The organism is Nocardiopsis sp. M1B1 (assembly GCF_052466615.1).
Window position 1 is genome coordinate 1,950,663 of sequence record NZ_CP196194.1, and the last position, 115,343, is coordinate 2,066,005.

Annotated in this window: 97 protein-coding genes and 2 riboswitches (2 of these 99 cut by a window edge); of the genes, 69 read left to right on the top strand and 28 right to left on the bottom strand. The window is 73.6% G+C overall.

Features of this window, described 5'->3' with window-relative positions:
• Both ACSTA4_RS08430 and ACSTA4_RS08435 read right to left on the bottom strand, forming a co-directional pair.
• Positions 1-792 carry the 5' portion of a CaiB/BaiF CoA transferase family protein gene (locus tag ACSTA4_RS08430; RefSeq protein ID WP_444963057.1) on the bottom strand. 546 nt of this gene lie to the left of the window's left edge, so 792 of the gene's 1,338 nt are visible here — the first part of the coding sequence; its start codon is at positions 790-792; its stop codon lies off the left edge, out of view.
• Positions 789-1,184 (bottom strand): DUF3870 domain-containing protein, encoded by a 396-nt coding sequence (locus ACSTA4_RS08435; protein WP_444963058.1) that lies wholly within the window; start codon positions 1,182-1,184, stop codon positions 789-791. Before ACSTA4_RS08435 ends, ACSTA4_RS08430 begins: the two co-directional genes overlap by 4 nt.
• 214 nt (positions 1,185-1,398) lie before the next feature.
• Positions 1,399-1,513, top strand: a riboswitch (SAM riboswitch).
• A 61-nt stretch (positions 1,514-1,574) separates the two neighbouring features.
• Between ACSTA4_RS08435 and ACSTA4_RS08440 the strand changes: the two genes are divergently transcribed.
• The 6 genes from ACSTA4_RS08440 (at position 1,575) to ACSTA4_RS08465 (ending at position 8,627) form a co-directional block, all read left to right on the top strand.
• Positions 1,575-2,924, top strand: a complete 1,350-nt coding sequence (locus ACSTA4_RS08440; RefSeq protein WP_444963059.1) for an aminotransferase class V-fold PLP-dependent enzyme — start codon at positions 1,575-1,577, stop codon at positions 2,922-2,924.
• 188 nt (positions 2,925-3,112) lie between these two features.
• Positions 3,113-3,382: a hypothetical protein gene (locus ACSTA4_RS08445; RefSeq protein ID WP_444963060.1), complete on the top strand. Its 270-nt coding sequence runs from the start codon at positions 3,113-3,115 to the stop codon at positions 3,380-3,382.
• A complete protein-coding gene (locus ACSTA4_RS08450) occupies positions 3,379-4,194 on the top strand; it encodes an ABC transporter ATP-binding protein (RefSeq protein ID WP_444963061.1) in 816 nt (271 codons plus the stop codon). Before ACSTA4_RS08445 ends, ACSTA4_RS08450 begins: the two co-directional genes overlap by 4 nt.
• On the top strand, positions 4,191-6,794 hold the full coding sequence (locus ACSTA4_RS08455) for an FtsX-like permease family protein (RefSeq protein ID WP_444963062.1): 2,604 nt from the start codon (positions 4,191-4,193) through the stop codon (positions 6,792-6,794). Before ACSTA4_RS08450 ends, ACSTA4_RS08455 begins: the two co-directional genes overlap by 4 nt.
• Positions 6,795-7,389: 595 nt before the next feature.
• Positions 7,390-8,097 carry an SAM-dependent methyltransferase gene (locus tag ACSTA4_RS08460; protein WP_444963063.1) on the top strand — a complete coding sequence of 236 codons (708 nt, stop codon included), beginning with the start codon at positions 7,390-7,392 and terminating at the stop codon, positions 8,095-8,097.
• Positions 8,088-8,627 (top strand): DinB family protein, encoded by a 540-nt coding sequence (locus ACSTA4_RS08465; RefSeq protein WP_444963064.1) that lies wholly within the window; start codon positions 8,088-8,090, stop codon positions 8,625-8,627. The genes ACSTA4_RS08460 and ACSTA4_RS08465 overlap by 10 nt, the downstream gene beginning before the upstream one ends.
• A 206-nt stretch (positions 8,628-8,833) precedes the next feature.
• On the opposite strand, the gene ACSTA4_RS08470 is transcribed toward ACSTA4_RS08465, so the two are convergent.
• Positions 8,834-11,386, bottom strand: a complete 2,553-nt coding sequence (locus ACSTA4_RS08470) for a primosomal protein N' (RefSeq protein WP_444963065.1) — start codon at positions 11,384-11,386, stop codon at positions 8,834-8,836.
• A 111-nt stretch (positions 11,387-11,497) separates the two neighbouring features.
• On the opposite strand from ACSTA4_RS08470, the gene fmt reads away from it, so the two are divergent.
• Positions 11,498-12,433, top strand: a complete 936-nt coding sequence (gene fmt / locus ACSTA4_RS08475) for a methionyl-tRNA formyltransferase (RefSeq protein WP_444963066.1) — start codon at positions 11,498-11,500, stop codon at positions 12,431-12,433.
• Positions 12,434-12,501: 68 nt separating this feature from the next.
• Complete coding sequence (locus ACSTA4_RS08480) at positions 12,502-13,971, top strand: RsmB/NOP family class I SAM-dependent RNA methyltransferase (RefSeq protein ID WP_416024605.1); 1,470 nt, start codon at positions 12,502-12,504, stop codon at positions 13,969-13,971.
• Positions 13,972-14,428: 457 nt separating this feature from the next.
• On the opposite strand, the gene ACSTA4_RS08485 is transcribed toward ACSTA4_RS08480, so the two are convergent.
• Together ACSTA4_RS08485 and ACSTA4_RS08490 are read right to left on the bottom strand one after the other, a co-directional pair.
• A complete protein-coding gene (locus ACSTA4_RS08485; protein WP_444963067.1) occupies positions 14,429-15,640 on the bottom strand; it encodes a hypothetical protein in 1,212 nt (403 codons plus the stop codon).
• Positions 15,641-15,643: 3 nt separating this feature from the next.
• Positions 15,644-16,036 carry a hypothetical protein gene (locus ACSTA4_RS08490; protein WP_444963068.1) on the bottom strand — a complete coding sequence of 131 codons (393 nt, stop codon included), beginning with the start codon at positions 16,034-16,036 and terminating at the stop codon, positions 15,644-15,646.
• A gap of 286 nt (positions 16,037-16,322) precedes the next feature.
• Here ACSTA4_RS08490 and rpe point away from each other — a divergent pair, with 286 nt between their 5' ends.
• The 8 genes from rpe (at position 16,323) to ACSTA4_RS08530 (ending at position 24,000) form a co-directional block, all read left to right on the top strand.
• Complete coding sequence (rpe, locus tag ACSTA4_RS08495) at positions 16,323-16,994, top strand: ribulose-phosphate 3-epimerase (protein WP_248774162.1); 672 nt, start codon at positions 16,323-16,325, stop codon at positions 16,992-16,994.
• A gap of 220 nt (positions 16,995-17,214) precedes the next feature.
• Positions 17,215-18,237: a phosphatase PAP2 family protein gene (locus ACSTA4_RS08500; RefSeq protein ID WP_444964123.1), complete on the top strand. Its 1,023-nt coding sequence runs from the start codon at positions 17,215-17,217 to the stop codon at positions 18,235-18,237.
• A gap of 152 nt (positions 18,238-18,389) precedes the next feature.
• A riboswitch (FMN riboswitch) is annotated at positions 18,390-18,520 on the top strand.
• 119 nt (positions 18,521-18,639) lie between these two features.
• Positions 18,640-19,272: a riboflavin synthase gene (locus ACSTA4_RS08505; RefSeq protein ID WP_444963069.1), complete on the top strand. Its 633-nt coding sequence runs from the start codon at positions 18,640-18,642 to the stop codon at positions 19,270-19,272.
• A gap of 91 nt (positions 19,273-19,363) precedes the next feature.
• Positions 19,364-20,653 carry a bifunctional 3,4-dihydroxy-2-butanone-4-phosphate synthase/GTP cyclohydrolase II gene (locus ACSTA4_RS08510; protein ID WP_444963070.1) on the top strand — a complete coding sequence of 430 codons (1,290 nt, stop codon included), beginning with the start codon at positions 19,364-19,366 and terminating at the stop codon, positions 20,651-20,653.
• 124 nt (positions 20,654-20,777) lie between these two features.
• Entirely contained in the window at positions 20,778-21,251 is a 474-nt protein-coding gene (ribH, locus tag ACSTA4_RS08515) for a 6,7-dimethyl-8-ribityllumazine synthase (RefSeq protein ID WP_444963071.1), read from the top strand.
• Positions 21,252-21,499: 248 nt separating this feature from the next.
• Positions 21,500-21,964 carry a PH domain-containing protein gene (locus ACSTA4_RS08520; RefSeq protein ID WP_444964124.1) on the top strand — a complete coding sequence of 155 codons (465 nt, stop codon included), beginning with the start codon at positions 21,500-21,502 and terminating at the stop codon, positions 21,962-21,964.
• 111 nt (positions 21,965-22,075) lie between these two features.
• Complete coding sequence (locus tag ACSTA4_RS08525) at positions 22,076-23,236, top strand: XdhC family protein (protein WP_274976895.1); 1,161 nt, start codon at positions 22,076-22,078, stop codon at positions 23,234-23,236.
• A 176-nt stretch (positions 23,237-23,412) separates the two neighbouring features.
• Positions 23,413-24,000: a nucleotidyltransferase family protein gene (locus ACSTA4_RS08530; protein ID WP_212644540.1), complete on the top strand. Its 588-nt coding sequence runs from the start codon at positions 23,413-23,415 to the stop codon at positions 23,998-24,000.
• 37 nt (positions 24,001-24,037) lie between these two features.
• Here ACSTA4_RS08530 and ACSTA4_RS08535 read toward each other — a convergent pair whose 3' ends face one another.
• Both ACSTA4_RS08535 and ACSTA4_RS08540 read right to left on the bottom strand, forming a co-directional pair.
• Complete coding sequence (locus tag ACSTA4_RS08535; protein ID WP_444963072.1) at positions 24,038-24,958, bottom strand: aldose 1-epimerase family protein; 921 nt, start codon at positions 24,956-24,958, stop codon at positions 24,038-24,040.
• Between the two features lie 116 nt (positions 24,959-25,074).
• Entirely contained in the window at positions 25,075-25,743 is a 669-nt protein-coding gene (locus tag ACSTA4_RS08540; RefSeq protein ID WP_444963073.1) for a DUF998 domain-containing protein, read from the bottom strand.
• Positions 25,744-25,882: 139 nt separating this feature from the next.
• Here ACSTA4_RS08540 and ACSTA4_RS08545 point away from each other — a divergent pair, with 139 nt between their 5' ends.
• On the top strand, positions 25,883-26,209 hold the full coding sequence (locus ACSTA4_RS08545) for a YciI family protein (protein ID WP_444963074.1): 327 nt from the start codon (positions 25,883-25,885) through the stop codon (positions 26,207-26,209).
• 57 nt (positions 26,210-26,266) lie between these two features.
• Positions 26,267-28,222: a sigma-70 family RNA polymerase sigma factor gene (locus ACSTA4_RS08550; protein WP_444963075.1), complete on the top strand. Its 1,956-nt coding sequence runs from the start codon at positions 26,267-26,269 to the stop codon at positions 28,220-28,222.
• Between the two features lie 126 nt (positions 28,223-28,348).
• Here the strand turns inward: ACSTA4_RS08550 and ACSTA4_RS08555 are convergent, their stop codons facing one another.
• From ACSTA4_RS08555 to ACSTA4_RS08565, 3 genes are all read right to left on the bottom strand, one after another.
• Positions 28,349-31,060 (bottom strand): protein kinase domain-containing protein, encoded by a 2,712-nt coding sequence (locus ACSTA4_RS08555; protein WP_444964125.1) that lies wholly within the window; start codon positions 31,058-31,060, stop codon positions 28,349-28,351.
• 364 nt (positions 31,061-31,424) lie between these two features.
• A complete protein-coding gene (locus ACSTA4_RS08560) occupies positions 31,425-31,736 on the bottom strand; it encodes a DUF2470 domain-containing protein (protein ID WP_274976900.1) in 312 nt (103 codons plus the stop codon).
• A 197-nt stretch (positions 31,737-31,933) separates the two neighbouring features.
• Positions 31,934-32,476, bottom strand: a complete 543-nt coding sequence (locus ACSTA4_RS08565; RefSeq protein ID WP_212640841.1) for a YceI family protein — start codon at positions 32,474-32,476, stop codon at positions 31,934-31,936.
• 203 nt (positions 32,477-32,679) lie between these two features.
• Here ACSTA4_RS08565 and ACSTA4_RS08570 point away from each other — a divergent pair, with 203 nt between their 5' ends.
• The 11 genes from ACSTA4_RS08570 (at position 32,680) to ACSTA4_RS08620 (ending at position 42,494) form a co-directional block, all read left to right on the top strand.
• Entirely contained in the window at positions 32,680-33,153 is a 474-nt protein-coding gene (locus ACSTA4_RS08570; protein WP_444963076.1) for a MarR family winged helix-turn-helix transcriptional regulator, read from the top strand.
• A 155-nt stretch (positions 33,154-33,308) separates the two neighbouring features.
• The gene (locus ACSTA4_RS08575; RefSeq protein WP_444963077.1) at positions 33,309-34,049 is read left to right on the top strand and encodes an SseB family protein; all 741 of its coding nucleotides are present in this window, start codon (positions 33,309-33,311) and stop codon (positions 34,047-34,049) included.
• 177 nt (positions 34,050-34,226) lie between these two features.
• Entirely contained in the window at positions 34,227-35,201 is a 975-nt protein-coding gene (locus ACSTA4_RS08580; RefSeq protein WP_444963078.1) for a prepilin peptidase, read from the top strand.
• Between the two features lie 44 nt (positions 35,202-35,245).
• Positions 35,246-36,427, top strand: coding sequence for a chorismate synthase (gene aroC, locus ACSTA4_RS08585; protein WP_013151927.1), 1,182 nt, complete (start codon positions 35,246-35,248; stop codon positions 36,425-36,427).
• A 503-nt stretch (positions 36,428-36,930) separates the two neighbouring features.
• Positions 36,931-37,443 carry a shikimate kinase gene (locus tag ACSTA4_RS08590; protein ID WP_212644538.1) on the top strand — a complete coding sequence of 171 codons (513 nt, stop codon included), beginning with the start codon at positions 36,931-36,933 and terminating at the stop codon, positions 37,441-37,443.
• Positions 37,440-38,540 carry a 3-dehydroquinate synthase gene (gene aroB / locus ACSTA4_RS08595; protein ID WP_444963079.1) on the top strand — a complete coding sequence of 367 codons (1,101 nt, stop codon included), beginning with the start codon at positions 37,440-37,442 and terminating at the stop codon, positions 38,538-38,540. Before ACSTA4_RS08590 ends, aroB begins: the two co-directional genes overlap by 4 nt.
• 137 nt (positions 38,541-38,677) lie before the next feature.
• On the top strand, positions 38,678-39,241 hold the full coding sequence (gene efp, locus ACSTA4_RS08600; protein WP_248774174.1) for an elongation factor P: 564 nt from the start codon (positions 38,678-38,680) through the stop codon (positions 39,239-39,241).
• Positions 39,241-39,654, top strand: coding sequence for a transcription antitermination factor NusB (gene nusB / locus ACSTA4_RS08605; RefSeq protein WP_047868770.1), 414 nt, complete (start codon positions 39,241-39,243; stop codon positions 39,652-39,654). The genes efp and nusB overlap by 1 nt, the downstream gene beginning before the upstream one ends.
• 60 nt (positions 39,655-39,714) lie before the next feature.
• Positions 39,715-40,503: a methyltransferase domain-containing protein gene (locus tag ACSTA4_RS08610; protein ID WP_248774175.1), complete on the top strand. Its 789-nt coding sequence runs from the start codon at positions 39,715-39,717 to the stop codon at positions 40,501-40,503.
• Positions 40,504-40,585: 82 nt separating this feature from the next.
• On the top strand, positions 40,586-41,839 hold the full coding sequence (dinB, locus tag ACSTA4_RS08615; RefSeq protein WP_444964126.1) for a DNA polymerase IV: 1,254 nt from the start codon (positions 40,586-40,588) through the stop codon (positions 41,837-41,839).
• Between the two features lie 244 nt (positions 41,840-42,083).
• On the top strand, positions 42,084-42,494 hold the full coding sequence (locus ACSTA4_RS08620) for a DUF3040 domain-containing protein (RefSeq protein ID WP_212640832.1): 411 nt from the start codon (positions 42,084-42,086) through the stop codon (positions 42,492-42,494).
• A gap of 461 nt (positions 42,495-42,955) precedes the next feature.
• Here the strand turns inward: ACSTA4_RS08620 and ACSTA4_RS08625 are convergent, their stop codons facing one another.
• The 3 genes from ACSTA4_RS08625 to ACSTA4_RS08635 are packed head-to-tail and all read right to left on the bottom strand — an operon-like array spanning position 42,956 to position 47,660.
• The gene (locus tag ACSTA4_RS08625) at positions 42,956-45,358 is read right to left on the bottom strand and encodes a transglutaminase family protein (RefSeq protein ID WP_444964127.1); all 2,403 of its coding nucleotides are present in this window, start codon (positions 45,356-45,358) and stop codon (positions 42,956-42,958) included.
• Positions 45,359-45,366: 8 nt separating this feature from the next.
• Complete coding sequence (locus tag ACSTA4_RS08630; RefSeq protein ID WP_444963080.1) at positions 45,367-46,608, bottom strand: DUF58 domain-containing protein; 1,242 nt, start codon at positions 46,606-46,608, stop codon at positions 45,367-45,369.
• A 59-nt stretch (positions 46,609-46,667) separates the two neighbouring features.
• Positions 46,668-47,660: an AAA family ATPase gene (locus tag ACSTA4_RS08635; protein WP_444963081.1), complete on the bottom strand. Its 993-nt coding sequence runs from the start codon at positions 47,658-47,660 to the stop codon at positions 46,668-46,670.
• 537 nt (positions 47,661-48,197) lie between these two features.
• Here ACSTA4_RS08635 and mraZ point away from each other — a divergent pair.
• The 4 genes from mraZ (at position 48,198) to ACSTA4_RS08655 (ending at position 52,423) form a co-directional block, all read left to right on the top strand.
• Positions 48,198-48,629, top strand: coding sequence for a division/cell wall cluster transcriptional repressor MraZ (gene mraZ, locus ACSTA4_RS08640; protein ID WP_444963082.1), 432 nt, complete (start codon positions 48,198-48,200; stop codon positions 48,627-48,629).
• 278 nt (positions 48,630-48,907) lie between these two features.
• On the top strand, positions 48,908-49,981 hold the full coding sequence (gene rsmH, locus ACSTA4_RS08645; RefSeq protein WP_444963083.1) for a 16S rRNA (cytosine(1402)-N(4))-methyltransferase RsmH: 1,074 nt from the start codon (positions 48,908-48,910) through the stop codon (positions 49,979-49,981).
• Between the two features lie 10 nt (positions 49,982-49,991).
• Entirely contained in the window at positions 49,992-50,474 is a 483-nt protein-coding gene (locus ACSTA4_RS08650) for a hypothetical protein (protein ID WP_444963084.1), read from the top strand.
• The gene (locus ACSTA4_RS08655) at positions 50,471-52,423 is read left to right on the top strand and encodes a peptidoglycan D,D-transpeptidase FtsI family protein (RefSeq protein WP_444963085.1); all 1,953 of its coding nucleotides are present in this window, start codon (positions 50,471-50,473) and stop codon (positions 52,421-52,423) included. Before ACSTA4_RS08650 ends, ACSTA4_RS08655 begins: the two co-directional genes overlap by 4 nt.
• A gap of 24 nt (positions 52,424-52,447) precedes the next feature.
• Here ACSTA4_RS08655 and mmuM read toward each other — a convergent pair whose 3' ends face one another.
• Positions 52,448-53,359 carry a homocysteine S-methyltransferase gene (gene mmuM / locus ACSTA4_RS08660; protein WP_444963086.1) on the bottom strand — a complete coding sequence of 304 codons (912 nt, stop codon included), beginning with the start codon at positions 53,357-53,359 and terminating at the stop codon, positions 52,448-52,450.
• A 306-nt stretch (positions 53,360-53,665) separates the two neighbouring features.
• Here mmuM and ACSTA4_RS08665 point away from each other — a divergent pair, with 306 nt between their 5' ends.
• The 15 genes from ACSTA4_RS08665 (at position 53,666) to ACSTA4_RS08735 (ending at position 72,605) form a co-directional block, all read left to right on the top strand.
• Complete coding sequence (locus ACSTA4_RS08665; protein ID WP_444963087.1) at positions 53,666-55,333, top strand: UDP-N-acetylmuramoyl-L-alanyl-D-glutamate--2,6-diaminopimelate ligase; 1,668 nt, start codon at positions 53,666-53,668, stop codon at positions 55,331-55,333.
• Between the two features lie 379 nt (positions 55,334-55,712).
• Positions 55,713-57,161 (top strand): UDP-N-acetylmuramoyl-tripeptide--D-alanyl-D-alanine ligase, encoded by a 1,449-nt coding sequence (locus ACSTA4_RS08670; protein WP_444963088.1) that lies wholly within the window; start codon positions 55,713-55,715, stop codon positions 57,159-57,161.
• Positions 57,158-58,231 (top strand): phospho-N-acetylmuramoyl-pentapeptide-transferase, encoded by a 1,074-nt coding sequence (gene mraY, locus ACSTA4_RS08675; RefSeq protein ID WP_444963089.1) that lies wholly within the window; start codon positions 57,158-57,160, stop codon positions 58,229-58,231. Before ACSTA4_RS08670 ends, mraY begins: the two co-directional genes overlap by 4 nt.
• 2 nt (positions 58,232-58,233) lie before the next feature.
• Positions 58,234-59,685 (top strand): UDP-N-acetylmuramoyl-L-alanine--D-glutamate ligase, encoded by a 1,452-nt coding sequence (murD, locus tag ACSTA4_RS08680; protein ID WP_444963090.1) that lies wholly within the window; start codon positions 58,234-58,236, stop codon positions 59,683-59,685.
• A gap of 166 nt (positions 59,686-59,851) precedes the next feature.
• Positions 59,852-61,288 (top strand): putative lipid II flippase FtsW, encoded by a 1,437-nt coding sequence (gene ftsW / locus ACSTA4_RS08685; RefSeq protein ID WP_444963091.1) that lies wholly within the window; start codon positions 59,852-59,854, stop codon positions 61,286-61,288.
• Positions 61,285-62,445, top strand: coding sequence for an undecaprenyldiphospho-muramoylpentapeptide beta-N-acetylglucosaminyltransferase (gene murG, locus ACSTA4_RS08690; protein WP_444963092.1), 1,161 nt, complete (start codon positions 61,285-61,287; stop codon positions 62,443-62,445). The genes ftsW and murG overlap by 4 nt, the downstream gene beginning before the upstream one ends.
• Complete coding sequence (gene murC, locus ACSTA4_RS08695) at positions 62,442-63,902, top strand: UDP-N-acetylmuramate--L-alanine ligase (RefSeq protein WP_444963093.1); 1,461 nt, start codon at positions 62,442-62,444, stop codon at positions 63,900-63,902. Before murG ends, murC begins: the two co-directional genes overlap by 4 nt.
• 56 nt (positions 63,903-63,958) lie before the next feature.
• Positions 63,959-64,687, top strand: coding sequence for a cell division protein FtsQ/DivIB (locus tag ACSTA4_RS08700; protein WP_444963094.1), 729 nt, complete (start codon positions 63,959-63,961; stop codon positions 64,685-64,687).
• Positions 64,688-65,183: 496 nt separating this feature from the next.
• On the top strand, positions 65,184-66,680 hold the full coding sequence (gene ftsZ / locus ACSTA4_RS08705; protein ID WP_444963095.1) for a cell division protein FtsZ: 1,497 nt from the start codon (positions 65,184-65,186) through the stop codon (positions 66,678-66,680).
• A gap of 251 nt (positions 66,681-66,931) precedes the next feature.
• Positions 66,932-67,651, top strand: coding sequence for a peptidoglycan editing factor PgeF (gene pgeF / locus ACSTA4_RS08710; RefSeq protein WP_444963096.1), 720 nt, complete (start codon positions 66,932-66,934; stop codon positions 67,649-67,651).
• A gap of 228 nt (positions 67,652-67,879) precedes the next feature.
• Positions 67,880-68,608, top strand: coding sequence for a YggS family pyridoxal phosphate-dependent enzyme (locus ACSTA4_RS08715; protein ID WP_444963097.1), 729 nt, complete (start codon positions 67,880-67,882; stop codon positions 68,606-68,608).
• Between the two features lie 127 nt (positions 68,609-68,735).
• The gene (locus ACSTA4_RS08720) at positions 68,736-69,254 is read left to right on the top strand and encodes a cell division protein SepF (protein WP_013151954.1); all 519 of its coding nucleotides are present in this window, start codon (positions 68,736-68,738) and stop codon (positions 69,252-69,254) included.
• Positions 69,255-69,293: 39 nt separating this feature from the next.
• Positions 69,294-69,581: a YggT family protein gene (locus tag ACSTA4_RS08725; RefSeq protein ID WP_013151955.1), complete on the top strand. Its 288-nt coding sequence runs from the start codon at positions 69,294-69,296 to the stop codon at positions 69,579-69,581.
• A 134-nt stretch (positions 69,582-69,715) separates the two neighbouring features.
• On the top strand, positions 69,716-70,597 hold the full coding sequence (locus ACSTA4_RS08730; RefSeq protein WP_047869230.1) for a DivIVA domain-containing protein: 882 nt from the start codon (positions 69,716-69,718) through the stop codon (positions 70,595-70,597).
• A gap of 91 nt (positions 70,598-70,688) precedes the next feature.
• On the top strand, positions 70,689-72,605 hold the full coding sequence (locus tag ACSTA4_RS08735) for an AAA family ATPase (protein ID WP_444963098.1): 1,917 nt from the start codon (positions 70,689-70,691) through the stop codon (positions 72,603-72,605).
• Between the two features lie 368 nt (positions 72,606-72,973).
• Here the strand turns inward: ACSTA4_RS08735 and ileS are convergent, their stop codons facing one another.
• A complete protein-coding gene (ileS, locus tag ACSTA4_RS08740; RefSeq protein WP_444963099.1) occupies positions 72,974-76,174 on the bottom strand; it encodes an isoleucine--tRNA ligase in 3,201 nt (1,066 codons plus the stop codon).
• A 353-nt stretch (positions 76,175-76,527) separates the two neighbouring features.
• Here ileS and ACSTA4_RS08745 point away from each other — a divergent pair, with 353 nt between their 5' ends.
• The 5 genes from ACSTA4_RS08745 (at position 76,528) to ACSTA4_RS08765 (ending at position 79,683) form a co-directional block, all read left to right on the top strand.
• On the top strand, positions 76,528-76,788 hold the full coding sequence (locus tag ACSTA4_RS08745; protein WP_013151959.1) for a hypothetical protein: 261 nt from the start codon (positions 76,528-76,530) through the stop codon (positions 76,786-76,788).
• Between the two features lie 147 nt (positions 76,789-76,935).
• A complete protein-coding gene (locus ACSTA4_RS08750; protein ID WP_444963100.1) occupies positions 76,936-77,454 on the top strand; it encodes a GNAT family N-acetyltransferase in 519 nt (172 codons plus the stop codon).
• Between the two features lie 245 nt (positions 77,455-77,699).
• Entirely contained in the window at positions 77,700-78,110 is a 411-nt protein-coding gene (locus tag ACSTA4_RS08755) for a TraR/DksA family transcriptional regulator (protein ID WP_444963101.1), read from the top strand.
• Positions 78,111-78,139: 29 nt separating this feature from the next.
• The gene (gene lspA / locus ACSTA4_RS08760) at positions 78,140-78,760 is read left to right on the top strand and encodes a signal peptidase II (protein ID WP_444963102.1); all 621 of its coding nucleotides are present in this window, start codon (positions 78,140-78,142) and stop codon (positions 78,758-78,760) included.
• Positions 78,757-79,683, top strand: a complete 927-nt coding sequence (locus ACSTA4_RS08765) for an RluA family pseudouridine synthase (RefSeq protein WP_444963103.1) — start codon at positions 78,757-78,759, stop codon at positions 79,681-79,683. The genes lspA and ACSTA4_RS08765 overlap by 4 nt, the downstream gene beginning before the upstream one ends.
• Before the next feature lie 244 nt (positions 79,684-79,927).
• Here the strand turns inward: ACSTA4_RS08765 and ACSTA4_RS08770 are convergent, their stop codons facing one another.
• On the bottom strand, positions 79,928-80,908 hold the full coding sequence (locus tag ACSTA4_RS08770) for a DMT family transporter (RefSeq protein ID WP_444963104.1): 981 nt from the start codon (positions 80,906-80,908) through the stop codon (positions 79,928-79,930).
• Between the two features lie 73 nt (positions 80,909-80,981).
• Between ACSTA4_RS08770 and ACSTA4_RS08775 the strand changes: the two genes are divergently transcribed.
• Positions 80,982-81,887: a LysR family transcriptional regulator gene (locus ACSTA4_RS08775; protein ID WP_444963105.1), complete on the top strand. Its 906-nt coding sequence runs from the start codon at positions 80,982-80,984 to the stop codon at positions 81,885-81,887.
• A gap of 355 nt (positions 81,888-82,242) precedes the next feature.
• On the opposite strand, the gene ACSTA4_RS08780 is transcribed toward ACSTA4_RS08775, so the two are convergent.
• Positions 82,243-83,925 carry a thiamine pyrophosphate-dependent enzyme gene (locus ACSTA4_RS08780; protein WP_444963106.1) on the bottom strand — a complete coding sequence of 561 codons (1,683 nt, stop codon included), beginning with the start codon at positions 83,923-83,925 and terminating at the stop codon, positions 82,243-82,245.
• 645 nt (positions 83,926-84,570) lie between these two features.
• Here ACSTA4_RS08780 and ACSTA4_RS08785 point away from each other — a divergent pair.
• Entirely contained in the window at positions 84,571-86,193 is a 1,623-nt protein-coding gene (locus ACSTA4_RS08785) for an IS200/IS605 family accessory protein TnpB-related protein (protein ID WP_444963107.1), read from the top strand.
• Positions 86,194-86,252: 59 nt separating this feature from the next.
• Here the strand turns inward: ACSTA4_RS08785 and ACSTA4_RS08790 are convergent, their stop codons facing one another.
• From ACSTA4_RS08790 to ACSTA4_RS08800, 3 genes are all read right to left on the bottom strand, one after another.
• A complete protein-coding gene (locus tag ACSTA4_RS08790; protein ID WP_013151967.1) occupies positions 86,253-86,570 on the bottom strand; it encodes an AzlD domain-containing protein in 318 nt (105 codons plus the stop codon).
• On the bottom strand, positions 86,567-87,319 hold the full coding sequence (locus ACSTA4_RS08795) for an AzlC family ABC transporter permease (protein WP_444963108.1): 753 nt from the start codon (positions 87,317-87,319) through the stop codon (positions 86,567-86,569). Before ACSTA4_RS08795 ends, ACSTA4_RS08790 begins: the two co-directional genes overlap by 4 nt.
• Positions 87,320-87,568: 249 nt before the next feature.
• Positions 87,569-88,420 (bottom strand): helix-turn-helix domain-containing protein, encoded by an 852-nt coding sequence (locus tag ACSTA4_RS08800; RefSeq protein WP_444964128.1) that lies wholly within the window; start codon positions 88,418-88,420, stop codon positions 87,569-87,571.
• Positions 88,421-88,765: 345 nt separating this feature from the next.
• Between ACSTA4_RS08800 and ACSTA4_RS08805 the strand changes: the two genes are divergently transcribed.
• The 3 genes from ACSTA4_RS08805 to ACSTA4_RS08815 all read left to right on the top strand — a co-directional run bounded on the left by ACSTA4_RS08805 (position 88,766) and on the right by ACSTA4_RS08815 (position 90,817).
• The gene (locus tag ACSTA4_RS08805) at positions 88,766-89,203 is read left to right on the top strand and encodes a GNAT family N-acetyltransferase (protein WP_444963109.1); all 438 of its coding nucleotides are present in this window, start codon (positions 88,766-88,768) and stop codon (positions 89,201-89,203) included.
• A gap of 146 nt (positions 89,204-89,349) precedes the next feature.
• Positions 89,350-90,027, top strand: coding sequence for a PaaI family thioesterase (locus tag ACSTA4_RS08810; protein ID WP_444963110.1), 678 nt, complete (start codon positions 89,350-89,352; stop codon positions 90,025-90,027).
• 481 nt (positions 90,028-90,508) lie between these two features.
• A complete protein-coding gene (locus ACSTA4_RS08815; RefSeq protein WP_444963111.1) occupies positions 90,509-90,817 on the top strand; it encodes a chorismate mutase in 309 nt (102 codons plus the stop codon).
• Positions 90,818-90,844: 27 nt separating this feature from the next.
• Here the strand turns inward: ACSTA4_RS08815 and ACSTA4_RS08820 are convergent, their stop codons facing one another.
• Positions 90,845-92,119 carry an endonuclease/exonuclease/phosphatase family protein gene (locus ACSTA4_RS08820; protein ID WP_444963112.1) on the bottom strand — a complete coding sequence of 425 codons (1,275 nt, stop codon included), beginning with the start codon at positions 92,117-92,119 and terminating at the stop codon, positions 90,845-90,847.
• 220 nt (positions 92,120-92,339) lie between these two features.
• On the opposite strand from ACSTA4_RS08820, the gene ACSTA4_RS08825 reads away from it, so the two are divergent.
• On the top strand, positions 92,340-93,191 hold the full coding sequence (locus ACSTA4_RS08825; protein ID WP_444963113.1) for a hypothetical protein: 852 nt from the start codon (positions 92,340-92,342) through the stop codon (positions 93,189-93,191).
• Between the two features lie 426 nt (positions 93,192-93,617).
• A complete protein-coding gene (locus ACSTA4_RS08830) occupies positions 93,618-95,858 on the top strand; it encodes a rhamnogalacturonan lyase family protein (RefSeq protein WP_444963114.1) in 2,241 nt (746 codons plus the stop codon).
• A gap of 262 nt (positions 95,859-96,120) precedes the next feature.
• Here the strand turns inward: ACSTA4_RS08830 and ACSTA4_RS08835 are convergent, their stop codons facing one another.
• Together ACSTA4_RS08835 and ACSTA4_RS08840 are read right to left on the bottom strand one after the other, a co-directional pair.
• On the bottom strand, positions 96,121-96,375 hold the full coding sequence (locus tag ACSTA4_RS08835) for a hypothetical protein (RefSeq protein WP_274976938.1): 255 nt from the start codon (positions 96,373-96,375) through the stop codon (positions 96,121-96,123).
• Positions 96,372-96,530: a hypothetical protein gene (locus ACSTA4_RS08840; protein WP_444963115.1), complete on the bottom strand. Its 159-nt coding sequence runs from the start codon at positions 96,528-96,530 to the stop codon at positions 96,372-96,374. The genes ACSTA4_RS08835 and ACSTA4_RS08840 overlap by 4 nt, the downstream gene beginning before the upstream one ends.
• 307 nt (positions 96,531-96,837) lie before the next feature.
• Between ACSTA4_RS08840 and ACSTA4_RS08845 the strand changes: the two genes are divergently transcribed.
• Genes ACSTA4_RS08845 through ACSTA4_RS08855 form a run of 3 tightly spaced genes read left to right on the top strand, consistent with a single transcriptional unit; the run spans position 96,838 to position 98,077 of the window.
• Positions 96,838-97,674: a helix-turn-helix domain-containing protein gene (locus tag ACSTA4_RS08845; protein WP_444963116.1), complete on the top strand. Its 837-nt coding sequence runs from the start codon at positions 96,838-96,840 to the stop codon at positions 97,672-97,674.
• Positions 97,649-97,837 (top strand): DUF397 domain-containing protein, encoded by a 189-nt coding sequence (locus ACSTA4_RS08850; protein ID WP_444963117.1) that lies wholly within the window; start codon positions 97,649-97,651, stop codon positions 97,835-97,837. The genes ACSTA4_RS08845 and ACSTA4_RS08850 overlap by 26 nt, the downstream gene beginning before the upstream one ends.
• 42 nt (positions 97,838-97,879) lie before the next feature.
• Positions 97,880-98,077, top strand: coding sequence for a DUF397 domain-containing protein (locus ACSTA4_RS08855; protein WP_444963118.1), 198 nt, complete (start codon positions 97,880-97,882; stop codon positions 98,075-98,077).
• 137 nt (positions 98,078-98,214) lie between these two features.
• On the opposite strand, the gene ACSTA4_RS08860 is transcribed toward ACSTA4_RS08855, so the two are convergent.
• Positions 98,215-99,576, bottom strand: a complete 1,362-nt coding sequence (locus ACSTA4_RS08860) for a glutamine synthetase family protein (RefSeq protein ID WP_013151975.1) — start codon at positions 99,574-99,576, stop codon at positions 98,215-98,217.
• Between the two features lie 353 nt (positions 99,577-99,929).
• On the opposite strand from ACSTA4_RS08860, the gene ACSTA4_RS08865 reads away from it, so the two are divergent.
• Positions 99,930-101,702, top strand: a complete 1,773-nt coding sequence (locus tag ACSTA4_RS08865) for an NAD+ synthase (RefSeq protein ID WP_444963119.1) — start codon at positions 99,930-99,932, stop codon at positions 101,700-101,702.
• A 45-nt stretch (positions 101,703-101,747) separates the two neighbouring features.
• Here ACSTA4_RS08865 and ACSTA4_RS08870 read toward each other — a convergent pair whose 3' ends face one another.
• Entirely contained in the window at positions 101,748-104,750 is a 3,003-nt protein-coding gene (locus ACSTA4_RS08870; RefSeq protein ID WP_444963120.1) for a helix-turn-helix transcriptional regulator, read from the bottom strand.
• A gap of 341 nt (positions 104,751-105,091) precedes the next feature.
• The gene (locus ACSTA4_RS08875; protein WP_248774214.1) at positions 105,092-105,265 is read right to left on the bottom strand and encodes a hypothetical protein; all 174 of its coding nucleotides are present in this window, start codon (positions 105,263-105,265) and stop codon (positions 105,092-105,094) included.
• Between the two features lie 220 nt (positions 105,266-105,485).
• On the opposite strand from ACSTA4_RS08875, the gene ACSTA4_RS08880 reads away from it, so the two are divergent.
• The 3 genes from ACSTA4_RS08880 to ACSTA4_RS08890 all read left to right on the top strand — a co-directional run bounded on the left by ACSTA4_RS08880 (position 105,486) and on the right by ACSTA4_RS08890 (position 108,722).
• On the top strand, positions 105,486-106,076 hold the full coding sequence (locus tag ACSTA4_RS08880) for a hypothetical protein (protein WP_444963121.1): 591 nt from the start codon (positions 105,486-105,488) through the stop codon (positions 106,074-106,076).
• 91 nt (positions 106,077-106,167) lie between these two features.
• Positions 106,168-106,506 (top strand): hypothetical protein, encoded by a 339-nt coding sequence (locus ACSTA4_RS08885; protein WP_444963122.1) that lies wholly within the window; start codon positions 106,168-106,170, stop codon positions 106,504-106,506.
• Between the two features lie 392 nt (positions 106,507-106,898).
• Positions 106,899-108,722: a carbohydrate-binding module family 20 domain-containing protein gene (locus tag ACSTA4_RS08890; RefSeq protein WP_444963123.1), complete on the top strand. Its 1,824-nt coding sequence runs from the start codon at positions 106,899-106,901 to the stop codon at positions 108,720-108,722.
• Between the two features lie 56 nt (positions 108,723-108,778).
• Here the strand turns inward: ACSTA4_RS08890 and ACSTA4_RS08895 are convergent, their stop codons facing one another.
• Positions 108,779-111,892 (bottom strand): bifunctional [glutamine synthetase] adenylyltransferase/[glutamine synthetase]-adenylyl-L-tyrosine phosphorylase, encoded by a 3,114-nt coding sequence (locus tag ACSTA4_RS08895; protein WP_444963124.1) that lies wholly within the window; start codon positions 111,890-111,892, stop codon positions 108,779-108,781.
• Positions 111,893-112,096: 204 nt separating this feature from the next.
• A complete protein-coding gene (glnA, locus tag ACSTA4_RS08900) occupies positions 112,097-113,521 on the bottom strand; it encodes a type I glutamate--ammonia ligase (protein WP_444963125.1) in 1,425 nt (474 codons plus the stop codon).
• A 351-nt stretch (positions 113,522-113,872) separates the two neighbouring features.
• Here glnA and ACSTA4_RS08905 point away from each other — a divergent pair, with 351 nt between their 5' ends.
• Together ACSTA4_RS08905 and ACSTA4_RS08910 are read left to right on the top strand one after the other, a co-directional pair.
• Positions 113,873-114,349: an RDD family protein gene (locus ACSTA4_RS08905; RefSeq protein WP_444963126.1), complete on the top strand. Its 477-nt coding sequence runs from the start codon at positions 113,873-113,875 to the stop codon at positions 114,347-114,349.
• Between the two features lie 284 nt (positions 114,350-114,633).
• Positions 114,634-115,343, top strand: the 5' portion of a protein-coding gene (locus ACSTA4_RS08910; protein WP_248774219.1) for an LCP family protein. The gene runs 733 nt beyond the window's last position; 710 of the gene's 1,443 nt are visible here — the first part of the coding sequence; it begins with the start codon at positions 114,634-114,636; the stop codon falls past the right edge of the window.

Below are 115,343 nucleotides of genomic sequence, written 5' to 3' on the forward strand. Positions count from 1 at the left end.
CCCCGTCACCAGCGCCTGCTGGGTGAGGTTGACCAGGCCGGAGAGGGTGGAGTTGATCAGCGACACGCTGATGTTCTCGCCGCGCCCGGTGACGCGGGCCCGCATGAGCGCGCCCAGGATTCCCACGGCGGCGTTGAGCCCGGTGAGCACGTCGGTCAGGGCCACGCCCACCTTGCTCGCCGGTCCCTCCGCGGGCCCCGTGGTGGCCATGAGCCCGCTCTCGGCCTGCACCACGATGTCGAAGCCGGGGCGCGTCGCGGGCTCGTGCCCGGGCCCGAACCCGCTCACCGAGCAGTACACGACGGCCGGGTTGCGGGCGCTGACGGCCTCGTAGCCGAGCCCGAGCCGGTCGATGACCCCGGGCCGGAAGTTCTGGACGACCACGTCGGAGGCCGCGCACAGCTCCCGGACCGCGGCCAGTCCCTCAGGGTCTTTCAGGTCCACGGCGAGGCTGCGCTTGTTGCGGTTCACCGACAGGAAGTAGGCGGCCTCGCCGTGCCCCTCCGGTCCGGCCTCCCCGGCCCAGGGTGGGCCCCAGGAACGGGTGTCGTCGCCGCGCCCGGGCTGTTCCACCTTGACCACCTCGGCGCCCATGTCGGCGAGCAGCATGGTGGCGTAGGGGCCGGCCAGCACGCGTGACAGGTCGGCGACGCGCACGCCCGCCAGCGGCAGCGGCGCGGCCCCGGTCGCGCTCTCGGTTCCGATCTGGGGTTCGGCCCCGCTTCCGGCCTCGGCGCCGGTTCCGGCCCGGGCTCCGGCGGGGGTCCCGTCCGCGCGCAGGTCGTCGGTCACGGCCGCGCCTCCTCCCCGGACTCGGGGTCCGCGGGCAACTGGTCGCCCTCCCGGAGCTGGACGTAGGTCTCCAGGCAGCGGCGCAGGGCGGTGGTCAGCGCGGCGCCGGACTGGCCCGCGTACCGGGTCTGCACCCGTCGCACCAGTTCGGCGACGTCCCCGGTCACCGACTCCCCCTCGACCAGGGCGCGGAAGAAGTCCCTGGCCAGCTCGGTGAGCAGGGTGGTGTCCGCGGCGACGACGCGCCCGTCGGCGGTGTCCACGGCCAGCACGACGCCGAGCCGCTGGTACTGGGAGTGGCTCGCCACCGAGTCGGGCAGGCGGGCGTAGCCGGACACCAGGACGACCCTGGGATTGCGCAGAACCTGCTGGATACGGTCGTCGCCGTACAAGGTGCACACCTCTCGCTCACGGGCACGCGAAAACTCCGACGCTCTGGAGTCTCGCGCCTGGAGGGCGGCCGGGAGAAACCGGACACCCGCGGCGTGAGGGCAGGCAGGCACAAGTATGTCCCCACCGCGCGCGCCGCTGTCAAGCGGCTCGGTGGTCCGGGCCACATCCCCTCCCCCTGCCGCGGGTCGGAAGGCTGTGTTAGTGTGCCTCGCAGGTCACGAGTACCAGCGTCAAGCCCCGGCTAGCTGGTCGGCAACCCTCCTACCGCGGTGGGGTGCCCCGGGTGAGGACCAGGTCCCGACACGACCGTGTCGGACAAGCGCGGACCCCTGAGGCGTTACCGGAGTGACATCTCCGCGGGTCCCACGACCCACAGGAGAGGTGCTTCCATGACCACTGCCGTTCCCGTCCACGCCGCCCGTTCCGCTGAGCCCCCGGCCGACGCCGCCGCGTGCACCGTCGTCACCTCCGACGAGGGCGTCCCCCTGGTCACCGGCGGACGCGTCGAGTACGCCAACTTCGACTACGCGGCCAGCGCCCCGTGCCTGACCCCGGTGGCCGAGGCCCTGTCCGCCGCGCTGCCCTACTACGCCAGCGTGCACCGCGGCGCGGGCCACCACTCCCAGGTCAGCACCGACGCCTACGAGCGCGCCCGCCGCAGCGTCGCCCGCTTCGTGGGCGCGCGCTCCCGGCCCGCCGACGCCGTGGTGTTCGTGCGCGGCACCACAGACGCCCTCAACCTGCTGGCCCGCTCGGTGCCCGAGGGCTGCACGGTGGTCGTGTTCGAGTCCGAGCACCACGCCAGCCTGCTGCCCTGGGAGCACCCCGCCGCCCGCGCCGGGCGGGTGGTGCGCCTGCCGCTGCCCGCCTCCCCCGAGGAGGCGGTGGAGGCCGCGGCCGCCGCGCTGCGCGGGGCCCCCGAGGGCCCGCGCCTGCTGTGCGTGACCGCCGCCTCCAACGTCACCGGCGAGATCTGGCCGGTGGAGGAACTGGTGGAGGCGGCCCACGCCGAGGGCGCCCGCGTGGTCGTGGACGCCGCCCAGTACGTGCCGCACCTGCCCTTCAGCCTGGAGGGGACCGGCGCCGACTACGTCGCCCTGTCCGCCCACAAGCTCTACGCCCCCTTCGGCTCCGGGGTGCTGGCCGGCCGCGCCGACTGGCTGCGCGAGGCCGCGCCCTACCTGTCCGGCGGCGGGGCCACGCGGCTGGTCGGTGAGCACGACGTGGTGTGGAACGACCTGCCCGCGCGGCACGAGGCGGGCAGCCCCAACGTGCTGGGCGCCGTGGCGTTGGCCGCCGCCTGCGACGCCCTCGCCCCCGCCACCCAGGAACTCCTGCACGTGCGCGAGTCGGCGCTGCTGGAGCGGCTGCGCGCGGGGCTGACGGCGGTCGACGGCGTCACCGAGCTGACCCTGTGGGGCGGGGACCACCCGCGGGTGGGCATCGTGTCGTTCACCGTGGACGGCCTGCCCGCCGACCTGCTGGCCGCGGCCCTGTCCGCCGAGTACGGGATCGGGGTGCGCGACGGCCTGTTCTGCGCCCACCCGCTCACCCGGCGCCTGCTGCCCCGGGGGCACGCTCAGGCGGCGCGGGCGAGCCTGGGGGTGGGCACCACGCGGGAGCACGTGGACCGCCTCGTCGGCGCGGTCGCCGAGCTCGTGGCCCGCGGACCGCGCTGGGAGTACGCCGACTGCGACGGCCGCCTCGCCCCGGTGCCCGACCCCGCGCGGGTGCTCTGACGGCGGCCCCGGGAACGGGTGCGATGGCTGCCCGGAAGGGTTCGGTCGGGCGCCACTACAGCTGGCTGTAGCAGCGGTCGGCGGGTGAGCGGGATGTTTCGGCGGGCCGCGCCTCCGTAGCGTCGGAGACGACACGGCGGGCGGTACACCGGCCGTGTCCAGTCACCCACCGAACCCCGGGAGCAGCCGTGTCCGACGACCCCTACCGCATCGACGCTCCGATCGCCGGAGCCCCGTCGCCCTCCGTTCCGCAGTCGTCCCCCGCGCCCTCCCGACCTCGGCGCACACCCGCCCGCCGGGCCCTGCTGGCCCTGCTCGGGGTCGTCCTCGCCGGGACCGCCACGGCCAACGGCGCGCTGTCCCTGCTCGGCCACGAGCTGATCGGGTCGGCCTTCGGACTCGCGGCGCTGGTCTCGCTCGTCGCGCTGGTCGTCCTGGTCCGCAGGGGCGACCGGTGAGGGGCGCGGAGGAGACAGCCACCGCACCGGCCCCCACCGCACCGGGTTCCGCCGGTCCGGACGCCGACGGCGAGGCCGTCCGGCTCACCGACGTCCACCGCGTGTACTCCGACGGCGAGGGCGTCGTCTCCGCCCTGGCCGGGGTGTCGCTGGGGGTGCCCCGCGGCTCCTTCCTCGCCGTCATGGGGCCGTCCGGATCGGGCAAGAGCACGCTGCTCAACTGCGCGTCCGGCATGGACCGCCCCACCTCGGGCTCGGTGGTGGTGGGCGGCACCGACGTCGGCTCCCTGCGCGAGCCCCGGCGCACCGAGTTCCGCCGCGAGCGGATCGGCTTCGTGTTCCAGTCCTACAACCTGGTGCCCACGCTCACCGCGGAGGAGAACATCACCCTGCCGCTGCGCCTGGCCGGACGGACCCCCGACCAGGGCTGGCTGCGTACGCTCGTCGACCGGACGGGTGTGGGGCGGCGGCTGCGCCACCGGCCCACGGAGCTCTCCGGCGGCCAGCAGCAGCGGATCGCGATCGTGCGCGCCCTGGCCTCCCGGCCCGACATCGTCTTCGCGGACGAGCCCACCGGAGCGCTCGACGGTGCGACCGCCGACAGCGTCCTGAGCCTGCTGCGGGAGGTCGTGGACGAACTCGGCCAGACCGTCGTCATGGTGACCCACGACCCCAAGGCCGCCGCCAGGGCGCACGCCACCGCGGTCATGGCCGACGGCCGCCTCGCCGACGTCCTGCGCGCCCCCTCCGCGGCGGACCTGGCCGGACGCCTGGCCTCCCTGGAGACGGCCGGGGCGGAGGCCGACCGATGACGGCGACCCCCGGACCGGGCCTGGCTTCCGGCTCGGCCTCTGGCTCCGGTCCCGCCTGCGACCAGGGCCTCGTGGGCGGACGCGGCCCCCTCGCGCTGAAGCTGGCGCGCGGCCGTGCCGGAGTGCTGGCCGCCGTCGCCGTCGCGGTCCTGGGCGGATCGGCGTTCGTCACCGTCGGCGGCGTGCTGGCCGACACCGGGCTGCGCTCGTCGGTCCCCGCCGAACGCCTCCGGGGCGCGGACGCCGTGGTCACCGCACCCCAGACGGTCGAGCAGGCCGAGGACCTGGACCTACCCCTGCCCGAGCGGGCCGGACTGCCCGAGGACCTCACCGCCCGGCTGGCCGCCCTGCCCGAGGTCGGCGCCGCCGTCGGAGACGTCGGGTTCCCGGCCGCCGTGCACACCGGGGAAGGGGTCGCCACGGGAGCCGATCCCCGCAGCACCGGCCACGGGTGGTCCTCCGCCGCGCTGCTGGAGGACGCCCCCTCGGAGGGGGAGGCGCCGCGGGGGCCCGGGGAGGTGGTCCTGGACGCCGCCACGGCCTCGGCCGCCGGCGCCGGGGTCGGCGACCGGGTGCGGGTCACCGCGGCGGGGCGCACCGGCGACCACCGGCTCTCCGGGGTGCTGGACACCGGCGCCACCGTGGTCCTGTTCGACGACGAAACCGCCGCCGACCTGGCCGGACGCACCGAGGGCCCGCGCGAGGGCACCGTGGACCTGGTGGGCCTGCGCGCCGCGCCCGGTGTGTCGCCGGAGCGGTTCACCGGGGCGGTGGAGGAGGCCCTGACGGGCGAGGACGCGCTCGTGCTGACCGGGGACCGGATCGGCGACGCCGAGTCCCCGGCCGCCGGAGCCGCACGCGGTGTCCTGGTCGCGGTGGCCGGTTCACTCAGCGGAGTCCTGGTGATGACCATCGGCCTGACCGTCGCCGGAGCGCTGTCGGTCTCCGTGGCCGCCCAGCGCCGCGACCTGGCGCTCCTGCGGGCCGTGGGCGCCACGCCCCGGCAGGTCCGCCGCCTGGTCGCCGCCCCCAACCTCCTCGTCACCCTGGCGGCCCTGCCCTTCGGTGTGGCCGGCGGCTACCCGCTGGCCGGGGTCGCGCTGGACTGGTTCGCCTCCCTGGGCCTCGTGCCGCCGGGTCTGCCGCCGGTGTTCGGACCGCTGCCCGCCCTGGCCACGGCGGTGCTGATGGTGCTCGCCGTGTGGCTGGCCTCGCTGGCCGCGGTCGGCCGGACCGCGTCCGCGCCGCCCACCGACGCGCTCGCCGAGTCCGTGGCCGAGCCCCGCGTTCCCGGCCGGGCGCGGACCTGGACGGGGGCGGCGCTGCTCCTGGCCTCGGTGGGGGCGTCGGTCCCGGCGCTGGTGCTGGGCGACGAGACGGCGGCGGTCGCCCCGGCCTCGGCCGGCCTGCTCGCGGTGGTCGGGCTGGCCCTGGTCGGCCCCGCCCTGCTGCGGGCGGTGAGCGGGGCGCTCGGCCGCCGTCTGCCCGCGCGCTCCTCCGCCCTGACCTGGCTGGCGGTGCGCAACCTGCACGGCCACTCCCACCGGGTGGCGGGTGCGGTCAGCGCGCTGGCGATGCTGGTGGCCTTCGCCCTCAGCCAGGGCTACGTCAACACCACCCTGCTGGCCGCGCAGACGGAGCAGCGCGAGGACGGGGAGCTGGCCGCGAGCACGCTGACGGCGCCCGCGCTCGGCGGGCTTCCGCTGGGGCTGGCCGAGGCCGTCCGGGAGGACCCGTCCGTCGCAGCGGCCGTCACCGCCACGCCGACCGCCCTCGTGTGGACCACCGGGCTGCCGTTCGAGGAGGGGGTGGCGCACCAGGAGACGCCCGCGCTGGTCCTGGGGCCGGGCGCTCCGGAGGTCGTCGACGCGGGCGTCACCGAGGGCGACCTGGGCGCGCTGACCGGCGACACCGTCGCGCTGGGCGCGCGGACCGCGCGCTCCCTCGGAGCGGAGCCGGGGCAGAGGGTGACGTTCCGCATGGGGGACGGGGCCGAGGTCAGCGCCGAGGTGGTCGCGCTGTACGAGCGCGAACTCGGTTTCGGTCCGGTCCTGGTCTCGCGGGACCTGGCCCGGGGACACCTGACCGGGGACCTGCCCGCCGAGTTGCGGGTGCTCGCCGAACCCGGGCGGGAGTCCGAGGTGCGCGAGGTCCTCGACGGCCTGGCCTCGGCCCATCCGGGGGTGGTGGTCGCCGACACCGCCCCGGACGCGGCCGGGAGCGGGCTCGCGGCGAACACGGTGCTCAACCTCGTGGTGCTGCTCTGTCTGGCGGGGTACGTGCTGCTCTCGGTGGCCAACCGCCTGTCCGCCCAGACCCTGCGCCGCCGCGCGGAGACGGACGCGCTGCACGCCGTGGGCATGACCCCCGCGCAGGTCCGGTCGCTCCTGCGCAGGGAGGCCGCCCTGGTCGCGGTCGGCGCGGTCGTCGCCGGTGTCCTGGCCTCGGCGGTCCCGCTCGCCTTCGCGGGGATGGGGCTCCTGGGCCGCCCGTGGCCCGGCGGCCCGCTCTGGCTGCTGCCCGCGACCGTGCTGGTGGTCGCGGTGGTGTCCTGGCTGTGCGCGGAGTTGCCCGCGCGGAGGCTGACCGCTGACCGGTGACGCGCCGGGGCCGGGGCCTGACGGGCTTCCCCCGTGAGCGGTCCTCCGCGCTGAGTGGCGTTCCCGCGGGACCCGCCTCCGTCTGGGAGCCGTCTCCGTCCGGGAGCGGCCTCCCGGTGGGGGCGGCCTTCTGATTGGGGCGGCCTCCGCCCGGGAGAGGTCCTCGTGACGGAAGGGCGGTCGCCTCCGTCGGGTGTGACGCCTTGGGACCGGCGGCCGGGGGCGCGGGGGATCCCCTCACCGACCGGGACCGTTTCCCGGGAAGCGCGGCAGAGAAGCGCTTTCCGGGATGACCCGGCCGTGTCGTAGGGCTTTCCCGGGAACACGGGGCGGTGACCTGCCGGAATCGTGGGGGAGCGTGGCGTGACGCACGCTCCCCGTCCGCGGGGCCGAGTTCGTTTACCAGAAACACTTGCGCCCCAGGAGTTCTCAAAGGGCGAAATAGGGCGCATAACACCCATGTGTGTGCTGAGGATCACTTTCACAGGGGGTACCATCGGGCCCTGACGGCATGGCGCGACGCTGTCCGGGCCCGACCGGCCCGCCCCGCCGAGCGTCTGCCTCCCGCGAGCGAACCGGCTGGGGGAGCGTGAACGTGACCAACGTCCGAGGGCCCGAGACGGGTCGGCTCACGGCCGTGTTCCGAGGACGCGGGTCCGTGCCCGTCCCCGGCCAGCGGCCCGGTGTGGTCGACCTCGGCTCCCGCGCGGGCGTGCGCCCCGACCCCCGGCACGCCGAGCACACCCGCCTGCACCAGGCCTTCCTGGGGCGCGTGGTCGACTACCTGTCCGTCGACGCGGGCGTGCGCCAGTTCGTCGACTGGGGGTGTCCGGTGCCCGGAACCGCCGAGCGCGTGCACGCCGCCGCCCCCGACGCCTCCGTCGTCCACGTCGCCCCGCACGGCGCGGCGGGCATGCTCTCCACCGCCGGGGCCTCCGTACTCTCCGGCGACGGCTCCGGCACGGACACGCTCCTGCGCCGCCTCGGCACCTCCGGGCTCGTCGACTTCGACGAGCCCGTCGCCGTTCTGATGACCCGCCCCTTCACCGCGGACGACCCGCCCGCCCGGATCGACGCCCTGCACGCCCTCATGCGCGGGGGCGGCTACCTCGCCCTCACCTCTCCGGCGCCCCGCGCCGCGGTGGAGCGCGCCTTCGACCCCTTCCAGCCCATCGAGCCGGGCGTGGCCGACCTGCGGTGGTGGCCCTACCCGGACGAGGACGTGTCCGACCCGGGCACCGGCGTCCTGGCGGGGCTGGGCCGCGCGCCCGGGCTCCGGGGAGGCGCGCGCGGGTGGCGGTGAACTGGACCGGAGAGGTCCTGGCCCAGCTGCGGTTCTACTGGGACTTCTCCCTGTGGCCCCGCCTGGAGGGGCTCACCGACGAGGAATTCCACTGGGCTCCGGTGCCCGGGGCCTGGACCGTGCGCGAGGGACCGGACGGGCGCCACCGGCCCGACACGGCCGTCCCCGAACCCGAACCGCCGCCGGTGACCACCATCGCCTGGCGGCTCGGGCACATCGTCGTCGAGGTCCTGGAGACCCGCGTCAACTGGCACTTCGGCGACCGCACCGCCACGCGGGAGAACGCCGACTGGCCCGCGACCGCCGCCGAGGCCCGGCAGCGGCTGCGCCACGCCTACACCGCCTGGACCGGGCACGTCCAGGAACTGGACGAGAGCGGCCTGGCCGCGCCGGTGGGCGGCGCCGAGGCGCCCCAGTGGGAGGACTTCCCGATGGTCGCCCTCGTGCTCCACGTCAACCGGGAGGTCATCCACCACGCGGCGGAGGTGGCCGCGCTGCGCGACCTGTACCGCGCGCAGTACGGCCGCTGAGCCCAACGGCCGTTCCCGTCGGACCCCGGGCTGGGCTGCCCCGGCCGAGGCCCTCGACAGGTTCCCCGCCGCGACGACCGCCCGACCCCGAGGTGCTCGAACCCGCCACGAGTACAGGGTCACCGCGGACCAGACCCCGTGTGTCACACCGGTGACACTTTCGGACGGGCGGGCCCCGATGCTCCCCCGGACGGCCCCGACACCGCCTAGACCACGTGCAGCGGGTCCATCCGCACCTGCGCCAGGTGCTCGTCGCGGCGCGCGCTGCGCGCCGAGGCCGCCACCTTGAGCGACCGGGACAGCGCGCCCACCCCGACCCGGGGCACCCGCAGCAGCGCCCGCTCGGTGGGGTGGGCGCCGTCGGGGCCGACCGCCCGGTCCGCGCCCACCGGCACCGGCCCCAGGAGTTCGGCGCCCTCGGGCAGTTCGATCTGGTCGAGCAGTTCGCGCACGTGCTCGGGAGCGCCGGTGACCGAGGCCATCGCCACCGCGGGGGGGAACCCCAGCTCACGGCGCTCGGCCAGCTCGCGCTCGGCGAAGCCCGTCGGGTCCCACCGCACGAACGACTGCACCACCGGCAGTGAGGCGTCGGCCGACACCACCACCGTGCCGCCCGGCCGCACCAGGGCGCCCGCGTTCAGCCAGCGACGCAGGGCCTCCTCCGAGGCGCGCAGGTCCATCCGGTTCAGCAGCGCCCAGCCGTCCAGCAGGACCGCCGCCGCGTACCCGTTGTCGGCCACCGGTTCGGCCCCCGGGGTGGCCACCACCAGCGACGGCGCGTCCGCCACCCGCGACAGCACCTCCTCGCGGCCCGAGGTGCGCACGGTCAGCGAGGGGAACGCCCGGCCCAGCTCCTCGGCGGTGCGGCGGGCGCCCACCACCACGGCGCGCATGCGGGTGACACCGCACTCCGGGCACGCCCACTGCCCGGCGACCCGGCCGCACCAGCCGCACGAGGGCATGGCGTGCGAACCGCGCACGGCAAGCGGGCCCCGGCAGGAGTCGCAGCGCGCGGGCTCGCGGCACCCGGCGCAGGCCAGCGTGTTCAGGTAGCCCCGGCGCGGAACCTGGAAGAGCACCGGACCGGTCCGCGCGGCCTCGCGGGCCGCGCGCAGGGCCACGCTCGGCATGCGCGCCGACCGCGCCGCCTCGTCGCGGGCCAGCTCCCGGTCGTCCCCGGCCGCCCGGACCACGGGCGCGCGGCGGCGCAGGGTCGCCCGGTCGGCGGTCAGCGGGTGCGCCCACCCCGACTCCACCAGCAGCTGGGCGTCGGTGGTGCGCGTGTGCCCGCCGATCAGGGCACCTGCCCCGGCGCGGTGCGCGCGCATCGACAGCACCGTGCGCGCGTGCGGGTAGGGGGCGTGCGGGTCGGCGTGCACGTCGTCGCCGTCGTCCCACAGCACCACCAGCCCCAGGTCGCGCACCGGCGCGAACACCGCCGCGCGCGTGCCGACCACGACCCGGACCCCGCCGCGCAGCACCGACAGCCAGCGCCGGTAGCGCTCGGCCGGTCCGAGGTCGGCGGTGAGCGCCGCGTACCTGCCCCCGCCCAGGCGCTGTTCCAGGGCGTGGTCGACGGCCTGCACGTCGCGGCCGTCGGGCACCACGATCACGGTGCCGCGCCCGGCGGCCAGGGTCTGCGCGGCGGCGACCGCCACCGCGTCCGCCCACCCGGTACCGGGCAGGGCGTTCCACACCGCGCGGGCGGGCTGGCCCGCGCGCAGCGCGCGCAGGAACGAGGGACCCTCGGGGTAGTCCGCCCAGGGGCCGGGGTCGGGGTCGGGGTCCGCCCCGGCGGCATCCTGTGCCGCTTCCGCACCGGAGGGCGTGTCCGTCACGGTTGCGGACACCCGTGGGGCGTCGGCGGCGTTCGGCGCGGTGTCGGGGACCGCCCCGGGCTGAGTGTTGTGCGGGACCGCTCCGGACGGGGTGTCGCCCGGGTTCTCACCGGTCGCCGTCGTCCCGGGGGCCGCGCTGGGCCCTGCTGTCTCCGGATTCACACTGGTTCCCGACGCCTGCGGAGGCGTGCCGGGCCCGCTCGCCCCCGAGGCGGTGTCGTTCGGGCCCGCTCCGGTCGCTCCGGTCTCCGGGGGCGGGGCCTGCCCGGGTGCCTTCGGGACCGCCCCGGAGGGGGTGCCGCCCGGGTTCTCCCCGGTCACCGCCGTTCCGGGGGCCGCACCTGACCCCGCTGTCTCCGGGGGTGCGCTGGACCCTGACGTCGCCGGGTCCGCACCGACCCCGGTCGCCTCCGCAGACGCGTCGGCCCCCGCTGCCTCTGCTGCCTCCGCGGCCTTGGCCGCCTCCTTCTCCACACGGGCGTGGCGGGGCGGCACCGCCAGGCGCAGCACGTCGCTCAGCGTGCCCGCGTAGCGGTCGGCGACCGCGCGGGCCAGCCCCAGGATCTCGGGGGTGAGCACGGGTTCGGGGGAGACCACCGCCTCCAGGTACGCCAGCCGCCCCGAGAACTCCGAGGTCTCCACCCGCTCGGCCAGGAAGCCGCCCAGCTGGCGGTTGTTGAACCGCACCTTCACCCGGCAGCCGGGCACCGCCGCCTCGTCCATGTCGGCGGGCACCCGGTAGTCGAAGTACCGGTCCAGGTGGGGCAGCGGGGTGTCCACGACCACGCGCGCGACGGGCAGCCGCTCGGCGGGCCCGCGTGGGGCCGGGCGGCGGGACCTGCTTGCCGCCCGAGCCGTGGCCTTCTCCTGTTCCGGAAGGTCGAAGAGGACCCCGTCGGGCTGACCGGGCTGCGCTGTCATCCTCCTCTGTCTACCAGAACCGTGCGACACCGCCCCGCGCACCGGGCGGCGCGGCCCGGCGCCACTGGTAGAACTGGGGAACCGACAGACCTCGGTGGAGGGGAACCCACGTTGAAGCTTGTCTTTGCCGGAACACCGCAGGTGGCGGTACCGTCCCTGCGCGCACTGATCGACTCCGGCCACGAGGTCGCCGCCGTGGTCACCCGTCCCGACGCCCGCTCCGGGCGCGGCCGGAAGGTCTCCGCCAGCCCGGTCGGCGAACTCGCCGAGAGCGAGGGCATCGAGGTCCTCAAGCCCGCCAAGGCGGGCGACCCCGAGTTCCTGGAGCGTCTGGCGCGGATCGCCCCCGACTGCTGCCCCGTGGTCGCCTACGGCGCCCTGCTGCCCCAGTCCGCGCTCGACATCCCCCGCCACGGCTGGGTCAACCTGCACTTCTCCCTGCTCCCCGCATGGCGCGGCGCCGCCCCCGTCCAGCACGCGGTCCTGCACGGCGACGACATCACCGGTGCGTCCACCTTCCGGATCGTCAAGGAACTCGACGCCGGTCCCGTCTACGGCACCCTCACCGAGACCGTGCGCCCCACCGACACCAGCGGTGAACTCCTCGACCGGCTCTCCGTCTCCGGTGCCGAACTCCTCGTCCGCACGATCGACGGCATCGCCGCCGACCGGCTCAGCCCGATCGAACAGCCCGCCGACGGAATCTCCTACGCGTCCAAGCTCACCCCCGAGGACGCCGAACTCGACTTCACCGCCCCCGCCCTGCGCGTGGACCGCACGGCCCGCGCCTGCACCCCCGCCCCGGGCGCCTGGACCACCTTCCGCGGCGGCCGCCTCAAGGTGGGGCCGGTCACCCCCCTCACCGACGCCGACACACCCGCGCTCGACCCCGGCCAGCTGCACGCCGACAAGAAGCGGGTCCTGGTCGGGACCGCCACCCACCCGGTCGTCCTGGGCGAGGTGCAGCCGCAGGGCAAGCGTGCCATGGCCGCGGTCGACTGGGCGCGCGGCGTGCGCCCCGACGACGAGGACCGCCTGGGGCGCTGAGCTGCCGTAGTCTCGACCTGGCGGGTGAACCCGCCGGTCCCGTCCCCGGTTTGTTGAGGCAGCACACGTTGAGCGAGCAGTCCCGATCCCCGTACCGCCGTCCCCGCCGCGGCGGGAAGCCCGCGCAGGGCGGCGGCCGGAGCGGGGACGGACAGTCCCGGCCCCGCGACCCCGCACGCCGCGTCGCCTACGACGTGCTGCGCGCGGTGGGCCAGCGCGACGCCTACGCCAACCTGCTGCTGCCCGCCCTGCTCAGCGAACGCGGTATCAGCGGCCGCGACGCGGCTCTGGCCACCGAGCTGACCTACGGGACCCTGCGCCTCCAGGGCACCTACGACGCGATCCTGGAGGCCTGCGTGGACCGCACGCTCGCCTCCGTGGACACCGAGGCGCTGCCGCTGCTGCGCCTGGGCGCCCACCAGCTGCTGTCCACCAAGATCCCGCCGCACGCCGCGGTCAGCGCCACCGTGGACCTGGCCCGCAGGGTCGTGGGCCACCACCGCGGCCGGTTCGTCAACGCCGTCCTGCGCAGGGTCTCCGCCCGCGACCTGGACGCGTGGACGGCCGTGGTCGCCCCCGACCGCGCCACCGACCCCAGCGGGTACCTGTCGGTCGTGCACAGCCACCCGCGCTGGATGGTCAAGGAGCTGGCCCGGGCGCTGGGGGAGCGGTCCGCCAACGGGCTGGTCGAGACCGAGCGCCTGCTCGCCGCGCACAACGAGCGCCCCCGCGTGACCCTCGTGGCCAAGCCGGGCCGCGCCACCGTCGCCGACCTGGTGGCCGCCGGTGCCGAGGAGGCCCGCTACTCGCCGTTCGCCGCCTACCTGCCCGAGGGCGACCCGGCGGCGATCCGTGAGGTGCACCAGAACCGGGCCGCGGTTCAGGACGAGGCCAGCCAGCTGGTCGCCCTCGCCCTGACCAGGGTGGACGCCCACGGGAACGACGCGCGCTGGCTCGACATGTGCGCGGGACCGGGCGGCAAGGCCGGTCTGCTGGCCTCCCTGGCCGGGCAGCGCGACGCCCGCCTGCTGGCCGCCGAGGTGCAGCCCGCGCGGGCCGGACTGGTCGCGGGCGCGGTGCGCCGCTCCCCGCGCGACGCGGGCCGGGTCGTGGTCGCCGACGGGACCAGGCCCGCCTGGCGGCCGGGGGCCTTCGACCGGGTGCTGGTGGACGCGCCGTGCACGGGCCTGGGTGCGCTGCGCCGACGCCCGGAGTCGCGCTGGCGGCGCACCGAGGGCTCGGCCGCCGAGCTGGCGCCGCTCCAGCACGACCTGCTGACGAGCGCGGTCGAGGCGGTGCGCCCCGGCGGAGTGGTCGCCTACGTCACCTGCTCGCCGCACCTGGACGAGACCGACGGGATCGTCCGCCGGGTGCTCGCCGAGCGCGACGACCTCACGCTGCTGCGCGCCGCCGACTACCTGGACGGGGTGCCCGACCTCGCGGCCGGTCCGGAGGGAAGGTACGTCCAGTTCTGGCCGCACGTGCACGGGACCGACGCGATGTTCCTGGCGCTGCTGCGCAGGTCCGAGCAGTCCTAGGTCCGAGCAGTCCTAGGTCCGAGCGGTCCTGGGTCCGAGCGGTCCTGAAGCCGTGGGGGCCGCTCGCGCTGTGGTCCCCTCACCGGCCCGGGCCGGTGAGCGCCCGGGCTCGTCCACAGGTGGAGATCCGGGGTGGGTGGGAGCGGGGCTGCCGGTCACACTGGAACACGGGGGCATGTCACCGCGCCGACGGACGCCCGCGGCGCCCCCGATACCAGAGCAGGGCTCTGCGCGCCCTTCCGCGGGGCCCTGTGGACAACCCGTCCGAGGGGGCGGGGCGCCCTTCGTTCCCCGGCCCCGGGTTCGGCGGTGTCCGCTGTCGACCAAGGCGTTCGCCACCGATGGTGCCGCTCGTGCCGCTCGTCCTCCGACCCGGGTTCGGCGGTGTCCGCTGTCGAGGGCGGCGTTCGCCACCGCTGGGGTCCCTCGTCCTCGGGCTCGTGGGCGGCGCTGTCCGCTATCTCCGGGGTCCTTCACCCTCCCGACCGGGGGCAGCGGCGTCCGCTGCCGACGGCGGTGCGGGCTCGGGTACCGGAGACCGGGACTCGGCTGTCGGAGGCCGGGTCTCGGCTGCCGGGGGCACCGGCGCCGGAGCTGGCGACGCGGCCACCGGAGGTACGGCCACCGGCGGCACGGGCGCGGACACCGAAGGCGCGAGCACGGGCGCCGGTGGCATACTCGCGCGCAGGCGCAGGGTCAGCCGCTCGCCCAGCTCCCCGCTGAACACCCCCTCGTGCGCGACCCCCACCCGGTCGGCCAGCTCCACCGCGTGCAGGCGCACGACGGCCTCCACCAGCGTGGCGTAGTTCCCGACCGCGGACCGGGCACGCACCCACGCGATCCCTGCCACGGCCGCCGCGACGAGCGCGGCGGGCCACCACCACACGGTCAGCGGCAGGTACAGCAGCGCCCACGCCGTCAGCCCGGTGGCGAGGGCCAGGTCCTCGCGGGCCGCGGTGACCTCCACGCGCTCCTCCTCCGGCAGGACCAGCCACAGGTGCGGCCACAGCACGGCCAGGTCCGCGCGGTGGTCGCGGGCCAGCCGCGTGCGCACGGCCGCGATCCGGTCACCGCACCAGGTGGGGCGTTCCGGCCGCTCGGGGGAGATCCTCGCCATGCGGTCGTAGGCCTTCGCGAACGCCTCCTCCCCGCCGCTGCCCCGCGCTTGCCGGGCTTCCCCGCTCCCTCGCCGCGCCCGCTCCGCCTCCCCTCCCCGGTTCCGCGCCCGTCCGGCCTCCTCGCTCCGCTCCGCCTCCCCGCCCCCACCGCGCGCTCGCTCGACCTCCCCGCGCAGCCGGTCCCAGCGCGCGCGGCGCGAGCGCACCCACCGCCCGGTCCAGCCGCGCAGCGGCGGCGGCCACCGCTCCCAGTCCGCGGCGGTCCACAGGCGCTCGACCAGCCAGCCCAGCCCCCGGGCGGCCAGGCCCACGGCGGTGCTCCCGGCCACCACGGCGGCCAGCACCAGGGCCTGACCGCCGAAGGTGTCCACACGCGGGTCCGCGGCCCATCCGGTGACCCGCTCGGCCAGGTGCCCCACGTCCCACGCCCCGGACCAGCCCAGGGCGTAGGCGGCGGTGGCGACCGCCAGGTAGAGGGCGCCGGGCAGCGCGAGGGTGCTGACCCACCTCTCGGTGAGCCTTCGGCCCAGTTCCGCCCACAGGTCGCCCACCGCCTACCGCCCCCGCGGCGGACGCAGGGAGGCGCCGCTGACCAGGCAGACCGGCACGTCCTCGGCCGGTGTGGGCTCCCACGTGCGCGCGCACCCGCCCCGGGGGCACCCGTACAGGGCGGAGGCGGGGCGGGGCAGGCCTGTCCCGGCCACCGCCGCGCCTCCCGAACCCACCAGGCGCACTCCGTCGGCGTGGGCGGCCAGTCCGCGCCCGTCGAGGGTGACCAGGGCCTCCTGGAGCGCGGCCAGCTCCGCCGACACGTCCCCGCCGCCTCGCGCGGCCCCGAGCACCGCGTCGACCAGAGCGGGGCCGCCGGGCACCGGTTCCAGCCGGTCCCGGATGTCGCGGGCGTGCTCGCAGACCACGCCCAGCCCCGCCGCGGTGTCCTCGTTCATGGACCTTCCGTCCTCCCGGCCGCTCCTGCGCGCGGGCGCCCGCCACGGCACCCGGCACGGGCCCCACCTCCCCGGGGGCCGTGCCCGGTGCGCGCGGACGCCCTCCCCCCACTCCTCTCGGCCACTCCTCATGTCCGAAAAGGGCGATTTGTGATCTACGCCGTAAAGATCCGCCGTGAAAAGACCCCCGACAGTGGGGGAAGAAGGAAAATCTCCGCACGTCCCCCCAGTTCCGGGCCCCGCACCCGGACCACCCGCCCCCGACCGCCATGGCTACACTGCACGCGTGGCCATCCAGATCTCACCCAGCATCCTGAGCGCCGACTTCGCGCACCTCGCCGACGAAGCGGCCGCCGTGTCCCCGTCCGCCGACTGGCTCCACGTCGACGTGATGGACAACCACTTCGTCCCGAACCTGACGCTCGGCCTGCCCATCGTGGAGTCCCTGCTCAAGGCGACCGACACCCCCCTGGACTGCCACCTGATGATCGAGGAGCCCGACCGCTGGGCCCCCGCCTACGCCGAAGCGGGCGCGGGCAGCGTCACCATCCACGCCAAGGCCGCCGGGGCCCCCGTGCGCACGCTGCGCGAGATCCGCCGCCTCGGCGCCCGCGCGGGCCTGGCCCTCAACCCCGCCGAGCCCGTCGAGCCCTACGCCGACCTCGTCGGCGAGATGGACATGCTCCTGCTCATGACCGTCGAACCCGGCTTCGGCGGACAGAAGTTCCTCGACGTGGTCCTGCCCAAGATCCGCCGGGCCCGCGAGATCCTCGACAGCCGCGAGGCCTCCGTCTGGCTCCAGGTCGACGGCGGCGTCAGCGACGAGACCATCGAGCGGGCCGCCGAGGCCGGAGCCGACGTCTTCGTCGCCGGTTCGGCCGTCTACGGGGCCCAGGACCCGGCCAAGGCCGTGGAGTCCCTGCGCGCCCTCGCCACCGGGGCGGCCGCCAGGGCCTGACCCCGGAGCCCCGACCCTCGCAACCGAACGTCCGTCTGAGCAACGATCGCGACACGGTTCCGCCCTTCGCTGGCCCCGCCCGGCGCCTCCCCCTAAGCTGTGCGACTCGTAGTCGTGAATCTCGCTTGGTCGCGGCTCCGTCTTCCCCTCCGCCTTCGCGCGCGTGGGGGAGCGGCGCGGCGTGAGCGCGTTGCCAGGCGCGGACCCCTGGGAGTACGCGTTGAACGCTTGGACCGCCGAGCATCTGGCCATGGACGCGCTGTGGGAGGCGGAGACCGTCCCCATCCTCTGGCTCCAGGGCCTGGGGGACTGGCTCGCCCACCCGCTGGGCCTGGTCACCCACCTGGGCTCCCACACGCTCGTCATCCTCGCCCTCACCCTGGTCTTCTGGTGCGTCAACCCCGGCCTGGGGGCGCGCCTGTTCGTCGTGGTGGCCTGCTCCGGCGTGGTCAACCAGCTGTTCAAGTCCCTGCTCTACGGGGCCCGGCCCCCCTGGTTCGACGCCCGCGTCACGGCCCACACGAGTTCGAACAGCTTCGGGATCCCCTCCGGGCACACCCAGGGCGCCACCGTCACCTGGGGCTACCTCGGCATCAGGTCCGGCCGCCGCGCCGTGCTGTGGGCGGCGGTCGCGGTCATCGCGCTCGTCTCGCTCTCGCGGATCTACCTGGGCGCGCACTTCGTCAGCGACGTCGTGGCCGGGCTGGTGCTGGGCGCCGCCCTGCTGTGGGCGGTCCTGCGCTGGGAGGAGCGCGTCACCTCCTGGTGGCTGGGGCTGAGCACCGCCCGCTGGGTGGGCTGCGCCCTGGCCGTCGCCCTGCTGCCCTGCCTGGCGGCCACCGTGTGGCAGCTGCTGGTGCGCGGTGACTGGACGGTCCCCCAGGAGTGGATCGGCGCCGTCCCCGCCGACCCGGCCGGTGAGACCCTCACCGGTCTGTACACCGTGGCCGGAACCCTGTTGGGCGGGCTCGTGGGCTTCACCCTGCTCGCCCGGCGCGGCTGGTACAGCGCCGCGGGCACCCTGGCCTCCCGGGCCGCCCGCTTCGTGCTGGGCGTCTCGGTGATCGTGCTGGTGCAGGTGTTCGTGAGCGTGCTCTTCGGCCACCTGAGCGGGCTCGCCGACGCCGCCGTGTCCTTCGCCGCCTACGGCGCGATCACCTTCTGGGCCTCCTTCCTGGCCCCGGAGGCCTTCGTCCGCAGCGGTCTGGCCGCCCGGCCCGGGGCCGCGGCCGAGACCCCCTGAACCGGCGGGGCGCGGTCGCGGCGACACGCCCGCCGGGGTTCCCGCCCGCGCGTGCGCCGTCCGCACCGGCGGCGGTGGGGAGCCGATGATTCGCGTCACACGGGCTAGGCGCTCCTGTTGACGAGGGGTTAGGATCCCTACCAGCAAGTTCAACACGTGCTCCGGGGTCGGTGTAATTCCGAACCGGCGGTGACAGTCCGCGACCCGGCCGAGTCCATCGGCCGGTTGAACCGGTGGAATTCCGGTACCGACGGTGAAAGTCCGGATGGGAGGCAGTACGTGTCGGGACGGCCCCTCGCCGCCCGCGTCCGCTGACGCGCGGCCCCGGTGCCGTCCTGTTCGTGGACCCTTCTCCACGCGTCCCCTCACCCCGGAGCCACCAGGCGAAGGGAAGGCAAGGGCGTGTTCACCGGAATCGTCGAGGAACTCGGCGAGGTCGTCTCCATCCAGGCCGCGGGCACCACGGGTGAGGCCGTACTGCTCACCGTCCGAGGCCCCCTGGTCAGCTCGGACGCCGCACACGGTGACTCCATCGCGGTCAACGGCGTGTGCCTGACCGTCGTCGACCGGGGTGAGGGCACCTTCACCGCCGACGTCATGAAGGAGTCGCTGGACCGCTCCAGCCTCGGCGGCCTGGCCCCGGGCTCCCGGGTCAACCTCGAACGCGCCGCCCGCGCCGACGGCCGCCTGGGCGGCCACATCGTCCAGGGCCACGTCGACGGCACCGCCGCCCTGGTCTCCCGGAATCCCGGCGACAACTGGGACGTTCTGCGTTTCGGGCTGCCCGCCCACCTGTCGCCGTACGTGGTCGAGAAGGGCTCGATCACCGTCGACGGCACCAGCCTCACCGTCTCCGCGGTCAGCGAGCCCGGGGCCGATGATGAGTTCTTCGAGGTCAGCCTCATTCCGGAGACGCTTCGGGCGACCACTCTGGGCGCTCTGGCCACCGGTGCCACCGTGAACATCGAGGTGGACGTCATCGCCAAGTACGTCGAGCGCATCACCGCCGTGGCGGCGGTCCGCCCGAGGGCGTGAGCGCCCGAGCACGGCACGAGGGGGCGGACCCGCGCGGGCGGGCCGCCGCCCGTCACACCACCCACATCCACGACCCATCCAGGGAGCGGCCATGACCGTCACCGAGCCCACCCCGGCCACGACACCGACCGACCAGGCCGTCGTCCTCGACACGATCGAGGAGGCCGTCGCCGAGTTCGCCGCGGGGCGGGCCATCGTGGTGGTGGACGACGAGGACCGCGAGAACGAGGGCGACATCATCTTCGCCGCCGAGCTCGCCACGCCCGAACTCCTGGCGTTCACGATCCGCCACACCTCCGGCGTGGTGTGCGTCCCCCTGGAGGGCCAGGACCTGGACCGCCTCGACCTGCCGCTGATGACCGCGCGCAACGAGGAGAGCCTGCGCACCGCCTACACGGTGACCGTGGACGCGCGCGAGGGCGTCACCACGGGCATCTCCGCCGCCGACCGGGCCCGCACCATCCGTCTGCTGGCCGCGCGGGACAGCGGCCCCGCCGACTTCGTGCGCCCCGGCCACGTCCTGCCGCTGCGCGCCCGCCCGGGCGGCGTGCTGGCCCGGCGCGGCCACACCGAGGCCTCCGTCGACTTCGCCCGCCTGGCCGGTCTGCGTCCCGCGGGCGTGCTCGCCGAGGTCGTCAACGACGACGGCACCATGGCCCGTCTGCCCCAGCTGCGGGCGTTCGCCGACGAGCACGGCCTCAAGCTGGTCTCGGTCGAGCAGCTCGCCGCCCACCGTGAGGCGCTGGGGGAGGCGCTCACCGAGGCCGAGGCCCACCCGCCGCTGGTCACCCGCGCGGTCCAGACGCGCCTGCCCAACAGGTACGGCCAGTGGCGTGCGTTCGGGTACCGGGGCACCGCCGACGGGGCCGAGCACGTCGCGCTGGTGTACGGGGACCTGACCGACGGCACCGACGTCCTGGCGCGCCTGCACTCGGAGTGCCTCACCGGCGACGCGTTCGGCTCCCACCGCTGCGACTGCGGCGCCCAGCTGGACTCCGCCATGGCCGACATCGCCGAGGAGGGGCGCGGGGTGCTCGTCTACCTGGGCGGTCACGAGGGCCGGGGGATCGGTCTGCTGCACAAGCTGAGCGCCTACAGCCTCCAGGACCAGGGGGCGGACACCGTGGACGCCAACCTGCGCCTGGGTCTGCCCGCCGACGCGCGCGAGTTCGGCGCCGGGGCGCAGATCCTGGCGGACCTGGGGGTGTCGTCGGTGCGCCTGTTGAGCAACAACCCCGCCAAGGCGGAGGGGCTGGAGCAGCACGGGGTGCGGGTCAAGGAGCGGGTGGCGATGCCCTCCTTCGTCACCGAGGAGAACATCGACTACCTGCGCACCAAGCGCGACCGCATGGGCCACGACCTGACCGGCGTCTCCCGCTGACACCGGTCTCGCGGCGCGGCCGACCGGCCGCTTCGCGTTCGGCGCCCCCCGCGGGCCGGGGCGGTGGCCGCCCCGGCGGCGGCCCGGGGCCCGCACAGTTCGTTCGGAGAGGAAGCAGGAGCCCATGAGTGGTGAAGGACGCCCCGACAGCAGCGGTGTCGACGCCTCGGGGATGTCGGTGGGCATCGTCGTGACCCGTTGGAACGCGGGCGTGGTCCAGCCGATGCTCACCAGAGCCCTGGATGTGGTGAGGTCCTCGGGTGCGGCCGAGCCCGTCGTGGTGGAGGTGGCCGGGGCGGTCGAGATTCCGGTGGTCGCCCAGGAGCTGGCCCGCAAGCACGACGCCGTGATCGCCCTGGGCGCGGTCGTGCGCGGGGGCACACCGCACTTCGACTACGTGTGCCAGTCGGTCACCCACGGCCTGACCGAGGTGGCGCTGCGCCATTCCACCCCCGTGGGCAACGGCGTGCTCACCTGTGACACCCTGGAACAGGCGCTCGACCGCGCCGGACTGCCGGGGAGCGCCGAGGACAAGGGCGCCGAGGCCGCGCTGGCCGCCCTGGACACGGCGGCGGTCCTGCGCGGGCTGCGCCGCTGATCCGGTCCGGTGGCGCGCACGGTGACGGTGGTGGGCCGTCCGCGCACGCGGGCGGTCGAAGAGGTGTCGCGCGCGGGTTCCGATCCGGCGGGTGGCCGCCGGGCGGTTCGTGGCGGGCGGTGCGCGCCGCGGGTCCTGGCGGGTCCGCCCGACGGTACGGCGTCGCGGGACGCGGCCCGGCGGCGTGCCGGGGCCGCGGCGGACACGGTCCAGAAGTGGAGCAGTTGGTGCGGACGAGGGAACAGCCCGTGGACGGCGAGGAGACGGGGCAGACGGTGCTGCCCAGGACGTGGCGGCCCCGGTCGGTGCGGTGGGTCGCCTACGGCCTGGCGCTGCTGATCGTGGCGACCCTGGCGGTCCTGGCGGCGATCCTGCCGGGCAGCTGGGGGGTCATGGACCGGGTTCTGATGGTGGGCCTGGGCCTGGCCATCGCGGCCGCCCTGCACCTGCTGGCCCGGCCGCGGCTGGTGGCGGCCGAGGAGGGTGTGACGGTGGTCAACAGCATCCGCACCCACGTGCTGTCCTGGGCGGAGGTCGTGGACGTGCGGATGCCCGAGGGCGAGCCCTGGCCCTCGGCGGACCTGTCCGACGGCACGACCCTGGCGGTGATGGCCATCCAGAGCTCCGACGGCGAGTCCGCCCGGCGCGCCATGGAGGAGTTCCGCGCGCTGCTGCACGAGCGCGGCGAGGGCCGCGAGCCCGACCGCTCGTAGGAACCTCCCGAGGGAGCCGCCGAATTCCTGAGGATCGGTGGCTCCCGAGTGTTGTGCGGGGCACATAGTTTGGTACCGAGAGCCACCGACGGAACGTGGAAGAGGTACCGCGTGCGCGACATTCGAGCGGCCGTGTCCGACCTGTACGCGTCGGGCGAGACGTTCGCGCTGGCCACCGTGATCGACACCTACAAGAGCGCTCCCCGCGACGCCGGGGCGGCGATGCTGGTCAGCGCCTCCGGGGAGGCGGTCGGCAGCGTGTCCGGCGGCTGCGTGGAGGGCGCGGTCTACGAGGAGGCCCTGGAGGTCATCCGCACGGGGGTCCCCGTGCGCCGCACCTACGGGGTCAGCGACGACGACGCCTTCAGCGTGGGCCTGACCTGCGGCGGGACGCTGCACATGTTCGTGGAGCCGATCAGCCGGTCCTCCTACCCCCAGCTGGGCTCGGTGATCGGCGCGGTCGACGAGCACCAGCCGGTCGCCGTGGCCACCATCGTCTCCGACCCCTCCGGTCAGGGGCGGGTGGGGCGGCGCCGGGTGGTCTGGCCCGGCCACGCCGAGGGGGACCTGGGCAGCGACAGGCTGGCCGACGCCCTGGACGACGACGTGCGCGGCATGCTGGCCCAGGGCAGCACGGGCCTGCTGCGCTACGGCGCGGACGGGCAGCGGCGCGGGGACGAGCTGGAGGTGTTCGTGCAGTCCTTCGCGCCCGCGCCGCGCATGCTGGTGTTCGGCGCGATCGACTTCGCGGCGGCCGTCGCGGACCTGGGCACCTATCTGGGCTACCGGGTGACGGTGTGCGACGCCCGGCCGGTGTTCGCGACCGCCAAGCGCTTCCCCACCGCCGAGGAGGTGGTGGTCAAGTGGCCGCACGTGTTCCTGGACGAGATCGCCGACCAGATCGACGAGCGCACGGCCATCTGCGTGCTCACCCACGACCCCAAGTTCGACGTGCCGGTGCTCAGCGCTGCGCTGCGCACCCGTGCCGGGTACATCGGCGCGATGGGGTCCCGGCGCACGCACGAGGACCGGTTGGAGCGGCTGCGCGAGGCCGGGGTGGGCGAGGCGGAGCTGGCGCGCCTGCACTCGCCGATCGGTCTGGACCTGGGGGCGCGTACCCCGGAGGAGACGGCGGTCTCGATCGCCGCGGAGCTGGTGCAGGTGCGGTGGGGCGGCAGCGGGCGGGCCCTGCGCGAGACCAGTGGCCGGATCCACCACGACGCGTCGGGTAAACCCCTGGTTCCGGCCGGATTCGGCCACCGTGTGAAGTGAACCGAAACCCGTCGGGCCGCGGAGTGCCTGGTCACGGCGGGTTGGTGGGGGCGGTCGCGGAACAGGGTGGGACGGGCTGTGCCAGGTCGCCCATCTCGCGCGCCCGTGCGTGGCATCATCACGTCATGGGTACTGGGGGGCAGGAGCAGGGCGGGGAGCGCACGTGTACGGGCCCGGTGGCGGGCCTGCTGTTGGCCGCGGGTTCGGGGAGCAGACTCGGGCGGCCCAAGGCGCTGGTCGAGGTGGGCGGCGAACGCCTGGTGGACCGCGGCGTGCGCACGTTGACCGCGGGCGGCTGCGCCCCGGTCATGGTGGTGCTGGGCGCCGCCGACACCCCGGTGCGCGGTGCCCACACGGTGCACAACCCCGACTGGCGGACCGGTATGGGGTCCTCGGTGCGTGCCGGGATCGACGCCCTGCCCGACACGGTCGACGCGGTGCTGATCGCGCTGGCCGACCAGCCCCTGGTCACCCCCGAGGCGGTGCGCCGCCTGGTGGAGGCGCACGAGCAGGGCGCCCGCGCCGCGGTGGCCACCTACCGAGGCAACCAGCGCAACCCCGTGCTGCTGGGCCGCGAGCACTGGTCGACGGCCTACGCCATGGCCGTGCACGACGTGGGGGCGCGCCCGTTCCTGCGCGCGTACTCCCATCTGGTCACCGCCGTGCCCTGCGACGACATCGCCAGCCCGGAGGACATCGACACGGTGGAGGACCTGGAGCGGCTCAGCGACGTGCTGGGCCGGGAGCCCTCCGGTTCGGGCTGACCCCCGCCCGGAGCCGTGGGCGTCGGTGGGCCGGGGCTCAGGCCAGGGGCTCGGCGAGGATGCCGAACACGTGCTGGGTCGACTCCCCGGGGGCCAGCACGATCAGGTCGGTGCCGGTGGCCAGCGCGTTGGCCGGGCAGGTCATGGGCTCGGCGGCCAGGTGGGCCCGGTGGTCGTCCCCGCCGAGGGTATCGGCGCTGAACAGCTGCAACCAGCCGAAGCTGGCGTCGCACCACAGCGACACCCGGTGCTCGGGGCCGCTCGCCCGCACCCACGCGCGCCCGTCGGCGTCCCTCTCCAGCTCCGTGAAGGCGGTGTCCAGTACGGTGTCGCCCAGTTGGCGGCCGGGCGTGCGGAAGTCGAAGTCGCCGCCGTCCACGGGGACGGGGTCGCCCACGGGCAGCATCTGCCCGTCCACCGGCTGGCGGGTGCCCGCGGTGACCTCCAGCGCGAACTCCCCGCGCGCGGCCAGGGCGGACAGCGGCTCGCCGAAGGTGAGGTAGGGGTGGAAGCCCAGGCCGAACGGCAGGGGGGAGCCGCCCGGGTTGCGGGCGGTGGTGGCGACCGTCAGTCCGTCGTCGGAGAGCCGGTAGGCGACGGTCATCTCCAGGGGGAAGGGGAAACCGGGTCCGCCCCCGAAGTCCAGCCGCAGTTCGACCGCGTCCTCGGAGACCGACGTCGGCGTCCACGCCCGGTCGTGGACCAGTCCGTGGATGGCGGTGCCGGTGGCCGGGTCGTTGGGTTCGGGACGGTGCTCGACCCCGTCGAAGCGGTAGCCGTGCTCGGTCACGCGGTTGGGCCACGGCGCGAGCACCTGGCCCTGGAAGGCCTTGGGGCCGTCCCCGTCGTAGGGCCAGACCACGTCGCGGCCGCGCCAGGTGAGCGCCCGCAGTCCCGCTCCCGTGCGGTCGACGCGCGCTCGGTACTCTCCCGAGCGCAGCTCGATCACCTCACCCACCTGACACCTGCTTCCCCGTCGTCGCCGTGCGTCCGTGTGCCGAACCGGGCGATCATAGCCCACGCTCCCCGCCGGGGGGACACGACGGGACACGTGACGCGTGCGACGGAAGTTGTTCAGGAGGTTCTGAGGCGGAGCGCGGCGACCGTTGACACCCACAGCATGGCGGTGACGGCTCCGACGGCCAGGGTCAGCGGGCCGTACTGGCCTCCGGTCATCGCCCAGCCGTTTCCGACCAGCAGAGCGGTACCCGCGACACGGGAGGCGGCGGCCGCGCCCCGGTGGCCGGTGCGGCCGTAGTGGTGCCCCAGTACGTAGCAGGCGGCGATCAGCGCGGTGAAGGAGACCGATCCGGCGGCCATGTGGCCGTAGCCGTGCCAGGTGAGCTGCTCGGGCATCCCCGCGGGGGAGCCGACGGGGAAGCCGTCGGCCGGGTCCATGACGAGCAGCCCCGCCGCGATCATGCCGAGGCCGTTGACCAGGACCAGTCGTGGCGCCCACGTGCCGCCGGGAGTATCGCGCATGGATCGGCGCAGCCCGAGGGCTCCGGCGGCGGTCAGGGCGCCCGCGACCAGGAAGTTCGTGATCTGGAGCCAGCCGAGTTCGCCGGTGCTGAGCGCGCTCAGAGGATGCCGGGTCAGGTCGAATCCCTCCCGTGCGGCGGCCTGCGCCAGGGAGACGGCGGCCCACAGGGGTGCCGCGAGGGCCGCGCCGGCGAGCAGCGCGCGGGTGGTGCCCGCGGTGGCGCGGCGGACACGGGGTGCGGTGGCGGTGGTGGCGATCATGGCCGGGGCCTCTCTCGTGTTCTGTGCTTCTCCCTCTCACGTCGCTACGCCAATGTGACAGGGAACGCGGACGTTCCCTGTCACATCACCTCGTTCGACGTGTATCCGAAGGCAACGAAACGAGACGAAGGAGCACGCCGTGCGCTTCCTGATGACCACCCGCCCCACCGAGGACGCCCGCGACGACGAGGGCCTGTACGTCGAGATGGCCGCGTTCGTGGAGGAGCTCACCGCCTCCGGAGTCCTTCTAGCCACCGGGGGGCTGGAGCCCGGCGGCGTCCGGATGGTCTCCGCCGGTGAGGAGATCACCGTGACCGACGGCCCGTTCACCGAGGCCAGGGAGGCCGTGGCCGGGTTCGCCCTGGTCGAGGTCCGCTCCCGTGAGGAGGCCCTCGAGGTCGCCCGCCGCTTCCGCCGCATCGTCGGCGACGGTGAGAGCGTCATCCAGCAGGTCTTCGGTCCCTGACCGGCCGCGGCGCCGGCCGGGTTGCGCACGAGCCCGGCCGGTGCTGTGATCTTCGGTGTGACCGATGTCCACCGCACCGTCGACGCGGTCTGGAAGATGGAGTCGGCGCGGATCGTCGCCTCGCTCACCCGTATCGCGCACGACGTCGGCGCCGCTGAGGAGTGCGCCCAGGACGCCCTCGTCGCCGCCCTTGAGCAGTGGCCGAGTGAGGGGATCCCCGACAACCCCGGCGCCTGGCTCATGACCGCCGCCAAGCGCCGCGTCCTGGACCGCCTGCGCCGGGAGCACCGCCTGGAGAGCAAGCACCAGGAGATCGCCTACGAGCTGGAGCGCGGCCCCGGGGTTCCGCCCGCCCCGGACGACGGCGTCCTGCGCCTACTGTTCGTGACCTGCCATCCGGTCCTGTCCTCTCCGGAGAGGGTCGCGCTGACCCTGCGCCTAGTGGCCGGGCTGACCAACGAGGAGATCGCCCGCGCCTTCCTCACCGGGGAGGGGCGCATCGCCCAGCGCGTGGCGCGGGCCAAACGGCTGCTCGCCGAGGAGGGGGTGGCCTTCGGTCTGCCCGACGGACGGGAGCTGGCCGAACGCCTCTCCTCCGTCCTCGGCGTCATCTACCTCGTCTTCAACGAGGGCTACGCGGCGACCTCGGGCGAGGACCTGATGCGTCCCGGCCTGTGCCTGGAGGCGCTGCGGCTGGGCCGCGCCCTGGCCGAACTGGTGCCGCACGAGGCCGAGGTGCACGGCCTGGTGGCGCTGATGGAGCTCCAGCAGTCCCGGGCCGGGGCCCGGACCGGTCCCTCCGGCGAGATCATCCGACTGCACGAGCAGAACCGGGGCCGCTGGGACCCCCTGCTGGTGCGCCGGGGCTTCGCCGCCATGCTGCGCGCCCGTGACGCGGGCGGCCCGCCCGGTCCCTACGTGCTCCAGGCGGCCATCGCCGTGTGCCACGCCCGGGCCACTCGCGAGCAGGACACCGACTGGGCCCGTATCGCCGCCCTCTACGACCAGTTGGTCGTCCGGCTGCCCACCCCGGTCGTGCGCCTGAACCGGGCGGTGGCGGTCGGTAGGGCCCACGGGCCGGGGGAGGGGCTCGCCCTGGTCGACGAGCTGGCCGAGGACCCGGTCCTGCGCGACTACCACCTGTTGCCCGGCGTGCGAGGCGACATGCTCCTGCGGCTGGGCCGGGCCGCCGAGGCGAGGCGGGAGTTCGAGCGCGCCGCCTTGCTGGTCGAGAACACCGCCGAACGCGCCTTCCTGTCGCGCCGGGCCGAGGAGACCGCGGTCCCCGAGCCGACCGGGCCCGACCTGGGCGCAACGGCCCGGGAGTTCCTGGGCCGCGAGGACCTGGACCCCGAGACGCTGCGCTCCTACGGCCAGACCCTGGACCGGCTGTGCCGTTCGCTGGGGGAGGGGCTGCCCCTGGCCGACCTGACCCCCGAACGGGTGGCGGGCGTGTTCGCCACCGCCTGGGGCGGTGCGGCCCCGCGCACGTGGAACCGGCACCGGTCGACCGTGCGCTCCTTCGGCGCCTGGGCGGGGCTGGAGGATCTCGCGGCGGACCTGGAACGGCGCGGCGAGACCCGCTCCCCGCGCGTGCCGCTCGACCCCGAGACCGTGGCGCGCCTGTGCGACGGGGAGGGTTTCGCGCTTCGCGAGCGCGTGCTGTGGCGGCTGCTGTACGAGTCCGGTGCCCGGGTGAACTCCGTGCTGGCGCTCAACGTGGAGGACCTGGACCTGGAGGACCGCCGTGCGCGGGCGGGCGACGGCTGGGTGGACTGGCGGTCGGGGACCGCCCGGCTGCTGCCCGGGCTCGTGGCCGGCCGCGAGCGGGGGCCGCTCCTTCTGGCCGACCGGCGTCCGGGACCGGCGCGGCGCCCCGCCGCGGCCGACCTGTGCCCGCTGACGGGGCGGGGGCGCCTGTCCTACCCGCGTGCGGAGTACCTGTTCAAGCGGGCCACGCGCTCCCTGGACCCGGCCGGGCGGGGCTACACCCTGAGCAGGCTCCGGCCCTGAGCGCACCCGCGCGCGGCGGGACGGAGGGGGCCGCCCCGTGGTCCCGGTCGGCCCGCTGGGGAGCGTTCCGTGCGGGCTCTCGGATCGGCGAGCGGCCGTCCGGGCCAGTGCCCGCACGGCAGGCTCCTAGGCGAGCAGGCCGTCCAGGGGGATCAGGACCCCCGAGCCCAGCGCCAGCAGGCCCGTGGACAACAGCACCACCACCATGAACAGGGTTCCCACCACGGCCAGACGGAAGGCACCCAGGCGCCGACGGGCCCGCGAGGTGGGCTTCCTGCTGGCCGCCGAGCGGCCCAGCGCCACCAGCAGCACCGACAGCAGCACCGGCAGCCACCACGCCGCGCCCGCGTCGCCGGGCAGCAGGCCGGTGACGGCGCCGGTCAGCTCCGAAAGCCAGCCCAGGACGGCGCCGTTGCTGGCGTCCAGCAGCCCGGTGTAGGCCGAGGTCACGAACTCGCTCTCGGGGTAGAAGCCCTCCTGCGGGCGCACCACGCGGCCCAGCCCGTCCAGGAGCCCGAGCAGCGCCGCGGGGTAGGCGAACCGGCGGCACGCGCCCGCCTTCATCGCCCGCTGGATCTGGCCCATGGTCTTGTCGGCCCGGCGCCTGCGGCGTTCCTGTTCGCGGGGGTCGAGCGAGGGGTCCTGCGGTCCGGCGGGGTTGTAGGGGTGCGGGCCGGTCGGACCCTCCGGGCGGCCGGTCGCGGAGGCCCCGGCGGCGCGCCCGCGGACTCCGGCCGCCTTCTCGCGGACCTGGGACCAGCGTTCACCGGCCGAACCGGCCAGCGACGCCCACCGGTCCTGTCGGCGCGCCCTGCCGTCGGCGCGCTCGCGCTCGGCGACCGCGCCGCCGACCCGTGCCGCCTCGGGCAGCAGGAGCACCGCCGTGATCAGGGCTGCCCGGGTGGCCAGGGCGTCGCGGCCGTTGGCGTCGCGCAGGGCCAGGCGCCGCTGTTCCACCCACCACGGGGCGTGCGGGGCCGCGGTGCGCTGGCGCGGGTGCCAGGACTGGCGGCGCAGCAGCGACCGGCTCCGGGAGGCGGTGTCGGGGAGCAGGACGAGTTCGACCGCCCTGGCCCAGGCGGTGTCGGTCTCGTGGGCGTCTGGGCGCCGGGGCGCGTCGGGGCCCGAGCCGACCAGCTGGTCGACGTTCTCGGACACCTTGCGCATGATCAGGGGCACCTCGTGCTGGACGCGCTCCAGCAGGGCGCACCGCCCCGAACCGCCCGAGCGGCAGGCCGGGTGCGGGCACCAGTGCTGGGCGCCCAGTCCGACCGCGCCCGAGGTCACGGCCTCGCGCACCACCGCGTGGCGGCTGGCGTCGCCGGTGGCCAGGTCCAGCAGTCCGTCGGCGCTGATTTCGTGGCCGCGAAAGCGCGGCGGCATCCCGGGCACGTAGCGGGCGGCCAGAGCGCTGATCGCCACGTGCGCCTGTTCGGGGTGGGCGTCCAGGCCGGTCAGGTAGGCGCGGTCGAAGGTGTAGTCGTTGACCTCGCGGTCCAGCCAGCTGCGCAGCTGCGACCAGTGGGTGCGCAGCCACATGGCGCCGGTCTCGGAGCGGTCGAGCAGGTCGAAGGCCAGGCTCGGCGGGTCCTCGTGGCTGGCTCCGGCGAACTCGATGGGGCGCAGGCGCGTGGCCGCGCGGATCTGCGGGCGCTCGCCCGCCAGCCACTGCACGACCTCGTCGTGGCCCCAGCGGGCCGAGGGCGCGAGCGTGAGCAGGCCGCGGGCCAGCAGGCGCCAGCGCTCGTCGGTGATGGCGGAGATGTCCACCTCGGTGTTGCGGGCGGTCAGCCAGTTGCCGCCGCGCTCGGGGCGGCGTCCGGCCACCAGCTCGTGCACGATCACGCCCAGGGACCACCAGGCCGCGGGCGCCTCGCGGCGGCCCTCGACGACCTCCGGCGCGGCGTAGTCCTCGGTGACCGCCAGTCCGCCGTAGACGCGGCTCATGGTGGCGCGCACGGCGCCGCCGAAGTCGGTGAGCGCCACGACCGGCGGGTCCAGGGAGCGCACGAGCAGGTTCTCGGGCTTGACGTCGGTGTGGTTGTGCTGGAGTTCGTCCTGCCAGTGGTGCAGGCAGTCGGCGACGGCGGAGACCACGGCGCGGGCGCGCTCGTCCGACAGCGGGGCCTGGTCGATGAGCGAGCGCAGCGAGCCGTGGGAGAAGTACTCCTGTGCCTCCCAGGCCAGGTCCTCGCCCCAGGAGCTGGCGGCGGTGCCGTACCCCTGGATGGCGGGGGTGTGCGGCGAGGCGGTGCCGCGGGCGCGCAGGCGGTCGAGGAGTTCGCGGTTGATGTCGTGGCCGGGCCGGTACACCTTGAGCGCGAGTCGGCGTCCGGGGGAGTCGGTGGGTTCGGCCAGGTAGACGACGGCCTCGCCGCCCGCGCCGATGTGGTCGAGCACGCGGTAGCGGCGGCGCAGTTCGGCGGGGACGGCGTAGTCGAGGTCGCTGGCGGGGCCGACCACCACGCGCGAGACCAGGCGGGCCATCCAGTCCAGGAGCGGGCCGAACAGGGTTCGCCACCAGGGCGCGCGGCCGTCGGTGCGGCCGTCGCCCGGGATGGTGCGGGCGGGGCGCGTGCCGGGGGCCGCGGCGGCCGTGCGGGTGGCGTCCGCCTGACCGGCGCCGGGCAGGACGCTGGTGCGGTCCGCGGTCGGGGAGGACACGCGGGTGGGCTCGGTGTCGCCTCCTGGGGCCGTTCCCGGGCGGAACACACGGGTGGCCCAGCGCGTGCGGGCCGCGGGCGTGCGGTCCGCGTCGGGGCCGATGCGTGTGGTGGGCGCGGTGGGTTCGATCCGCTGGGTCGGCGCGTTCTCGTCACCGGGGTCGGGCGTGACCATCGGGGTCGGAGCCATCCTTCGGATAGGCGTTGGTGTCGTGGACCTGCGGGGGAACGAGGTCCCTCCAGGGTAGGTCCGCGCGGCGCGGTTCGCGTGGCGTTCGCGGCACCGGACCCGTGTCCCCCGTCGTTCCCTCCATCCCGTTTGACTCCTCACGGCTCCGTGAAGTTCCACCGAAACCGGGAGTGGGACGGAGGGAGGCGGTCGAGCTTCGTCCGGCACGTTCCCCGGAGGTCGTCCACAGGCGCGGGCCGGGGCTGGCGGGAACGGGTGCCCGTGGGCTTTCCTGGATACAGGGGGCCATCCCTCCCGGCCACCGCGTGCTGCCCTCACACGTGTCCGCGTCCTGTACGCCCCGTGCGCCTCAGTGCTGCCCGCGCGGGGTCACGCCGAGCCTGTCGCAGGCCTCCTGGTACATGCGCACGACCTCGGCGCGGATCTGGGCGCGCTCGGTGAGGGGCCGCGCCCACGGCACGCGCACGGCGTGCTCGGTTCCGTCCACGGTGACCGCGTAGTCGCCGCCGTCGCCGTCCAGGCCCGTCATGCGCGCGGCGGTGGCCTCGGGCCGGCCGCCCAGCGCGCGGCAGATGAGCAGGGTGTCCTCGGGGTGGTCGCCGTTCATGTGGGCGGTGACGGCGGAGACGACCTCGGGGGAGAAGGGGTTGGACGGGGACACGGGACCTCCTGGTCGGCGGGTGGCGCGCACGCGTGACACGAGCGGGGGGAGGGCTGTGCGCCCTCCCCCCGCTGACGATATCCGAGCGGCCCCGAAGGTGATGACGGTGTGTCGTCAAAACTTCCGGGAGACCGTCCCGCCCCGCGTGTTCCCCTGTCCCATGCGGCCCGGAGCCCGCCCGGCCGTCACGGACGTGCTCAGGCCTGGCGGGTGAACTCGGCGTCGATGTCGATGGTGATCTTGTCGCCGACGACCACGCCGCCGCCGTCCATCGGCATCTCGATGTCCACGCCGAACTCCTTGCGGCTGATCTGCGTGGAGGCGGTGAAGCCGGCGCGGTTGAGACCGTAGGGGTCGATGGTGGAGCCGTTGAACTCCAGCGCGATCTCGACGGGGCGGGTGTTGCCCTTGATGGTCAGCTCGCCCTGCAGGACGAAGTCCTCGCCCTTGGCGACTGCGCCGGTGGAGCGGAAGGTGAACTCCGGGTGCTCCTCGACGTTGAAGAAGTCGGCGGAGCGGATGTGGTTGTCGCGGTCGCCGTTGTCGGTGTTGATCGAGCTGGCGTCGATGGTGGCCTCGACGGACGCCTGGGTGGGGTCCTCGGGCACCGTCAGCGTGGCGTCGAACTTCTCGAAGCGCCCGCGGACCTTGCTGACCATCATGTGTCGTACGGAGAAGCCGACGACGCTGTGGGCGGTGTCGATCTTCCAGGTTCCGGACTGGAGTTCCTGCGCTGCCATGGTGTCTCCCTGACGGGTCGGCGGACCCGGGGGCCGGGCCCATTCGCTGAGGTGTAACAAGGCTTCTTAGAAGAATCTTCCTCGGAAGAGGAGTTTAGGCAATGCGAGGCCCTCGTGCAAGGCGTTCCCCCACCACAGTCCACCACGGGCCGACGCGGGGTCCGACGGTGTGGCGGGGCGGGGGTTTCGGACACGCCGCTACGATGGGCCGCATGAACAACGCCGGGTGGCTTGACGTCGGAGAACAGCACGTCTGGCGTGGTTTCCTCAGGATGAACGCCTGGGTCTACGACGAGCTGGAGAAGGACCTGCGCGCCCGTACCGGGCTCTCCCTCATCGAGTACGGCATCCTCGTGCACCTGTCCGAGGCCGAGGGCCGGCGCATGCGCATGCGGGTGCTGGCCGACAGCGTCATCGTGTCCAAGAGCAGGCTCTCCCACCAGGTCGCACGGCTCGAACGCGGCGGCTACGTGCACCGGGAGCACTGCGACGACGACCGCCGCGGGCTGTGGGCCGTGCTCAGCGAGAAGGGCTCCCTCCTCCTGGAACAGGCCGCGCCCGGCCACGCCGAGCGCGTGCGCTCGCTGATCTTCGACCGCCTCAGCGAGGAGCAGGTCGCCCAGCTCGGCTCGATCATCGGCGCGCTGGAGGAGGGCGGGGCCGCCCGGCGGGGGTGAGGGCCGCGCCCGCCCCGCCCGCGGACCCGACCGTTTCGTGTGTCCGAATCCGCCGAAGACGGACCGGGCCCGGATCCGGGCGCGCGTCGCCCGGCCCGCGCCGCTTCGGGCGTGCCCGCCACGGGCCCCGCGCCCCACGGGTAGAGTCGGTGCACGTGAGCAGACCATCCATCATCGGCGCCCAGAACTTCCGCGACGACGACGGCAGCGTCGATCCCGAGGTCGAGGCACGCCTGCGCGAACACGCGACGGGCGCCACGGGCGACCGTCAGGTGCTGGCCGCGCTCAGCGGAACCCGCGTGCTCATCCCCGTGGTCGCCGTGGCCACCGAGACCGAGGAGGGCGTCGGCGGGCTCACCAAGGACAAGAACAGCGAGGTCGCCGTCCCGATCATGACCGGCAGGGACGGGCGGCGCGGCATGCTCGCCTTCACCTCCGTGGACGCGGTCCGCCGCTGGCGCCCGGACGCGCGCCCCGTGCCCTTCACCGTCAGGGACGCCTGCCAGGCGGCCCTGGAGGAGGAGGCGGACGCGCTGGTGCTCGACGTGGCCGGCCCCGTGCCTTACACCGTGCAGGGCCCCTTCCTCGGCATGATCGCCGAGACCGGCGCCGTCCCCGAGCCCAAGGACGACCCGCAGGTCCTCGGACTCATCTACCAGGTCACCAAGGGCGAGTTCGGCATCGAGCGCGTCCGCATCCACCCCTCCGAGCGCGGCGAGATCGGCATCCGCCTCGAACTCGACGAGCGCGACGACGAGGTCCTGCGGCGCGTGGCCGAGCGGCTCACCGCCGAACTGCGCCACGTGCTGCCCGGGGGCATCGAACTGAGCGCCGTCGTGCGCGCCCAGCGCGGCGACGCGCCCCCGAGCGGGCCCGGGACCGCCGACAGGGACTGACCCCGTCCCGGTCGCCTCCGGCCGGGCCGCGAGCCCCGCGGCTTCGGACCGCTCCGCGCCTTGGCCCCGTGCCTACGCCGTGCGGGCGTGCGGTGCCGCGGCGTTCGCGGACGGGGAGTTATCCACAGGCCGGACCGGGCGGTGTCGCCGCGGGCCCCGGAAGGGTAGCTTCCCATCATGCCCACCCCCTCGACACTCCTCCTCCACCCGCACCTGTGGACGGCGTCCGTCGCCGTCCTCCTCGCCCTGCTCGGAGTGGTGGTGGGCCAGGTCAACGGCCGCCTCGTCCACCTCTTCGGCCCCGCCGGCCCGCCGCCCGCACCCGCCTCCCGCGGTTCGCTCACGCCCTCCGCCGACCGGCACGTCCAGCCCGCGCGCGACGACGCCACCGCGGTCCCCGACACCGGGGAGGACGTGCACGGCGAGCACCGGCTCCCGCCGGAGGAGGACGACGAGGGCCCGCCGCCGCCCCGCTGCCCCCACTGCCGCGCCGAACTGCGCTTCCTGCGCTGGTTCCCGGCGGTGGAGGCCCGGACGTTCCGAAGACGGGGGGCCTGCCCCCACTGCGAGCAGGTCGTCCGGTCCCACCCCGCGGTCGTCGTCGTGACCGCCGCCCTCTTCGGCTGCGTCGGCCTGTGGGCCACCCTCCAACCCGACTGGTGCCCGTTCGGCGTGCTGGCCGTGCTCTGGCTGACCGCCGTCGGCGTGCCGCTGGCCGTCATCGACCTGCGGGTCATGCGCCTGCCCGACGCCGTCGTCTTCCCCGCCTACCCCGTCGCCGCGGTCCTGATCGGGCTGGCCGTCCTGCTGCCCCCCGAGGGACCCGACGCCGACCGGGCCGTCGGGGCGCTCGTCAGCATGGTCCTGGTCACGGTGCTGTACTGGCTGCTGTGGCGGGTGCACAGCGCGGGGCTGGGCTTCGGCGACGTCAAGCTCTCCGGGCTCACCGCGCTGTACGCGGGGTGGGCTGCGGGGACCCTCGGCGCGCTGGTCGCCGTGTTCTGGGCCTTCGCGGCCTTCTCCCTGGTGGGGATCGTGCTCATGGCGCTGCGGCGGCTCACCCGCAGGGACCCCTTCCCGCTCGGCCCCTTCATGCTCGCCGCCGCGCTGGCCACCGTCCTGGCGGGAGGAGCGCTCTTTCCACAACCCTGAACCCGCGGTGCCACCGCACGGCGATCCGTGAAAGGATCGTGCACATGTTGCGTTGGCTGACCGCGGGGGAGTCCCACGGACCCGCACTCGTCGCGATTCTTGAGGGCCTCCCGGCCGGTGTGTCCGTCACCTCGGACGACATCGCCGCCGCGCTGCTCCGCCGTCGCGCCGGGTACGGACGGGGCGCCCGGATGAAGTTCGAGAAGGACCAGGTCTCCGTCATCGGGGGCATCCGTCACGGCCGCACCCAGGGGGGTCCGGTCGCGATCGAGGTCGGGAACACCGAGTGGCCCAAGTGGGAGAAGGTGATGTCCCCCGACCCGGTGCCCGCCGAGGAGCTGGAGAGCGTGGCGCGCAACGCGCCGCTCACCCGGCCCCGCCCCGGCCACGCCGACCTGGTCGGCATGCAGAAGTACGGCCACGGGGAGTCCCGGCCGATCCTGGAGCGCGCCAGCGCCCGCGAGACCGCCGCCCGCGTCGCGATCGGCGAGGTGGCGCGCCAGTTCTGCCGCCAGGCCCTGGGCGTGGAGATCCTGAGCCACGTGGTGTCCATGGGACCCGTGGCGGTGCCCGAGGACGCCCCGGAGCCGCGCCCGGAGGACCTGGCCGCGATCGACGCCGACCCGCTGCGCTGCTTCGACGCCCAGACCAGCGCCCGCATGGTCGAGGAGGTCGACGACACCAAGAAGTCCGGTGACACCCTCGGCGGAGTGGTCGAGGTGCTGGCCTACGGCCTGCCGCCCGGCCTGGGCAGCCACGTGCACTGGGACCGGCGCCTGGACGCGCGCCTGGCCGGTGCGCTCATGGGCATCCAGGCGATCAAGGGCGTGGAGGTCGGCGACGGCTTCCGCACCGCCGCCCGCCGCGGTTCGGCCGCCCACGACGAGATCGAACCCGGTCCGGACGGCGTGCGCCGCCGCACCAACCGCGCCGGAGGCGTCGAGGGCGGTATGACCACCGGCGACCCGCTGCGCGTGCGCGCGGCCATGAAGCCCATCGCGACGGTGCCCCGGGCGCTGGACACCATCGACATCGAGACCGGCGAGCCCGCGCAGGCCAACCACCAGCGCAGCGACGTCACCGCCGTCCCGGCCGCCGGTGTGGTCGCCGAGGCGATGGTCGCCCTGGTGCTCGCCGAGGCCGCCGTCGAGAAGTTCGGCGGCGACTCGGTCGCCGAGACCGCGCGCAACCTCAGGGGTTACCTGGACGCGCTGACCATCCGCTGACCTTCGATCCCGGCCTCGGCGCGCTTCCGTCCCGTTCACGAACGGGACGGAAGCGGACTGGGAACCGCCCCGGCGCCCCCTGCCGCAACGGTTGTCCACAGGCGCGTCCTCGGGGCTGGCGGGGCGCGAAGGGAAGGGCCACACTGGATTCGGGGGCGCTCGTCGCACTCATGGGCGGCGAAGTCGCCCCCGAATCCGAGCATAGGGGCGGATCGAACGTCCCCACCAGTGCCGCGGCCCGGCCTGTGGACGGCCTCTCCCACCGCTCTCGGGGACCGATTTCCCCTGGAGCATGAGGGCGTCGGTCCGCTGGAGTGGTACGGCGTCGTGGCCGTGCTCTCCCCGCACGCGCGGGGGCGGTTCGCGTCCCCCCCCGGCGAGGGTTCGCGTCCCCCCGGCGAAGCTAAGGTGGGGGGACGGCAAGACCAAGGCCGGGGCAGCACTTCTCAGTGCGCGGTGCCCCGGATTCTCCAGATGGGAAGAGCGTGGCAAAAGCGATCGCGGTGCTCATCGGTTCGCCCGGGTCGGGCAAGTCCACCGTCGGCGAGGCCCTGGCCGGGCGCCTGGGCGCCGACCTGTTGTGCACCGACACCGAGGTCGAGAAGCGCGCGGGCAAGCCCATCGGCGACATCTTCGTCGAGGACGGCGAGGAGCGCTTCCGCGCCCTGGAGCGCGAGGTCGTCGCCGAAGGGCTGCGCGCCTGGGAGGGCGTGATCGCCGTCGGCGGCGGCGCGGTCCTGGACGAGGACACCCAGCGCGACCTGGCCGAGCACCACGTGGTCTACCTCCAGGTGGAGTTCGGCGAGGCCGCCAAGCGCGTGGGCATGGACGTGGCCCGTCCCCTGCTCGCGGGCAACCCCCGCACCCGGCTGCGCCAACTGCTCAACGAGCGCCTGCCCGTCTACGAGCGCCTGGCCAGCGTCACCGTCGAGACGACCGGCTACCACCCCGAAGAGATCGTCGACGCCATCCTGCCCTCGCTGGCCGGACAGGACTCCGGAAAGGCTCAGCAGTGACCGTGACCCGGATCGGTGTGGGCGACTCCGCCGGCCGCTACGACGTGGTGGTCGGCAGCGGGGTCCTCTCCGAACTCCCCTCCCTGGTCGGCGACGCCGCCCAGGTGGCCGTCATCCACCCCCGGAGCCTGGACGGGATCGCCCGTCCCGTGGTCGGCGCGCTGGAGGCCGCCGGTTACCGGGCGCACTCCATGCCCGTCCCGGACGGCGAGGCCGCCAAGACCGCCGCCGTCGCCGCCGACCTGTGGTCCCGGCTCGGGCAGCGGGGCTTCACCCGCAGCGACGCCGTCGTCGGCGTGGGCGGGGGAGCCGCCACCGACCTGGCCGGGTTCGTCGCCGCCACCTGGCTGCGCGGCGTGCGCTCGGTCCTGGTGCCCACCACCCTGCTCGGCATGGTCGACGCCGCCGTCGGTGGCAAGACCGGCATCAACACCCCCGAGGGCAAGAACCTCGTCGGCTCCTTCCACCCCCCGGCCGGGGTCCTGTGCGACCTCGCCACCCTGCCGAGCCTGCCCCGGGCCGACTACATCGGCGGCCTCGCCGAGATCGTCAAGGCCGGGTTCATCGACGACCCCGTCATCTGCGACCTGGTCGAGGACGACCCCGAGGGCGCGGCCGAACCCGAGGGCAGGCACACCCGAGAGCTCATCGAGCGCGCCATCCGGGTCAAGGCCGACGTCGTCTCCGGCGACCTGCGCGAGAGCGGCCGCCGCGAGATCCTCAACTACGGCCACACCCTGGGCCACGCCATCGAGCGCGCCGAGAACTACACCTTCCGGCACGGCTACGCGGTCTCCATCGGCATGGTCTACGCCGCCGAACTCGCCCGCCTGGACGGCCGCGTGGGCGACGACCTGGTCCAGCGCCACCGCTCGCTGCTCTCCTCGGTCGGCCTGCCCGTCTCCTACGCCCCCGAGGCCTGGCCCGAACTGCGCGCCGCCATGAGCGTGGACAAGAAGGCCCGCGGAGCCACCCTGCGCTTCGTCGTCCTGGACGGTCTGGCGCGGCCCACCATCCTCAGCGGCCCCGCGCCCGAACTGCTGGACGAGGCGTACCGCGCGGTCACGGGCGGCACCCAGGTTCCGCGAAGCCACTAGACTGCACACAGGCGACGTGCGCACCGGCGTGCCCGGGAAGCTTCCCGAGGTGCCCGTGCCCGGCCCCACCGAACACAGACCGGGCCCCCGAGGGGGCCGGTCCCCGACGTGTCAAACCCCTTGGAGAGACGACCGAAGTGGCCACGACGAACGACATCAAGAACGGCACGACCCTGCGGCTCGACGGCGGCGTCCTCTGGAACGTCCTGGAGTTCCAGCACGTCAAGCCGGGCAAGGGCGGCGCGTTCGTCCGTACCAAGCTGAAGAACGTCCTCACGGGCAAGATCGTCGACAAGACCTTCAACGCCGGGTCCAAGGTCGAGTTCGCCAACGTCGACCGCCGCGAGATGGAGTACCTCTACCACGACGGCGAGGCCTTCATCTTCATGGACACCAGCACCTACGACCAGATCCCGGTCCCGGAGGCCGTCGTCGGCGACGGCAAGGACTTCCTGCTGGAGAACACCAAGGCCACCGTGGCCACCAACGAGGGCAACCCCCTCTACATCGAGCTGCCCCCCGCCGTCGAGCTGGAGATCACCCAGACCGACCCGGGCGTGCAGGGCGACCGCTCCACCGGCGGCACCAAGCCCGCCACCGTCCAGACCGGCGCCACCATCCAGGTGCCCCTGTTCATCAGCCAAGGCGAGCGCGTCAAGGTCGACACCCGCACGGGTGACTACCTCGGGCGAGTCAACTGATGAGCGGAGCACGGCGCAAGGCACGGCGGCGCGCGGTCGAGGTCCTCTACGAGGCCGAGGTGCGCGCCACCTCGGTGGAGGACGTCATCCGGCGCCGGCGGGCCCAGCCCGAACCGCCGATCAACGACTTCACCGAGAGCCTGGCCCGCTCGGTCGACGAGCGGCGTGAGCGCATCGACGAGCTCCTGGACACCTACGCCATCGGCTGGACCCTGGAGCGCATGCCGGTCGTGGACCGCAACATCCTGCGGATGGGCGCCTACGAACTGCTGTGGGCCGACGACATCCCGGACGGTGTGGCGATCGCCGAGGCGGTCGGCGTGGCCAAGGAGCTGTCCACCGACGAGTCCCCCAACTTCGTCAGCGGACTCCTGTCCAGGCTGATGGAGAACAAGCCGACGCTCTCGCTCTAGGGCGCGACCGGCACCGGCGCGCGGGGGACCGTCGCGGCAACGTGGATTGAGGGAACGCAGGTGACTGACAGGACCAGCGTGGCCGCGGGCGGCGGCCTCGGCGCGAGCGGGGCGACCGGCCCGGGGCGGGCCGCCAACGCGGCCCGGACCGCGGTCGTGTGGGACGCCCTCGTCGGACTGCTGGACCGGCTCGGGGACGGGCCCCTGGAGATCGTCGACGCGGGCGGGGGCACCGGCGGCGCCGCCGTCCCCCTGGCCGAACTCGGCCACCGGGTGACCGTGGTCGAGCCCAGCCCCGACTCGCTCGCGGCCCTGGAGCGCCGCGCCGCGGAGCGGGGGGTGTCCGTGCGCGGGGTCCAGGGGGAGACCCGCGACCTGGCCGCCCTGTTCGCGCCGGCCAGCGCCGACCTCGTCCTGGTGCACAACGTGCTGGAGTACGTGGACGACCCGGCCGCGGCGCTGCACGACGTGGTCGGCATCACCCGCGAGGGCGGCGCGGTGAGCCTGCTGGTCACCAACGCGGTCGCCGGAGCCCTGCACCGCGCGCTGGCCGGACACATCACCGAGGCCCACCACCTGCTCGGCGACCCCGACGGACGCTGGGGCGAGGGCGACCCGATGCCGCGCCGCTTCACCCGCCAGCAGGTCCTGGAGCTGATCGGTCGGGCCGGACTGTCCGGGGAGAGCGTCCGCGGCGTCCGCGCGTTCGCCGACCTCGTGCCCGGGCACGCCTGGGAGGGCGACGCCCACGCCGGGCAGCACCTGGTGGAGCTGGAGAGGGCCGCAGCCGAGCACCCCGAGCTGATCGGCATCGCCACCCAGCTGCACGTCGTCGCGCACCGCGCCTGAACCCCGGTGCCGGGGCCGGGGCGTCCCCGGCACGGCATAACCTGGCTGTATGAGCCGACGCCAACTGGAACGCGGCGCCGCGATGCGGGGCATGGTCTCCCCGGAGGGCATCGCGGCGCTGGACGCGGACTTCCCCGCGGACGGCTCCGGACCGGACGACGACTGCCATATCCTGCACCTGGACATGGACGCCTTCTTCGCGAGCGTCGAACAGCTGCGCCACCCCGAGGCGCGCGGACGCCCGGTCATCGTGGGCGGCACCGGCCCGCGCAGTGTGGTCTCCTCCGCCGACTACCTCGCCCGCGCGCACGGCGTCCACTCGGCCATGCCCATGGCGCGGGCCCTGCGCCTGTGCCCGGACGCCCTGGTCTTCCCGCCCGACGGCCCCGCCTACCGCCAGGCGTCGGAGGCCGTCATGGACATCCTGCGCTCGGTGACGCCGCTGGTGCAGCCGCTCTCCCTGGATGAGGCCTTCCTGGACGTGTCCGGCGCGCGCCGCCGCCTGGGCGGACCGGTGCGCATCGCCGCGATGATCCGCGAGCGGGTGCGCCGGGAACAGCGCCTGACCTGCTCCGTGGGCGTGGCCGCCACCCGCTTCACCGCCAAGCTCGGCTCCACGCACTGCAAGCCCGACGGCCTGCTCCTGGTGCCCACCGCCCACGTGCGCGGCTTCCTGGACCCGCTGCCGGTCGGGGCGCTGCCCGGGGTGGGGGACCGGACCGAGCAGACCCTGGCCCGGCTGGGCGTGCGCACGGTCGGCCAGCTGGCCCGCTACGAGCCGGACCTGCTGCGCATGGAGCTGGGCGACAAGGCCGGGACCCGCCTGGCCGAGCTGTCGCGGGGGGTGGACACCAGCCCGGTCGTGCCCGAGTCCCCGGACAAGAGCATCGGCTCGGAGGAGACCTTCGACGAGGACGTGGCCGACCCCGGGGTGGTGGACCGCGAGCTGCTGAGGCTGGCCGAGAAGGTCGGGCGCCGCCTGAGGGCGTCGGGGCAGGCGGGGCGCACGGTGAGCGTGAAGCTGCGCCGCGGCGACTTCTCCACCATCACCCGGTCGCGGACCCTGGCCGAGGGCACCGACGTGGCCCGCGAGATCAGCGCCGTCGCCCGCGAGCTGTACACCGCCTCCGGATTGAGGGGGGTGCCGCTGCGCCTGGTGGGGGTGAGGGTGGAGGGGGTCGTGCCGGTGGAACAGGTGCACCGCCAGTTGGCACTGGGAGAGGAGGAATCGGGTTGGAGGGATGTTGAACGGGTTATGGATCGCGTAACGGCACGTTTCGGGCCGGGCGCGATACAGTCGGCCGTGTTGGCCAAGCGTGACGAAAACGACGTATGATGCGGCAACTTCCGGGGCCCTCGGAGCGTTCCCCAGGGTAGGACCGGAATGAGGGTAAGAAGAGAGGCATGGAAGCCGGTGTTTCCGATACAGGGCGAGGGTATCGTGGCCCCTGGTGGTCAGGTACGCACGCAGCTTTTCTTTCCACCGGGCGCTAGCTCATCGTATTCTGGGCATACCACTGACCAAGAGACTGTTCTTCAGTACCCGTCACCCCAACCGGGGACTGCCGTAGGGAGGCGCCGTGCCGCTCTCTGAACACGAGCAGCGCATGCTCGACCAGATCGAGCGGGCGCTGTATGCCGAGGACCCGAAGTTCGCGAACACCGTTCGGCAAACGAACCCCGCGGTCCATTACAAGCGCTGGATCATCAAGGCCGGACTCGGTTTCGTCGTCGGTATCGTGCTGCTGATGACGGGGTTGATGCTCCAGTCCACAGTCGCCCAGGTCGCCATCAGCGTCCTCGGTTTCCTCGTCATGCTGCTGTGCTTCCTGTGGGGCGCCAACGCCTGGCGCAAGGCCTCCGGGAGCGGCGGCGCCGACCAGGGCGCCGTGGCGGCCGAGCCCAAGCAGAAGCGCCGGGGCGGCAGCCGTCCCGGCATGATGAACCGTTTCGAGGAGCGCTGGCGCCGTCGCCAGGAGGGTGAGGAGTAGGACCCCGGTCCCACACCCTCGGCGGTCGTGCTCGGCCGTGCTCCGCCGGTCGGGGATCCCGGAAGGGATCCGCGCCGGACACGCAGTTCCCCGTGGTGGGCCCCGCACAGTGGTGCGGGGCCCACCACGTTTTCCGGGCGGGCTCCCGTGCGCGGGGGGCGGGCGAACATCCCGCACGCGGGGCCCGCGCACGCCACGGGGCGAGCCGGGAACCGGGCTCGCGTGCGCGGGCCCCGGCCGCCACCGCTAGGTCGTGTTCCTTGGATCATTTCGGTCCCGCCCGTCGCCCTCCACCACCCTCAACGGAGAGCCTTCGGCTCCGGTACTTCCGCGAGCACCGGGCTGCCTCTCGCTGCGCCGGTTTCGCTTGAGAAGCCAACCAGGCTGACCTGCGCGAACCGTCTTGCGAGAGATTGCCCGGACGGCCGCTCGCTGATCCGAAAGCCTCCGCGGAACACTCCCTAGGACGTCACGGGCTCGGGGTCTACCGCGCGGCGCGGACGGTGCCACGGGGCCAGCGACCGGGGCAGCAGCACCGCGCGGACGCGCGCCGCCGCGCCGACCACCCCGGTCAGCCCCGCCAGGGCCGTCCGCAGGTCCTCGCGCAACCCTTCCGGGGCCCCGGGCGAGGGCGCGTAGCGCGCCTCCTCCTCGGCCAGGGCCAGCCGCCGCAGCGCCGCCGCGGCCTCCGGCGACACCGGACCCGGGGCCGCCCCCGACATCAGCCCCACCGGGGCCGCGTCGGGTCGGGGCACGGGACCGGAACCGGCCAGGCGTTCGGCCGTGGCGCGCGGGCTCTCCGCCAGCGACCACGTGCCGCCCAGGTCAAGGCAGGTGTCCCGCAGCTCCCGCCACGCGGTGTGCGCGCCCGCCGTTCCCGCGCCGCCGGTCAGCGAAGCCGTCCGGGACCAGCGCGTCAGGGCGCGCACCAGCGCGGGCAGGGCCAGCAGCAGCAGCGCACCCGCGACGGCGCCCGCCACGGGCAGCCACGACAGGTCCGGGCCGTCCCGCGCGTCGTCGCCCGGGGCGGCCACCGACGAGGAGGGCTCGTCCCCGGGCTCCTCCTCGGGGGCCTCGCTGGGCTCCTCGGCCTCCTCGGTGGCCTCGTCCCGCGGGGCGTCCGGCTCCTCGGGCGAGGGCTCCAGCGGCTCCGCCGCGACCCCGTCCGGGTTGTCGACGCCCGCCTGCCCGCCCCGGGAGTAGTCGGGCACCGACGCCGAGCCCTGCCCCCCGGCGGAGGAGGGGGTCGGCTCGAACCGCACCCAGCCCGCGCCCTCGAAGTACAGCTCCGGCCAGGCGTGGGCGTCGCCCACGGACACCGCCCAGCGGCCGTCGCCCTGCTGCTCGCCCGCGGTGTATCCCACCGCCACCCGCGCCGGGATGTCCACCTGCCGGGCCATGACCGCCATCGCCCCGGCGAACTGCTCGCAGTAGCCCACCCGGTCCTCGAACAGGAAGTAGGCGAGCGGGTCGGCTCCGTCGGGCACCGCGGGCGGGGACAGGTCGTAGGTGAACGCGCCGCCCGCGAAGTGGTCCTGGAGCGCCACCGCGCGCTCGTAGGGGCTCTGCGCGTCCTCGGTCAGGTCCTCGGCCAGCTCCCGCACCCGCGGGTCCAGGCCGCCGGGCAGGTCGCGGAAGTCGCCCGGCAGCGACCGCGGGCCGCCGCTGTCGGCCAGCTCCTCGGCGGAGGGCTCCCGGCTCAGGGTCTCCACGGTGAAGTTCAGTCCCGTGGGCGCGCTCTCGGTCGTGAACACCACGTGGCTCGCCGGGTCGGCGTACCACTCGCCGGGCACGTCCACGGTCCGCACCCAGTACGGCAGCGGCAGGAAGTCGATCCCGGGCGCGTCCGAGTCCATCGAGATCCGCGTGGTCACCGCGTCGCCGGAGGGCTCCGAGCCCCACCCGGTGGGCAGCGGCAGCTCCCCGTCGACGACGGTGTCGCCCGAGACGCTGACCGGCGTCATCGTCCAGTTCGCGCCGTCGAACTCGTCCAGCACGTACGTGCGCAGGTAGTCGGGCCGTTCGGCGTCGGTCCGGTAGGTCAGCACCGTGCGGTCTGAGGAGGAGGCCAGCTCGCGCCGCAGCGAGACCAGCGGGTGCGTGGTGGTGATGCGGTCTCCGCCGGTGCCGATGTAGGTGCCGTCGGCCATCGTGTGGAGCACGTCGGTGCGCAGCGACGGCACCGCGAGCGGCACCGTCAGCGCCAGCAGCACCGCGGCGGCCGAGGCCAGCGCCACCGTCGTCGCCCTGCCCACCGCGCTCAGCACGCGGGCCGAGGAGTCGTGGCCGTCGGGGACGCGCACGCCCCACTCGCGGCCGCGCACCCACACGTCCACCGCGAGCAGCAGCAGGAAGCCGACGGCGCCGCTGGTCGCGGGCAGCCAGCCCAGCCCGGCGCCGTCCACGATCAGCGGGACCGCCATCAGCACGGCCACCAGGGCGCCGACCATCCCGGGGCAGCGCGCGGTCACCGCGAGGAGGTCCGCGACGATCGCGAACAGCACGAACACCAGCGCGATGATCAGCATGACCCCGGCGGTGGAGGAGACCGGGGGCGTGCTGGTGTCGATCGTCTCCAGGCCCTCGTCGAACACCCGCAGCAGGTGCGCCGCCACGTCACCGGAGGGCAGCAGCCCCAGGGGCGCGACGTGTCCGGCGAACAGCGGCGTCATCAGCAGCGCCGCCGCCAGCACCTGGAGGAACGGCACCGGGAAGGAGCTCCAGCCGCTGAGGCGGTACAGCGCGGACACGCCGCCCACCGCCGCCGTCATCACGAGGGCCGGAACCCACCAGGCCTCACCCCGTACGAGGCCGCCCAGCAGCGGCAGCGCCGTCAGCAGGCAGACCAGGGTGGCCAGGGGCATCAGTGCTCTCAACGCGCAACCTTCCGAGGGGTGTGCGGCCCGGCGGCGGGAGCGGACGCGCAGGCGCGGCGCCACAGGTCGGGCAGTTCGGCGGTGGAGCCCAGGACGAGGACGCGCCATCCGGCCCCGGCCAGCACGTCGTGGACCCCGCGCAGGGTGTCGGGGCCGGGCCAGGCGGCGTGCGCGCACAGCACGGCGACGCGCGTGCCGCGGCCGCCCGTGCGGGCCAGGGCGGCGGCCTCCTCGGGGTCCACCGCGCCCAGCACCGCCACGACCAGGCCGGTCGTCCCGCGGGATTCGGCCAGCATGCCGATCCCGCCGAGCAGCCCGGGGGTGTCGGAGGGCTCGGCGACGGCCAGACCGTCCAGCACGCCCGACGCGCTCGTGGTCCCGACCCGGCCCCGCTCGGTGTGCAGTCGCAGTTCGTGGCCGCCGTCGATCAGGTGCACCGCCACCGAGGCGGCGGCGCTCACGGCGGTCTCCAGGGACCCGGCGGGACCCGGGTGTCCGTGCGCCCCGCGCCGCGTGTCCAGCAGGACCGCGCTGCTCTCCCGCGAGTGCTGCTCGTCCCGGCGCACCATCAGCTCGCCGTGCTTGGCGGTGGACCGCCAGTGCACCTTGCGCAGGTCGTCGCCGTACCGGTACTCGCGGGGGACGGGGTCCTGCTCCCCGGCGCCGCTCATCGAACGCCGCGGCGAGTCCTCGCCCTTGGAGCCGTCCGCGGCGCCCAGCGCGGGCAGCGGGACGGTCACGGGGGTCACGAGCAGGCGCGAGGGTCCGCCCACGTCGCGGCTGACCCGCACGCACCCCAGCGGGTCGGTCACGCCGACCCACAGCGGGCCCACCGGGTAGTCCCCGCGTACGGCCGGGCGGACCAGGTAGGCGACGTCGCGCACGGCGCGCGGACGCAGGTAGCCCACCGTGTAGCGGGGTTCGCCGCCCAGCGGCACGGGCAGCGTGTCGCGCACCGACAGCGCGGCCACCGGCCAGGTCCGCGAGGAGTTGCCCACCCGCAGTTCCACCCGGGCGTTGTGTCCGGCCGGGATGCGCACGGGGGTCAGGGTGCGGCTGTGCACGACGCGGGAGGCGGCTCCCAGGACGGTCAGCGCCGACAGCGGCGGGAGCACGGTGAGCAGCACGCCCAGGCCCACGACCTCGCGCTGTCCCACGACCAGGCCGGCCACCAGGGCGGTCAGGCCGAGGATGAGCATGCAGACGCCTCGTGCGGTGAGGGTTCGGTGCGGGCGCATGGACCCTCTCTCGGGGGCGGGTGCGTACGGGGCGGTGCGGAGGGCCGCGGGCGCCGGGGCTACTGCGGGCCGGGCACGGGCAGGCGCGCGACCAGCTTGGCCACGATCTGCTCGGGGGTCAGGCGCTCCATCTGCGCCTCGGGGCCGGGCAGCAGCCGGTGCGCGAGCACCGGCACGGCCAGGGCCTGCACGTCGTCGGGAACGACGTAGTGGCGTCCGTCCAGGGCGGCGTAGGCGCGGGCGGCCTGCACCAGGTGCAGGGTGGCCCGCGGTGAGGCGCCCAGGCGCAGTTCGGGGCTGGTGCGGGTCGCGTTGACCAGGTCCACGACGTAGCGGCGCATGCCCGGGGCCACGTGCACCGTGCGCACCCGGTCGGCCAGGTCGCGGACCTGGGCGGCGCTGGTGACCGGCGTCAGGTCGTCCAGCGGAGAGCTGGAGCTGTGCGAGTCGATCATGTCGAGTTCTGCCTGGGGGGCGGGGTAGCCGACCGAGACGCGGGCCATGAACCGGTCGCGCTGGGCCTCGGGGAGGGCGTAGGTGCCCTCCATGTCGCCCGGGTTCTGGGTGGCCACCACCATGAACGGCCGCTCCAGGGCGCGGGTCTGGCCGTCCACGCTCACCTGGCGCTCGGCCATGCACTCCAGCAGGGCGGCCTGGGTCTTGGGCGAGGCGCGGTTGATCTCGTCGCCCACCACGATGTTGGCGAACACCGGGCCGGGGTTGAACTCGAACTCGCGCCGGTCCTGGTGGTAGACGCTGACGCCGGTGATGTCGCTGGGCAGCAGGTCCGGCGTGAACTGCACGCGCTGCACGGAGCAGTCCACGGCCCGGCCCAGGGCCTTGGCCAGCATGGTCTTGCCGACGCCGGGGACGTCCTCGATGAGCAGGTGGCCCTCGGCGAGCAGGACCGTCAGCGCCAGGCGCAGCACCTCCGGCTTGCCCTCGATGACCGTCTCGATCGCGGTGCGGACGCGGTCGGCCACGGCGACGATCTCACCGACGTCCCCCTGGACGTCGCCCCCGCGACCGCCGTGGTGTGTACCGAGTGACACCAGACCCCTCCCGCTCCCTGTGGCTCCGCGTGTCGCTGTTCGGAACCGAGGCTAAGCCCATTCGAACCGATTGCAAACCAAAGTGCCGGAATCAGCGGCCGATTGGTTCCAGGAATGGTCAAAGAGGTCAAAGGGCTCCGATCGCCCTCCTGTTTCCTCGGCGGTGGCACCGGTGCGGGGAGGGAGGGCGCGGAGGGAGGGAGGACCCCGGCCCCGACCGGCCCGGACCCCGCTGCGCCGGTCCGACACGCCGGGCTGCAACGCCGTGCACCCGCCCTGTCCCTCCGCGCACGCGCACGCGGGCACGCGCGCGGCGTCGCCGCAGGTCGCCGCGGCCCCGAAGGGCCGCGCCCCCGCGACACACCCCGCGCCCTCCACCTTCCCCCACCACCGCGCCCAACGCTGTGACCTGCGTTTTCACGACTCCCGGAGGTCGCAAAAGCCGGAAAGATCTGTTGACGGTGGGGAAGAGTGGAGTAAGGTGGGGCAACGTGGAGAGGGTGAATTCTCCACTTCGAGGGTGAGGGAGGTGGAAGTGTGTTCCTCGGCACCCACACGCCCCGGCTCGACCAGAAGGGGCGGCTCTTCCTCCCCGCGAAGTACCGCGACGAGCTGTCGGGGGGTCTGGTGATCACCAAGGGCCAGGAACGCTGCCTCTACGTCTTCCCGACGGAGGAGTTCCGGCGCATCACCGGCGCGCTCGCCACCACCCCGGTCACCGCCAAGGCGGTGCGCGACTACAGCCGGGTCCTCTTCGCCAGCGCCTCGGACGAGAACTGCGACAAACAGGGCAGGGTCACCATCCCGGCCAAGCTCCGCGACTACGCGGGCCTGGACCGGGAGTGCGTCGTGATCGGCGCCAACACCCGCCTGGAGATCTGGGACTCCCGGGCGTGGTCGGACTACGAGGCCGAACAGGAACCCGCCTTCGCGCAACTGTCGGAGGAGGTGCTGCCCGGGGTGCTGTGACCCCGGCGGAAACACCGCCGGGCCGACCAGCACACAGTCCACACCCTCGCAAGCCGGAGTCCGGCAACGGCCTCCGGGCGCGGTCTCCACGAGCTGGCGCGACTTCCCCGGTGCCAGGTCGTGAGCGCGAAGCCACCGGAAGGTGGACAATAGCGGCCGTGTCCGGAGGCCCGCCGGAACCCGCCGGGCCGTGCCAAGGACACCGTGGAGCGCACCGACCGCGGCGCTACCACGGCGACTCGGGGGGAGACGGCGACAGCGTGGAGGAACAGCAGCACATGGGGGATATCGGGCAGGACGGCGGGACCGGGGGCGCCCGCCCGGGCGCGGGCGGCGCGCCCGCCGAGGGGGAGCACACCGCCGGGGAGCGGACGCGCCTCGACGCGGCCCGCTCCGGAGCCGACCCCCTGCACGTGCCCGTCATGCTCGACCGGATCGTGGAACTGCTCGCTCCGGCCCTGGAACGGCCCGGCGCCGTCCTGGTCGACGGAACCCTGGGCCTCGGCGGCCACTCCGAGGCGCTCCTGCGCGCCTGCCCCGGCATGCGCCTGGTCGGCGTGGACCGCGACACCACCGCCCTGGAGCGCAGCGCCGCACGCCTGGCGCCCTACGCCGACCGCACCCGCTTCGTGCACGCGGTCTACTCCGACATCCCGCGCGCCCTGGACGAGGCGGGCGCCGCCGAGGCCGACGCCGTCCTGCTCGACCTCGGCGTCTCCTCACCGCAGCTGGACGAGACCGACCGCGGCTTCGCCTACGCCCACGACGCGCCGCTGGACATGCGCATGGACCGCGACCAGTCGCTGACCGCCGCCGAGGTCGTCAACACCTACCCGGTGGCCGAGCTCACCCGCGTGCTGCGCACCTACGGCGAGGAGCGCTTCGCCTCCCGCGTGGCCAGGGCCATCGAGCGGCAGCGCGCCCAGGCACCCATCGATTCCACCCGCGCGCTGGCCGAACTGGTGCGCGAGGCCATCCCGGCGGCCACCCGCCGCACCGGCGGCCACCCCGCCAAGCGCGCCTTCCAGGGCCTGCGCATCGAGGTCAACGCCGAGCTGTCCATCCTCGAACGCGCCCTGCCCGCCGCGATCGAGCGCCTGGCGGTCGGCGGCCGCGTGGCCGTGCTGTCCTACCACTCGCTGGAGGACCGGATGACCAAGAGGGCCCTGGCCGCGCTGGCCACCGACACCACGCCCGCCGATCTGCCGGTCCCCCTTCCCGAACGGCAGCCCGAACTCCGGCTGCTCACCCGGGGGGCCGAACTCCCCACGGACGAAGAGAACGAACGCAACCCACGCGCGCAGTCGGCACGCCTCCGGGCGGCCGAACGCGTGCGACCGCCGCGGCAGTAGGGAGACCCAGATGAGCACGAGGACGGACACGCGCCGCACGCCCGTACGCGGTGACAAGGCCCCCGCCGGGAAGGTTCCCGCCGGGAAGACCGCCCCCGCGCGGCCCAAGCCCGCGCGCAAGCCCGCGACCCAGCCCGCGGCCGCGCCCGCGCCGGCCAAGCGCGCCCGGTCCGGTGGCGGCGCGCAGGGCCGGGCGCCGCGCATCCCCTTCGTCCTGCTCATCCTGTTCCTGCTGGGGGCCACGCTCGTCAGCCTGCTCGTCCTGCGCAGCGTCGTGGCCGAGGAGGCCTTCGCGATCGCCAACCTCAAGGAGGAGAACCGGGAGCTGTCCTACGAGGAGCAGCAGCGGCGCAGCACGGTCGCCGAGCTGGAGAGCTCCGAGCGCATCTCCGACGAGGCCGAGGCCATGGGCATGGAGCAGGGCGGGGAGCCCCCGCTCTTCCTCGACCCCGAGACCGGTGAGATCAGCGGCGCCACCGGGAGCGGTGAGTGAGCACTCCCAGAGACCGGCGTCCCCGGGACCCCCGCAGGCCCGGAGCGGCCAACCGCTCGGGGTCCCGGCCCAACAGGAGGCCCCAGCGCGAGCCGCGCCGCCCCGACGGCGGCGCCCGACCCTCGGCGCGCACCTCGGGGCGTCCGGCGCGGGAGGCGCGCGGCGGCGGCTCCCCGCCCCCGCTCCCGCCCCTGCTGCGCCGTACCTTCCGCAGGGGCGAGCCGCCGGGCCGCATCAAGATCGGCGGCGCCCTGATCATGGCCGTCCTGCTGCTCTTCGCCGGACGCCTGGTGCAGATCCAGGTCGTGGAGGCCGAGCACTACGCCGAGGCGGCCTCCAACACGCGCCTCCAGACCATCGACATCCCCACCCTGCGCGGCCAGATCACCGACGCCGACGGCAACCCCTTCGCGCTGTCGCTGGAGGTGCGCACCGTCTTCGTCGACCCCGAGACGGTCGCCGAGGAGGATCGCGACCAGCTCGTCGAGGAGCTCGTCACCCGCTTCGGCCTGGAGGAGGAAGAGGTCGCCCAGAAGGTGGACGCCGCGCCCAGCCGCTACGAGGTGGTCGCCCGCGGGGTCCTGCCCGCGGAGTGGGAGGAGTTGGCCGACCTCAACCTGTCCGGTCTGGGCTCGCAGGTCTCCTACGAGCGCGTCTACCCCGAGGAGACCGGCGCCGCCGACCTCGTCGGCTTCGTCGGCGCCGAGGGCCACGGCCTGGAGGGGCTGGAGGGCTACCTCAACGACACCCTGGCCGGTGAGGCGGGCAAGCGCCGCGTCGAGGTGGGCGCCGACGGCACCCAGATCCCCATGGCGGGCGGCCTGGTCAGCGAACCCGAGCCGGGCCAGGACGTGCGCCTGACCCTGAACCAGGACATCCAGTGGTACGCCGCCCAGACCCTCGCCGAGCGCGTGGAGGAGCTGGACGCCCAGGGCGGCAGCGTCATCGTGGAGCGGGTCGGCACCGGTGAGATCCTCGCCATGGCCGACTACCCGACCTACTCCCAGAGCGACATCTCCTCCAGCTCCCCCGAACAGTGGTCCAACGGCGCGGTGGCCACGATCTTCGAGCCGGGCAGCACCAACAAGGTCGTCACCATCGGCGCCGCGCTGGAGGAGGGCGTCACCACCCCGGAGACGGTCTACACCGTGCCCGACAGCATGCGGTACCTGGACGTGACGTTCAAGGACTCCAGCCCCCACGAGACCCTGCGCCTGACCACCAACGGCATCATGGCCCAGTCCAGCAACGTGGGCACCATCGAGATCGCCGACCAGGTGGGGAGGGGCGTCCTGCACTCCTACCTGGAGGACTTCGGGCTCGGCCAGCCGACCGGGCTCCAGCTGCCCGGTGAGCAGGCGGGCGTCCTCAAGGACCCGGAGGACTGGTGGGGCACCCAGCTGCCGTCGGTCTCCATCGGCCACGGCCTGTCGGTGACCGCCGCGCAGATGGCGTCGGTGTACGCCACCGTCGCCAACGGCGGGGTGAGGGTGGAGCCCCGCGTGGTCGCCGGGACGGTGAACGCCCAGGGGGAGTTCACCCCGTCCGAGGAGCCCGACCAGCGGCGCGTGTTCAGCGAGGAGACCGCGGACCAGCTCGCGCTGATGCTGGAGGCGGTCACCAGCGACGAGGGCACCGCGCCCCAGGCCCGCATCGACGGGTACCGGGTCGCGGGCAAGACCGGTACCGCCAACCGGCTCGACCCCGAGACGGGCGGCTACGACGGCGGCGGGTACACGTCCACCTTCTCCGGGTTCGCGCCCGCCGACGACCCCGAGGTCGTGGTCCAGGTGGTGCTGCACGACCCGCAGCAGGACTACTACGGCGGCGAGGCCGCGGGGCCGGTGTTCAACGACGTCATGTCCTTCGCGCTCAAGACGCTGAAGGTCCCGCCGTCGGGGACCGAGCCGCCCGCCATCCGGCTGTCGGAGGACCAGGGCGCCGGTTAGGCGGGTACACCGGGGACGCCCGCGTCAGGCCGCGGCGTGGTCCAGGTGGGCGCGCACGGAGCGCACGTGCTCGGGGCCGGTGCGGCAGCACCCGCCCACGAGCACCGCTCCGGCCTCGTACCAGCCCACGGCGGCGCGGCCGAACTCCTCGGGGTCGGCCGTGCCGGTCCACCGCCCCCGCGCCGCGTCCCACTCCTCCCCCGAGTTGGGGTAGGCCACCGCCGGCAGACCGCACGCGGCGACCGCGCGCACCAGCGCGGGGACGTGCCGGGGCGCGGTGCAGTTGACGCCCACCGCCACCAGCCGCCCGTCGGCGTGCAGCGGGGCGAGTCCGGCGGCCGCCTCGCGCAGGGGCGTGCCGTCGCTGATGCGCTCGCCGTCGCGGCAGGAGAAGCTGATCCACGCGCGGGCGCCGGGGGTCTGGGCGAGCAGCCGTGCCAGCGCCCGGGCCTCGGCCGCCGAGGGCACCGTCTCGCAGGCGAGCAGGTCCGCCCCGGCGTCGGCGAGCACCCGCCAGCGCTCCCGGTGCCAGGCGTACAGGCCCTCCTCGTCCAGGTCGTAGTCGCCGGTGTACTCCGAACCGTCCGCCCGGGCCGCGCCGTAGGGGCCCACCCCGGCGGCCACCAGGCCGGAGCCGAACGCGTCGCGCTCGGCCCGCGCCAGCTCCACCGAACGGGCGATCAGGGCCAGGGCCTCGGACTCGGTGGCGCCCCGCGCGGTCAGCGCCGGAACGCTCGCCTGGTACCCGGCGGCGACGGCCACGTCCGCGCCCGCCTCGAAGTAGTCCCGGTGCACCCGGCGGACGAGGTCGGGCTCCTCGGCTAGCAGCCGCGCCGACCAGAGCCCGCCGCGCAGGTCGCGTCCGTAGGCCTCCAGGCGTGTCGCCAGCCCGCCGTCGAGGACCAGCGGGCGCCGCGACGGGAGGGTTCCGGTCATGCGCCACCTCCGCGTTCGGGCGGATTCGAGGACGCCTCCAGCCTAGACCCGGACGGGGCTCCCGGCCCGCCGCCCCGTCCGGCCGACCCGTCGGGGCACGGCCGCTCCCGCCCGCGGCCGCGGGTTCGCGGGCCCGCCCGCGGAGGGCGCGCCCCCGTCCGGGAGGGACACCGGACGGTCATCGACGCGTACGGCGAACCCGCGTAACCTGGGCGAAACGCCCGGTTCGGGAAACCTCGGCGAACGCAGCGTGGAAATTACCGGCCGGTCGTCGACAGCGGTTAACCTCCACACGTGCCACCGGTAATGCGACCTGAACACACGCCACTTCGTCCACTGTCCGCCCTCGCAGCGCTGCTCGGGCCGGACGCCTCCCTCCTGCGCCCGGACCTGGGCGCGGACCGACCCCCCGAGGTGCCGGACAGGGAGGTGCACGTCCGCGGCATCACCCACGACTCCCGCAAGGTGGGGCCCGGAGACCTCTATGCCGCCCTGCCCGGAACCCGCGCGCACGGCGCCGACTTCGCCGAGCAGGCGGCCGAGGCGGGCGCCGCCGCCGTCCTCACCGACGGGGACGGGGCCGAGCGGGCCGCCGCCACCGGGCTGCCCGTCATCGTGGTCCCCGACGTGCGCGCCGCGCTGGGCACGGCGGCCTCGTGGGTCTTCAAGGACCCGGCGCAGGACCTGCTGCTGATCGGCACCACCGGCACCAGCGGCAAGACCACCGTCACGTACCTGGTCGAGTCGGGTCTGCGCCACGCCGGAATGCGCACCGGCCTCGTCGGCACCGTGGAGATGCGTGTGGGCGACGAGCGCGTCGTCTCCTCCCTCACCACACCCGAGGCCACCGACCTGCACGGCCTGTTCGCCCTCATGCGCGAACGCGGCGTCTCCGCCGCCGCCATGGAGGTCTCCAGCCACGCCCTGGCCCTGAGCCGGGTCGGCGGCACCCGCTACGACGTCGCGGTCTTCACCAACCTGTCCCAGGACCACCTGGACTTCCACTCCGACCTGCGCGACTACTTCGACGCCAAGGCCCGCCTGTTCACCCCCGAGTACTGCGACATCGCGGTGGTCAACGCCGACGACCGCTTCGGCCGCGCGCTCGTGGACATGGTGGAGGCCGACGGCCGCGTCCCCGTCACCACCTTCGCCGTGGACGGCTACAGCGACGCCGACCCCGCCACCGCCATGGAGGCCGACTGGCGGGCCGTGGACGTGCGTCTGGGCGCCATGGGGAGCGCCTTTCGCATCGTGGGCCCCGGCGGCATGGAGGCCAACGCCTCCGTCGCCCTGCCCGGCCCCTTCAACGTCTCCAACGCGATGGCCGCCATCGTCGGACTGGTCGAGGCCGGGCTGCCGCTGGAGACCGCGATCGCCGGTGTGGCCGCCGCCCCGGGCGTGCCCGGGCGCATGGAGCCGGTCGTGGCCAACGCCGTGCCCCACGCCTTCCAGGACTTCACCGCGCTCGTGGACTACTCGCACAAGCCCGGCGCCATCGAGGCGGTCCTGGCCTCCCTGCGCGCCACCACCGAGGGCGGGCTGACCATGGTGGTCGGCTGCGGGGGCGACCGCGACCGCGCCAAACGCCCGCTCATGGGCGAGGCCGCCGCGCGCCTGGCCGACCAGCTGGTCATCACCAACGACAACCCGCGCACCGAGGACCCCGTGAGCATCGCCGCGTCGATGCTCGAAGGGGTCGCCAAGGTCCCCGAGGAGCACCGCGCCCGGGTCACGGTGGAGTTCGACCGGGCCGAGGCCATCCGCCTGGCCGTCGAGCGCGCCCGCCCGGGCGATGTGGTGGTTGTCGCCGGGAAGGGGCACGAGACCGGCCAGTACGTCAAGGGCGAGGTGCTGCCCTTCGACGACCGCGAGGTGCTGCGCGCGGCCATCGAGGACCACCTCGGCATGAGCGCCCGCGAGCGGCTGGGCGTCGCCCTCCAGGACATCCACCGGGTGCCTGACCAGGGCTGACACCCCGACACTCCCGGAGTGCGAACCGTCTGGACGAGGGGGCGCGGGCACGGCCCGCGCCCCCGCGCGTCCGCCCCGGAGGGCCCGCGAGAGCTTCCGGGCAGGTGCGGGCCGACGGTCACGAAGTGGCGCATATTGCCGCCAGTGGGGGCCCGGCGGGATTCCGGACGCCCGAAGATGTTCTAAGGTAGGTCCGGCAATCGCAGCCCGACACGTGACGCCCCCGGCGGCGACCACGACGCGGCCCATGCCGACACCGTGGTGAGGCCCGGCGCGGCAACGCGCGGCATCCGCGGTGCCATCCCCTGACCTGAGACTCCGGCCGGGTGGCCAGCCGCCCCTGTGGCGTCGTGGACCGGGCCTGACATGAGGAGTGGATTTGATCGCGCTCACGCTCGATCGGATCGCTGAGATCACCCAAACCGCCATCGGCGGATCAGCGCGCCCCGAAGCCGTCGTCGACGGCCCCGTCGTCATCGATTCGCGGCAGGCAGCGCCCGGCGCGCTCTTCGTCGCCCTGGGCGGCGAACGCGTGGACGGACACGACTTCGCCGCCTCCGCGGTCGCGGACGGAGCGGCGGCGGCCCTGGTCTCCAGGCCCGTCGACGCCCCCCACCTGCTGGCGCGGGGCGGCGACGAGGGAGTCGTCGCGGCCCTGACGCGGCTGGCCCGGCACGTGGCGCGAGAACTCAGCGATCCCCGCCGCGGAGCGGAGCGCGCCGAGGTCGTCGCGGTCACCGGATCCTCCGGCAAGACCACGACCAAGGACCTCATCGCGCAGGTCGTGGCCCGCATGGGCCCGACCGTCGCCCCGGCGGGCTCGTTCAACAACGAGATCGGCCACCCCCTCACCGTGCTGCGCGCCGACACCGGCACCCGCTACCTGGTCCTGGAGGCCGCCGCCCGCGGCATCGGGCACATCGCCCACCTGTGCGGCGTGGCCCCGCCCCGGATCGGCGTGGTCCTCAACGTCGGCAGCGCCCACATGGGGGAGTTCGGCGACCGCGACGCCATCGCCAAGGCCAAGGGCGAACTGGTCGAGGCGCTCCCGCTGGGAGCCGAGGCCAGGGGCGCGGGAGGGGTCGCCGTCCTCAACGCCGACGACCCGCGCGTGAACGCCATGGCCGCGCGCACCCGTGCGCGCGTGGTCACCTACGGACTGGGGGAGGACGCCGCCGTGCGCGCCACGGACGTGGTCCTGCGCGAGACGGGCGCCCCCTCCTTCACCCTCCACCTGGCCGGGCGCACCGCCCGGGTGGAACTGGCCCTCGTCGGCGCCCACCAGGTCCACAACGCGCTGGCCGCCGCCGCGGTCGCCGACGAACTGGGCATGGGCGTGGACGAGATCGCCGAGGCGCTCGGCGCCGCGACACCGGTCAGCCGGTGGCGCATGGAGGTCACCGAGCACGCCGGCGCCACCCTCGTCAACGACGCCTACAACGCCAACCCCGAATCCATGCGGGCGGCGCTGACCACCCTGGGCGCCCTCGCCCGGGACCGCCGCTCCATCGCCGTCCTGGCCCACATGGCCGAGCTCGGCGAGGACGGCGGGGTCGAGCACGAGAGGATCGGTGAGCTCGCCGCCCGCACGGGCGTGGCCCACCTGGTCGTGGTCGGCGGGGCGGCCGAGGGCATCGCCGTCGGCGCCGAGGGCGCCGCGAGGCAGGGACTGTGGCAGGGCGAGTGCGTCCGCGTGGCGGACGTTCACGAGGCCGCCGCGGCCGTGCGCGCGCGGATGCGCACAGGAGACGTCGTCATTGTGAAGGGATCACGCGTGGCAGGGCTCGAAAGGGTTATCGACCTCATCACGGAGGGTGACGCCCGGTGATCGGCATCACTCTGGCGGCGGCCCTCGCGCTCGTCGTCTCCATGGGGCTCATGCCCCCGCTGATCAAGCTCCTGTACCGGTTCAAGTTCGGCCAGGAGGTCCGCGACGACGGACCCGAGGGCCACAAGACCAAGCAGGGCACGCCCACCATGGGCGGCATCGTCATCATCCTCGGCGCCGTCGTGGGCTACTTCGGCTCCCACGTGGTGCTCCTGATCGTGCAGCCCAGCGCCAGCGGGCCCACCGCGTCGGGCCTGCTGGTGATGTTCCTGTTCGTCGGGATGGGCTGCGTCGGCTTCCTCGACGACTTCATCAAGATCTACAAGCGCCGCAGCCTGGGCCTGCGCAGCGGCGCGAAGATGGTCGGCCAGGCCATCGTCGGCGTGGGCTTCGCCTACGGCGTCACCCTCTTCCCCAACGGCTACGGCTACACCCCCGCCGCCCCCAGCATCTCCTTCCTCCGCGACTTCGGCCCCCCGCTGATGATCGGCCTGTTCGTCCTGTGGGCCCTCTTCCTCATCGTCGGCTTCTCCAACGCGGTGAACCTGACCGACGGCCTCGACGGCCTGGCCACCGGCGCGACGATCCTGTCCCTGGTCGCCTACGTCATCATCGGCAACTGGCAGCTGCGCCAGTCCTGCGTGTCCTACCTCTCGGACAGCTGCTACACGGTCCGCGACCCCCTGGACCTGGCCGTGGTGGCCGCCGCCGTGCTCGGCTCCTGCATCGCCTTCCTGTGGTTCAACGCCCCGCCCGCCAAGATCTTCATGGGCGACACCGGCTCCCTGGCCCTGGGCGGTCTGATCGTGGGCCTGGCCATCACCACCCGCACGCAGCTCCTGCTGCTGCTCATCGGCGGCCTGTTCGTCATCATCACCCTGTCGGTGATGGTCCAGATCACCTCGTTCCGCCTCACCGGCAAACGCGTGCTGCGCATGGCGCCCCTCCAGCACCACTTCGAGCTCAAGGGCTGGGCCGAACCCACCATCGTGATCCGCTTCTGGATCATCCAGGGCCTGTTCGTGGCGATCGCCATCGGGCTCTTCTACCTGGAATGGATGCCGAGGTAGGCATGGCGCACCACGTTTCCCCAACACCGTCCGGCAGCGCGCCGGAGGGCGCGCCCCTCCAGGGGCGCCGGGTCTGCGTCGCGGGCCTGGGCGTGTCCGGGCCCCCCGTGGCCAGGGCGCTCCTGGCCCGCGGGGCCCGCGTGACCGTCGTCGACGGCCGCGACGACGACACCGTCCGCCCGGTGGCAGACCGGCTCCGGGCGGAGGGCGCCGAGGTCGTTCTGGGCGACACCCCGCTGCCCGCGGACTGCGACCTGGTCGTCACCTCGCCCGGCTGGCGCCCCGACTCCCCGCTGCTGGTCCGGGCCGCCGACGCCGGGATCGAGGTCATCGGGGACGTCGAACTCGCCTGGCGGCTCAAGCCCGCCGACCAGGTGTGGCTGGCCGTCACCGGCACCAACGGCAAGACCACCACCGTGCGCATGCTGGAGGCGATGCTGCGCGCGGACGGCCGCGACGCGCTCGCCGTCGGCAACGTCGGCACCCCGGTCGTGGAGGCGGTCCAGCCCGACGCCGAGGGCCGCTTCCGCGAGGTCCTGGCGGTGGAGCTGTCCAGCTTCCAGCTGCACTGGTCCTCCAGCCTGCGCCCGCACGCCGCGACCGTCCTCAACGTCGCGCCCGACCACCTGGACTGGCACGGCGGCCTGGACCCCTACGCCCGGGCCAAGGGCCGGATCTACGCGCGGGGCACCCTGCGCGTGGTCAACACCGCCGACGCCTGGTCGGCGCGCCTGGCCGAGGAGGACGGCGACCCGCACACGCCGCTGGTCGGCTTCCGCCTGGACACGCCCCGCGCGGGCGAGGTCGGCGTGGTCGAGGACCTGCTGGTGGACCGGGCCTTCGTCGAGGACCCGCACAGCAGCGCCGAGGAGCTGGCCACGCTCTCCGACGTGCGCCCGGCCGCGCCGCACAACGTCGCCAACGCCCTGGCCGCCGCCGCCCTGGCCCGCTCGGTGGGCGTGCACCCCGGTTCGGTCCGGGCCGGACTGGCCGCCTTCGAATCCGAGCCGCACCGCATCGCCTTCGTGGCCGCCGCGGGGGGTGTGGACTACGTGGACGACTCCAAGGCCACCAACCCGCACGCCGCCGCCGCGTCCCTGGGCTCCTACCCGTCCGTGGTCTGGATCGCGGGCGGCCTGCTCAAGGGCGCCGAGGTCGACGACCTGGCCGCGATGGCCGCCGACCGCCTGCGCGCGGCCGTGCTCATCGGCGCCGACCGGGCCCGGCTGCGCGAGGCCCTGGCCGAGCACGCCCCCGGGGTGCCGGTGGTGGAGGTCGAGGGCCCCGCTGACGGGGACGGCACCGTCATGGACGCGGTGGTCGCCGCCGCCGCCTCCCTGGCCCGGGAGGGCGACACCGTCCTGCTGGCGCCCGCGGCGGCCTCCATGGACATGTTCACCGACTACCACGAGCGGGGCCGCCTCTTCGCCGAGGCCGTACTCCGATTGCCCTGAGTGATGGTCCGCTGCCCGCGCGTGACAGAACGCGCGCGGGCGGCCCCCACTGTGCCCTCCGCCACGCCCCGGGCCGCCAAAGATGGCCAACACGCGCGAAATGTCCACGGCTTGGCACCCGCCGGTACGCCAGTATTGAGGCGCGAATTTGGTGCGGAGGGTGTGGATGGCGGCGACGACGGCGGTTCCCGGGGCGACCCGGTCCAAGGTGCGCGCGGCGGCGGGCGGACGCGGACGCGAACGCGCCCTGTGGCGTGAGTGGGTCCGCCTGCTGGACCGGCCGCTCACCTCGTACTACCTGATCCTGAGCACCTCGGTCCTGCTCATCGCGCTGGGCCTGATGATGGTGCTGTCCTCCACGATGGTCAACTCCATCGACGAGACCGGCTCGGCCTTCTCGATGTTCCAGCAGCAGCTGGTCTCGGCCGCCCTGGGCCTGCCGCTGATGTTCCTGGCCTCCCACCTGCCCCAACGGATCTTCCGCCTGGTCGGCTACCCGGCGATGATCGTCTCGGCGGCGCTGCTGCTGCTCACCGTCTTCCAGGGCGTGGAGGTCAACGGCGCCACCCGCTGGCTGGACCTGGGCGGGCTGATCATCCAGCCCTCCGAACCGGCCAAGCTCGCCTTCGCCCTGTGGGGCGCCAACATCCTGGCCCGCAAGGAGGAACTGCGCGAGCTCACCGAGTGGCGGCACCTGCTCATCCCGCTGCTGCCCGGATGCGGCCTGCTGGTCCTGCTGGTGCTGATGGGCTCCAACCTGTCCACGGGCCTGGTGTTCCTGGTCACCTTCCTAGGGCTGCTGTGGGTGGTCGGCGCGCCCGGCAGGCTGTTCGGGGCCATGTTCGGCCTGGTCCTGGGACTGGCCGCGATCGCCATCGCCATCGAGCCCTACCGCATGGCGCGCGTCACCTCCTTCCTGGACCCCGAGGCCGACCCGATGGGCTCGGGCATGCAGTCGCTGCACAGCCTCTACGCCCTGGGCACCGGCGGGATCCTCGGCGTCGGCATCGGCGAGAGCCGCGAGAAGTGGGGCTTCCTGCCCTTCGCCGAGTCCGACTTCGTCTTCGCCATCATCGGCGAGGAGTTCGGCCTCATCGGCACCCTGCTCATGCTCGTCCTGTTCGGCATGCTCGGCTACGCCGGGATGCGCGTGGCCTTCCGCGTCAAGGAGCCCTTCCCGCGCCTGGCCTCCTTCGCCATCGTCACCTGGATCATGGGCCAGGCCATGATCAACATGGGCGCCGTCATCGGGCTGCTGCCCGTCACCGGCGTCCCGCTGCCCCTGGTCTCCTACGGGGGCTCGTCTCTGGTCACCACCATGGCGGCCCTGGGCGTGCTCCTGGCACTGGCCAAGACCGAGCCGGAGGCGCGCAAGGTGCTGGAGGCCCGGGGTCCCAGCCGGGCGCAAAGGGCTCTAAGCTGGCTGGGCCTGGACAACATCGCCGCCTCGGTGAACAACCTCGGCGGCGCGGCGGCGTCCGGGCGACCCACCACGGCACGCGGCCCGCGCACGGCGGGCGCCCGCGGTGGCAGGACAACGGCCAAGCACAGGAGCGGACCGGTCCCGGCGGGTGACCGGCCAAGGAGGAATCGGCGACGATGAGGGTAGCCCTCGCCGGAGGCGGCACGGCCGGGCATATCGAGCCCGCACTCTCCCTTGCGGACGCGCTGCGGCGCATGGACCCCAGCACGGAGATCCTCTGCCTGGGCACCGAGCGGGGCCTGGAGACCCGCCTCGTGCCCATGCGCGGCTACGAGCTGGGCATCATCCCGGCCGTACCCCTGCCGCGCAGGCTCACCCCGCAGCTGCTCAGCGTGCCCGGCAAGCTCGCGGGCGCCCTCAGCGCGGCCGGCGAGCACCTGGACCGGCTCCAGGCCGACATCATCGTCGGCTTCGGCGGCTACGTGGCCACGCCCGGCTACCTGGCCGCCCGCCGCAGGCGCATCCCCATCGTCGTCCACGAGGCCAACCCCCTCCCGGGCCTGGCCAACCGGCTGGGCGCGCGCCTGACCCCGCACGTCTTCACCGGCCACCCCCACACCCAGATCCGCAACGGCCGCTTCGTGGGCATCCCGCTGCGCGAGCAGATCACCTCGCTCGACCGGCTGGCCATGGGCGACAAGGCCCGCACCTACTTCGGCCTGCGCCACGACCTGCCCACCCTGCTGATCTTCGGCGGCTCCCAGGGCGCCCAGCGCATCAACGAGACCGCCTACGCCGCCCGCGACGCCTTCCGCGACAGCGGCGTCCAGGTGCTGCACGTGGTCGGCCCCAAGAACGCCGACGAGCCCCAGGACCTCACCCAGATGGGCGTCCCCTACGTCGCCGTCCCCTACGTGGACCGCATGGACATGGCCTACGCCGCGGCCGACGTGGCCATGTGCCGCTCCGGGGCGATGACCTGCGCCGAGCTGACCGCCGTCGGCCTGCCCGGCGCGTTCGTGCCGCTGGCCATCGGCAACGGCGAGCAGGCCCTCAACGCCGAGCCCATCGTCCAGGCGGGCGGCGGGATGATGGTCAACAACGCCGACGTCTCCGTCGAGTGGATCACCCGGCAGCTCATCCCGCTGCTCACCGACACCGACCGGGTCGTGGCCATGTCCGAGGCCGCCGCCCGGATGGGCCGCCGCGACGCCGACATGGAGCTGGCCCGCGAGGTCACGGCCATCGCCCGCGGCGACAAACCCACGCCCGACATGCCGGTGTCCGAGGACGACGGCGACGAGGCCTTCTACGACGACGGGAAGGACACCCGATGAGCCTGGTGCGGCCGACCGAGCCGGTGCCCGTGGACAAGCTGGGCCGTACCCACTTCATCGGCCTGGGCGGAGCGGGCATGTCCGGCATCGCCCGCGTGCTGCTCCAGTCGGGGGTGGAGGTCTCGGGCAGCGACGCCCGCGACAGCGACACCCTGCGCGAACTGGAGCAGATGGGCGCCGACGTCCACGTGGGGCACGCGGCCGACAACCTCGGCACGGCGGAGACCCTGGTGGTCTCCTCCGCCATCCGCGAGGACAACCCCGAACTGGTCGAGGCGCGCCGCCGCGGCCTGCGCGTGCTGCCCCGGGCCGCGGCCCTGGGCGCGCTGCTGCTGGGCCGCGAGGGCGTCGCCGTCTCGGGCACCCACGGCAAGACCACCACCACGTCCATGGTCGCGGTGGTGCTCCAGCACGTGGGCGCCGACCCCGGCTACGTCATCGGCGGCAAGCTGGTCACCACCGGCCTGGGCGCCGACGCCGGCATCGGCGGGGTCATCGCGGTGGAGGCCGACGAGAGCGACGGCTCCTTCCTCATGCTCTCGCCCAAGATCGCCGTGGTCACCAACGTCGAGGCCGACCACCTGGACAACTACAGCGGCATCGAGGAGATCCACGCCAACTTCGCCTCGTTCGTCGACCGGGTCGAGCGCACGCTCGTCGTGGGCGTGGACGACCCCGGCGCCCGCCGGGTGGCGGAGCTGGCCCGCGAACGCGGCAAGCGGGTGCTCACCTACGGCGAGGCCGAGGACGCCGACTACCGCGTCACCCGGGTCCGCGCCCGCGGCTTCACCACCGAGTTCACCATCCGCACCGCGGACGGCGAGCCCGTGGACGGCCAGCTCGCCGTGCCGGGCCGCCACAACGTGCTCAACGCGGCCGCGGCCGTCGCGGTCGCCGACGAGCTGGGCCACGACCTGGAGGTGGCGGTCGAGGGCATCGCCGACTTCGCCGGGGCCGCGCGCCGCTTCGAGCCCAAGGGCGAGGCCGGGGGAGTGGCCGTCTACGACAGCTACGCCCACCACCCCACCGAGATCGAGGCCGACCTGCGCGCGACCCGGGCGGCCCTGGAGTCCCTGGCCGAGGAGGCGCGCGAGGACGGCCGGGAGCACGCCGGGGGCAGGGTCATCGCCCTGTTCCAGCCGCACCTGTACAGCCGTACCCGCATCTTCGCCGAGGAGTTCGCCGCCGCGCTGGGCCTGGCCGACGAGGTCGTGGTCACCGAGGTCTACGCCGCCCGCGAGGACCCCGAGCCCGGGGTCACCGCGGAGCTGATCACCTCCCGTGTCGCGCACGACCGCGTGTGGTACGTGCCCGGCCGCGACGACGCCGTGCTCCGGGTGGCCGAGCTGGCCCGCCCCGGTGACATCGTGCTCACCATGGGCGCGGGCGACGTCACCGAGCTGGGTCCGCGCATCGTCGAGGCGCTCGCCCGCAGGGCCGACGGCATCGGGGGCTGAGGCCGCAACGGCCAGCGGTGGGGAAGCGGTCGCGCAGACACAGGGAAGGGGCGCAGGTGGTCGCTGAGCAGGAGGAGGCGACTGGGCACGCGGTTCCGCGCAAGCGGTCCGACCCCTGGAAGTTCGCCTTCGTGGCGCTGCTGGTGGTCGCCCTGGTCTGCGTGGTCGCCTGGCTGCTGCTCGGCTCCCGCCTGCTCGTGGTGCGCGACGTCGCGGTCACCGGCCTGGAGCGGACCCCCTCCGAGGAGGTGGTCGCGGCCCTGGGCGTGCCCACCGGGACACCCCTGGTCAGGGTCGACCTGGACCGGAGCGAGGAGCGCGCCGAGGCGCTGCCGCTGGTGGAGTCGGCCACGGTCACCCGCGGCTGGCCCGCCACCCTGGAGGTCGAGGTGGTCGAACGCCGGCCGCTGCTGGCCGTCCAGGCGGGGGAGGACTACCGGCTGATCGACGCCGACGGCGTGCGCATCGAGGACGCGCCTAGCCTGCCCGACGCCTACCCGCTGGTCCGCGTGACCGGGGAGGTCGAGGGCAACGAGGCCGTCGCCGCCGCCGCGGACATCGTCGAACGGGCACCGGACTCCCTCCTCTCCCGGATTCGCCTCATCGACGCCACCGACCCCGAGGCGATCGCGATCGAACTCGCCGAGGACGCCCGCGTCGAGTGGGGCTCGCCCGAGGAGACCGCGCGCAAGAGCGACGTCCTGCGGGTGCTCATCGGCGAGCACCCGCCGCAGGAGGAACGCGTCTACGACGTGTCCGCGCCCGACCTCGCCGTGGTGAGGTGAGGCGTTCCCGGGAACAGGACAGGCGGGGGTGCGGCGGCGGGGGCCGGTCCGCCGGGCGGCACGGGCGCGAGCGGGCCGGGGGACCCCGGCGGCACGCCCGGGCGGTCCGCGCGGACATTCCAGACGCGACGCGCCGAGGGCGCACATCGCTTCCCCGTGTCGTGCGCCGTTAGGCTGAACTCGTCATCGGTTGCCCGTGGTCGGCGGTCCGCTTACTGTCGGGAAACACAACCGAAGGTCAACAAAGCACCAGAACAGGCTTTTCGGGTACGCGGGAACCGTTCCGCCTCACGGCGGACCGCACCAGCCCCTTCCGGGCGGGTGGACGGAGGTTCCGGCGGTCCGGGGTCCCCCGGTCACGGCGTCGTGGACGACCCGTCGGGGAACCCGAAACGCACACTGTAGAACCGGATGCCGGACCAACGGCGCCTCCGGTGGCACGCAGCCACCGGACGCGGTGGCGGAACGGCGTAAGCGAGCGGAAAGGCCCCTCGTCGTGGCAGCACCGCAGAACTACCTCGCGGTCATCAAAGTCGTCGGCATCGGCGGCGGCGGTGTCAACGCCGTCAACCGAATGATCGAAGAGGGGCTCAAGGGCGTCGAGTTCATCGCCATCAACACTGACGCCCAGGCGCTGCTGATGAGTGACGCAGACGTCAAGCTGGACGTCGGGCGCGAACTCACCCGCGGCCTCGGAGCCGGCGCCAACCCCGATGTCGGCCGCAAGGCCGCCGAGGACCACCGGGAGGAGATCGAGGAGGTCCTCAAGGGGGCCGACATGGTCTTCGTCACCGCCGGTGAGGGCGGCGGTACCGGAACCGGGGGCGCCCCGGTCGTGGCCAACATCGCCCGCTCCTTGGGCGCCCTGACCATCGGCGTGGTCACCCGACCCTTCGGGTTCGAGGGCAAGAGGCGGGCCACCCAGGCCGAGTCGGGGATAGCGATGCTCCGCGAGGAGGTCGACACCCTCATCGTGATCCCCAACGACCGGCTGCTGTCCATCTCCGACCGCCAGGTCAGCGTGTTGGACGCCTTCAAGGCCGCCGACCAGGTACTCCTGTCCGGTGTGCAGGGCATCACCGACCTGATCACCACGCCGGGACTGATCAACCTGGACTTCGCCGACGTCAAGTCGGTCATGTCCGGGGCGGGATCGGCGCTCATGGGCATCGGGTCGGCGCGAGGGGACGACCGGGCGGTCGCGGCGGCGGAGATGGCGATCTCCTCACCACTGCTGGAAGCGAGTATCGACGGGGCCCACGGTGTGCTGCTGTCCATCCAGGGCGGCTCCGACCTGGGGCTCTTCGAGATCAACGAGGCGGCACAGCTCGTCGCGAACTCGGCGGCCCCCGAGGCCAACATCATCTTCGGCGCCGTCATCGACGACGCCCTGGGCGACGAGGTGAGGGTCACCGTCATCGCGGCCGGCTTCGACGAGCCGGAGGGAGTGATCCCGGTGGTGCGGGAGCGCCAGCCGGTGGACCCTCCTGAGGCCGCCGCCCCCAAGGCAGGCATCACGTCCGGCAGGGAGGAGAGGACCGCTCCGGCGGCGCCCGCCTCCGCGGACGCGAGCGGGGCGTCGGCCGCCAACATGCCGTGGATCACTCCGTCCCGTCCGGCCGAGCCCGCCCCGGAGCCGCAGTGGACGCCGCCGGCGACCCAGGTCCCGCCGGTCCAGCAGCCGGTCGAGGCCGAGCCCGTGCAGCAGGAGCACTACACCCAGGCCGCTCCGGCCGAGCCGGGCCCCGCCCAGCAGACCCCGCCCCACGGCACGTCCGCCTTCCAGGCGGAGGCCGAGCCCGCCGAACCGGTCCGCGCCGAGGAGCCCGCTCCGGTCGAGGAGGAGCCCGCGGCGCGTGAGGGTGGCCACACGGGCCACATCCACGCGGTCTCGGACGCCACCGCCGAGCGGCGCGGGGACGTGCCCACGCCCCGGCGCCGGGTCATCTTCGACGACCCCGACGACCTCGACGTCCCGGAGTTCCTGAAGTAGCTCCGACCCCGGCCCGCGGGCCGGGGTCGTCGCCGCTCCCGGGGCGGTGTCCGCCCAGCCCGGGGCGGTTCGGGCGGTGGTAGTGTCCTGGACCGGGGGACGGCGAGGCGGTCCCCGCGGGAGTCCGCTCCCGCGAGGGGGCCGCGCCGGAGCCGGAACACGGCCGGTACCGGCCACCGGCCCCGAACGCCTTCCGGGCGACGCGGCCCGGGGTTCCCCCTCCGGCAGGAGCGGGGAGGAAACACCACCGGATGAGCAACGTCATCGACCTGGGCCACGGGGTCCGCGCCGCCGTCACCGAACGGCACGGGGGAGTGAGCGCCCCGCCCTACGACTCGCTCAACATGGGTCTGAGCTCGGGGGACGAACGCGAGGCGGTGCTCGCCAACCGCAAGATCGCCGCCCGCGACCTGGGGTTCGACGCAGACCGGGTCGTGTGGATGCACCAGGTGCACAGCGCCGACGTCCTCGTGGCCACCGGCCCCGGGGGCGCGGGCACCTGCGACGGGGTGGTCACCACCCGCTCCGACCTGGTCCTGGCCTCGATGGCCGCCGACTGCCTGCCGGTCCTGGCCGCCGACGCCGAGGCGGGCGTCCTGGGCGCCGCGCACTCGGGCCGACTGGGCACCGCGAACGGCGTGGCCGCCAACCTGGTCGCGGCCATGGCCGAACAGGGCGCCCGTGCCGACCGGATCACCGTCTTCCTCGGCCCCGCCATCTGCGGCGGGTGCTACGAGGTTCCGCCGCACGTGCGCGACGAGACCGCGCGCGGGGTCCCCGAGGCCGCCTGCACCACGAGCCGGGGCACCGCCGGGGTGGACATGCGCGCCGCGGTCACCGCCCAGCTGCGCCGGGCGGGCGTCACCGACGTCCGGGCCGACGGCCGCTGCACCCTGGAGAGCCCCGAACTGTTCTCCCACCGCGGCCAGGCGCCGACCGGCAGGTTCGCAGCCTTCCTCTGGCGCGTCTGAACGTCGCACCCGGCCACCAGGATGGTGGCGTGGAACCACCCGGGCAGCCCGGTTTCCCCTCCCGCGGCGTGCGCGGCGCCCGTGCGTCCCCCGGCCGGGCCCGCTCCCGGCCCCCGCCTCGCGCGCGGCCCCCGACGGGCCCGGCGCCCCGGGGTCCGGGGCACACGGGGCGAGGGGGGTGTAGGAAGGACAGCGAGTGGGATCCGTCCCAGGGAAAGAAGGAGCACCGTGACACACGCAGACCCGGCTCGCGTCGAGCAGGTCCGCGCCAACCTCGCCGCCGCGCGGGCCCGGATCGAGGCGGCCTGCGCCAAGGCCGACCGCAGCCCGGACGAGGTGTCGCTGGTCGCCGTCACCAAGACACACCCGGCCTCCGATGTGCGGATTCTCGCCTCACTCGGGGTGACCGACGTGGGCGAGAACCGCGACCAGGAGGCGGCGCCCAAGGCCGCCGAGACCGCCGACCTCGGCCTGACCTGGCACTTCGTGGGCCAGTTGCAGACCAACAAGGCGCGCTCGGTGGCCTCCTACGCCGACGTCGTGCACTCGGTGGACCGTGCCAGGCTGGCCCGGGCGCTGGGCGAGCGCGCCGCCGCGGCCGGACGGAGCCTGACCTGCCTGGTCCAGGTCAACCTCGACGAGGACTCGCGGGCCGGGGTGATCGGTCCGCGCGGGGGAGTCGACCCCGGGGACGCGCTCGAACTCGCCGCGCGGATCGAGGAGCACGAGGCGCTCGCACTGGGCGGGGTCATGGCGGTCGCCCCCCGCGAGGGCGACCCCTCGGCCGCCTTCGCGCGTCTGCAGGAGGTCGCGGCCCGCATCCGCGATCGCTATCCTCGGGCGACGGTGGTGTCCGCGGGCATGAGCGGGGACCTGGAGGCGGCGGTCGCGCGAGGCGCGACACACCTGCGACTCGGTACGGCGTTGCTCGGCAACCGGGGACCGATCGTGGGGTAATGTCCCCACATAGACCTTGGAACCCGTCTGTGGAGTTCGCCCGAATGGACGCTCTCCCCGAGAGCGGACGGGACAGTGCGAAGGAGTCGGCTGCGGTGAAGACCGCGGGGACGACGGAGGACATGAGATGGCCGGCGCGATGCGCAAGATGGCGGTCTACCTCGGCCTCGTGGAGGACGACCGTTACGATCACCGCTATGCGGACGAATATGATGAGTTCGACGATTTCGACGAGGGGGTGGAAGAGCAGCGTGAACGCGACGCTGACGCCCCGCCCGGCGAGGAAGCGCGAGGCGACGTGATGGACACCGGCGGTTACCTGGGCTCAGGTCGCGGTGGCACGACCGCGACCGCCTCCACCGCCGACCTCGCGCGGATCACCACGCTCCATCCGCGTACCTACAACGAGGCGCGTACCATCGGAGAGCACTTCCGAGAGGGTACACCGGTGATCATGAACCTGACCGAGATGGTCGACAGCGACGCCAAGCGTCTGGTCGACTTCGCGGCTGGTCTGATCTTCGGTCTGCATGGCAGTATCGAACGCGTCACCAACAAGGTGTTCCTGCTGTCCCCGGCCAACGTCGAGGTGACCGCCGAGGACAAGGCGCGGATCGCCGAGCGAGGGTTCTTCAATCAGAGCTAGAACGTCACATTTGTCCAGAGATTGGGTCGAGGAACGACCGTGAGTACCGTCCTGTCCGTGCTGATCATCATCCTGCAGCTGTTTGTCTTCGTGCTGCTGGCCAGGGTGATCCTGGAGATGGTGCAGTCCTTCTCCAGATCGTGGCGCCCCACGGGGTTCGTGCTCGTGATCGCCGAGATCGTGTACACGATCACCGACCCGCCACTGAGGTTCCTGCGTCGGTTCATCAAGCCCGTACGTCTGGGGAGCATCGCGCTCGACCTGAGCGTCCTGGTGCTCTTCTTCGGCGTCTACATCTTGATCGCACTGCTCGGGAGCTTCGCCTAGCAGGAGAGTAGACGTAGGCGGAAGGAACCGCCCCGGATTCCGCTATGTGGTCTTGGTCATGATCTGGATTGCCGTAAGGTCACGATCATGTAGCGTCCCTACGGACAGACTCCAAGCGCGCCAAGGAGACGAACATGCCGCTGACACCCGCCGATGTGCGGAACAAGCAGTTCAGTACCACCCGGCTCCGACCGGGATACGACGAAGAAGAGGTCGACGCCTTTCTCGACGAGGTCGAGTCCGAGCTCGACCGCCTGATCCAGGAGAACGAGGAACTGCGCGGCAAGCTGGCCGAGTGCCTGCGGGGCAAGGTGCCCAACGCCGGCATGCAGGACTTCCAGCAGCAGGACCAGGCGCCCGAGCCGCAGCAGCACGAGCAGATGCGCCCCGAGCCGGTCCAGCCCCCGCAGGCCGTCGAGCCCCAGCCCCCGGTCCAGCAGCAGCAGATGCAGATGGCCGGCCCCGGCATGGGCATGGGCGGCGAGGAGAACATGGACACGGCCGCCCGTGTTCTGGCCCTCGCGCAGCAGACCGCCGACCAGGCGATCTCCGACGCCCGCCGCGAGGCCGACGAGACCCTCGGCCGCGCCCGCCACGAGTCCGAGGACATCCTCGGCAAGGCCCGCCGCCAGGCCGACCAGATCATCGGTGAGGCCCGCGCCCGTTCCGAGAACCTCGACCGCGACGCGCAGGAGCGCCACCGCCAGGTCATGGGCAGCCTCGTCCAGCAGCGCGAGGAGCTGGAGCACAAGGTCAACGTGCTCAAGGACTTCGAGCGTGAGTACCGCAGCCGCCTCAAGGACTACTTCGAGCGCCAGCTGCGCGAGCTCAAGAGCGAGGAGGAGAAGGCCCAGGAGCTGAACAACCCGAACACCACGGGCGGCTTCCAGACCATGGCTCCGCAGACCGGCGCGACGCCCTCGCTCCAGCACGGCCCCACGGGCAACCCGTTCGGGCAGCCCGAGCCGGCCCAGCACGGCGGGTTCCACCCGGGCGAGCCGCACGAGCGTCGCTGATCAGCGCGGCGTCTGCTCGAACAACTGAAGACTCCGGCACAACACGTGTAAAGGTCCTGGTCGACCCGTGATCCTTAGCATCCTCGCAACCGTGGCGGTGCTGACGGCCATCGCCGTCATCGTGGCCGCCCTGGTGTTCGCCGAGACCGTCCTGGTGTACGTCGCACTGGGACTGGCGGGCGTCAGCGTCCTCCTCCTACTGGGGGCGCTGCTCCAGGGAAGGTCCGGCGTCGGGGACAGACCGGATCGGACGGACGGTTTGGGGAAGGCGTCCGTCCCCGTCATGGCCGCCACGGCGGCATCGGCGGTGCCCATCGCGCACGTGGAGTCGGAGAACCCTGGGCGCGTACCCGCACCGGCCTCCGAGCCGGTGCGGGAGCCCCATGTCCCGGAGCGGCCCGCCTGGCCGACTCCGACCGCGGAGGACTCCGGTCACGGAGAACCCGAGTACGACGTCCCCCGCTGGCAGACCCCCACGGCCCACGACTGGCCGGAACCGGACACGGCGGCGCACGACGCCGCCCCCTCCGCTCCCCCCGCCGGGCCGAGCCCCTCCTGGGCGTTCTCGGAGCAGGAGCCGCAGCTCCGCGCCCCGGCGCCCTGGGAGAGCGGAACCGACACCGCCGACACCGCCGCGAGGGCGGAGTGGGACGAGCCGAGCGGTACCACCGCCGCCGAGGACGGACCCGGCATGGGGGACACCGGCGAGCGCACCGCGGCCGCCTCCGGCGCCGCCTTCACCTATGACATTCCCGGCCGTGTGCCCCCGGCCGATGACGGTTCCTCCGCCGAGGACCGCTCCCCGTCCGGAGAGGACGGCGCCCCCGGCGAGGAAGACGACCGGGAGCGGGGCGGCTCCGCGTTCGCCTCCGAGGAGCCCTTCGTCTACAGCATCCCCCGCCCGGCGCAGGCCGTGGAGGAGAGCTTCCCCGAAGGCGGGGACGACGACTCCGCGGGCGGTGCCCGGGACGCGTCCCCCTTCGCCTACGACGTTCCCGGGAACGGGGACCAGGACGGCGACGAGGACGGCGGTCAGGCGGCCGACGCCTCGGACAGGGCCTCGTTCTCCTACGACATCCCCGGCCGGTCGGCCACGGAGGAGACCGTCGAGGAGGACGCCTTCGCGGATGACGGCGACGACGGGGACCGTCCCGACGAGGAGGAGACCGCGGTCTTCGCCTACGACCTTCCCGGCGTGTCCACCGCCGGGGACGATCCCTCATACGGTGACGACTCCCGGGACGCGGTGGAAGAGGACGTCGACGACGCGCCCGCCACGGACGCCCCCGAGAAGCGTGACGCGGGGGAGCGCGACGCCGGGGAGCCCGGCGAGGACACGGCCACCGCCGGGGCTGACGGGGCTCCTGAGCCCGACGAGGCCTCCGTGCCCGCCGCTGACCACGATGACGCCCCGCAGAGACCGCAGGCGCACGACGCGGAGCGGCTTGAGGAACCGGACGAGGACTCCGGCCCCGCCGACGACGCAGAGCACGCAGAGGACGCACCGCAGGCGCACGCCTCGGAGCGGGACCCGGCCGGACCCGCGGCGGAGGGGGAGGACCCGGAGACGGCCGCCCTCCCGGTGGTCTCCGCGCACTCCGAGCCGGAGGAGGAACACGCCCCCGGCGGCGACCGCGACGACGCCTGGACCGGTGAGTCGACCGGCGAGGCGGCGGACGGCACCGGGGACGGTGCTCGGAGCGGTGACGAGGCCGCCGCGGACGCCGACCGGACCGAGGGCGCCGACGCTGACGACGACTCCGACGGGCGAGGGGTCGGCGGCGCCTTCTCCTACCGCATCCCCCGCGGCGCGGATGAGGAGGACGGGACACGGGCCGAAGACGCCCAAGCCGATGCCGAGCCCGACCAGGAGGCCACCGGGGAGGACGGCTCCGCCGCCCGTGCGGACCGCCCCGCCGACGGTTCCGGGGACGATCCGGACGAGGACGGGGCGCGGGACACCGCCGACCGCGCCTCCGGCGACGACGCCGCCGACACCAAGCGCTGAGACCCGACGAGGGCGCCGCTCACCCGAGCGGCGCCCTCGCGCGTTGACGGCCGGGTCCGGCGTGGACCGGTTACCGGACGCGCGGCGGCGTTCTCGCACGTGGCACGGTGTCGGCGCGGACCGGGCTGCTCGCATCCAGCGGTGCGGCGCCCTCGCGCGCCGGTCTCCCTCCCGGGAACCGGAGGAGGGTGCCCGAGGGCCCCAGCGGCGGACCGGTCCGGCAGCGGCGCCTGAGGTGTTGCCCGCGCGGCTCGACCGCCCGGACGTCCGGCGATCACCACGGCGCGCACCCGCCGCCGTGGAACGGGAGCGGCCCGGTCCGTCCACCGACGGCGGACGGACCGGGCCGCTACGGCCACTGCCTCCGGTCAGGCCTTGCGGAACCCGAAGGTCACACCGAACTCCTCCGAGGACGCGGTGTGCAGCTCCCGGCCCGGCTCACCGGCGACGAACACGTCGGCCAGCACCTCGGCGGCGATCGTCCGACCGTGCTCGGCCAGCGCCAGCTCGGTCGCCTCGTCCGTGACCGTCCACCACACCTCGATGCGGTCCGACACCTCCAGCCCGCTCCGCTTGCGGGCCTCCTGGAGCATCCGGACCATCTCGCGGGCAAGGCCCGCGCGGCGCAGCTCCGGCGTGAGCTCCAGGTCCAGGGCGACGGTCTCGCCCGACTCCGAGGCCACCGCCCAGCCCTCGCGGGGCTGCTCGGTCACCAGCAGTTCGTCGGCGCTCACCTCCACCGGCTCGTCCTCGACGTGCACCCGCGCCCAGCCGGTGGCGCGCACCTGCCGCACCAGTTCGGCCGGGTCGGCGGCCTGGACGGCCTTGGCCACCAGCGGGGTGCGCTTGGCGAACCGCTTGCCCAGCGCACGGAAGTTCGGCTTCACGGTGAAGTCCACCAGGTCGCCGCCCACCGAGGACAGCGAGTCCAGCGAGGCCACGTTCAGCTCGTCCGCGATCTGGCCGCGCAGCTGCTCGGGCAGGTCCGCGAAGCCCGGGGCGCCCACCAGGGCGCGGGCCAGCGGCTGGCGGGTGCGCACGGCCGAGTCCACCCGGGCGGAGCGGCCCAGCTCCACCAGACGGCGGGTCAGCGCCATGTTCCGGGACAGCTCGGGGTCGATCAGGTCCTCGCGCACCTCGGGCCAGGAGGCCAGGTGCACCGAGTCCGGGGCGCCCGGGCGGCGCAGCGCCGACCACACGTGGTCGGTCAGGAACGGCACGATCGGCGCCATCAGCAGGGTGACGGTCTCCAGGGCCTCGAACAGCGTCGCGAACGCCGCGGCGCCCTCGGGGGTGGCGGCCCCGCCCCAGAACCGGCGGCGGGAGCGGCGCACGTACCAGTTGGACACGTCGTCCACGAACGCGGTCAGGCGGCGCCCGGCGGCCGTGGTGTCGAAGGTGTCCATCGCCTCGGTGACGTCGCGGACGACCTCGTTCAGCTCCGAGAGCAGCCACCGGTCCAGCAGCGGCCGGTCCTGCGGCGCGGGCGCCGAGTCCAGCAGTGCGTGGTCCCAGCCCTCACCGGCGTTGGCGTACAGGGTGAAGAACGACACGGTGCTGTGGTAGGTCAACAGCACCTTGCGGACGATCTCCTCCAGGGCGGCGTGGCCCACCCGGCGGGCGGTCCACGGCGAGCCGCTGGCCAGCATGAACCAGCGCAGGGCGTCCGCGCCGTGCTGGTCCATCACCGCGATGGGCTCCATGACGTTGCCCAGGTGCTTGCTCATCTTGCGGCCGTCCTCGGCGAGGATGTGGCCGAGCACGACCACGTTCTCGAACGAGTTGCGGCCGAACACCAGGGTGCTCACCGCCAGCAGCGAGTAGAACCAGCCGCGGGTCTGGTCGATGGCCTCGGAGATGTACTGCGCCGGGAAGTTCTCCCGGAAGGTCTCCTCGTTCTGGTGCGGGGCGCCCCACTGGGCGAAGGGCATGGACCCGGAGTCGAACCAGGCGTCGATGACCTCGGGGACGCGGCGGGCCACCCGCTCCTCCTCGGGCAGGGAGGGGTCGGCGTCCGGGTCGGGGATGACGATGTCGTCGACGTAGGGGCGGTGCGGGTCCAGGGAGGACAGGTCGCGCCCGCTGAGGCGGCCCAGCTCCTCCAGGGAGCCCACGCAGATCTGGCGCCCGTCGGGGAACTCCCAGATCGGCAGCGGGGTGCCCCAGTAGCGGTTGCGCGAGAGGGCCCAGTCGACGTTGCCGCGCAGCCACTCGCCGAAGCGGCCCTCCTTGACGTTCTCGGGCACCCAGTGGGTGGCCTGGTTCTGCGCGATGAGCTCGTCCTTGACCGCGGTGGTGCGGATGTACCAGGACGGCACCGCGTAGTACAGCAGCGCCGTGTGGCAGCGCCAGCAGTGCGGGTAGGAGTGCTCGTAGCTGACGTGGCGGAAGAGCAGGCCGCGGTCGCGCAGGTCGCGCACCAGCGTCTTGTCGGCCTCCTTGAAGAACACCCCGCCCACCAGCGGCAGGTCGGCCTCGAAGGTGCCGTCGGGGCGGACCGGGTTGACCACCGGCAGGCCGTAGGCGCGGCACACCACCATGTCGTCGGCGCCGAAGGCGGGCGACTGGTGCACCAGGCCGGTGCCGTCCTCGACCGTGACGTAGTCGGCGAGCACGACGTAGTGGGCGGGCTCGTCGAAGGGCACCAGGTCGAAGGGGCGCTCGTAGGTCCAGCGCTCCATCTCGTCGCCCTCGAAGCTCTCGCCGGTGAGCTCCCAGCCCTCGCCCAGGACCTTCTCGAACAGCGGGCGCGCCACGACCAGGCGCTCCTGGCCGTCGGTGGCCACCACGTACTCCACGTCCGGGTGCACGGCCACGGCGGTGTTGGAGACCAGCGTCCAGGGGGTGGTCGTCCACACCAGCAGCGAGGTGGGGTGCTCGGCGGCGGCCAGCGGGCCCGAGGTCACCGGGAAGCGCACGTACACCGACGGGTCGGTGACGGTCTCGTACCCCTGGGCGAGCTCGTGGTCGGACAGCGTGGTGCCGCAGCGCGGGCAGTAGGGGCTGATCCGGTAGTCGCGGACCAGCAGCCCCTTGTCCCAGATCTGCTTGAGCGCCCACCAGACCGACTCCACGTACTGGGGGTCCATGGTGCGGTAGGCGTCGTCCATGTTCACCCAGTAGCCCATGCGCTCGGTCATGGAGGTGAAGGCGTCCACGTTGCGCAGGACGGACTCGCGGCAGCGGTCGTTGAACTCGGCGATGCCGAAGGACTCGATGTCCTTCTTGCCGGACAGGCCCAGCTCCTTCTCCACGGCGACCTCGACGGGCAGGCCGTGGCAGTCCCAGCCCGCCTTGCGGTCCACGTGGTAGCCGCGCATGGTGCGAAAGCGCGGGAAGACGTCCTTGAAGGCGCGGGCCTCGACGTGGTGCACGCCGGGCTGGCCGTTGGCGGTGGGCGGGCCCTCGTAGAAGACCCAGTTGGGGCCGCCGCGTGTCTGGTCGAGCGAGCGCTGGAAGACGTTCTCCTTCGACCAGCGGCCGAGGATCTCGCGCTCCATGGCGGGCAGGTCGATCTGCGCGGGCAGCTGGGGCAGCGCGCGGGATTCGGGCCGGGGGTCGTTGGCCACCGTCGTACCTTTCCATCAGGTGTGTTCCTGACGGAGGGACGAGGCGTGCGGCCCCGCGGTACCACCCTCCTTGGACCGCGGCCGTGCCGCTGGGCGGCGGGCGGCGGGTCCCTCTTCGTTGCGCTGTGCCGGTTCTACTGGGACGCGGCGCATCCGTTCCTCCGGCGGCTCCGGGGTGATCTTCGCGCTGGTCGTGCCCCCGGGCTCGCACCGCCCCCGGGTCGCTTGGACGGTCCAGCCGTTCTAGGCTGTTGCGCGTCCGGTCGGGGCCAGCGCTACTCGTCCCCATCGACACCTGAGGTCAGGATAACGCAGCGGGGAGGGCCCCGCCGCTCGTTCGGGGGAGGGCCGCCGTGGCTGAGGACGTCCGGGGCGCCGTGCTGGTGACGATGGCGGACCGCGAGGACGCCGAGGAGCTGGCCGACCAGCTCCTGGAGCAGGGGTACGAGCCGTGCCTGGTGCACCGCGACATGCTCGCGGGCGAGGACGACGCCGAGGACGTGGACTGGGTGATCGAGGTGCACACCGGGCCGCACGGCGGTCCGGCGGTGTTCGACGAGCCCCACCTGGCGGCTCTGGCCGAGGACTACGGCGGTTTCGCGTTCGCGGAGTGAGCCACGGTACCCCGCCTGGCGGGTGAGCGGGACGGGCGGCGCGCGTGGGTTGGGAGGGTTCAGCGGGTTGCGTGGGCCGGACGGGCCTCGTGCGTCGGCCGGAAAACCGGTTGGGCACGGGCCGGGGGAAGCGCGAGGATGCTCCCCATGCAGATACGCGAAGCCCTGCCCGAGGACGGTCCGGCCGTCGCCGACGTGGAGGTCCGCTCCTGGCGTGCCGCCTACCCGGGCATCGTCCCGCAGGACTACCTCGACGCCATGGACGCCGCGGAGCGTGGCGCCCGGTGGTCGGACTGGATCGCCGGAGCCGCCCGGCCGGGAGCGGGGCTGCTGCTCGCCGAGGACGACGCGGTGGCGGTGGCCTTCGCCTGCTTCGCCCCCGTCGAGGAGGCGGCGGGCGGCACCGCCGGGCCGTGCGAGGTGGAGGCCTTCTTCTCCGTCCCCGAGGTGTGGGGGAGCGGGGTCAACCGGCGGCTGATCGCCGACGTGCACCGGGCCGTCGCCGGGGCGGGGTACACCGAGGCCGTCCTGTGGGTGCTCCGGGACAACCCGCGCGCCCGGCGCTTCTACGCGGCGCACGGCTGGGAGGCCGACGGGGCGGTCACCGAGGAGGGGCCCCTCAACGGCGCGGTCCTGCCCCGCCTGCGCTACCGGCGGGGGTTCTGACCGGGGCCGGTCGGTGCGCGGCCGCGCGGGCCCCGCGCCCCCGGGACGAACGACGCCCCCACCCCGTGCCGGGAGTGTTCGGGCAGGTCGGAGCCGTGAACGGGAGGAAGGCGCGTCGTCCCGGATCTTTGCCTTGTCCCGGCGGATTGCCTAGGCTTCCGGCACCACTCGCGGTACCGCCCAGGGGGAGAGTCCGCGCTCCGGCGGACTCCCGGACCGGTGCCGAGCCGTCTGGAGGGATTGCGATGAAGGCCACCGACGCCGCCCGGCTGCCGGTCCTGCCGGGGGAGGACCCCTGGACGGCGGAAGAGGTCGCCGCTGTCCGCGGGCGCCTGGAGGAGGAGGTCGCCGCGGCGAAGCGGGAGCTCGGGGAGGTCGAGGCCGAGTTCACCGAGTCGCTGGAGGACCCCGTGGAGGGGGCCGGGGACGACAGCGCGGACGCCGGAGCCAGGGCCTTCCAGCGCGAACAGGATCTGGCGTTGGCCTACAATACTCGTGACCTGCTCGCCGAGGGCGAGCGGGCGATCGAACGGATGGACGCGGGGACCTACGGGGTCTGCGGCTCATGCGGGCAGGCCATCGGGAAGGCACGCCTTCAGGCCTTCCCGCGCGCGACCCTGTGCGTCACCTGCAAACAGCGCGAGGAGCGTCGCTGACTGAGGTAGAGCCCTCCGGGGACAGGAACATGACCACGACCGACAAGACGGGCGCGCGCCCGCGCAGGTACCTTCTCCTGCTGCTCGTCGCGCTCGCCGCGATCGGCGTCGACTTCCTCACCAAGGAGTGGGTCCTGGCGACCTTCGCCGAGGGCGAGTACCTCGACGTCATCGGCGACTTCGTCCAGTTCACCCTGGTGTTCAACACGGGCGCCGCCTTCTCCATGGGCACCGACTTCACGTGGGTGTTCACCTGCATCGCCAGCATCGTGGTCCTCGCCATCGGCTACATGGGTCTGCGGGTGCGCAGCGTGTGGTGGGGTGTGACGCTCGGACTGATGATGGGCGGCGCCGCCGGGAACCTGGTGGACCGCTTCTTCCGGGACCCGGCCCCCTTCCACGGCGCGGTCGTCGACTTCATCAGCGTGGGGACCTTCCCGGTCTTCAACATCGCCGACTCCTGCGTGGTGGTGGGCGCCTGCCTGGTGGTGGCGCTGACCTTCAAGGGACTCAACCTGGACGGGACCTTCATCGAGGACGACCGCGACGCCAAGAAGGACCCGGCCGAGGCCGGGAGCGGTGAGAACGCCGGAGGCGCCGGTGAGACCGGTGACGCCGGAGACGACAGGACCGGAGGGAGGGACCAGTGAGCGACGTCCGAAGCCTGCCCGTGCCCGACGGGCTGGAGGGCGACCGGCTCGACTCGGCCATCGCCCGCATGTTCGGCCTGTCCCGTACCCGCGCCGCCGAGATCATCGGTGAAGGCGGTGTCCTGGTCGACGGCTCCGAGGCGGGCAAGTCCGACCGCGTCAGCGCGGGGGCCTGGCTGGAGGTCACCCTCCCGCCGCCTCCCACCGCCCCCGTGCCGCGCCCCGAGGCCGTGCCGGGCATGCGGATCGTGCACGAGGACACCGACATCATCGTGGTGGACAAGCCGGTCGGCGTGGTCGCCCACCCGACCGTGGGCTGGACCGGCCCCAGCGTCCTGGAGGGCCTTCTGGCCTCGGGTGTGCGGGTGGCCACCAGCGGCGCCGCCGAGCGCCAGGGCATCGTGCACCGGCTGGACGCCAACACCACCGGCCTGATGGTGGTCGCCAAGAGCGAGACCGCCTACAGCGTGCTCAAGCGGGCGTTCAAGGAGCGCACCGTGGACAAGCACTACCACACGCTCGTCCAGGGGCACCCGGACCCGCTCCGGGGCACCGTGGACGCGCCGATCGACCGCCACCCGGCGGGCGACGGCCGCTGGGCCGTGGTCGCGGGCGGGCGCCCGTCGGTGACCCACTACGACACGCAGGAGGCCTTCCGGGCCGCGAGCCTGCTGGAGATCAAGCTGGAGACCGGCCGCACCCACCAGATCCGGGTGCACATGTCGGCTCTGCGCCACCCGTGCGTGGGCGACATGCTCTACGGCGCCGACCCGACCCTGGCCGAGCGGCTGGGTGTGCGCCGCCAGTGGCTGCACGCGGTGCGCCTGGGCTTCGACCACCCCACCGAGCACCGCCCAGTGGAGTTCTCCAGCCCCTACCCGGACGACCTCGCCGCCGCCGTCGAAACGCTGCGCGAGGACTGACCCGCCTCCGGACCGGCCCGCCGGTCCCGGCGCCCCGGCCCGGTCCGTCCACAGGCGCGGATCGGGCCTTGCCGTGCGTGCGCGCGGCGAAGGACACTGGAATCGGGGGAGCCCCACCCCCAGGGGGGTGCGCGGCGCCCCCGGTTCCCAGTCTGGCACGGGGCGGCGGCCCCGGCCAGGGCCTTTCCGGGGCTGTGGACGGCGGCCCGGCCTGGGCCGCCGCTCCAGCCCGAGGGGGCTCCGGTCACCTCCTCCGCGAGGGCGGGGCCACGTACCGGGTGCGGATCACGCCCTGGCACAGGGCGGCGCCCAGGATGATGACCACCGCGCCCAGCGGCTGGTTCCAGCTCAGGGTCTCGCCCAGCAGCAGGACCCCGGCGGCGATCGCCACCACCGGCGCCACGTAGGTGACCGTGGTCGCCACCGTCGCCCCTGCCTCGCGCACCACCGCGTACTGGAGGATGTAGGCCACGCCGGTGCCGAAGACGCCCAGGGTGCTCACCGCCGCCACCACCTGCCACGTCACGCCCGTGGGCATCTCGGTGAACAGCGGAACCAGGACCGCCAGCGGCACCGAGCCCAGCAGCAGTTGCAGGGTGCTCAGTTCCAGGGCGCCGTGGGAGCTGCCCGCCACGAACCGGCGCAGGTAGGGCGTGCCGATCCCGTAGCAGACGGTGGCGCCCACCACGGACAGCATTCCCAGCACGGCGTCGCCGTCGCTGACGGCCACCTCGCCCAGCGATCTCCACACCCCGAATACGGTGAGCACGCCCAGGAAGCCGATGCCCAGGCCCAGGACCCGGTCGCGGTCGGGCCGCTCGTCGGAGAGCAGCAGCATCGAGAACACCACGCCGAACAGGGGCGTCGAGGCGTTCACGATGCCCATGAGCGCGGACGGGATGAGCTGGGCGGCGAACCCGAACAGGGTGAAGGGGACGGTGTTGAGCAGCAGCGCCGCCACGAACATGTGCCCCCACAGGCGGGGCGAGCGCGGCAGTCGGCCGCCCCGCAGCAGCAGGACGACGAGCAGGGGCAGCGCTCCGGTGGCCATGCGCCCGAGCGTGAGCTGCATGGGGGAGAGCACCTCGGCCCCGATCTTGATGAACAGGAAGCTCATGCCCCAGATCAGGGAGAGCAGGACGAACTTGGCCCGCCAGTCGGAGAGCGCACGGCGCGGGCTGCCGGGTGGGGCGGACACGGGGGAGACAGCGGAGGCAGCGGACATGGGACGTTTCTATCCCCGAACGATGTGTTAGGTCTACTTCGTATTTCTTAAGTCAGCCCTTAGGCTTGCTTACATGCTCAGCGTCGACCGACTCCGGGTCCTGCACACCATCGCGGCCCACGGCTCCCTCAGCGCCGCCGCCGAAGCCCTCCACGTCACCAACTCGGCCGTCTCCCAGCAGCTCACCAAACTCGAACGCGAGGTCGGACAGCCCCTCGTCGAACGCAACGGCCGGGGCGTGCGCCTCACCGACGCCGCCGAACTCCTGGTCGAGCACACCGCCAGGATCCTGTCCATGGTCCAGCGCGCCGAGGCCGACCTGGAGGCGCACCGCGACGACGTCACCGGACACCTGCGCCTGTCCGCCACCCCCACCGCCGTCCGCGGCCTCCTGCCGCACGCGCTCTCCTCCCTGCGTGAGGCCCATCCCGGCCTGCGCGTGGAGCTGCACGAGGAGGAGCCGCACGAGAGCGTGCCCGCCATGGCCCGCGGGGACGCCGACCTGGCCATGGTCGTCGACTGGATCGGGGCGCCGCTGAACCTGCCCAGCGGCATGAGCCGCGCCCCGCTCATGGAGGACGTGGGCGACATCGCCCTGCCCGCCGACCACCCCCTGGCCCACCGCGAGATCCTCGCCCCCGAGGAGATCCTCGACCTGCCCTGGATCAGCTGGTCGCGCGGATCGATCTGCGACGACTGGCTGCACGGCCTGATCCGGGCGCACGGCGGCGAACCCAACGTCATCCACAACGTGGAGGAGCACCAGACCAAGCTGGCGCTCATCGCCGCCGGGATCGGCGCCGCCGTCATGCCCCGCCTGGGATGCGGACCCCTGCCGGAGGGGGTGCGGGTGGTGCCCGTGCAGCCCGCGCTGGTGCGCCAGGTGTACGTGTTCTGGCGCACCGACGCCTCCCGCCGTCCGGGCATCCGCGCCACCGTGCGCGCCCTGCGCGAGGCGGCCACCGCCTATACCACCTGAGTGCTGGGCCCCCTTCCGGAACGGTTCGGGTCCGACGAGGGTGCACGGGCGCCGTCCCGCGGGCGGCGGCCGGTACGGCGCCCGTGCACCCGTGCACGCCGGGGTCGGGCCCGCGAGGTTCCGTCCAGCGCCCCGGAGGTGATCCGTGGTCCGGAGGCCACTGGCGCCCCCGAGGCGATCGGGCAGCCTGGAGGCGGCTGACGCCCCGGAGGCTGCCAGTGGTCCGGTCGTCCGCTGCCCCGGTCACTCGCCGGATCGGCGGAGCGGTGGTGACCGCCAACCCGGAGGCGACCGGTGGCCGAATGCCCGGACGGCCCCGCGGGGCGGCGGCCCCCATTCGTGCGGCGGTACCGGCTCAACCGTTCAGCAGGCCCGACAGGGTGGCGGCCGGGCTGATCACCTCCGGGTCCGTCCGCACGTCGACCAGGGTGGGCAGGTCCGCCCCCACCGCCTCCGCCAGTGCCTTCTCCAACTCCTCACGCGTGTGCGCGGTCGCGCCCCTGGCACCCAGGGACCGGGCGTACCCGGCCAGGTCCAGCGGTCCGCTGATCCGGGTTCCGGCGATCCGCCCCAGCTCACGGGCCTGGTGCATGGCGATCGTGCCGTACAGCCCGTTCTGGAACACCACCACGGTGACCGGCGCGTCCATCCGCACCGCGGTCTCCAGCTCCTGCCCGGTCATCAGGGCGCCGCCGTCTCCGGCCACCGCCACCACCGTCCGGTCCGGGGCGGCGATCTTGGCCGCCACCGCGGCGGGCACGGCGTAGCCCATGGCCCCGCTGGTCGGCGCCAGCTGGGTGCGCGGATGCCGGAACCACCAGCCTCGGTGCAGGAAGGAGGCGAAGTTGCCCGCGTCGTTGGTGATCAGCGCGTCCTCGGGCAGGGCCGCGCGCATCCCCGCGACCACCGCCCACGGGTGCAGCCGGGAACCGGTGTGCCCGGCGGCCTCGGGCGGCACCGTCGCGGTGTCCACCCACACCCGGCGGGCCGAACTCCAGTCGCGGTAGGGCGCCTGGACCGGTGCCCCGGCGAGTTCGCGCAACGCCTCCCCGGCGTCGGCGACCGCGCCGAACCACAGGTCGGTACCGGCCCCGAGCTGCCCCGGATCGACGTCGATCTGCGCGACCCGGACGCGCCCGCCGCGTTCGGGCAGCCGGTACCCCTGGGTGGTGGTCTCGCTCATCCGGCAGCCGACCACCAGGACCGCGTCGGCCTCCGCCAGGGCGTTGAGCACCGGCGGAGAACAGCCCAGCCCGAGGTGGCCCAGGTACAGCGGGTGGTCGTTGGGGAACACGTCCTGGCGCCGCCAGGCGGCGTACACGCCCGTGTTGAAGCGTTCGGCGACCCGGATCAGGTCCTCCCGGGCCGCGCGGGCGCCGCCGCCCGCGACGATCACCGGGCGCACCGCCCTGGCCAGCCAGGTCGCCAGCCGGTCCCGGGCCTCGGTGCCCAGGACCGGGCGCGGGACCACGGGCGGTCCGGGCGGGTCCTGGGGGCCCACGCGCTGGCCGAACAGGTCGCCGGGCACCGCGATGGCGACCGGGCCGGGCCTTCCGGTGGTGGCGACGCGGACCGCCTTCGCGGTGACCTCCGCGAGCCGGTCGGCCCGGTGCACGGTGGTGGACCACTTGGTGATGGGTGCGTAGAACGCGGTGAGGTCCACCTCCTGGAAGGCCTCTCTGCCCAGGTGCTCGGTCTCGGCCTGTCCGAGGAACACGATCATCGGCGTCGAGTCCTGCATGGCGGTGTGCACGCCCACCGCCAGGTTGGACGCTCCCGGCCCCCGGGTGGCCGCGGCCACGGCGGGGACGCCGGTGAGCTTGGCCTCGGCCTCGGCCATGAACCCGGCGCCGTTCTCGTGCCGGGTGGAGACCAGCTGCATGCGCGGGTGCTGGTCGATCGCGTCGGCGAGCTCCAGGAAGCTCTCACCGGGGACGGTGTAGCACCGTCTGATCCCGGCCGCGGCCAGCACCCCCACCACCGCGTGCGCGGCGGTGTCGGTGGGCGGGCTGGGGCGTTGTGCTGCGCCTGTGGCCATGGGGGCGGGGTCCTTCCATCGTCGCAAGGTCCACTCGGCGCGTCCGGGCGGATCCAGACCGGGCCTGGCACGTCCGGGCGCGCGCGGTCGGTGGTGACCGGCCGCTGCCGCTTCGAGCCTCGTGGGCTCCGTGGCGTTCCGGGTGCTGCCACCCGGAGGCCGCCGTCCCGGGTCGCCGCTGTCCGGCGCCCGAGTAGGGTCTTGGGCTTCCTTCCCAGGGGGCGGGGAACTTGCACTCCCCGCCCGCCGTGTACGGGGACGGTCGTGGTGGGGCGACCGGTCGGCACCCGCGCCGGGGCTGTCCCGGCGCCGCACGGGCGAACGGGGAAGGCCCCGTCGTCGACTGGTGCGCCGTCCGACGTCCCATCACCTCCTCACTTCCAGGAAATCGCAGCGCGGTGGCTTCCGGTAGGGGGTTGTTAGCTGTTGGGTCGGGAGGCGACTCGAACGCACACAAGGGCACAGGAGTGAGCCCCTACTGCTGCCGGAAAGCGGTGTGTGGTGTGTGTCCCCACCCCGGTGGACGGCCCGCCGGTGAAATTCCGTCCGAGGAGTTCGCTGATTCTCCGGACAAGCGCCCCCGGTCCTGGCTACGGTCATCTCGAACACAGCGACGAAACCGGCAGGATCGGGAGGTGGGAAGGGATGGCGGGTACCGGCGCGCGGCGGTTGCGGACCCTCGCCGACCCGTTCCTGGCCCCCGTGCCGTCCGGGGTGAGTGTGCGTGACCGGCTCAAGGGCCTCACCCCTGAGGACGAGGCGGTCCTACGGGCCGTGGGCGCGCACCTGGGTTCGCTCGCCTCCACGGACCTGGCCGCCCGGTGTCTGGACGGCACCAGCCATGACAAGGATTCCTGGGCGGCCCGCAAACGGGAGCTGACCCCTGAGTCCTCGTCGCGGTGGGCGGGGACGATCACCAGGGCCTCCAATGAGCAGTGGGCGCTGGCCCGCCGCAGCCAGGCCGCCCACCTGCACCACCTCCAAACGGGGATCGACACCCTGCGCCACCGGCTCTCCCAGCCGCTGGGAACCAAGGGAACCCGGGGCGCCCCGGGCGGGTACGCCTCGCGTCAGGAGTGGCACGCCAAGTCCCGACGTCTGGCCACCCTGGAGCATCGCTATGCGGTGGCGGTGGCTGATTGGGAGGCGGGATGGGTCCATGTGGTACGCGGCGGCAAGCGGTTGCTGCACAGCCGCCACCATCTGGGGCGGGTGCAGCTGACCGAGGCCGGGTGGCGGGCCCGGTGGGAGGCCGCCCGCTTCTTCCTGTCCGCTGCTGGTGAGTCCGGCAAACGCCATGGCAACGAGACCATCCGCATCACCCCTGAGGGGCAGGTCTCGATCCGGTTGCCCGCCCCGTTGGCGGACCTGGCCAATGCTGCCCGTGGTCGGTATGTGCTCTCGGGTCGGGTGGCCTTCGCTCACCGGGGTGCGGAGTGGGCTGATCGGGTCGAGGCTGATGGGGCGGTGGCCTACCGCCTCCACCTGGACACCGGGCGGGGTCCTGGTCGGGGCCGGTGGTATGTGACCGCGTCCTGGACCCCGCAGGCGGTGCCTGCCCTGCCTATGCAAGCGGCGCTGGCCCGCGGGGTGGTGGGGGTGGACGCCAACGCCGACCACCTGGCCGCCTGGCGACTCGACACCCGCGGCAACCCGACCGGGAACCCGCGCCGGTTCGCCTTCGAGTTGTCCGGTAACTCCCAGCACCGGGACGCCCAGGTGCGCCACGCCCTGTCCCGACTGTTGCGCTGGGCCACCACACACGGTGTGCGGGCCATCGCGGTGGAGGACCTGGACTTTTCTGCGGACAAGTCCCGGGAGAAGCACGGGCGGCGTAAGAAGTTCCGGCAGCTGATCAGTGGTTTCCCCACCGCACGGCTGCGGTCCCGGCTGACCTCGATGGCCCACACCCTGGGGGTGTCGGTCATCGCCGTGGACCCGGCATACACCTCCCGATGGGGTGCCCAGCACTGGCAACAACCCCTCACCAACAAACGCAGGAAGGTCTCCCGGCACGATGCGGCCAGCATCGCGGTCGGGCGGCGCGCCCAGGGCCACCCGGTCCGGCGACGGACGGCACCGCCCCCACACCACCAGGGTGATGGTGTGGGGCATCGGACCGCCCAGGCCGCACCGGGAAGTTGTGGGCGTGAGGGAAACCGCCCACCCGTCACGGAGCGCGCACACGATGCGCGTGGCCGGACGGGGCAGGAACGCGGTGACCCAGCCCATCCAGCACCGTTCGGGATGGGTGCAGTGCCGAAGTGACCCCCGGGGTCACTTCTGGTCACTGTTCAGGAACGGTGTGGATAACTTCCCCGGGCCGCTCAGCCGACGCCGAGAGCGCGCAGACCCGCCGTGGTGGCCGCTGCGGCGACGATCACGACGAGGAAGGGCGCGCGCAGGACCAGGGCCAGGACGGCGGCACCCAGGCCGCCCATCCGTGCCGTGTCCCAGGCCAGGGCCTGGCCCTCGCCGCGCAGCGCCTCCACCGCGATCAGCGCGGCCAGCAGGGCGAGCGGTACGGCGGTGGCGAACCGCCGCAGCCACGGGTTGTCCAGGAGCCGTCGGGGAGCGGCCAGGCCCGCGTACTTGAGCAGGTAGCAGCCCGCGGCGGTGGCGACGAGCACGGTCCACAGGGTCATGACCGGGCCTCCCCGCGCTCCGCCTCGGACCGCCGGTCGCCTTCCTCGCCGGGCATGGCCGGACCGCTCTCCCCGGCAGCGGGACCGATCAGCGCCACGAGCGCGGCCGAGGCGGCCAGCAGCACCGGGACGCCCGAGGGCAGGAACGGGGTGGCCGCCAGGGCCAGGCCCGCGCCCAGGCCCGCGATCAGCCACGTGCGGGCGCCGCCCTCCCGCAGCCGGGGCCACAGCAGCCCCAGGAAGACCGCCGGGCCCACCGCGTCGAGCCCGAACGCGCTGATGTCGCCCACGCGCTCGGTGGCCAGCGCCCCGGCCAGGGTCGCCACGACCCAGGAGCCGCCCAGCACGGCGTAGGTCGTCACGAACGCCGTGCGCGCCGACGCGCGGTCCGGCTGGGCCAGCGTCACGGCGGTGGTCTCGTCGATCACCCCGTGCGCGGCCAGCGCCCGCCGCGCGCCCCGCCAGCCCAGCACGTCCGCCAGGCGCAGCCCGTACAGGGTGTTGCGGGCGCCCAGGAGCAGCGCGCCCGCCGCCCCGGCGACCAGGCTGCCGCCACCGGCGATCACCCCCACCAGGGCGAACTGGGAGGCTCCGGTGAACATGAACAGGCTCATGAAGACGGACTGCGCCGGGGACAGCCCGGCTGCCACGGCGGCGGTGCCGAAGGCCAGACCGGCGGCGCCCACGGCGACGCCGATCCCCACGCTGTCGCGCACCGCGGGTGTACGGAGGACGGAGAAGGATTTCACGCGCCCCACGCTAGGAAGGCCGACCCCGCGGTGTCTTGAACGTTCTTGCCGGGCCGCCGCCCGCTGCCGACCGCCCGCCCGCCGGTCGGCGCGGCCCGCTCCCGGTGGCGGCCGAAAGGCCCCGGCCACCAGGGTGGAAGAAGGGCGACGGGGCGACCGGAACCGGTCCCGCGGGAGGGGACAGCCCGGATGCCGCCGCCCCTGGCTCCACGGACCCCTCGGATACCTCGGCGCCGATCCGCCAGCGGCTCAGGTGGACAGCAGGGCGCGCTGGTAGGCCACCGGAGGAACCCCCAGGTGGCGCTTGAAGTGGCGGGTCAGGTGCGGCTGGTCGGCGAACCCCACCTCCGCCGCGACCTCGCCCGCCCGGCGGCCCGAGGCCAGCAGCGCCCGGGCCCGGTCCACCCGCAACTGGTTGAGGTAGGCGTGCGGCGGCAGACCGTGGGCGGCGCGGAAGGCCCGCGACAGCGCGAACGGGCCGATGCCCAGTCCGTCCGCCAACTCCTCCAGCGTCGGCGGGTCCACCAGGCGCCCGGCCAGTATCCGCCGTGCCCGCTCCACCTCGGGGCGGGCCGCGTGCCCGGCCGGTCCGGCCGCCCGTTCGCGGCCGTGGGAGCGCAGCAGCATCCCCAGACCCTGCCTGGCCAGGGAGGAGGCGGTGAGGCGGTCGCCGTTCTCGGCGGCCACGTGCGCGGTGGCCAGCACCCGGGCGGCCTCGGGCGCGTGGATGCCGGACTCGGTGAACGCCGGGGTTCCGCGCATGCCCAGTTCACGGGCGATGTCGGCCACCACCTCGGGCAGGGGATAGAACACGCGGTAGCTCCAGCCCTCGGGGATTCCGGCGTGGCCGGTGTGCACCTCCCCGGGGCCGACCACCGCCAACCCGCCCGGCCCCACACGGGCACGCCCCCGCTCGTGCGTGTACTCCTCGATGCCGCCGGTGATCACCCCGATCGTGTAGGTGGGGTGGGTGTGGCGGGTGAAGGCCGTGGTGACGAAGCGGGCGGTGAGCAGTTCGGTCTCGGGCAGCCCGGAGAAGCGCCAGTAGCGCGCCCGCTCGGCGCGCGGGTCCTCGATCCGGGGGTGAACGTCTCCGGGCATGCCCATCGCTCCAGGTTAGGCAGTGTGCTGCGCGGGCGCCGCCACGGACCTTGCGCTGGCGGGGCCGGGAACGCCGCCACGGGTTTCGGCGGAGGTCGCTGGTAAGCCGCCACGGGCCCGGGCCTCGGCCCAGACACCGGGGAGGCCACCTGGATTTGCGCGGGCGGGGGCGCGAACGCCGCTACGGGTTTGGGGGCGCTGACGCCGGAGACGGAGCGGGCGGTGCGACGGCACGGGCACCGGGGACGACGCGGACACCGGCTGGCGCCGACCGCAGGTCCGCGCCAGCCGGGGAACGACACCCACGATGCGTGTTTCGCCCCGTCATGGGACTAATCTGCCTGCATGACTACGACCGAGATCCGCCTGGCGCGGGACGAGCGCGACCGCGCCGCAGTGTTCGTCATCCGGGGAGCCGTGTTCGTCGCCGAGCAGCAGGTGCCCGTGGAGGAGGAGTGGGACGTGCGCGACGCAACGGCCGACCACCTCCTGGCCCTGGACGGCGGCGTCCCCGTGGGCACGGTCCGCCTCGTGGACCTGGGCGGAGGCGTGGGCCTCCTCGGCCGCCTGGCCGTCCTGCCCAAGGGGCGCGGCACCGGGACCGGCGCCGCGCTCGTGCGCGCGGTGGAGGAGCGGGCCCGCGAGCGCGGACTGTCCAAGGTGGAGCTGCACGCCCAGACCCACGCGCTGGGCTTCTACGCGCGGCTGGGCTACGCGGCCCACGGCGAGGAGTTCCTGGACGCGGGGATTCCGCACCTGCACATGGTGCGTGAGCTGGACTGACGCCGCCGCGCGTGCCGTCCGTCTCCGTTCCGTGTGACAGGGAGCGCACCGCCCGGCCCCGCCCCACTGGAATACGACCGAGTAGGATTCGGTTTGACGGTGGTGCCCCCAGCCGCCCGCGCACACCCCGATCCGACGAGGAACACATGACGGTCAACACGCAGCCGGTAGCCGACCGCCCCGACCCCCGCGCCTTCGGCCTCCCGGTGGTCGAGCAGGCCCAGATCCCCGCCGAGCTGCGCTCCCTCGTGGCCCGCGTCCACGACCTCGTCGACGCCGTCGCCAACACCGAGGTCGACACCGACACCCTGGCCGAGGCCGCGGCGACCGTCGAGGGCATCACCGGCAGGCTCAACGTCGCCCGCCGCCAGATCGGCACCATGGTCCAGCGCGACCTCCAGAGCGGAGACGTCGAGTACGGCACCATCACCAACATCGTCTCGGGCGACACCAACCCCGCCGCCCCGCCGCTCCTGCTGGAGCGCACCCCCGAGGGCCTGCGCGGCGAGGTCACCCTCAACACCGTCTACCAGGGCCCGCCCGGGCTCGTGCACGGCGGCTGGATCGCGGCCCTGCTCGACCAGGCCGTCGGCAGCGTCTCCGCCGTCGAGACCACCCCGGGGCTCACCGCCAAGCTGGAGGTGAACTACCGGCAGCCCACGCCGCTGTTCACCCCGCTGGAGGTCACCGCGGAGGTGGACCGTGTGGAGGGCCGCAAGGTCTTCGTCTCCGGACGGATCCGCGCCCACGGCGAAGTCACCGCCGAGGCCACCGCCCTCATGGTCCAGGTCAGGATTCCCGAGGCCGAGGTCCAGCAGAGCTGAGCCGCCAGCCGGTTTATCCGGCCCGAGGCACCGTGGGGCGGCCCGCGCCGACAGGCGGGGCCGCCCCACGCGCGTGCGCGGCAGTGGAGGCGGACCGGCATGAGCATCGTGTTGGAGCTGACCGCCCCACGCGCGTGCGCGGCGGAGGGGGCACGCCCCCCACACGCGGGGTGACGCCATCCCCGCAGGGGGCGGACCGTCGCGTCCTCACCGGCGGATTCGGTAGTATCTCCCCCATGACCCGCCGCTATCACGTGTTTAGCCAGCCGACGACCTCGTCGGCCGCTCTCACGTAGGCGGAACCAGGGGTCGTCGGCAACGGAGCACCAGGGCAGCAGCCCGGTGCTCCTCCTCGTTTTCAGGCGGCCGACGCCCCACGACACGCTCTCCACGCACCGCGCGCATCCCGCGGGGGCGTCCGGCCGCACCGCGACCGCGCCCGGCCCGTCGCCGGGACCGCCCCACCCGAGGGAGAACCACCGTGTCCGAGCACCGCACCACCCCGCCCGCCGCCCAGGAGCAGATCCGCCAGCTGCGCGGACGCATCGACCAGATGGACGCCGAACTGGCCTCGCTCCTCGAACGCCGCGCCCTCGTCGCCGCCCAGGTGCAGCGGCTCAAGCCGGTCGGCTACTTCGCCGGGCGCGACATGCGGCGTGAGCGCGAACTGGTCGAGCGCATGGCCGAGCACGCCCCGCGCCTGGGCCCCGACCGGCTCGCCGCCATCATGGACAGCGTCATCAGCGCCGGGCTGGCCGCCGCGCAGGAGGAGGCCGCCCGCGCCAGGTGACCGCGTCCCGGCCGCGGGCGGGCACGGTCAGTGGCGGAGCACGTCCACCCACACCATCCGGTGGTCGGAGCTGGGGAAGGGGTAGTCGCCGGTCAGCCGGAACAGCGGGTCGTCCACGGTCGGCCAGAACACCCCGGACGACCGGGTCGGCACGGTCCGCGAGGGCAGCACGTAGTCCACGCGCAGGTTGCCCGGGCCGGGCTCGTCCGCGAAGTCGGCGCTGTCCAGCACCGGGTCGCCCCCGTGCCCGTCGTTGGCCCCGCCCTGGCGCTGGGCCGCGCCCCTGCCGCCCTGGCTGGAGGGGCGCGCGTCGGTGATCCCGGGGTGCTCCAGGAGCTGGGTGATGGCGTTCGGGTGGCCGTCGCCGTCGTTGGGGTCGGCGTTGAGGTCCCCGGCGATCACGAACGGGGCGCCCACCGGCAGGCCGCCGCGCCGCCCCTGGTCGTCGTAGATGTAGGAGCTCGCGCGCGGGGTCACGTAGTCGGCCCAGAAGCGGATCTCGTCGTGGTTGCGGGCCACGTTGCGCTTCTCCGGGCCGTCGAAGGACGGCGGGGTCGGGTGGCTGGCCAGCAGGTGGACCGGGCGGCCCCGGCCCGTGTCGATCGGCAGGTCCCAGTGGCTCTTGGAGGACAGCCGCAGCACCTCAAGGGCCTCGGGGGAGTAGTAGGACTCGCCCGTCTCGGGGTCGGTGGGCAGGAGCGCGCCGGGCATGTCCGCCCACCGGAAGGTCTGGAACGTGCGCACGTCCTCGGTGACGATCGGGTACATCGAGTACACGACCATCCCGTACTGGCCGGGGAACAGCCCGTACCCGAAGGCGTCCTCGGCGTAGGCGGGGCTGCCGGGCTCGGTCACCGCCTCGCCGTCGCCGTTGAGGTCCGCGCCCGAGGCCACACCGGTGTTGACGGGCGCCGAGTAGACGTAGGGGTACTCGATGGCGTCGGCGCCGTTCTGGCCCACGGACAGGTAGTTGTCCTGGAACCGGCGGGGCCCGCTCCCCTCCTCGTCGTAGTCGAACTCGTTGACCAGGAGGACGTCGGGGCGCACGTGCTGGATGATCTCGGCGACGTTGCGCGCCTGCTCGCTGTCGGGTGTGGCCAGCTCCTCAGCGAGGAGTCCCTGGCCGGGGCGCTCCAGCGCGGTGTTGAAGGTGGCGAAGCGCACCTCGTGCGATCCGGGCGGCTGGGGGACCGACGGCGACACCTCGGCGGAGGCGGGGGCCGCCACCAGGGCGGACGCGGCCAGGACGAGGGTGGCGGTGGAGGCCACCGGTCTGACCAGCGGGCGTGAACGCGGCTTCATGGGAGCATCCTCTCAGCGGGGGAGCGGGGTGCGAAAGGCCGGGGACTCCGGAGGCCAGAGGCTCCGGCCGCCAGAGGCTCCGGCGGCCAGGGGATCGGGCTGCCGTGGGTTCCGGCCGCGGGAGGCTAACAGCCGGGGGTGAAGCGGAGGTGGCCCCGGGTTGTCCACAGGGCTCGAAATCCCGTAGCGGCGACGACCGCCTTCCTGCTTCCCTGGTTCCATGGCCCACAACGAACCCAACCTGCCCTTCCGCTGGGACGTCGCGGGCGGTGACCAGCTCGGTTCCCTGACCGAAGGACACGACCACGAGCCCCTCTACGTCGAGGAGCTGACCGAGTGCGCGGCCAAGGTGCTCGCCCGCAGCGCGAACGGGGACCTGTACTTCGTGGGCCGCTCCCCGGACAGCCTCTTCGACCTGCTCAGCGGTGTGCTCTCCGACACCCCCTACCAGGAGCGGCTCAGACGGCTGCCCCTGTCGCTCTACGGGTACGACGGACAGGGGCTCACCTCCGCCGAACGCGCCCAGCTGCGCACCAACCTGTCCGCCTCGGGCATCACGCCGCGGAGCCTGGCCGCGCGCGGGCGCCCCCTGGTCTTCGTGGACCTGGTCCTGCACGGGTCCACCTTCGGCAACCTGCACGAGCACCTGCGCGACTGGATCGAGGACGAGAGGGCCGCCTGGAACGTCATCCGGCGCAGGGTCCGCTACCTGGGCGTCACCCTGAGGGAGAAGACCAGCCCCAACACCTGGCGCTGGCAGCAGAACGCCGACTGGACCGACGATCTGCCCGCCAGCGCGGTGCGCAACATCTCCGTGCCCGGCTGGCTGTGGAGACACCTGGGCAACGACCAGCCCAAGACCACCGCGTCCTTCCGCCGTACCCGCTGGGCGGATCCGTCCGTGACCGAGCCCCGACACGACAAGGAGGCGCTGTGTGCCCTGTCCACGGCGGTGTACCTGGTCGAGCGGGGGCGCACCCACCAGGTCCGCGAGCAGGTCCACCGGGTGCTGACCGGCGAGCCCGCCTTCCGGGAGCCCTGGCTGCGCGACCTGGCCCGCTGCCTCCGCTGATCCGGCTCCGGCGGACGTGTCCGGCCGCGCGCGGTACCCGCGAAGCCGCCGGTTCCCATGGACCGGCTGGGACCCGTGAAGCCGTCTGTTCCCGGGAACCGGTTTGGGGCCCGCGAAGCCGTCTGTTCCCATGGGCCAGCCGCAGGACCGCGAAACCGCTGTCCCATGGAGCGGCGGTCGGGGCTTGAATCGTTTTGCTAATAGCTACTTCGGCTCCCTCTGTTCCGGTCGCATGGCGGTCGGATGTCCCATGTCAACTGGGACTCAGATCCTCCGATCGGATGTAAATCGGTTTAGAAAGAGCCGTTGTCGCGCCGCTACTCCCCGTGTTACATTCGCGTTGTTTTCGGGAGCGCTCCCATCACATCGACGCATCCGGGCCGCCGCGACACGTCGGCACCGGATGCGGTGAGGAGTGCCCTTCCCATGCCCCCCAACCCCCCCGCCGCCCGTCAACGCACACGGCGCGGCGCCTGCCTCGCGACCGCCCTCGCCACGGGCGCGGCGCTCGCCGCCGTGGCGACCGGTCCCGCCTCCGCCGCCGCCGGCTGCGAGGTCGACTACACGATCCAGAACCAGTGGAACAACGGGTTCACCGCCGCCGTGTCCGTCACCAACCTCGGCGATCCCGTCGACGGCTGGACCCTGGAGTGGGACTTCACCGCGGGCGAGCGCGTCACCAGCGGCTGGAACGGCGAGTTCTCCGGTTCCGGGGACCGCGTCAGCGTGGCCGACACCGGGTGGAACGCCGCCGTCGCCACCGGGGCCTCGGTCGGCTTCGGCTTCAACGGCTCCCACGGCGGCACCCCCGAGACCCCCGAGTCCTTCACGCTCAACGGCACCGTCTGCACCGGCGACACCGGGGAACCGCCCGGCGAGGAGCCGCCCGACGACGAGCACCCGCCCACCACCGGCGAGGGGCGCCAGGTCGAGGAACTGGGCCGCGGCCTGGTGAGCGTGCACGGCCCGCAGGGCAACCTGGTGAGCTGGCGGCTGCTGGCCACCGACCCCGAGGACGTCGCCTTCAACGTCTACCGGGGCTCCACGCGCCTCAACTCCCAACCCCTCACCGGGGCCACCTCCTACCTGGACGGCGGAGCCTCCGCCGACGCCGACTACACGGTCCGCCCCGTGGTCGACGGGCAGGAGGCGCAGGCGTCGGGGACCTCGCTGGCGCTGCGCGACGGCTACCTGGACGTGCCCCTGGACGTCCCTTCCGGCGGCAGCGGCTACACCTACGATGCCAACGACGCCAGCGTGGGCGACCTCGACGGCGACGGCGAGTACGAGATCGTCCTGAAGTGGGAGCCCACCAACGCCAGGGACAACTCCCAGTCGGGACGCACCGGCCCCGTGCTGCTCGACGCCTACGAACTCAGCGGCGAGCGGCTCTGGCGGATCGACCTGGGGCGCAACATCCGCGCCGGTGCGCACTACACCCAGTTCCAGGTCTACGACTTCGACGGCGACGGTCGGGCCGAGGTGGCCGTGAAGACGGCGGACGGCACCGTGGACGGCACCGGCGGGGTCATCGGCGACGCCGGGGCCGACCACCGCAACGGAGACGGCTACGTCCTGAGCGGGCCGGAGTTCCTCACCATGTTCGACGGCCGCAGCGGGGCCGAACTGGACTCGGTGGACTACGTGCCCGGGCGCGGTGACGTCTGCGACTGGGGCGACTGCTACGGCAACCGGGTGGACCGGTTCCTGGCGGGCGTGGCCTACCTGGACGGCCAGCGGCCCAGCCTGGTCATGGCGCGCGGCTACTACACGCGCTCGGTGATCGCGGCCTGGGACTGGCGCGACGGGCGCTTCACCCGGCGCTGGACCTTCGACAGCGACGAGGCCGGGTCGCGGTGGGCCGGTCAGGGCAACCACCAGTTGAGCATCGCCGACGCCGACGGTGACGGCCGCGACGAGGTCATGTACGGGTCGATGGCCGTGGACGACGACGGCAGCGGGATGTGGGCCACCGGTCACGGCCACGGGGATGCCATGCACGTGGGCGACCTGCTGCCCGACCGCTCCGGCCTGGAGGTCTTCACCATCACCGAGCGCACGGGAGGCGCGGCGGGCGCCTACGTGGCCGACGCCGACACCGGGAACGTGGTCTGGCGCAGGCCGACCGCCAGCGGTGAGGAAGGGCCAGGCCGGGGCGTGGCCGCGGACGTGTGGCCGGGCAATCCGGGCGCGGAGTTCTGGGTCACGGGCGGCGGCATCAGCGGCATGTACGACGCCGAGGGGAACCGCCTGGGCGTTCGCGCCCCCTCGTCCGCGAACTTCGTGGCCTGGTGGGACGGCGACCCGCTGCGTGAACTGCTGGACGGCACCCGCGTCGACGAGTACGGGACCGGTGGCGACACCCGGCTGCTGACCGGCTCCGGGGTGGCCTCCAACAACGGCACCAAGTCCACACCGGCGCTGAGCGGGGACATCCTCGGTGACTGGCGAGAGGAGGTCGTCTGGCGCACCGAGGACAACCGGGCGCTGCGGATCTACTCCACGCCGCTGCCCACCGAGCTGCGGATGCCGACGCTGATGCACGACACCCAGTACCGGGTGGCCGTCGCCTGGCAGAACACCGCGTACAACCAGCCGCCGCACCCGAGCTTCTTCATCGGGGACGGCATGGAGCCCGCTCCCTGGCCGGAGGTGTACACGCCCTGATACCCGGGCGGTGTGGGGCCTGGGCGGTCGTGCGGGTGTGCCCGTGCGACCGCTCCGCGCCCGGCGGAGTCCCCTAGGGAAAGGTGGCTGTCGGATAGGGGACCGGTCGGACAAGGAGTCAGTCGGAGAAGGGGTCGTCAGAGAAGGAGCCTGTCCGACAAGGGAGCCGTCAGGGAACCAGCCGTCATAGAACGGGCCCTCCTACCGGTCGTGTCTTCTTCCGGAGGAGGGCCCGTGGTTCTCCGCGTGGTGGCCGTGGGTCTCACAGGTACCTGCGGGGGAGGTCGCCCGCCTGGAGTTCGGCGAAGGTCACCATCCGCATGCCGGGGCGGGTGAGGACGGCCCCGCCCCGAGCGAAGAAGACGGTTCCCCCGGCCTTGCGCAGGTTGAGCAGGCCGACCGCCGAACAGAGGATCTGCCGGGGCGTCACCCTCTCCACCCCCGGCGTGGTGGCGAGGGACGCGGCCACCTCGGGGGAGACCTCAGCGAGGAAGCGGGGGAGTTCGTGCGCGCTCACGAGGTCTTCTCCCCGGCCTCCGCGATCTCCAGGACGCTGAGGAGACGGCGGGACATGTCCTGTTCCCGGCCGATCGGAAGGCCCTGCTCGTACTCCCAGGCGTCCTGCGTGCGGAAGGGCTCCCACATCCAGAACCAGTGCCACTGGTCTTCCACCCTCTTCAGGCAGATCCGCTGACTCTGACTGCCCTTCCTGACCTCTAGGACTCCTCCAGGGCGAGGCACTGGCTTGAGACCGTTTTCGCCTACCCAGTGGCAAAGGCGTTTTGCCGCCTCCCTGATTTCCGACATGTCCTGTTCCTCCTTGGTTATTCCAAGAGTCGCTGTGGTGATGGTGGTTAAGTCTTCCTGTCACCTCAGCTTGAGGAACAAGGAGCTATCTCGGAAGAGATATAACAGAGGTTCCCAGTACTGATAAGAGTGGGTGTATCGGAGTTGCCTTCTGGTTATGAAAGGTGAAGTCGTGGTGAAGAGGAAGGTGAAGCCACACGCTCAGAGGTGGGGAGCGGAGCTGAGGAAGTACCGTTCGGCGGTGGGCCGGACACAGAAGCAGGTGGCGAAGCAGATCCAAGCTACGGGCACCCTGATCAGCGGTTTCGAGTCCGGTACGCACTGGCCCAGTCGAGACAAGGTGGTGGTTATAGACGGTTTTCTTGAGGCTGACGGTCAACTGCTCGACCTCTGGGTGCGGTTGACGAACCGGGAGGCCTATCCTTCCTTCCTGGGGGAACTGGTGAAGGCGGAGCCGCTTGCGGTCCTTATCCGGGAGTTCCAACCTCTGGTCATCTCAGGACTCCTCCAGACCAGGGGTTACGCACGGTCTCTGGTCCGGGCGTCCAACCGTCTGGCCACCTCTGACGAAGTGGAAGAGGTTGTCGAGGCCCGTATGAAAAGGCAAAGGCTGTGGGGAGCTCCCAGGCCGCCCAAGATGCTCAGTGTCATCAACGAAGCGGTCTTGCTGGCTCCGACAGGAGGTGTTGCCGTCATGGTCGAGCAGTTGGACCGGCTGGTGGAGATGGTTGAATCTCATAGGGTCGGATTGCAGATCGTGCCGCTGAGCACCAGCTTCCATCCCGGGCATACCGGAATGGTTGTCCTGCTGGGCTTCGAGAACCAGCCTGAGGCTCTGTACATGGAAGATGCTCTTTCCGGGAGCATGCGCCATGGGCCCGAGGTAGACGACGCTCGGACGCTGTTCGGCGAACTTCAGGGAGTAGCCTGGTCTCCCGAGGTGTCGCTTGAGCGTCTGCGAGCGATTAGGAAGGGTTTCCTTGATGGAACTTACGAAGGACTGGCGTAAGAGCAGCTACAGCGGTGGCAACGGTGGCCATTGTGTGGAAGTCTCTGGTACCGCCACTGGAGCCGCTGTGCGTGACACCCAGAACCGCGACCTCGGATACCTGGAGGCCGACTGCCGTGAGTGGGCCGCTCTCCTGAGTTCCGTCAGGGTGGAGTTCTCCTGACCTCTTCCGACTCCTGCGTGGATGTGATGGAAGGAAGCCACGATGACGAAGCCGAAGCTCTCGACTGAGTGGAAGAAGTCCACTTTCAGCCATGGCAACGGTGGGAACTGTGTCGAAGCCCAGAGGACTGGAACGGGCGCGGCCGTGCGTGACACCCGTAACCGCCACCTCGGTCACCTGGAAGCCGACGGCACCGAGTGGACCGCCCTCCTGGAAGCCGTGAAGGGCTCCGCCCCCTGAAGCCCTGACCCCTGCCCCTGGCCCCTTCGAAGCATCCCCTAAGCACCCCCGAGACGCACCGAGCCCCCTCCCCGGACACCCGGGAAGGGGGCTCGCGCAGGCTCACAGCGCCACAGGACCACAGGGCTACACGGCTCTTACAGGGTCGGCAGGTATCTGTGCAGCTCGTACGGCGTCACCTGGCGGCGGTAGTCGTGCCACTCCGCCTTCTTGTTGCGCAGGAAGAAGTCGAAGACGTGCTCGCCCAGCGTCTCGGCCACCAGCTCACTGTTCTCCATGATCCGCAGCGCCTCGTCCAGGCTCTGCGGCAGCGGCCGGATGCCCAGCGCCCGGCGCTCGGAGTCGGTCAGCGCCCAGACGTCGTCCTCCGCGCCCGGAGGAAGCTCGTAGCCCTCCTCGATGCCCTTCAGACCAGCCGCCAGGATCACCGCGTAGGCCAGGTACGGGTTGCAGGCCGTGTCCAGCGAGCGGATCTCGATCCGGCTGGAGTTGGACTTGCCCGGCTTGTACATCGGCACTCTCACCAGCGCCGAGCGGTTGTTGTGGCCCCAGCAGATGTAGGCCGGAGCCTCGCCGCCCATGCCCGCCGAGGCGGCGGGGTCGTCCCACAGGCGCTTGTAGGAGTTCACCCACTGGTTCGTGACGGCCGTGATCTCGTCGGCGTGCCGCAGCAGGCCCGCTATGAACCCGCGCCCGACCTTGGAAAGCTGGAAGTCCGCCCCCGGCTCGTAGAAGGCGTTGCGGTCGCCCTCGAACAGCGACAGGTGCGTGTGCATGCCCGAGCCCGGGTACTGCGTGAACGGCTTGGGCATGAAGGTGGCGTACACGCCCTGCTCCATCGCCACCTCCTTCATCACGAGCCGGAAGGTCATGATGTTGTCGGCGGTGGTCAGCGCGTCGGCGTAGCGCAGGTCGATCTCCTGCTGCCCCGGCCCGCCCTCGTGGTGGCTGAACTCCACGGAGATTCCCATGGCCTCCAGCATGTTGATGGCGTTGCGCCGGAAGTCGTGCGCGCTGTTGTGCGGCGTGTGGTCGAAGTAGCCGCCGGAGTCGTTGGGCTCGGGCAGCTCGCCCAGTTCGGGCATCTTCTTGAGCAGGTAGAACTCGATCTCGGGGTGCGTGTAGAACGTGAACCCCAGGTCGGAGGCCTTGCCCAGCGTGCGCTTGAGCACGTGGCGCGGGTCGGCCGACGACGGCGAGCCGTCGGGCATGAGGATGTCGCAGTACATGCGCGCCGTGCCGTGCGGCTCGTTGCGCCAGGGCAGCACCTGGAAGGTGGAGGGATCGGGCTGGGCCAGCATGTCGGCCTCGTAGACGCGCGCGAACCCCTCGATGGCCGAGCCGTCGAAACCGATGCCCTCGGAGAAGGCCGCCTCCAGTTCGGCGGGGGCGACCGCCACGGACTTGAGGTACCCGAGCACGTCGGTGAACCACAGCCTCACGAACCGGATGTCGCGCTCCTCCAACGTGCGGAGCACGAATTCCTGCTGTCGATTCACGATCAACCTTCCTCGATGCGGTCGGTGTCCGGGCCCTCCCGGCGTACAGCGGGGCCGGTTCGGACACGGTCTCCCAGGTCCAGTGTGCCGTGCGGATATTTCCGGGGTATTTCCGCACACGCCGAACAGCCTGCCCGGTCCGTCACCCGCACACGCATTATGGCCCGTGACCGGGCGTTTCCGGCCATCCGCCCGCCGTCGGCGGCGGGACCCGCGTGGAACCCGCGCGGAACCCGCGGCAGCCCCCGGCGTGCGCGCCTCAGCTTCCCAGCCGTCCGTGCCCGGTGCCGTGCCGCGTGCCCGGGCCCGCCGCGACCGCTCCCCGGAAACATCCTGCGGCTAGGCTCGGGCCCGTGGCACAGCTCAGAATCGCACTGGCCCAGGTCAACCCCACCACGGGCGACCTGGACGGCAACCTGTCCCTCGTCGTCGACTCCGCGCGCAGGGCCGCCGAGGAGGGCGCCCACCTGGTCGTCCTCCCGGAGATGGTCGTCACCGGTTACCCGGTCGAGGACCTGGCGCTGCGCAACTCCTTCGTGTCGGCCTCGATCAAGGCCACCCGCGCCCTGGCCGCCGACCTCGCCCGGGAGGGCCTGGGCGAACTCCCCGTCGTGGTGGGATACCTCTCCCGCCGGGAGGGCCCGGGCGCCCGCTACGGCCAGCCCGCCGGGGCACCGCAGAACTCCGTCGCCGTCCTGCACCGCGGCGGCGTCGTCCTCTCCTCGGCCAAGCACCACCTGCCCAACTACGGCGTGTTCGACGAGTTCCGCAACTTCGTCCCCGGCGACACCCTCTCCGTGGTCCGGGTCCGCGGCGTGGACGTCGCCCTGGCCGTCTGCGAGGACCTGTGGCAGGAGGGCGGCCCCGTCACCGCGGCCCGCGCCGCCGGGGTCGGCCTCCTGGTCTCCCTCAACGGCTCGCCCTACGAGCGCCACAAGGACGACGTTCGCCTGGAGCTGTGCCAGCGCCGCGCCCGCGAGGTCGGCGCCGCCCTGGCCTACGTCAACATGGTCGGCGGCCAGGACGAGCTGGTCTTCGAGGGCGACTCGCTGATCGTGGACTCCGAGGGGGAGCTGGTGGCACGCGCCCCCCAGTTCGCCGAGACCCTCCTGGTCGCCGACCTGGACCTGCCCGAGGCCGGACCGGCGCCGGACGGCCCGGGCGCGCGGGTGGACGGCCTGCGCGTCATGCGCCACACCGTCTCGGCCGACCCGGTCGCCCCCTACCCGCCGCGTGCGGCCACCGTCACCCCGCGGCCCGACCCGCTCTCCGACACGGGCGAGGTCTACCGCGCGCTGGTCACCGGCCTGCGCGACTACACCGTCAAGAACGGCTTCGGTTCGGTCCTGGTCGGCGTCTCGGGCGGCATCGACTCCGCGCTGGTGGCCACCATCGCGGTGGACGCCCTGGGCGCGGACCGGGTGCACGGCGTGCTCATGCCCAGCGCCCACTCCAGCGACCACTCGGTCGGCGACGCCGAGGAACTGGCGCGCCGCCAGGGCTTCGCCGCCCGCACCATCGCCATCGCCCCGGCGGTGGAGGCGTTCACCCGGTCCACGGGGGAGGCGGGCGTGCCGCTCACCGGCCTGGCCGCCGAGAACCTCCAGGCCCGCGTGCGCGGCACGCTCCTGATGGCGCTGTCCAACGAGGAGGGCCACCTGGTCCTGGCGACCGGCAACAAGAGCGAGGCGGCCACCGGCTACTCCACGCTCTACGGCGACTCCGTGGGCGGGTTCGCGCCCATCAAGGACTGCTGGAAGACCCTGGTCTGGGAGCTGGCCCACTGGCGCAACGAGGAGGCCGACCGGCTGGGGCAGACCCCGCCGATCCCGGAGAACTCCATCTCCAAGCCGCCCAGCGCCGAACTGCGCCCCGACCAGCTCGACACCGACTCCCTGCCCGACTACACACAGCTCGACGCCGTCCTGGACGCCTACGTCGGCACGGACAAGGGGGAGGCCGAACTGGTCTTCGCCGGGTACGACCCCGAGCTGGTGCGCCGGGTCATCCGCATGGTGGACCGCGCCGAGTACAAGCGCCGCCAGTCCGCGCCGGGCACCAAGATCAGCTCGCGCAACCTCAGCCGGGACCGCCGCGTGCCCATCACCAACCGCTGGACGGTCTGAACCGGGTTCCGCCCGCATCCTCCGGTGCGGGCGGCCCGGCCGCTCCTAGGCCAGGCCCAGCTCCCGCAGCCGCGCTCCGGCCGCGGCCCGGTTGGGCACGTCGAGCTTGGCCAGGATGTTGGACACGTGCACGCTCGCGGTCTTGGGCGTGATGAACAGCCGCTCGGCGATCTGGGCGTTGGTGCTTCCCACCACCAGCATCCGCGCCACCTCCGTCTCGCGGGCCGTCAGCCCGGCGGGGACGGCGGGCGGGGCCGCGTCCTCCTCCAGACCGGAGCCCATCCTGCGGGCCAGGTCCGCGGCGGCGTCGGCCAGCGGCACCGCTCCGCACTCCCGGGCGGTCGCGTGCGCCTGCCGCACCCACGCCACGGCCTGTTCCCGCAGCCCGACCGCCACGGCGGCCTCGGCGGCCCGCAGCCGGGCCCGCGCCAGGTGCAGCCGCATCGGCGTGGCCTCCCAGGCCGCCACCGACTCGCGCCACCGCTCCAGCGGTGGCGCGTCCGGCCCCGTGCCGTCCACCTCGGCGAGATGCGCCCCGACGGACACCCGGTAGGCGTGCTGCGCCGTCCCGTGGGCGGGCATCGGCGCCACCAGCGCGGCCACCAGGTCCCGTACCCGGCGCGCCCGCTGCGCCGTTCCCTCCGGGCGGCCCGGCGCCGCGCCCAGCCGCGCGGCCTCGGCCATCACCTCCGCCATCGGCCACGTGTACCCGTGCGCGGACTCCAGGGCCAGCCGCTCCAGCGTCCGCTCGGCCAGGACGAGCGCGTCGTCCACGTCCCCCGCGACCAGGTCCGCCTCCAGCAGCGCCAGCAGGGACAGCTGCACGATGTTCATCCGGTGCGAGGCCAGCGCGTCCGCCCGCCCCGACACCCTCATGGTCCGGCGCGCCGCCTCCGGGTCTCCCTGCGCCGCCGCCGTGCGGGCCAGCACCGCGTCGACGTAGAAGCGGTGCTTGCTGGAGGGGTGGGTGCGCAGGACCGTTTCGAGGATGCCGCGGGCCTTGGCCAGGTCCCCCAGCTCGAAGTGGATCTCCGCGCGGTTCTGGTGGTTGAACGTCTTGTGGACGGCCGCCCACCCCATCGCCTCGTGCCGGGCCAGGGACTCCTCCAGGACCGTCAGGCCCTCCTCGTGGTGCCCCAGCTCACGCAGGAAGTGGCCCAGGTTGCCCGCCCCGCGCGCCTCCAGGCCGGGGTCGCGGGCCTCGGCGGCGTAGCGGATGGCGGCCTCGATCAGGGGGCGTCCCTTCTCCAGGTCGCCCGCGTCCATGTGCAGGCCGCCCAGGGTGATGCGGGCGTCGGCGGCCGCGCACATGCCGCTCTGCCCGGCGGGGTCGGCGAGGGCGATGGCCTCCTCCGCCAGCGCGCGTGCCGACCTCCCGGACCTCTCCAGCTCCCGCAGCCGCTCCTGCTCCGGCGTGTGGCGCCGGTCGGCGCGGTGCACCATGCTCTCCCGGGCCAGAATGGACAGCAGCAGGCCGTACCCCGGCATGTGCGGCGGGTGCAGCTCCAGGGCCGCGACCAGGTCGGTGATCCCGCTGCCGCAGGAGTCCGCGGCGCGTGCCAGACCGCGGCGGCGCAGCAGCCCCGCCCGCACGGTCAGCGTGTGGTCGTCACCCCCGTCCTCGGGTAGGGCGGCCAGGGCCTCGTCGGCCAGTTCGAGGGCGCGCCTGGCGCGGCCCGCCTCCACGGCGGCCCCCGCCGCGAGGCTGGCCACCTCGGCCCAGGTCCTGCCCTGGACCCGCTCCCGTGCGTCGGGGACGCGGTCCCACAGGGCCAGCACCCGCTCCAGCATGTCCAGTTCCTCGCCGTAGGCCAGGGTGTCGCCCGCGCGCACCGCCGCCCACCAGGCGGCCTGGAGGGCGCTGGGCAGTTCCTGTGCGGCGTTGTAGTGGTGGGCCTGCTCGGCGGCCCTGCGGTCGTAGGGGACGGAGTCGGGGTACTCGTCGATGAGCTGGGCGAAGCGCATGTGCAGCCGGGCGTGGGCGCCGGGCAGCAGGTCGCCGTGCACGGCGTCGCGCAGCAGGGCGTGCCGGAAGCGGTACCCGGTCCGGTCGGCGCGCAGGGTGTTGGCGTCGACCAGGGTGTGCAGCGCGGTCTCCAGTTCGCGTTCGGGCAGCCCGGCCGCGTGGTGGAGCATCTCGTGCTCGATGCTGCCCGAGACCGCGCCGACCGAGGCCACGCGCAGCACCGACAGGGCGGTGTCGTCGAAGCGGTGCAGCGGCTCCAGCAGCAGGTCGCGGAACTGGTCGGGCACCTCGTGGCCGCCGACGGAGGGGTCGCCGACCGCCGAGGCCAGCGACTCCACGAACAGCGGGACGCCCTCGGTGCGCCGGTACAGCTGGTCCAGTTCGTGGCCGGTGAGGTCGGCTCCCCGTATCGCGGCGGCCTGGGCACCGGCCTCCTCGCGGCTGAGCGGCGCCAGCTCCAGCGGCTCGACCCCGGGCGCGCGCCGCAGCTCGGGCAGCAGGCGGCGCAGCGGGTGGGCGCGGTGCAGGTCATCGCTGCGGTAGGTGGCCACGAGCTGCACGCCCGGCAGGTCGAGGTTGCGGACGAGGAAGACGAGCAGGTCGCGGGTGGCGCCGTCGGCCCAGTGCAGGTCCTCCAGCACCACGGTGACGCCGCCGTCCTCGGCGGCCTGGGTGAACAGGCGCAGGACCTGCTCGAAGAGGATCCCCCGGTTCTCCGGGCGAAGGACGGGCACCTCGCCCAGTTCGGGCAGGAGCCGGGCGAACTCGCCGGTGCCCCCGGGAGCCGCGGCCTCGAACGCCGTGCGTCCGCGCTCGCGCAGGAGTTGGCGCAGCACGGCGGTGAAGGGGGCGTAGGACAGTCCGTCCACGCCGAGCTGGAGACAGCCGCCGACGAAGACCGTCCCCCGGGGCAGGGCCGAGACGAACTCGCCGACCAGGCGGCTCTTGCCCACGCCCGCGTCACCGCTGACCAGCACCGTTCCGGACGCCTCGGTGTGGGAGCGCCTGGCGTGGTCCCGGAGGAGGCGGAGTTCGCGCTCACGGCCCACGAAAACGGTACGACTGTCGGCAAGAACGGGCATAGCGCCCATTATGCCTGTCAAGTGCGGCCTTCTCAGGGGGTTTTCGCCCGCCGCCCACCCGCCCGCCGCCGCATGACGCGCGGACGAGTCGGGCCCGGCTCCGCCTTCGGGTCCCGGCCCCGACTGCGGCACCGGTCCGGTTCCGACCACCGCGTCCCGCCGGGGTAAGGGGTCCGGCCCGGGGATCGCGTCTTCGGCTCCGGTCGGTTCAGCACGAGTCCCCGGGCGTGCTCGCCGAGCAGCTGGAGCCGGTCGCGGCGGCCGACGGGGTGCGGACCGGTCCGGGAGGGGAGGGGGCCGGTCCGACACCGTCCGGGTCCCTTCTCCCCTCCCGCGCGCCCTCACGCGGCCCGGCCGTAGGAGCGCCGCCGACGCTGGCGCTCACGGCGTTCCTCCCGGCGCCGCGCGCGCTCCTCGGCGCGTGCCCGCAGGGCCGCCCGCACGTTCTCCGCCTCGCGGACGCTCCGCTCGGTCATCTCCCGGGCGTTGGCGTTGAGCAGTTCGCTGTGGAACACGGTGCTCTCCTCTTCACTCGCGCGGCGGAACCGGTGTCCCGCCGTGTGCTCTTCACGATCTCCCTAAGACCCCGGGGCGCACATGGGGAGGAATCCCAGTCCTGGGAGGTCTGAGCGCCGGTGCTCCCTAAGACCCGGCCCCCGACGGCGTGTCACACCACGCATTCGACCGCTCACCCGTAGTTGTCTAGGCGGCAACGACGCACGTGGGAGGCGCGACATGACGCGGAAGTACAGGGCTGGGACGGCGGGCGCGCTCGTGGTGGGCGCGCTCACGGCGGGGCTGGCGGCGGGCGCGCTGGGCGCCCCCGCGCCCGCCGCCGCGGAACCGGTGGAGGGGGAGGGGCGGGTGGGCCTGTTCCTGGAGACGGGCGAGGCGCCGCGGCCGGGTGAGGAGTTCACGCTGAGCACCACCGTCGGCGACGGTCCCGTGGAGGACGCCCTGCTGGCCCAGCACGTTCCCGGGGAGCTGGAGATCGTCGAGGTCGGGCAGGAGGGGGTGGTCCGGGACGGGATCGTGAACTGGCGGGTGACGGTGCCCGAGGGGGAGGAGGCGGTGTACACGGTGCGCGTCCGCGCTCCGGAGACGACGGGGGAGCGCCTGACCAGCACCGCCTGCCTGCTGCTGGAACGCGACGCCGACCCGGCCGCGTGCGCCAGCGACTCGGTTCTGGTCGCGCAACAGACCGCCCTGTCGCGGGTCTCGGAGTACACCGACCCCGCGAACCTGCTGCGGGCCGCGGGGGTCGCCCTGGCGGCGGGGCTGGCCTGGATGCTGTGGCGGCGCAGGAGGGCGCTGTCGCGCGGGTGAGGAGCCGTGCGGGTGGGGGCGCCGGTTTTGTTACGTCAGTGTGTCATGAACCCGGGGAGGGAAAACTACAGGGCGTAGTAGTGTTTCCGGCATGGACATTCTCTACTCCGCGCTCGTCTTCCTGCACATGATCGGCCTGGCCGGGATCATCGCGGGCTTCCTCATGCAGGTCATCACCGACAACCCCAAGTCGACCAAGGTCCTGCTGCACAGCTCCCTGCTCCAGTTCGTCACCGGTCTGCTGCTGGTCGGGGTGGCCGAGATGGCCGACCTCGGTGAGCTGAACCACGTCAAGATCGCGGTCAAGCTGTTGGTCGCGCTGGCCGTCGTGGTCGTGGGTGTGCTCAACCTGCGCAAGCCCGCCAAGAACCTCGCGATCGTCGCGGGCGTGCTCGCCATCGTCAACATCGGCGTGGCCGTCTTCTGGTAAGCCCTCCCGGAGCGGGCCCCGCAGGCCGCGCCGGAGCCACCGCCGGTGGCGGCACGAACCGTGCCGCCACCGGTTTTTTTTGGGTGCGTTTCCGTAACCTTGCGAAACTTTTCCCACGGCCTTCGGGGTCTTGCGCGGGCGTCGTCCCAGCTCATGCGGGAGCACGCCCCGGGGCCAAGCCGGTGGGAAGGGCGACCCGAACCGCATCACGGCAGATGGGAGCGGAGGTCGTCGCGCTGGGTGAGCGGTGTGACGTTCAGATCAACACCCGTTCACAAGAGCGTTCCGGTCTGTTAGCTTCGTCACGCTCACGCAAACTCTTGCAAACACTGCAAGGGGACAGCGGACGGGGCAGTGTCGCCCCGCCGCGCTACCTCCCCCAAGGAGCGCACATGAAGCACATCCGACCCGGCGCCGTCGCCGGGGCGGTCCTGATGGGGGTCGGCCTGCTGGCCGCCCCCGCGCAGGCCGCCCCCGTTCCGGAGGCCCCCACGACACAGGTCCCGGCAGCCCCCGCCCCCGCCGAGGACGCCCGGGCCGCCGACAACGGCGAGACCATCGTCCAGCTCTTCCAGTGGAACTGGGACTCCGTCGCCACCGAGTGCGAGGAGTTCCTCGGCCCCCACGGCTTCGGAGGGGTGCAGGTCTCCCCGCCCCAGGAGCACGTGGTCATCCCCTTCGCCGAGGGCGGCGACTACCCCTGGTGGCAGGACTACCAGCCAACCTCCTACCGCATCGACAACACCCGGCGCGGCACCGCCGAGGAGTTCCAGGCGATGGTCTCCGCCTGCGCCGACAACGGCGTGAGGATCTACGCCGACGCGATCATCAACCACATGACCGGCGACGGCTCGGGCACCGGCAGCGCGGGCACCGACTGGGCCAAGTACGAGTACCCCGACCTGTTCGGCGACGGCACCGCCTCCCGCACCGGGGAGGACTTCAGCTCCTGCCGCAGGGAGATCAGCAACTGGAACGACAAGTGGGAGGTGCAGAACTGCGAGCTCGTCGGACTTTCCGACCTCGACACCGATGACCCCGAGGTGCGCGCCCAGATCCGCCGCTACCTCAACGGCCTGGTGGACATGGGCGTGGCGGGCTTCCGCGTGGACGCCTCCAAGCACGTCCCCGAGGCCCACGTCGACGCGATCTTCTCGGACCTGAACGAGGTCCCGGTCTTCGGCGGGCAGCCCGACGTCTTCCACGAGGTCTACGGGGACCAGACCATCCCCTACACCGCCTACGCGCCCTACGGCCGCGTGACCGCCTTCGACTACCAGCGCGACATCTCCAACAAGTTCGCCGGCGGCGACATCTCCGGCCTGGCCCAGCTGCCGGACTACGGCGGGCTCACCGACGAGCAGGCCACCGTCTTCGTCGACAACCACGACACCCAGCGCTACCACCCGACGCTGACCTTCAAGGACGGCGACCGCTACCACCTGGCCGTGGCGTTCATGCTGGCCCACCCCTACGGGCGCCCCGTGGTGATGTCCAGCTACGACTTCGGCTCCAACGTCACCCAGGGCCCGCCCAGCGTCGGCGAGGTGCAGGGCAACCCGGCGGGCTGGATCACCGCCGACACCGACTGCTCCAGCGCCGAGTGGATCTGCGAGCACCGCCACCCGACCGTCGCCGGGATGGCCGCCTTCCGCAACGCCACCGGCGACACCCCCGTCGTCCAGCGCGCCGCCGACGGCTCCTCGCGGCTCGCCTTCGACCGGGGCGACCGCGGCTTCGCCGCCTTCAACGCCACCGGTACCGCCTGGAACCTGACCGCCGACACCGGCCTGCCCGACGGCAGCTACGACAACGCCGCCGGGAGCGGAACCCTCACCGTCGCCGACGGCCGGATCAGCGCCCGGGTCCCCGCGAACGGGGCCGTCGCCCTGCACGTGGGCGGCACCTGCGACGACCCGGCCGAGTGCGAGGGCGGCGGTGAGCCGGGCCAGGTCAGTGTCTCCGCCACCGTGGAGACCTGGTACGGACAGGAGGTGTACGTGGTCGGCTCCACCTCCGCGCTGGGGTCCTGGAACCCTCAGAACGGGGTGAAGCTGTCCACCGACGCCTCCACCTACCCCGTGTGGTCGGGCACCGCCCCCATCGGCGCCGACACCGAGTGGAAGTTGGTCAAGATCGACGGCGCGGGCAACGCCGAGTGGGAGTCCGGCGCCAACCGCGTCGGTCCCGCCACCACCGTCGCCTGGCGCGACTGACCCGTGCGCGGCGCCCCGGTCGGGGCGCCGCGCACGGCCCTCCCGGGAGTCGCGGGCTAGTCGTCGTAGAAGACGCGCTCCATCACCGCCCGCGCCCGGCGCGTGGCGCGCAGGTAGGTCTCCGTCAACTGCTCGGCCGGGCCCTCCCGCACGTATTCCGCGCCCTCCCCGGCGCCCTCCTCCTCGTCCTCTCCGTCGCCGCCGCAGGGGCAGCCCATCGCCTCCGCCAGCGACGCCCGCACCCGCAGGTCCGAGGGCAGCGAGTCCCCGCCCCGGCCGCGCACCAGCATCACCATGCCCCGCACCCGCGACGCCAGCCGCCAGGCCCGGCCCAGCACCTCGCCGTCCTCCGCGTCCAGCAGACCGTGCGCCACGGCCGCCTCCAGCGCCTCCAGGGTTCCGGTGGTCCGCAGGTCGGGGTACTCGTGCGCGTGGCGCAGCTGGATCAGCTGGGCCACCCACTCCACGTCCGACAGCCCGCCCCGGCCCAGCTTGGTGTGCAGCGTCGGGTCGGCGCCGCGCGGCAGCCGCTCCGACTCCATCCGCGCCTTGAGCTTGCGGATCTCCAGCACCGCCGAGGAGTCGATCCCGCCCTCCGGGTACCGGATCGGGTCGATCAGCCTCGTGAACGCCTCCCGCAGCTGCGGGTCGCCCGCGACCGGCTTGGCCCGCAGCAGCGCCTGGCTCTCCCACACCTGCGACCAGCGCCCGTAGTAGGCCGCGTAGGACTCCAGCGTGCGCACCACCGGCCCGCTGCGGCCCTCCGGGCGCAGGTCGGTGTCCACCTTCAGCGGCGGCTCGGCCGCGGGCATCTCCAGCAGCCGCGCCAGCTCCCGCACGACGGCCAGCGCCTGCCTGGTCGCCGCGCCCGTGTCCACGCCCGGCAGGGGGTCGTGCACGTACATCACGTCCGCGTCGCTGGCGTAGGTCAGCTCACCGCCGCCGAACCGGCCCATCGCCACCACGCACACCCGGGTGAGCGGCTCGTCCCCCGACGCCGCCACCACCAGGTTCTGCGCCAGCCGCAGCGCCGCCTCTACGGTCACCGCGGCGATGTCGGTCAGCGCCGTCCCCACGTCCTGAACCGAGGCGACCTCCAACAGGTCGGCCGCGGCGGTGCGCAGCAGCTCGCGGCGGCGCAGCGCGCGCACCGCCGACACCGACTCCTCGGCCGTGTCGTACCGGCGCCGCGCCGCCTCCGCCTCCCCGGCCAGCACCTTCGGGTCGCGCCGCACCAGGTCGCCGTCGTCGTCGAACATCGCCACCGCCTCCGGGGCGCGCAGCAGCAGTTCCGTCACGTACCGGCTCGTCCCCAGCAGCCACGCCATCCGCTCGGCCACCCGCACGTCGTCGCGCAGCAGGCGCAGGTACCACGGCGTGGTGCCCAGGGCTTCGCTCACCTGCCGGAAACCCAGCAGGCCCGCGTCGGGGTCGGGGGAGTCGGAGAACCAGCCCAGCATCACCGGCAGCAGCGTCCGCTGGATCGCCGCCCTGCGCGAGACCCCCGAGGTCAGCGACTCCAGGTGGCGCAGCGCACCGCCCGGATCGACGAACCCCAGCGCCTCCAGGCGGTCCCTGGCCTGCTCCGGCGACAGCCGCGCCTCCTCGCCCGGCAGCCTGGCCACCGCGTTGAGCAGCGGCCGGTAGAACAGCTTCTCGTGCAGGCGCCGCACCTCCGACGACACCCGGCGGCGCGCTTCGGTCAGCTCCCGCACCGGGTTCGCGGTCATCCCCAGCGCTCGCCCCAGGCGGCGCAGCTGGTCGGGACCGTCCTCGGCGGCCGCGTCGGGCATCAGGTGCGTGCGCCGCAGCCGCTCCAGCTGCAACAGGTGCTCCAGCCGCCGCAGGAACCGGTAGGCCTCCGCCAGCCCCGCCGCGTCGCCGCGCCCCACGTACCCGTGCTCCGACAGCGCGGCCAGCGCCTCCAGGGTGTTGCCCGACCGCAGCCGCTCGTCGGTGCGCCCGTGCACCAGCTGGAGCAGCTGCACGGAGAACTCGATGTCGCGCAGCCCGCCCGGGCCCAGCTTGAGCTCGCGCTCCGCCTCGCCCGCCGGGATGTGCGCCACCACCCGGCGGCGCATCGCCTGCACGTCCTCCACGAAGTCCTTGCGGCCCGCCGCCTCCCACACCATGGGGGAGATGACGTCCATGTAGGCCCGGCCCAGCTCCGCGTCCCCGGCGATCGGCCGGGCCTTGAGCAGTGCCTGGAACTCCCAGGTCTTGGCCCAGCGCTCGTAGTAGGCGCGGTGCCCCGACAGCGGGCGCACCAGCGGGCCGTTCCTGCCCTCGGGGCGCAGTGCCGGGTCCACCTCCCACAGGGCGCCCTCGGCATCGGTCTCGGCGGGGATGCGCATCATCGCGGTGGCCAGCCGGATCGCCGCGCGCATCGCCGCCTGCTCGTCCACCGGCCTCCCGGAACCCGGGCCCGCGTCCGGGTCCCCGTCCGCTTCCCCGTCCACGACCGGCTCGGCCACGAACACCACGTCCACGTCGCTGACGTAGTTGAGCTCGCGGCCGCCGCACTTGCCCATGCCGATGACCGCCAGGCGGCACAGCGCGGCGTCCTCGGGGTGCTCGGCGCGGGCCACCGCCAGTGACGCGTCCAGCAGCGACGCGGCCAGGTCCGCGAGTTCCCCGGCGACCTCGTCCACCGTGCACAGCCCGGTCAGGTCGCGCCCGGCCAGGCGCAGCACCCGCCTGCGGTAGGCCACGCGCAGGACGTGCCGCAGGGCCTCCGGCGAACCGTCGCCGACCACGGCCGGGTCGGCGGTCGGCGCGGGGCTGTGGGGGTCGGCGCCCACGGTGTGCAACAGGCCGCGGCGCACCTCCTCCGGCCCGGGGGAGCGGGCGGCGTCGGCGCCCCGCAGCTCCCGCCAGTCGCCCGGGTGGCGCACCAGGTGGTCGGCCAGGGCGGTGCTCGTGCCCAGCACCCGGCACAGCCGGGCCCGCAGCTCCCGGTCCTCGCGCAGCGCGTGCAGGAACTCTGCGGGGTCGGGGTCGGACTCCAGGATGCGGATCAGCCCGAGGAGCGCCTGGTCGGGGTCCGGGGCGGCCGCGAGCGATCCGATGATCTCGGTGTCGGCCCGGGCGTCGAGCCCGGCCTCCTCCACCAGCCGCAGGGCCCGGGTGCTGTCGCTGAAACCGCGCCTGGCGAGCGCGCCTGCCGTCATGTTCGTCGTTCCGTCCCTCACCACGTGTTCAACGGTAACGGTCCGGCCGGTGAGCGGGCCCGGTGCCCCGGACCGGTCGGGCCCCCGGCGCACGGGGCGGACCGTCCCGCGCACCCGGAACCGGGTCGGGGCCGGTACCCGAACGGATACCGGCCCCGATGGGGGGAGTGCGCGGCGCGCCCTCCCGGAGCTGCCGTCTACGCCTTAGATGTCGTAGTAGAGCTCGAACTCGCGCGGGTGCGGGCGCAGGCGCAGGGAGTCGATCTCCTCGGTGCGCTTGAAGTCCACGTAGGTCTCGATGAGGTCCTTGGTGAACACGCCGCCTTCGAGCAGGAACTCGTGGTCGGCCTCCAGGGCCTCCAGGGCCTCGTCCAGCGACGCCGGGACGGTCTTGATGGCCTGGGCCTCCGCCGGGGGCAGCTCGTAGAGGTCCTTGTCCACGGGCTCCGGCGGCTCGATCTTGTTCTTGATGCCGTCGATGCCGGCCATCAGCATGGCGGAGAAGGCCAGGTACGGGTTGGCCGACGGGTCCGGCACGCGGAACTCGATGCGCTTGGCCTTGGGGTTGGAGCCGGTCAGCGGCAGGCGGATGCAGGCCGAGCGGTTGCGCTGGCTGTAGACCAGGTTGATCGGGGCCTCGTAGCCGGGCACCAGGCGGTGGAAGGAGTTCACCGTCGGGTTGGTGAAGGCCAGCAGCGCCGAGGCGTGCTTGAGCAGGCCGCCGATGTAGTAGCGGGCCGTGTCCGAGAGCTGGCCGTAGCCGGACTCGTCGAAGAACAGCGGCTCGCCGTCCTTCCACAGGCTCTGGTGGCAGTGCATGCCCGAGCCGTTGTCGCCGAAGAGCGGCTTGGGCATGAAGGTGGCCGTCTTGCCCGCCGCGTTGGCGACGTTCTTGACGATGTACTTGTACAGCTGCACCTTGTCGGCCTGCTGGAGCAGGGTGCCGAACTTGATGCCGATCTCGGCCTGGCCCGCGGTGCCCACCTCGTGGTGCTGGAGCTCGACCTCGATGCCCGACTTGATCAGCTGCTGCACCATGTCCGAGCGCAGGTCGCTGTAGTGGTCGACCGGCTCGACGGGGAAGTAGCCGCCCTTGTAGCGGGGACGGTAGCCGCGGTTGCCGCCCTCGATGGCCGAACCGGTGTTCCAGGCGCCCTCGATCGAGTCGATCTCGTAGTAGCCGGTGTTGGACCGGGTCTCGAACTTGACGTCGTCGAAGATGTAGAACTCGGCCTCGGGGCCGAAGAAGGCGGTGTCGGCCACACCGGAGCCGCGCAGGTAGGCCTCGGCCTTGCGGGCGACGTTGCGCGGGTCGCGGCTGTAGGACTCCAGGGTCAGCGGGTCGTGGACGAAGAACGTCATGTTCAGCGTCTTGTGCTTGCGGAACGGGTCCAGCACGCCGGTGCTCAGGTCCGGCAGCAGCAGCATGTCGGACTCGTGGATGGCCTGGAAGCCGCGGATCGACGAGCCGTCGAACATCTGGCCATCGGTGAACGTCGACTCGTCGACGTTCTCGGTCGGGAGGGTAACGTGGTTCACGCCCCCGAAAAGGTCCGTGAATCGGACGTCGAGGAACCTGACGTCCTCGTCCCGGATGTAGGCGAGCACCTCGTCGACGCTGCTGAACAAAACGAACCTCCGTGCAGGTGGCTGAGACGGTGGACCGGGGTCCGCCCCATCGCGGACACGTCGGATCGCGAGCCGTCTCCCGGCTTCGTCTCCGAAGCTAGGAGCGGGTGGTTTCCGCGCCATGTCTCGATTGTTTCCTGTATGTTACGGACCCGGCTGTTGTCGCAGACCAACGGGTCTGACCCGGTGATTCCGCCCTGTAGGGGCCGAAAAGGGACGCCGGACGGCCCTGTTTGCGGCCCTCGCCACGGCCTCCGGTGTGACCTCCGCCATGATCGGCCGCGCGGGGGATCACAGCCGCTCCGACGCCCCGGGTACGCGCCCTGCGACCGGGTGGATACCGTGGAGAGCATGAGCGACGAGAGCCGGGGCTCCGCCACCGCGGCGTCCGGGGACGACTTCCAGTACCGGGGCAACCGGCTCGGCCTGCCCGAGAACGGCCCGGGTTCGGTGCCCGGTGTGATGCGCCGCCTGGTGGGGCTCGTCCTGGACTGGATGCTGTCCCTCGCGCTCGCCTGGGGGGCCTACGGCGTCGGGCTGGTCGGCGCGGACGCCAGCCAGGCGGAGGCCGTCCCGATGGTCAGCAACACCGCCCTGGTCGTCTTCGCGGTCATGAACGTCCTCCTGCTCACCCTCTTCGGCACCACCGTCGGCCGCCGCCTGGTCGGCGTGGGCATCACCGCCACCGGCGAGCGCTCCTGGCCCTGGTTCGTGTCCATGACGGTGCGCACCCTCCTGCTGTGCCTGGTCATCCCCGCCGTCATCTACGACCGCGACACCCGCGGGCTGCACGACCGGGCGGCCGGGACGATCGCCACCCGCTACTGAGGCCTCACAGGGGGTTCCCGGCGGCCGGGGAGTCCGGGGCGCGCGTGGGCGCGGCCCCTCCGAGCTGCTGTTAGCATCCGTTCATTACTTGGCCCGGGAACGGACCGAAACCCTGCGCGCTCGACTCCCCGCCCCCACGGGGCTCCGTTCGCGCGCGGGGAACCGGGTCCGGACCCCGCGCGGGGACCCGGTCCCCGACGCGGAGCCCGTTCCCACCGGCGGGCCCCGTCCCCGCCGGGGGACCCGGCCGCCTCCCACGCACGCCGCCGCACCCGAAGGTTCGCATGGCTGGAAAACGCTCCGCCCCCCGCCCCTCGTCCGCCGCCGTGCACGCCGTGCGCATGTCCCCGGGCCAGTGGGTCGCCTGCGTGGCCACCGCCCTGGCCATCATCGCCAGCCTCGGCGGCTACGGCTGGTACCAGGGCATCGTCGGCAACATCACCACGGCGCAGGTGGACACCGACGCCTGGGACCGGCCCACCAGCGTCGAGGGCGTGATGAACCTGCTCATCATCGGCTCCGACGTCCGGTCGGGGGAGAACGCCAACTACGGCGAGGCCGAGGGCGCGCGCCCGGACACCATGCTCATCGCCAGCATCAACGTGGACAACGGCGCGGCCACGCTGGTCAACCTGCCCCGCGACCTGGTCGTGGACCTGCCCGGCTGCGACGCCGTGGAGGGCTACGAGGGGATGAGCCCGCACAGCGGCATGATCAACTCGGCGATGACCTTCGGCGGAGTGGGCTGCCAGTGGCAGACCGTCGAGGAGGTCACCGACGTGCACCTGGACCACTTCGTCATGATGGACTTCACCGGGTTCAAGGACATGGTGGACGCCATCGGCGGAGTGGAGATGTGCGTCCCCGCGCCGGTGGACGACCCCAAGGCGCACCTGACGCTGGACGCGGGGATGCAGACCCTCATGGGCGAGGAGTCGCTGGGCTACGTGCGCTCGCGCTACGGCCAGGGCGACGGCAGCGACCTGTCCCGGAT

What these genes read in the sequence shown, in the direction of transcription:
- ACSTA4_RS08905 (WP_444963126.1), top strand. Translation starts at nt 113,873, where the DNA reads ATGAGCGACGAGAGCCGGGGCTCCGCCACCGCGGCGTCCGGGGACGAC.
- dinB (WP_444964126.1), top strand. Translation starts at nt 40,586, where the DNA reads ATGCGGGGCATGGTCTCCCCGGAGGGCATCGCGGCGCTGGACGCGGAC.
- ACSTA4_RS08580 (WP_444963078.1), top strand. Translation starts at nt 34,227, where the DNA reads ATGCCCACCCCCTCGACACTCCTCCTCCACCCGCACCTGTGGACGGCG.
- ribH (WP_444963071.1), top strand. Translation starts at nt 20,778, where the DNA reads ATGAGTGGTGAAGGACGCCCCGACAGCAGCGGTGTCGACGCCTCGGGG.
- ACSTA4_RS08455 (WP_444963062.1), top strand. Translation starts at nt 4,191, where the DNA reads ATGACGGCGACCCCCGGACCGGGCCTGGCTTCCGGCTCGGCCTCTGGC.
- ACSTA4_RS08895 (WP_444963124.1), bottom strand. Translation starts at nt 111,892, where the DNA reads ATGACGGCAGGCGCGCTCGCCAGGCGCGGTTTCAGCGACAGCACCCGG.
- lspA (WP_444963102.1), top strand. Translation starts at nt 78,140, where the DNA reads ATGACCACGACCGACAAGACGGGCGCGCGCCCGCGCAGGTACCTTCTC.
- ACSTA4_RS08720 (WP_013151954.1), top strand. Translation starts at nt 68,736, where the DNA reads ATGGCCGGCGCGATGCGCAAGATGGCGGTCTACCTCGGCCTCGTGGAG.
- ACSTA4_RS08810 (WP_444963110.1), top strand. Translation starts at nt 89,350, where the DNA reads ATGACGGTCAACACGCAGCCGGTAGCCGACCGCCCCGACCCCCGCGCC.
- mmuM (WP_444963086.1), bottom strand. Translation starts at nt 53,359, where the DNA reads ATGACCGGAACCCTCCCGTCGCGGCGCCCGCTGGTCCTCGACGGCGGG.
- ACSTA4_RS08665 (WP_444963087.1), top strand. Translation starts at nt 53,666, where the DNA reads ATGCGACCTGAACACACGCCACTTCGTCCACTGTCCGCCCTCGCAGCG.
- ACSTA4_RS08555 (WP_444964125.1), bottom strand. Translation starts at nt 31,060, where the DNA reads ATGGTCACGCCCGACCCCGGTGACGAGAACGCGCCGACCCAGCGGATC.
- murG (WP_444963092.1), top strand. Translation starts at nt 61,285, where the DNA reads ATGAGGGTAGCCCTCGCCGGAGGCGGCACGGCCGGGCATATCGAGCCC.
- ACSTA4_RS08570 (WP_444963076.1), top strand. Translation starts at nt 32,680, where the DNA reads ATGGGCCGCATGAACAACGCCGGGTGGCTTGACGTCGGAGAACAGCAC.
- ACSTA4_RS08775 (WP_444963105.1), top strand. Translation starts at nt 80,982, where the DNA reads ATGCTCAGCGTCGACCGACTCCGGGTCCTGCACACCATCGCGGCCCAC.
- ftsW (WP_444963091.1), top strand. Translation starts at nt 59,852, where the DNA reads ATGGCGGCGACGACGGCGGTTCCCGGGGCGACCCGGTCCAAGGTGCGC.
- ACSTA4_RS08750 (WP_444963100.1), top strand. Translation starts at nt 76,936, where the DNA reads ATGCAGATACGCGAAGCCCTGCCCGAGGACGGTCCGGCCGTCGCCGAC.
- aroC (WP_013151927.1), top strand. Translation starts at nt 35,246, where the DNA reads ATGTTGCGTTGGCTGACCGCGGGGGAGTCCCACGGACCCGCACTCGTC.
- ACSTA4_RS08820 (WP_444963112.1), bottom strand. Translation starts at nt 92,119, where the DNA reads ATGAAGCCGCGTTCACGCCCGCTGGTCAGACCGGTGGCCTCCACCGCC.
- ACSTA4_RS08880 (WP_444963121.1), top strand. Translation starts at nt 105,486, where the DNA reads ATGACGCGGAAGTACAGGGCTGGGACGGCGGGCGCGCTCGTGGTGGGC.
- ACSTA4_RS08825 (WP_444963113.1), top strand. Translation starts at nt 92,340, where the DNA reads ATGGCCCACAACGAACCCAACCTGCCCTTCCGCTGGGACGTCGCGGGC.
- ACSTA4_RS08850 (WP_444963117.1), top strand. Translation starts at nt 97,649, where the DNA reads ATGGAACTTACGAAGGACTGGCGTAAGAGCAGCTACAGCGGTGGCAAC.
- ACSTA4_RS08780 (WP_444963106.1), bottom strand. Translation starts at nt 83,925, where the DNA reads ATGGCCACAGGCGCAGCACAACGCCCCAGCCCGCCCACCGACACCGCC.
- nusB (WP_047868770.1), top strand. Translation starts at nt 39,241, where the DNA reads ATGAGCGGAGCACGGCGCAAGGCACGGCGGCGCGCGGTCGAGGTCCTC.
- ACSTA4_RS08625 (WP_444964127.1), bottom strand. Translation starts at nt 45,358, where the DNA reads ATGCCCCTGGCCACCCTGGTCTGCCTGCTGACGGCGCTGCCGCTGCTG.
- ACSTA4_RS08730 (WP_047869230.1), top strand. Translation starts at nt 69,716, where the DNA reads ATGCCGCTGACACCCGCCGATGTGCGGAACAAGCAGTTCAGTACCACC.
- ACSTA4_RS08830 (WP_444963114.1), top strand. Translation starts at nt 93,618, where the DNA reads ATGCCCCCCAACCCCCCCGCCGCCCGTCAACGCACACGGCGCGGCGCC.
- murC (WP_444963093.1), top strand. Translation starts at nt 62,442, where the DNA reads ATGAGCCTGGTGCGGCCGACCGAGCCGGTGCCCGTGGACAAGCTGGGC.
- ACSTA4_RS08755 (WP_444963101.1), top strand. Translation starts at nt 77,700, where the DNA reads ATGAAGGCCACCGACGCCGCCCGGCTGCCGGTCCTGCCGGGGGAGGAC.
- ACSTA4_RS08565 (WP_212640841.1), bottom strand. Translation starts at nt 32,476, where the DNA reads ATGGCAGCGCAGGAACTCCAGTCCGGAACCTGGAAGATCGACACCGCC.
- rsmH (WP_444963083.1), top strand. Translation starts at nt 48,908, where the DNA reads ATGGGGGATATCGGGCAGGACGGCGGGACCGGGGGCGCCCGCCCGGGC.
- ACSTA4_RS08790 (WP_013151967.1), bottom strand. Translation starts at nt 86,570, where the DNA reads ATGACCCTGTGGACCGTGCTCGTCGCCACCGCCGCGGGCTGCTACCTG.
- ACSTA4_RS08540 (WP_444963073.1), bottom strand. Translation starts at nt 25,743, where the DNA reads ATGATCGCCACCACCGCCACCGCACCCCGTGTCCGCCGCGCCACCGCG.
- ACSTA4_RS08630 (WP_444963080.1), bottom strand. Translation starts at nt 46,608, where the DNA reads ATGCGCCCGCACCGAACCCTCACCGCACGAGGCGTCTGCATGCTCATC.
- ACSTA4_RS08440 (WP_444963059.1), top strand. Translation starts at nt 1,575, where the DNA reads ATGACCACTGCCGTTCCCGTCCACGCCGCCCGTTCCGCTGAGCCCCCG.
- ACSTA4_RS08800 (WP_444964128.1), bottom strand. Translation starts at nt 88,420, where the DNA reads ATGCCCGGAGACGTTCACCCCCGGATCGAGGACCCGCGCGCCGAGCGG.
- ACSTA4_RS08490 (WP_444963068.1), bottom strand. Translation starts at nt 16,036, where the DNA reads ATGAACGAGGACACCGCGGCGGGGCTGGGCGTGGTCTGCGAGCACGCC.
- ACSTA4_RS08770 (WP_444963104.1), bottom strand. Translation starts at nt 80,908, where the DNA reads ATGTCCGCTGCCTCCGCTGTCTCCCCCGTGTCCGCCCCACCCGGCAGC.
- ACSTA4_RS08510 (WP_444963070.1), top strand. Translation starts at nt 19,364, where the DNA reads ATGACCGTCACCGAGCCCACCCCGGCCACGACACCGACCGACCAGGCC.
- ACSTA4_RS08855 (WP_444963118.1), top strand. Translation starts at nt 97,880, where the DNA reads ATGACGAAGCCGAAGCTCTCGACTGAGTGGAAGAAGTCCACTTTCAGC.
- ACSTA4_RS08785 (WP_444963107.1), top strand. Translation starts at nt 84,571, where the DNA reads ATGGCGGGTACCGGCGCGCGGCGGTTGCGGACCCTCGCCGACCCGTTC.
- ACSTA4_RS08870 (WP_444963120.1), bottom strand. Translation starts at nt 104,750, where the DNA reads ATGCCCGTTCTTGCCGACAGTCGTACCGTTTTCGTGGGCCGTGAGCGC.
- pgeF (WP_444963096.1), top strand. Translation starts at nt 66,932, where the DNA reads ATGAGCAACGTCATCGACCTGGGCCACGGGGTCCGCGCCGCCGTCACC.
- murD (WP_444963090.1), top strand. Translation starts at nt 58,234, where the DNA reads ATGGCGCACCACGTTTCCCCAACACCGTCCGGCAGCGCGCCGGAGGGC.
- ACSTA4_RS08805 (WP_444963109.1), top strand. Translation starts at nt 88,766, where the DNA reads ATGACTACGACCGAGATCCGCCTGGCGCGGGACGAGCGCGACCGCGCC.
- ACSTA4_RS08885 (WP_444963122.1), top strand. Translation starts at nt 106,168, where the DNA reads ATGGACATTCTCTACTCCGCGCTCGTCTTCCTGCACATGATCGGCCTG.
- ACSTA4_RS08470 (WP_444963065.1), bottom strand. Translation starts at nt 11,386, where the DNA reads ATGACAGCGCAGCCCGGTCAGCCCGACGGGGTCCTCTTCGACCTTCCG.
- ACSTA4_RS08650 (WP_444963084.1), top strand. Translation starts at nt 49,992, where the DNA reads ATGAGCACGAGGACGGACACGCGCCGCACGCCCGTACGCGGTGACAAG.
- ACSTA4_RS08890 (WP_444963123.1), top strand. Translation starts at nt 106,899, where the DNA reads ATGAAGCACATCCGACCCGGCGCCGTCGCCGGGGCGGTCCTGATGGGG.